General features: G+C 62.3%; 113 protein-coding genes, 1 tRNA gene and 5 pseudogenes (2 of these 119 running past the window's edge). 37 read left to right on the top strand and 82 right to left on the bottom strand.

The window, feature by feature from the left end:
• Positions 1-187, bottom strand: the 5' portion of a protein-coding gene (locus tag AC3B6A_RS15040) for an AraC family transcriptional regulator (RefSeq protein ID WP_488398008.1). The gene continues 854 nt to the left of window position 1, outside the view; the window shows 187 of its 1,041 coding nt (coding positions 1-187); its start codon is at positions 185-187; the stop codon falls past the left edge of the window.
• 147 nt (positions 188-334) lie between these two features.
• Between AC3B6A_RS15040 and AC3B6A_RS15035 the strand changes: the two genes are divergently transcribed.
• The 5 genes from AC3B6A_RS15035 (at position 335) to AC3B6A_RS15015 (ending at position 4,537) form a co-directional block, all read left to right on the top strand.
• A complete protein-coding gene (locus tag AC3B6A_RS15035) occupies positions 335-1,450 on the top strand; it encodes an acyl-CoA dehydrogenase family protein (protein ID WP_488398007.1) in 1,116 nt (371 codons plus the stop codon).
• A complete protein-coding gene (locus AC3B6A_RS15030) occupies positions 1,447-2,832 on the top strand; it encodes an acyl-CoA dehydrogenase family protein (protein ID WP_488398006.1) in 1,386 nt (461 codons plus the stop codon). Before AC3B6A_RS15035 ends, AC3B6A_RS15030 begins: the two co-directional genes overlap by 4 nt.
• Positions 2,833-2,960: 128 nt before the next feature.
• Positions 2,961-3,755, top strand: a complete 795-nt coding sequence (locus AC3B6A_RS15025) for an acetoacetate decarboxylase family protein (protein WP_488398005.1) — start codon at positions 2,961-2,963, stop codon at positions 3,753-3,755.
• 53 nt (positions 3,756-3,808) lie between these two features.
• Positions 3,809-3,991, top strand: a complete 183-nt coding sequence (locus AC3B6A_RS15020) for a ribosome modulation factor (RefSeq protein ID WP_488403609.1) — start codon at positions 3,809-3,811, stop codon at positions 3,989-3,991.
• A gap of 228 nt (positions 3,992-4,219) precedes the next feature.
• Positions 4,220-4,537 (top strand): SDR family NAD(P)-dependent oxidoreductase, encoded by a 318-nt coding sequence (locus AC3B6A_RS15015; RefSeq protein ID WP_488403607.1) that lies wholly within the window; start codon positions 4,220-4,222, stop codon positions 4,535-4,537.
• Here AC3B6A_RS15015 and AC3B6A_RS15010 read toward each other — a convergent pair.
• Positions 4,516-5,109, bottom strand: a pseudogene (locus AC3B6A_RS15010) (transposase); the annotation flags it as partial. The gene AC3B6A_RS15015 and the pseudogene AC3B6A_RS15010 overlap by 22 nt on opposite strands.
• Positions 5,110-5,432: 323 nt before the next feature.
• On the bottom strand, positions 5,433-6,398 hold the full coding sequence (locus AC3B6A_RS15005) for an alpha/beta hydrolase (RefSeq protein WP_488398004.1): 966 nt from the start codon (positions 6,396-6,398) through the stop codon (positions 5,433-5,435).
• Between the two features lie 75 nt (positions 6,399-6,473).
• On the opposite strand from AC3B6A_RS15005, the gene AC3B6A_RS15000 reads away from it, so the two are divergent.
• A complete protein-coding gene (locus AC3B6A_RS15000; RefSeq protein WP_488398003.1) occupies positions 6,474-7,118 on the top strand; it encodes a TetR/AcrR family transcriptional regulator in 645 nt (214 codons plus the stop codon).
• 25 nt (positions 7,119-7,143) lie between these two features.
• Here AC3B6A_RS15000 and AC3B6A_RS14995 read toward each other — a convergent pair whose 3' ends face one another.
• The gene (locus AC3B6A_RS14995; protein ID WP_488398002.1) at positions 7,144-8,163 is read right to left on the bottom strand and encodes an AraC family transcriptional regulator; all 1,020 of its coding nucleotides are present in this window, start codon (positions 8,161-8,163) and stop codon (positions 7,144-7,146) included.
• Positions 8,164-8,264: 101 nt separating this feature from the next.
• On the opposite strand from AC3B6A_RS14995, the gene AC3B6A_RS14990 reads away from it, so the two are divergent.
• From AC3B6A_RS14990 to AC3B6A_RS14980, 3 genes are read left to right on the top strand one after another with little or no spacing between them, the layout of a single operon-like run.
• On the top strand, positions 8,265-9,725 hold the full coding sequence (locus AC3B6A_RS14990; RefSeq protein WP_488398001.1) for a flavin-containing monooxygenase: 1,461 nt from the start codon (positions 8,265-8,267) through the stop codon (positions 9,723-9,725).
• Between the two features lie 41 nt (positions 9,726-9,766).
• Positions 9,767-10,666, top strand: a complete 900-nt coding sequence (locus AC3B6A_RS14985; protein WP_488398000.1) for an alpha/beta hydrolase — start codon at positions 9,767-9,769, stop codon at positions 10,664-10,666.
• Positions 10,663-11,721 (top strand): saccharopine dehydrogenase family protein, encoded by a 1,059-nt coding sequence (locus AC3B6A_RS14980; protein ID WP_488397999.1) that lies wholly within the window; start codon positions 10,663-10,665, stop codon positions 11,719-11,721. The genes AC3B6A_RS14985 and AC3B6A_RS14980 overlap by 4 nt, the downstream gene beginning before the upstream one ends.
• Positions 11,722-12,593: 872 nt before the next feature.
• Here AC3B6A_RS14980 and AC3B6A_RS14975 read toward each other — a convergent pair.
• The 5 genes from AC3B6A_RS14975 to AC3B6A_RS14955 form a co-directional block, all read right to left on the bottom strand.
• Entirely contained in the window at positions 12,594-13,457 is an 864-nt protein-coding gene (locus AC3B6A_RS14975) for an OST-HTH/LOTUS domain-containing protein (protein ID WP_488397998.1), read from the bottom strand.
• A gap of 288 nt (positions 13,458-13,745) precedes the next feature.
• On the bottom strand, positions 13,746-14,663 hold the full coding sequence (locus AC3B6A_RS14970; protein WP_488397997.1) for an Abi family protein: 918 nt from the start codon (positions 14,661-14,663) through the stop codon (positions 13,746-13,748).
• Between the two features lie 406 nt (positions 14,664-15,069).
• On the bottom strand, positions 15,070-15,414 hold the full coding sequence (locus AC3B6A_RS14965) for a theronine dehydrogenase (protein ID WP_488397996.1): 345 nt from the start codon (positions 15,412-15,414) through the stop codon (positions 15,070-15,072).
• Positions 15,415-15,426: 12 nt separating this feature from the next.
• Positions 15,427-17,400 (bottom strand): ParB/RepB/Spo0J family partition protein, encoded by a 1,974-nt coding sequence (locus tag AC3B6A_RS14960; protein WP_488397995.1) that lies wholly within the window; start codon positions 17,398-17,400, stop codon positions 15,427-15,429.
• A gap of 380 nt (positions 17,401-17,780) precedes the next feature.
• A complete protein-coding gene (locus AC3B6A_RS14955) occupies positions 17,781-18,704 on the bottom strand; it encodes a LysR family transcriptional regulator (protein WP_488397994.1) in 924 nt (307 codons plus the stop codon).
• Between the two features lie 165 nt (positions 18,705-18,869).
• Between AC3B6A_RS14955 and AC3B6A_RS14950 the strand changes: the two genes are divergently transcribed.
• Entirely contained in the window at positions 18,870-19,268 is a 399-nt protein-coding gene (locus AC3B6A_RS14950; RefSeq protein ID WP_488397993.1) for a RidA family protein, read from the top strand.
• 555 nt (positions 19,269-19,823) lie between these two features.
• On the opposite strand, the gene AC3B6A_RS14945 is transcribed toward AC3B6A_RS14950, so the two are convergent.
• Both AC3B6A_RS14945 and AC3B6A_RS14940 read right to left on the bottom strand, forming a co-directional pair.
• The gene (locus tag AC3B6A_RS14945) at positions 19,824-21,254 is read right to left on the bottom strand and encodes an IS1182 family transposase (protein ID WP_488397992.1); all 1,431 of its coding nucleotides are present in this window, start codon (positions 21,252-21,254) and stop codon (positions 19,824-19,826) included.
• Positions 21,255-21,521: 267 nt separating this feature from the next.
• Positions 21,522-22,409 (bottom strand): NAD(P)/FAD-dependent oxidoreductase, encoded by an 888-nt coding sequence (locus AC3B6A_RS14940; protein ID WP_488397991.1) that lies wholly within the window; start codon positions 22,407-22,409, stop codon positions 21,522-21,524.
• A 141-nt stretch (positions 22,410-22,550) separates the two neighbouring features.
• Between AC3B6A_RS14940 and AC3B6A_RS14935 the strand changes: the two genes are divergently transcribed.
• Positions 22,551-22,979, top strand: a complete 429-nt coding sequence (locus tag AC3B6A_RS14935; RefSeq protein ID WP_488397990.1) for an Rrf2 family transcriptional regulator — start codon at positions 22,551-22,553, stop codon at positions 22,977-22,979.
• 103 nt (positions 22,980-23,082) lie between these two features.
• Positions 23,083-23,727: a HEPN domain-containing protein gene (locus tag AC3B6A_RS14930; protein WP_488397989.1), complete on the top strand. Its 645-nt coding sequence runs from the start codon at positions 23,083-23,085 to the stop codon at positions 23,725-23,727.
• A gap of 696 nt (positions 23,728-24,423) precedes the next feature.
• Here AC3B6A_RS14930 and AC3B6A_RS14925 read toward each other — a convergent pair.
• From AC3B6A_RS14925 to AC3B6A_RS14915, 3 genes and pseudogenes are all read right to left on the bottom strand, one after another.
• Positions 24,424-25,491: pseudogene (locus tag AC3B6A_RS14925) on the bottom strand (replication initiation protein); the annotation flags it as partial.
• Positions 25,492-25,666: 175 nt separating this feature from the next.
• Positions 25,667-28,741, bottom strand: a complete 3,075-nt coding sequence (locus AC3B6A_RS14920) for an LPD7 domain-containing protein (RefSeq protein WP_488397988.1) — start codon at positions 28,739-28,741, stop codon at positions 25,667-25,669.
• Positions 28,731-29,075, bottom strand: a complete 345-nt coding sequence (locus AC3B6A_RS14915) for a plasmid mobilization protein (RefSeq protein ID WP_488397987.1) — start codon at positions 29,073-29,075, stop codon at positions 28,731-28,733. The genes AC3B6A_RS14920 and AC3B6A_RS14915 overlap by 11 nt, the downstream gene beginning before the upstream one ends.
• Positions 29,076-29,405: 330 nt before the next feature.
• On the opposite strand from AC3B6A_RS14915, the gene AC3B6A_RS14910 reads away from it, so the two are divergent.
• Entirely contained in the window at positions 29,406-29,786 is a 381-nt protein-coding gene (locus AC3B6A_RS14910) for a hypothetical protein (RefSeq protein ID WP_488397986.1), read from the top strand.
• Between the two features lie 15 nt (positions 29,787-29,801).
• Here AC3B6A_RS14910 and AC3B6A_RS14905 read toward each other — a convergent pair whose 3' ends face one another.
• The 26 genes from AC3B6A_RS14905 to AC3B6A_RS14780 form a co-directional block, all read right to left on the bottom strand.
• Positions 29,802-30,185 carry a hypothetical protein gene (locus tag AC3B6A_RS14905; protein ID WP_488397985.1) on the bottom strand — a complete coding sequence of 128 codons (384 nt, stop codon included), beginning with the start codon at positions 30,183-30,185 and terminating at the stop codon, positions 29,802-29,804.
• Positions 30,178-30,738 carry a conjugal transfer transcriptional regulator TraM gene (gene traM, locus AC3B6A_RS14900; protein ID WP_488397984.1) on the bottom strand — a complete coding sequence of 187 codons (561 nt, stop codon included), beginning with the start codon at positions 30,736-30,738 and terminating at the stop codon, positions 30,178-30,180. Before traM ends, AC3B6A_RS14905 begins: the two co-directional genes overlap by 8 nt.
• 9 nt (positions 30,739-30,747) lie before the next feature.
• Positions 30,748-31,482: a nucleotide-binding protein gene (locus AC3B6A_RS14895; protein ID WP_488397983.1), complete on the bottom strand. Its 735-nt coding sequence runs from the start codon at positions 31,480-31,482 to the stop codon at positions 30,748-30,750.
• Positions 31,483-31,542: 60 nt separating this feature from the next.
• A complete protein-coding gene (locus AC3B6A_RS14890) occupies positions 31,543-33,783 on the bottom strand; it encodes a type IA DNA topoisomerase (protein ID WP_488397982.1) in 2,241 nt (746 codons plus the stop codon).
• A gap of 124 nt (positions 33,784-33,907) precedes the next feature.
• Positions 33,908-34,210, bottom strand: coding sequence for a TrbM/KikA/MpfK family conjugal transfer protein (locus AC3B6A_RS14885; RefSeq protein WP_488397981.1), 303 nt, complete (start codon positions 34,208-34,210; stop codon positions 33,908-33,910).
• 131 nt (positions 34,211-34,341) lie between these two features.
• Positions 34,342-35,889, bottom strand: a complete 1,548-nt coding sequence (locus AC3B6A_RS14880; protein ID WP_488397980.1) for a type IV secretory system conjugative DNA transfer family protein — start codon at positions 35,887-35,889, stop codon at positions 34,342-34,344.
• Positions 35,852-36,247, bottom strand: coding sequence for a hypothetical protein (locus AC3B6A_RS14875; protein ID WP_488397979.1), 396 nt, complete (start codon positions 36,245-36,247; stop codon positions 35,852-35,854). The genes AC3B6A_RS14880 and AC3B6A_RS14875 overlap by 38 nt, the downstream gene beginning before the upstream one ends.
• A gap of 83 nt (positions 36,248-36,330) precedes the next feature.
• A complete protein-coding gene (locus AC3B6A_RS14870) occupies positions 36,331-36,870 on the bottom strand; it encodes a hypothetical protein (protein ID WP_488397978.1) in 540 nt (179 codons plus the stop codon).
• A gap of 4 nt (positions 36,871-36,874) precedes the next feature.
• The gene (locus tag AC3B6A_RS14865) at positions 36,875-37,138 is read right to left on the bottom strand and encodes a hypothetical protein (protein ID WP_488397977.1); all 264 of its coding nucleotides are present in this window, start codon (positions 37,136-37,138) and stop codon (positions 36,875-36,877) included.
• A gap of 69 nt (positions 37,139-37,207) precedes the next feature.
• Positions 37,208-37,378: a hypothetical protein gene (locus tag AC3B6A_RS14860; RefSeq protein ID WP_488397976.1), complete on the bottom strand. Its 171-nt coding sequence runs from the start codon at positions 37,376-37,378 to the stop codon at positions 37,208-37,210.
• On the bottom strand, positions 37,375-38,412 hold the full coding sequence (virB11, locus tag AC3B6A_RS14855) for a P-type DNA transfer ATPase VirB11 (RefSeq protein ID WP_488397975.1): 1,038 nt from the start codon (positions 38,410-38,412) through the stop codon (positions 37,375-37,377). Before virB11 ends, AC3B6A_RS14860 begins: the two co-directional genes overlap by 4 nt.
• A gap of 8 nt (positions 38,413-38,420) precedes the next feature.
• A complete protein-coding gene (locus AC3B6A_RS14850; protein ID WP_488397974.1) occupies positions 38,421-39,671 on the bottom strand; it encodes a TraB/TrbI/VirB10 family type IV secretion system protein in 1,251 nt (416 codons plus the stop codon).
• Entirely contained in the window at positions 39,655-40,455 is an 801-nt protein-coding gene (locus AC3B6A_RS14845) for a TrbG/VirB9 family P-type conjugative transfer protein (RefSeq protein WP_488403605.1), read from the bottom strand. The genes AC3B6A_RS14850 and AC3B6A_RS14845 overlap by 17 nt, the downstream gene beginning before the upstream one ends.
• 5 nt (positions 40,456-40,460) lie before the next feature.
• The gene (locus tag AC3B6A_RS14840; protein WP_488397973.1) at positions 40,461-41,255 is read right to left on the bottom strand and encodes a VirB8 family type IV secretion system protein; all 795 of its coding nucleotides are present in this window, start codon (positions 41,253-41,255) and stop codon (positions 40,461-40,463) included.
• 231 nt (positions 41,256-41,486) lie between these two features.
• Positions 41,487-42,446 carry a TrbL/VirB6 family protein gene (locus AC3B6A_RS14835; protein ID WP_488397972.1) on the bottom strand — a complete coding sequence of 320 codons (960 nt, stop codon included), beginning with the start codon at positions 42,444-42,446 and terminating at the stop codon, positions 41,487-41,489.
• 9 nt (positions 42,447-42,455) lie between these two features.
• Positions 42,456-42,800 (bottom strand): hypothetical protein, encoded by a 345-nt coding sequence (locus AC3B6A_RS14830; protein WP_488397971.1) that lies wholly within the window; start codon positions 42,798-42,800, stop codon positions 42,456-42,458.
• A 16-nt stretch (positions 42,801-42,816) separates the two neighbouring features.
• On the bottom strand, positions 42,817-43,470 hold the full coding sequence (gene virB5, locus AC3B6A_RS14825; RefSeq protein WP_488397970.1) for a P-type DNA transfer protein VirB5: 654 nt from the start codon (positions 43,468-43,470) through the stop codon (positions 42,817-42,819).
• A gap of 224 nt (positions 43,471-43,694) precedes the next feature.
• Positions 43,695-44,270: a PIN domain-containing protein gene (locus tag AC3B6A_RS14820; RefSeq protein WP_488397969.1), complete on the bottom strand. Its 576-nt coding sequence runs from the start codon at positions 44,268-44,270 to the stop codon at positions 43,695-43,697.
• The gene (locus tag AC3B6A_RS14815) at positions 44,267-44,734 is read right to left on the bottom strand and encodes a helix-turn-helix domain-containing protein (RefSeq protein ID WP_488397968.1); all 468 of its coding nucleotides are present in this window, start codon (positions 44,732-44,734) and stop codon (positions 44,267-44,269) included. Before AC3B6A_RS14815 ends, AC3B6A_RS14820 begins: the two co-directional genes overlap by 4 nt.
• A 254-nt stretch (positions 44,735-44,988) precedes the next feature.
• Complete coding sequence (locus tag AC3B6A_RS14810; protein WP_488397967.1) at positions 44,989-45,567, bottom strand: Rha family transcriptional regulator; 579 nt, start codon at positions 45,565-45,567, stop codon at positions 44,989-44,991.
• 225 nt (positions 45,568-45,792) lie between these two features.
• Complete coding sequence (locus AC3B6A_RS14805) at positions 45,793-48,279, bottom strand: VirB4 family type IV secretion system protein (RefSeq protein WP_488397966.1); 2,487 nt, start codon at positions 48,277-48,279, stop codon at positions 45,793-45,795.
• Positions 48,203-48,601, bottom strand: a complete 399-nt coding sequence (locus tag AC3B6A_RS14800) for a conjugal transfer protein (protein ID WP_488397965.1) — start codon at positions 48,599-48,601, stop codon at positions 48,203-48,205. The genes AC3B6A_RS14805 and AC3B6A_RS14800 overlap by 77 nt, the downstream gene beginning before the upstream one ends.
• A 9-nt stretch (positions 48,602-48,610) precedes the next feature.
• Positions 48,611-48,973, bottom strand: coding sequence for a hypothetical protein (locus AC3B6A_RS14795; RefSeq protein WP_488397964.1), 363 nt, complete (start codon positions 48,971-48,973; stop codon positions 48,611-48,613).
• Entirely contained in the window at positions 48,942-49,634 is a 693-nt protein-coding gene (locus AC3B6A_RS14790; protein WP_488397963.1) for a lytic transglycosylase domain-containing protein, read from the bottom strand. The genes AC3B6A_RS14795 and AC3B6A_RS14790 overlap by 32 nt, the downstream gene beginning before the upstream one ends.
• A gap of 1 nt (position 49,635) precedes the next feature.
• Complete coding sequence (locus AC3B6A_RS14785) at positions 49,636-49,887, bottom strand: hypothetical protein (RefSeq protein WP_488397962.1); 252 nt, start codon at positions 49,885-49,887, stop codon at positions 49,636-49,638.
• Positions 49,888-50,289: 402 nt separating this feature from the next.
• Positions 50,290-50,541: a hypothetical protein gene (locus AC3B6A_RS14780; RefSeq protein ID WP_488397961.1), complete on the bottom strand. Its 252-nt coding sequence runs from the start codon at positions 50,539-50,541 to the stop codon at positions 50,290-50,292.
• Positions 50,542-51,089: 548 nt separating this feature from the next.
• Between AC3B6A_RS14780 and AC3B6A_RS14775 the strand changes: the two genes are divergently transcribed.
• Positions 51,090-51,176: transfer RNA gene (locus AC3B6A_RS14775), tRNA-Leu, on the top strand.
• Between the two features lie 118 nt (positions 51,177-51,294).
• On the opposite strand, the gene AC3B6A_RS14770 is transcribed toward AC3B6A_RS14775, so the two are convergent.
• Positions 51,295-51,660, bottom strand: a complete 366-nt coding sequence (locus AC3B6A_RS14770; RefSeq protein WP_488397960.1) for a DUF3509 domain-containing protein — start codon at positions 51,658-51,660, stop codon at positions 51,295-51,297.
• A gap of 179 nt (positions 51,661-51,839) precedes the next feature.
• Entirely contained in the window at positions 51,840-52,001 is a 162-nt protein-coding gene (locus AC3B6A_RS14765) for a hypothetical protein (protein WP_488397959.1), read from the bottom strand.
• A 144-nt stretch (positions 52,002-52,145) separates the two neighbouring features.
• On the opposite strand from AC3B6A_RS14765, the gene AC3B6A_RS14760 reads away from it, so the two are divergent.
• Entirely contained in the window at positions 52,146-52,511 is a 366-nt protein-coding gene (locus tag AC3B6A_RS14760; protein ID WP_488397958.1) for a LexA family protein, read from the top strand.
• Between the two features lie 200 nt (positions 52,512-52,711).
• Entirely contained in the window at positions 52,712-53,551 is an 840-nt protein-coding gene (gene galU / locus AC3B6A_RS14755) for a UTP--glucose-1-phosphate uridylyltransferase GalU (RefSeq protein WP_275607532.1), read from the top strand.
• A 78-nt stretch (positions 53,552-53,629) separates the two neighbouring features.
• Here the strand turns inward: galU and AC3B6A_RS14750 are convergent, their stop codons facing one another.
• Positions 53,630-54,061 carry a VOC family protein gene (locus AC3B6A_RS14750; protein WP_488397957.1) on the bottom strand — a complete coding sequence of 144 codons (432 nt, stop codon included), beginning with the start codon at positions 54,059-54,061 and terminating at the stop codon, positions 53,630-53,632.
• An 81-nt stretch (positions 54,062-54,142) separates the two neighbouring features.
• Between AC3B6A_RS14750 and gorA the strand changes: the two genes are divergently transcribed.
• Complete coding sequence (gorA, locus tag AC3B6A_RS14745) at positions 54,143-55,501, top strand: glutathione-disulfide reductase (RefSeq protein ID WP_488397956.1); 1,359 nt, start codon at positions 54,143-54,145, stop codon at positions 55,499-55,501.
• A gap of 86 nt (positions 55,502-55,587) precedes the next feature.
• Here the strand turns inward: gorA and AC3B6A_RS14740 are convergent, their stop codons facing one another.
• Complete coding sequence (locus tag AC3B6A_RS14740) at positions 55,588-56,586, bottom strand: bile acid:sodium symporter family protein (protein ID WP_488397955.1); 999 nt, start codon at positions 56,584-56,586, stop codon at positions 55,588-55,590.
• Positions 56,587-56,697: 111 nt separating this feature from the next.
• Positions 56,698-57,033 (bottom strand): ACT-like domain-containing protein, encoded by a 336-nt coding sequence (locus tag AC3B6A_RS14735; RefSeq protein ID WP_488397954.1) that lies wholly within the window; start codon positions 57,031-57,033, stop codon positions 56,698-56,700.
• A 131-nt stretch (positions 57,034-57,164) separates the two neighbouring features.
• On the opposite strand from AC3B6A_RS14735, the gene AC3B6A_RS14730 reads away from it, so the two are divergent.
• Entirely contained in the window at positions 57,165-57,638 is a 474-nt protein-coding gene (locus tag AC3B6A_RS14730; protein ID WP_488397953.1) for an Lrp/AsnC family transcriptional regulator, read from the top strand.
• Positions 57,639-57,668: 30 nt separating this feature from the next.
• Here the strand turns inward: AC3B6A_RS14730 and AC3B6A_RS14725 are convergent, their stop codons facing one another.
• Together AC3B6A_RS14725 and AC3B6A_RS14720 are read right to left on the bottom strand one after the other, a co-directional pair.
• Positions 57,669-58,175 carry a DUF1993 domain-containing protein gene (locus tag AC3B6A_RS14725; RefSeq protein ID WP_488397952.1) on the bottom strand — a complete coding sequence of 169 codons (507 nt, stop codon included), beginning with the start codon at positions 58,173-58,175 and terminating at the stop codon, positions 57,669-57,671.
• A gap of 85 nt (positions 58,176-58,260) precedes the next feature.
• Entirely contained in the window at positions 58,261-58,974 is a 714-nt protein-coding gene (locus AC3B6A_RS14720; RefSeq protein ID WP_488397951.1) for an endonuclease, read from the bottom strand.
• A gap of 300 nt (positions 58,975-59,274) precedes the next feature.
• On the opposite strand from AC3B6A_RS14720, the gene AC3B6A_RS14715 reads away from it, so the two are divergent.
• Complete coding sequence (locus AC3B6A_RS14715) at positions 59,275-59,631, top strand: hypothetical protein (RefSeq protein WP_488397950.1); 357 nt, start codon at positions 59,275-59,277, stop codon at positions 59,629-59,631.
• Positions 59,632-59,635: 4 nt separating this feature from the next.
• Here the strand turns inward: AC3B6A_RS14715 and AC3B6A_RS14710 are convergent, their stop codons facing one another.
• Both AC3B6A_RS14710 and AC3B6A_RS14705 read right to left on the bottom strand, forming a co-directional pair.
• Positions 59,636-59,821: a hypothetical protein gene (locus AC3B6A_RS14710; RefSeq protein WP_488397949.1), complete on the bottom strand. Its 186-nt coding sequence runs from the start codon at positions 59,819-59,821 to the stop codon at positions 59,636-59,638.
• 99 nt (positions 59,822-59,920) lie between these two features.
• Complete coding sequence (locus tag AC3B6A_RS14705) at positions 59,921-60,208, bottom strand: transcriptional regulator (RefSeq protein WP_488397948.1); 288 nt, start codon at positions 60,206-60,208, stop codon at positions 59,921-59,923.
• A gap of 228 nt (positions 60,209-60,436) precedes the next feature.
• Between AC3B6A_RS14705 and AC3B6A_RS14700 the strand changes: the two genes are divergently transcribed.
• Entirely contained in the window at positions 60,437-60,823 is a 387-nt protein-coding gene (locus tag AC3B6A_RS14700; RefSeq protein WP_488397947.1) for a hypothetical protein, read from the top strand.
• A 217-nt stretch (positions 60,824-61,040) separates the two neighbouring features.
• Here AC3B6A_RS14700 and AC3B6A_RS14695 read toward each other — a convergent pair whose 3' ends face one another.
• From AC3B6A_RS14695 to AC3B6A_RS14680, 4 genes are all read right to left on the bottom strand, one after another.
• Entirely contained in the window at positions 61,041-61,475 is a 435-nt protein-coding gene (locus tag AC3B6A_RS14695) for a PGDYG domain-containing protein (protein ID WP_488397946.1), read from the bottom strand.
• A gap of 63 nt (positions 61,476-61,538) precedes the next feature.
• Positions 61,539-64,640 carry an efflux RND transporter permease subunit gene (locus tag AC3B6A_RS14690; protein ID WP_488397945.1) on the bottom strand — a complete coding sequence of 1,034 codons (3,102 nt, stop codon included), beginning with the start codon at positions 64,638-64,640 and terminating at the stop codon, positions 61,539-61,541.
• Positions 64,637-65,803 carry an efflux RND transporter periplasmic adaptor subunit gene (locus AC3B6A_RS14685; RefSeq protein WP_488397944.1) on the bottom strand — a complete coding sequence of 389 codons (1,167 nt, stop codon included), beginning with the start codon at positions 65,801-65,803 and terminating at the stop codon, positions 64,637-64,639. Before AC3B6A_RS14685 ends, AC3B6A_RS14690 begins: the two co-directional genes overlap by 4 nt.
• Positions 65,800-67,200: an efflux transporter outer membrane subunit gene (locus tag AC3B6A_RS14680; RefSeq protein ID WP_488397943.1), complete on the bottom strand. Its 1,401-nt coding sequence runs from the start codon at positions 67,198-67,200 to the stop codon at positions 65,800-65,802. Before AC3B6A_RS14680 ends, AC3B6A_RS14685 begins: the two co-directional genes overlap by 4 nt.
• A gap of 225 nt (positions 67,201-67,425) precedes the next feature.
• Between AC3B6A_RS14680 and AC3B6A_RS14675 the strand changes: the two genes are divergently transcribed.
• Entirely contained in the window at positions 67,426-67,722 is a 297-nt protein-coding gene (locus AC3B6A_RS14675) for a type II toxin-antitoxin system RelE/ParE family toxin (RefSeq protein WP_488397942.1), read from the top strand.
• An 8-nt stretch (positions 67,723-67,730) separates the two neighbouring features.
• Positions 67,731-68,039 (top strand): HigA family addiction module antitoxin, encoded by a 309-nt coding sequence (locus AC3B6A_RS14670; RefSeq protein ID WP_488397941.1) that lies wholly within the window; start codon positions 67,731-67,733, stop codon positions 68,037-68,039.
• A 12-nt stretch (positions 68,040-68,051) separates the two neighbouring features.
• Here AC3B6A_RS14670 and AC3B6A_RS14665 read toward each other — a convergent pair whose 3' ends face one another.
• Positions 68,052-68,735 carry a response regulator transcription factor gene (locus tag AC3B6A_RS14665; RefSeq protein ID WP_488397940.1) on the bottom strand — a complete coding sequence of 228 codons (684 nt, stop codon included), beginning with the start codon at positions 68,733-68,735 and terminating at the stop codon, positions 68,052-68,054.
• A 120-nt stretch (positions 68,736-68,855) separates the two neighbouring features.
• On the opposite strand from AC3B6A_RS14665, the gene AC3B6A_RS14660 reads away from it, so the two are divergent.
• Both AC3B6A_RS14660 and AC3B6A_RS14655 read left to right on the top strand, forming a co-directional pair.
• Positions 68,856-69,545: a winged helix-turn-helix domain-containing protein gene (locus AC3B6A_RS14660; RefSeq protein WP_488397939.1), complete on the top strand. Its 690-nt coding sequence runs from the start codon at positions 68,856-68,858 to the stop codon at positions 69,543-69,545.
• Positions 69,523-70,896 (top strand): sensor histidine kinase, encoded by a 1,374-nt coding sequence (locus tag AC3B6A_RS14655; RefSeq protein WP_488397938.1) that lies wholly within the window; start codon positions 69,523-69,525, stop codon positions 70,894-70,896. The genes AC3B6A_RS14660 and AC3B6A_RS14655 overlap by 23 nt, the downstream gene beginning before the upstream one ends.
• Positions 70,897-70,981: 85 nt before the next feature.
• On the opposite strand, the gene AC3B6A_RS14650 is transcribed toward AC3B6A_RS14655, so the two are convergent.
• The 4 genes from AC3B6A_RS14650 to AC3B6A_RS14635 form a co-directional block, all read right to left on the bottom strand.
• Positions 70,982-71,548, bottom strand: coding sequence for a flavin reductase family protein (locus tag AC3B6A_RS14650; protein ID WP_488397937.1), 567 nt, complete (start codon positions 71,546-71,548; stop codon positions 70,982-70,984).
• A 16-nt stretch (positions 71,549-71,564) separates the two neighbouring features.
• Positions 71,565-72,485: a bestrophin family protein gene (locus AC3B6A_RS14645; RefSeq protein ID WP_488397936.1), complete on the bottom strand. Its 921-nt coding sequence runs from the start codon at positions 72,483-72,485 to the stop codon at positions 71,565-71,567.
• 1,280 nt (positions 72,486-73,765) lie between these two features.
• The gene (gene mmsB, locus AC3B6A_RS14640; protein WP_488397935.1) at positions 73,766-74,641 is read right to left on the bottom strand and encodes a 3-hydroxyisobutyrate dehydrogenase; all 876 of its coding nucleotides are present in this window, start codon (positions 74,639-74,641) and stop codon (positions 73,766-73,768) included.
• Positions 74,642-74,776: 135 nt separating this feature from the next.
• Positions 74,777-76,282 (bottom strand): CoA-acylating methylmalonate-semialdehyde dehydrogenase, encoded by a 1,506-nt coding sequence (locus tag AC3B6A_RS14635; RefSeq protein ID WP_488397934.1) that lies wholly within the window; start codon positions 76,280-76,282, stop codon positions 74,777-74,779.
• A 179-nt stretch (positions 76,283-76,461) separates the two neighbouring features.
• On the opposite strand from AC3B6A_RS14635, the gene AC3B6A_RS14630 reads away from it, so the two are divergent.
• Entirely contained in the window at positions 76,462-77,361 is a 900-nt protein-coding gene (locus AC3B6A_RS14630) for a LysR family transcriptional regulator (RefSeq protein WP_488397933.1), read from the top strand.
• A 120-nt stretch (positions 77,362-77,481) separates the two neighbouring features.
• On the opposite strand, the gene AC3B6A_RS14625 is transcribed toward AC3B6A_RS14630, so the two are convergent.
• On the bottom strand, positions 77,482-78,183 hold the full coding sequence (locus AC3B6A_RS14625) for a YebC/PmpR family DNA-binding transcriptional regulator (protein ID WP_488397932.1): 702 nt from the start codon (positions 78,181-78,183) through the stop codon (positions 77,482-77,484).
• A gap of 157 nt (positions 78,184-78,340) precedes the next feature.
• On the opposite strand from AC3B6A_RS14625, the gene AC3B6A_RS14620 reads away from it, so the two are divergent.
• The gene (locus AC3B6A_RS14620; RefSeq protein ID WP_488397931.1) at positions 78,341-80,302 is read left to right on the top strand and encodes a UvrD-helicase domain-containing protein; all 1,962 of its coding nucleotides are present in this window, start codon (positions 78,341-78,343) and stop codon (positions 80,300-80,302) included.
• Between the two features lie 3 nt (positions 80,303-80,305).
• Here the strand turns inward: AC3B6A_RS14620 and AC3B6A_RS14615 are convergent.
• Positions 80,306-80,467: pseudogene (locus AC3B6A_RS14615) on the bottom strand (FKBP-type peptidyl-prolyl cis-trans isomerase); the annotation flags it as partial.
• A gap of 52 nt (positions 80,468-80,519) precedes the next feature.
• Between AC3B6A_RS14615 and AC3B6A_RS14610 the strand changes: the two are divergent.
• The 3 genes from AC3B6A_RS14610 to AC3B6A_RS14600 are packed head-to-tail and all read left to right on the top strand — an operon-like array spanning position 80,520 to position 82,992.
• Complete coding sequence (locus AC3B6A_RS14610) at positions 80,520-82,118, top strand: recombinase family protein (RefSeq protein ID WP_488397930.1); 1,599 nt, start codon at positions 80,520-80,522, stop codon at positions 82,116-82,118.
• An 11-nt stretch (positions 82,119-82,129) separates the two neighbouring features.
• Positions 82,130-82,588, top strand: a complete 459-nt coding sequence (locus AC3B6A_RS14605) for a hypothetical protein (RefSeq protein ID WP_488397929.1) — start codon at positions 82,130-82,132, stop codon at positions 82,586-82,588.
• A 41-nt stretch (positions 82,589-82,629) separates the two neighbouring features.
• Positions 82,630-82,992: a hypothetical protein gene (locus AC3B6A_RS14600; protein WP_488397928.1), complete on the top strand. Its 363-nt coding sequence runs from the start codon at positions 82,630-82,632 to the stop codon at positions 82,990-82,992.
• Between the two features lie 54 nt (positions 82,993-83,046).
• On the opposite strand, the gene AC3B6A_RS14595 is transcribed toward AC3B6A_RS14600, so the two are convergent.
• The 11 genes and pseudogenes from AC3B6A_RS14595 to AC3B6A_RS14545 all read right to left on the bottom strand — a co-directional run bounded on the left by AC3B6A_RS14595 (position 83,047) and on the right by AC3B6A_RS14545 (position 93,654).
• The gene (locus AC3B6A_RS14595) at positions 83,047-83,376 is read right to left on the bottom strand and encodes a hypothetical protein (protein WP_488397927.1); all 330 of its coding nucleotides are present in this window, start codon (positions 83,374-83,376) and stop codon (positions 83,047-83,049) included.
• Positions 83,377-83,786: 410 nt separating this feature from the next.
• Positions 83,787-84,488, bottom strand: coding sequence for a recombinase family protein (locus AC3B6A_RS14590; protein WP_488397926.1), 702 nt, complete (start codon positions 84,486-84,488; stop codon positions 83,787-83,789).
• Between the two features lie 986 nt (positions 84,489-85,474).
• Positions 85,475-86,281, bottom strand: coding sequence for a hypothetical protein (locus AC3B6A_RS14585; RefSeq protein WP_488397925.1), 807 nt, complete (start codon positions 86,279-86,281; stop codon positions 85,475-85,477).
• Positions 86,282-87,066: 785 nt separating this feature from the next.
• Positions 87,067-87,327 (bottom strand): hypothetical protein, encoded by a 261-nt coding sequence (locus tag AC3B6A_RS14580; RefSeq protein ID WP_488397924.1) that lies wholly within the window; start codon positions 87,325-87,327, stop codon positions 87,067-87,069.
• Between the two features lie 58 nt (positions 87,328-87,385).
• The gene (locus AC3B6A_RS14575; RefSeq protein WP_488397923.1) at positions 87,386-89,653 is read right to left on the bottom strand and encodes a hypothetical protein; all 2,268 of its coding nucleotides are present in this window, start codon (positions 89,651-89,653) and stop codon (positions 87,386-87,388) included.
• Positions 89,650-90,087 (bottom strand): hypothetical protein, encoded by a 438-nt coding sequence (locus AC3B6A_RS14570; protein WP_488397922.1) that lies wholly within the window; start codon positions 90,085-90,087, stop codon positions 89,650-89,652. Before AC3B6A_RS14570 ends, AC3B6A_RS14575 begins: the two co-directional genes overlap by 4 nt.
• Before the next feature lie 13 nt (positions 90,088-90,100).
• Positions 90,101-90,709, bottom strand: a complete 609-nt coding sequence (locus AC3B6A_RS14565; RefSeq protein ID WP_488397921.1) for a phage tail assembly chaperone — start codon at positions 90,707-90,709, stop codon at positions 90,101-90,103.
• Entirely contained in the window at positions 90,684-90,875 is a 192-nt protein-coding gene (locus AC3B6A_RS14560) for a hypothetical protein (protein WP_488397920.1), read from the bottom strand. The genes AC3B6A_RS14565 and AC3B6A_RS14560 overlap by 26 nt, the downstream gene beginning before the upstream one ends.
• A complete protein-coding gene (locus tag AC3B6A_RS14555; RefSeq protein WP_488397919.1) occupies positions 90,872-91,450 on the bottom strand; it encodes a hypothetical protein in 579 nt (192 codons plus the stop codon). Before AC3B6A_RS14555 ends, AC3B6A_RS14560 begins: the two co-directional genes overlap by 4 nt.
• A gap of 1,011 nt (positions 91,451-92,461) precedes the next feature.
• Positions 92,462-92,650, bottom strand: a pseudogene (locus AC3B6A_RS14550) (FKBP-type peptidyl-prolyl cis-trans isomerase); the annotation flags it as partial.
• Positions 92,651-92,739: 89 nt separating this feature from the next.
• Complete coding sequence (locus AC3B6A_RS14545; protein ID WP_488397918.1) at positions 92,740-93,654, bottom strand: LysR substrate-binding domain-containing protein; 915 nt, start codon at positions 93,652-93,654, stop codon at positions 92,740-92,742.
• A 124-nt stretch (positions 93,655-93,778) separates the two neighbouring features.
• Between AC3B6A_RS14545 and AC3B6A_RS14540 the strand changes: the two genes are divergently transcribed.
• Positions 93,779-94,594 (top strand): aminotransferase class IV family protein, encoded by an 816-nt coding sequence (locus tag AC3B6A_RS14540; protein WP_488397917.1) that lies wholly within the window; start codon positions 93,779-93,781, stop codon positions 94,592-94,594.
• Between the two features lie 81 nt (positions 94,595-94,675).
• Positions 94,676-94,798 (top strand): annotated as a pseudogene (locus AC3B6A_RS14535) (LysR family transcriptional regulator); the annotation flags it as partial.
• Between the two features lie 56 nt (positions 94,799-94,854).
• Here AC3B6A_RS14535 and AC3B6A_RS14530 read toward each other — a convergent pair.
• Positions 94,855-95,304, bottom strand: a complete 450-nt coding sequence (locus AC3B6A_RS14530) for a methyltransferase family protein (RefSeq protein ID WP_488397916.1) — start codon at positions 95,302-95,304, stop codon at positions 94,855-94,857.
• Positions 95,305-95,416: 112 nt separating this feature from the next.
• Entirely contained in the window at positions 95,417-96,235 is an 819-nt protein-coding gene (locus tag AC3B6A_RS14525; RefSeq protein WP_488397915.1) for a helix-turn-helix domain-containing protein, read from the bottom strand.
• 168 nt (positions 96,236-96,403) lie between these two features.
• On the opposite strand from AC3B6A_RS14525, the gene AC3B6A_RS14520 reads away from it, so the two are divergent.
• Together AC3B6A_RS14520 and AC3B6A_RS14515 are read left to right on the top strand one after the other, a co-directional pair.
• Positions 96,404-97,846 carry an alanine/glycine:cation symporter family protein gene (locus AC3B6A_RS14520; RefSeq protein WP_488397914.1) on the top strand — a complete coding sequence of 481 codons (1,443 nt, stop codon included), beginning with the start codon at positions 96,404-96,406 and terminating at the stop codon, positions 97,844-97,846.
• Positions 97,847-97,953: 107 nt separating this feature from the next.
• Positions 97,954-98,946 (top strand): asparaginase, encoded by a 993-nt coding sequence (locus tag AC3B6A_RS14515; protein ID WP_488397913.1) that lies wholly within the window; start codon positions 97,954-97,956, stop codon positions 98,944-98,946.
• A gap of 100 nt (positions 98,947-99,046) precedes the next feature.
• Here the strand turns inward: AC3B6A_RS14515 and AC3B6A_RS14510 are convergent, their stop codons facing one another.
• A complete protein-coding gene (locus AC3B6A_RS14510; RefSeq protein ID WP_488397912.1) occupies positions 99,047-99,793 on the bottom strand; it encodes an anti-sigma factor family protein in 747 nt (248 codons plus the stop codon).
• The gene (locus AC3B6A_RS14505; RefSeq protein ID WP_488397911.1) at positions 99,790-100,299 is read right to left on the bottom strand and encodes a sigma-70 family RNA polymerase sigma factor; all 510 of its coding nucleotides are present in this window, start codon (positions 100,297-100,299) and stop codon (positions 99,790-99,792) included. The genes AC3B6A_RS14510 and AC3B6A_RS14505 overlap by 4 nt, the downstream gene beginning before the upstream one ends.
• Positions 100,300-100,460: 161 nt before the next feature.
• On the opposite strand from AC3B6A_RS14505, the gene AC3B6A_RS14500 reads away from it, so the two are divergent.
• Genes AC3B6A_RS14500 through AC3B6A_RS14490 form a run of 3 tightly spaced genes read left to right on the top strand, consistent with a single transcriptional unit; the run spans position 100,461 to position 102,306 of the window.
• Positions 100,461-101,507, top strand: coding sequence for a catalase family peroxidase (locus tag AC3B6A_RS14500; RefSeq protein WP_488397910.1), 1,047 nt, complete (start codon positions 100,461-100,463; stop codon positions 101,505-101,507).
• Positions 101,507-102,067: a cytochrome b gene (locus AC3B6A_RS14495; RefSeq protein WP_488397909.1), complete on the top strand. Its 561-nt coding sequence runs from the start codon at positions 101,507-101,509 to the stop codon at positions 102,065-102,067. The genes AC3B6A_RS14500 and AC3B6A_RS14495 overlap by 1 nt, the downstream gene beginning before the upstream one ends.
• Positions 102,064-102,306, top strand: coding sequence for a DUF2790 domain-containing protein (locus AC3B6A_RS14490; protein ID WP_488397908.1), 243 nt, complete (start codon positions 102,064-102,066; stop codon positions 102,304-102,306). Before AC3B6A_RS14495 ends, AC3B6A_RS14490 begins: the two co-directional genes overlap by 4 nt.
• Before the next feature lie 238 nt (positions 102,307-102,544).
• Here the strand turns inward: AC3B6A_RS14490 and AC3B6A_RS14485 are convergent, their stop codons facing one another.
• Positions 102,545-103,969 carry an aminotransferase-like domain-containing protein gene (locus tag AC3B6A_RS14485; protein WP_488397907.1) on the bottom strand — a complete coding sequence of 475 codons (1,425 nt, stop codon included), beginning with the start codon at positions 103,967-103,969 and terminating at the stop codon, positions 102,545-102,547.
• A gap of 98 nt (positions 103,970-104,067) precedes the next feature.
• Here AC3B6A_RS14485 and AC3B6A_RS14480 point away from each other — a divergent pair, with 98 nt between their 5' ends.
• A complete protein-coding gene (locus AC3B6A_RS14480; RefSeq protein WP_488403604.1) occupies positions 104,068-105,006 on the top strand; it encodes a DMT family transporter in 939 nt (312 codons plus the stop codon).
• 74 nt (positions 105,007-105,080) lie between these two features.
• Here the strand turns inward: AC3B6A_RS14480 and AC3B6A_RS14475 are convergent, their stop codons facing one another.
• The 6 genes from AC3B6A_RS14475 to AC3B6A_RS14450 all read right to left on the bottom strand — a co-directional run.
• Complete coding sequence (locus AC3B6A_RS14475) at positions 105,081-105,395, bottom strand: branched-chain amino acid transport AzlD family protein (protein ID WP_488397906.1); 315 nt, start codon at positions 105,393-105,395, stop codon at positions 105,081-105,083.
• A complete protein-coding gene (locus AC3B6A_RS14470) occupies positions 105,392-106,090 on the bottom strand; it encodes an AzlC family ABC transporter permease (RefSeq protein ID WP_488403602.1) in 699 nt (232 codons plus the stop codon). Before AC3B6A_RS14470 ends, AC3B6A_RS14475 begins: the two co-directional genes overlap by 4 nt.
• Positions 106,091-106,233: 143 nt before the next feature.
• Positions 106,234-107,274 (bottom strand): sterol desaturase family protein, encoded by a 1,041-nt coding sequence (locus AC3B6A_RS14465; RefSeq protein ID WP_488397905.1) that lies wholly within the window; start codon positions 107,272-107,274, stop codon positions 106,234-106,236.
• A 335-nt stretch (positions 107,275-107,609) separates the two neighbouring features.
• Positions 107,610-107,873 carry a hypothetical protein gene (locus AC3B6A_RS14460; protein WP_488397904.1) on the bottom strand — a complete coding sequence of 88 codons (264 nt, stop codon included), beginning with the start codon at positions 107,871-107,873 and terminating at the stop codon, positions 107,610-107,612.
• A gap of 28 nt (positions 107,874-107,901) precedes the next feature.
• The gene (locus tag AC3B6A_RS14455; RefSeq protein WP_488397903.1) at positions 107,902-109,143 is read right to left on the bottom strand and encodes an MFS transporter; all 1,242 of its coding nucleotides are present in this window, start codon (positions 109,141-109,143) and stop codon (positions 107,902-107,904) included.
• A 187-nt stretch (positions 109,144-109,330) separates the two neighbouring features.
• A protein-coding gene (locus AC3B6A_RS14450) for a fimbrial protein (protein ID WP_488397902.1) crosses the window boundary here: on the bottom strand, positions 109,331-109,494 show its 3' end. The gene runs 856 nt beyond the window's last position; 164 of the gene's 1,020 nt are visible here — the last part of the coding sequence; the start codon falls outside the window, past its right edge; the stop codon is at positions 109,331-109,333.

Here is a 109,494-nt window from a genome sequence, read left to right as displayed (position 1 = left end):
GCTGGTTGAACAGGTTCTCGATGACCCGTATTTCCTGGTCGGCCTGGATTTCTACCAGTGGATCTTCCAGTTGATCCCGTCTCAGACCCGATCGAGACAGCATCTGCTGCTCCGTCAGGCCATGCTTGAGCCCGAACTCGACCAGGATGCGGACGCTGCCGGGGTCTCTCAGGTAGGTCGCACTCATGGATTTCGCCCTTATCAAATCGGCCGTGATGGCCGAAAAAATAAAATTTTAAGCCGGCACCATTATTCGCGCCACCCAGCCCGGATTTCATAATTCCGCACATAACTCCAAGCAGCTTTGCTCACCCGAGCAGCGGAAACGTGCGCAATGGCATTGACCTCAGAAGAGCTCCAGATATTTCTTGAAGAGATATCCCGGTATGCCGAACAGCATATCGTTCCTGCCACTACGCCCTACGAGCACCCCATGGATGCACAGACCATGGCCAGGCTCCTGGGGGAAATCGAATCGATGGGCATCATTCCTCAGGTCGACGATGAAGCCATCGGTTTATGGGCCGATATCAGCGACCCCTCGACCATCAGGCTCAGCCTCGACCTGCTGCGAACCCTGGGGCGCGCCGATGCGGCACTGGCACTGGCGGTCCATCGCAAGTCGCTGGGCAACTGGCTGTTGCGCGAGACTGGCCTGCCCGCTGCCGAGGGCGAAATTGCGCTGGCCGTCACCGGGCACTTCGGCCTTGCCAGAGGGAGCCTGGGTCGCTGGCTGCAGGGCACTGCCTGCTTCACCGATGAAGACACGCATCTGCTGGAAGACTGGCTGAGCCGAGAGGATCACGAGACCGTCATCTGCTCACTGCCGGACATTCAACAGGTGCTGTGGCCAATCTGGCGACCCGGGGCGATCCAGTGGCAGCTCGTTGCGGTCGATCAGCTGGATTCCTCCGTTCAGGTTGCCCACGGCCTGGATGAACTGGTGGTCCGCACGCTCAGGACAGGCTCTGCGACAGTCGGAGCCCATACGGACATGCCAGCCGAGCAGGCCCGCACACTGTATGCCAGCCTGCTCAAGATGGAGTTTCTGGGACTGACGGCGATTGGCCTTGGTGTCCTGGACCGCAGCAGTGAGTTAGCCGTCGAGTTCAGCGGTATTCGTTCGCAAGGCGGAAAGCCGATCAAGGAGCACCCGGCGGTGCAGATCATGCTCAGCGAGGTCCGCACCACCGTCCGGCAGGTGGAGCAGCTGCTGCATGGTCTCCAGTCCGGCGTCGAGGGGATTTCGCTCGAGGATGCGGCGTCACTTCGCAGCACCTCCAGCGATGCACTTGTGCATGCCTGCCATCAGGTCATTCAGATCCACGGTGGTATCGGCTACATGCGTGATGCCGGGCCGGAAAAATACGTTCGTGACCAGAACATGCTGAGACTTTGCTCCGGCGGTGTCCTGGATCTGCCGCTCTTTATCCATGGAGTTGCGCAATGACCTTTTCCAAGAGAGATCTGCATCTGGATGGATACCTGCCACTCGACTCGAAGCTGTCACCCCGTTGGCAGTTCGATGATCTTCCGCTGTTGGGACGTTTCCTGACGGCCTATAAGCAAGATGATCTCTGGAGTTACGACACTCGTCAGCTTCCCTGGCCCTTGCAGGGTATTCGCAAGCGGGCCAAGGCTTTCGCGGACGAACATATCGCGCCGATCTCAGCAACGCTCGATCTCGCCGAACACCTGCCAGCTGGCGGCATTCACCCTGATGCCCATCAGCTTCTGGTCGAAGCGGGCAAAGCGGGCTGGCTGAGCTATTTCCTGCCAAAGCCGCTGGGCAGCATGCCGCTGCTTGCCGGGCTCTATCCTCCGATCCTGCAGGCCTCGCTGGTAGTGGAAGAGTTCAGCAGGGCCTGCGGCGGGATAATGCTGCTGCTTTCGGCCCACCATCTGGGCGCAATGCCGCTGCTTCTGTCGGGCAATTTTTCGACGATTCGCCGGTACTTGTTGCCCGCGTATCGCGAAAGCCAGGCGGGCATCCCCCATCTGATCGCCTTTGCCATCACTGAGCCCGGGGCCGGTTCCGATGCCGAGGAAGGACATGGCGCGCAGCAGTACCGACCCAAGGTAGTGGCGCGCCGCACCGCCGGCGGATGGCTGCTCAATGGTCGCAAGTGCTACATCAGCGGCGGTGACCTTGCGAAATCCATGACTGTGTTTGCTGCGCTGGAAGGTGAAGGAATGGAGTCCTGGACGTGCTTCCATGTCAGGAGCTCAGCGCCGGGATTTAGCGTGGCTCGTACCGAACTCAAGATGGGAATGAGGGCCTCGGGTGCCGCCGAGCTGGAGTTCAATGATGTTTTCGTCCCCGACGAGGCAGTCGTCGGTGGTCTCAGGCAGGGCTGGGCTCTCAACCGTGCAACCCTGAACGCCTCCAGGATTCCCGTCGCATCGATGGGTGTGGGCCTGGCGCGGGGAGCGACCGAAGCTGCAGTTGAGTTCGCCCGCAACTATCAACTCGGCGGCAAAGCCCTGATCAATTATCAGGAGGTCCAGCTTCAGCTCGCGACGATGCTGGCGGAGACCCGTGCGATCAGGGGCATGATCTGGCATGAGGCCAGGGCCAGTTGGAAGCCCCGCCAGTTGAACGCTTCCGCCTGTAAGTTCCATGCAACGGATCGTGCGCAGAAAGTCTGTGAGATGGCCATGGATCTGCTTGCCGATCACGGAGGCCTGCATCGCAATCGGGTGGAGCGCGCGCTGAGGGATGTGCGGCTTACGAGGATTTTCGAGGGCACCAACCAGATCAACCGCCTGGCGCTCATGGAAGACTGGCAACCCCAGTTGCTCAGCCCCATCGCGCAAGGGATTGGAGTTTGAGTGTCTCGCAAGGCAGTACACCTTCACGCTGATGTCCAGCGTGCTCATGACCTGTTGCAACTAACCAGACATGAGATCTGGCCAGCGCTGAGAACATGTAATTCAAAGAGCCGTATCGGAGAATAAATATGAAAAAAATACCGTTCTCGCAGGATGTCTTCTTCCAATATCCGGTCAATGAATTCAAGGTCAGCACCGGAAATATCGATCTGCCGATCTTCTACTACGACAACTCCGTGTGTATGGCGATCTTCATGGTTGACCTGGAAAATTCTCGTTCATTGGTCACGGACGAGCGTTTAGAGGTCGTGCGCTTTCGTGGCAATAAGGCAATGGTGGCCATTGCTTTCTATGAGTACCGCCTGACCGCAGTTGGCAGCTACAACGAAGTCGGTGTGGCTATCGCCGTTGAGCCCAAGGGGGTGGCTTCTCCCCGGTTACCGCTGCTGACCATGCTAGGCCCGCTGGACAAGAATTCAATGGGGTTCCATGTCATTGATTTACCTGTCACGACTGAGGCTGCCTGCGCGGCAGGCCGAGAGGTCTGGGGGCTGCCGAAGTTCGTCACGCCCATTGACTTCAATCTCCAGGGAAACAAGTTTCTGGGGCGGGTAAAGAGCCCGGAAGAAGAGTGCTCGATCATCACGCTGGAGGGAGAAGGTAAATTTGGCGTCCCGGCGCCGCTGTTGGATTTGTCCCTTTACTCCGTGCGTGACGGCAATCTGTTGAGAGCCTTGGTCAATACCCGCGGTGGATGCAAGTGCATGTTGGGTGGAAGTATGAGGGCACGGGTTGATCGGCAGTCTTCTCATCCGATGGCTCAACGTCTGAGACAACTCGGTCTGGATAATGCAAAGCCGCTATTCGTGATGGCCAGCCACAGGCTCCAACTGCGTCTGAATGCTGGTGCTCGCGTTCCATAAATTGAAATACCGATGCCCCCAGGAGAACTGCGTTGATAGATTTCAGAGTTGAGGTGAAGCCAGATTCGCAGGCTGATAAGGCATTTGACGTTGGATTCGAGTCCGGGCTTTGTGGTCAGTCACTCTTCGAGTGCCCATATGATCACCGGAACCCCGAGGGCCTCCGATTGCGCCATGAATGGCTAAATGGCTATTTGACCGCATTGGCACATAAGCGGGTGACGCCCCCTTTTTAAGGCGCATGCATGAGGGCAGTGCTCCTGGTTTCCTTTTCATTCCTCCTGATCGCGAATGGAATTGCGCCAGCGAAGCAGACCCTTCATTACGCGCACCGCGCCACGAGATCGAACGCTATCCCCACGGCCACTTCGAGCTCTACGTGGGCAAAGCCTTCGAGTAGGTGATAATCGATCAACTCGACATCCTGCTACGCACCGTGCCGAGCATTCCAGCAGAGAGAAAGCATGAGCTACGACCTTCAAGGAAAAGTGGTTCTGATCACCGGCGCGGCGGGCGGCATTGGCTCGGCCACTGCGCGGGAACTGTATGCGCATGGCACCAGCCTGGTGCTAACTGATACGTCGCAGGAAGCTGTGGACAAGCTGGCCCTGGAATTCAACAGCCAACGTGTGCTGCCGCTGGCGTTCGATGTCACCGATGCCGAGGCGGCGAAGGAGGTGATCCAGCGGGCGGTCGAGCATTTCGGCCGTCTGGATGTGGCCTTTGCCAACGAGGGCATCTTGTGGAGGGGCGTGCCGGCGAGGCGTTCGGCTTTGACCTGAGCAACGGCAGACTCCTGACGATCTGCAGTATCGAGCGCCGTCAGGTAACGATTAATGCTCGACTCTATCTCCCCCATCCGACGTTGCAGCTTGGCACTGGTGAAGTTGCGGTCGCGATTGTTGACCGCCTTGAACTTGCTACCGTCGATGGCCACCAGCGCTTCGGAGAGCAAACCGAGCTGCTGACACAACACCACGAAATGCCGGCAGACGCCGCGGATGGCCTTGCCATTGTCCTTGCGGAAGTTGGCGATGGTCTTGAAGTCCGGTGTCAGGCGCCCGGTCAGCCACATCAGCTCGACGTTGCGTTGTGCCTCACGTTCAAGGCGGCGACTCGACTGAATCCGGTTGAGGTAACCGTAGATATAAATCTTCAGCAGAGCGCTGGGATGGTAAGCAGGTCGACCGGTTTCTGCCGGGACGACACCGTCGAAGCCCAGTCTGCCGAGGTCGAGCTCATCGACGAACACATCGATCACCCGCACCGGATTGGTGTCCGCGACGTAATCATCCAGGCTCTCGGGCAGTAGCGTGGTTTGGCCTCGACGCTCGCCTTGGATGGAACGCTTCATGGAGTGCCCCCGCTCTGAAACCCGCCGGCAGCATAGCAAGGGCGCTGGCCACGTTTTTACACAACCTGGGCCAAAAGCGGCCGCTCAAAGGTGTCTACGAATCTCGAGGCGACTCAAAGAATGCGAGCGTTGCGAGTTCCATCCTTTCGAGATCTGTCTCTTTCATGGCTGCTGTCCGAAGGCAAAAATGAAAGTGAAGGCGAGGAGTTATCTGACCTTGGGGAGTCACCCCAAAGCCAGATTCCATCCAAGATAGTCGAGTTGTCCGACGCTGCTAGCTGGCTCTCAGTCCATGTGGCGAAGGGGCGCTGCCTGCCTGATATTCAAGCGGTTTGCTTGGTATCAAGCTCGGCCAATCTCTCGCGTACAAACGCGAGAATCGCTGCATTCATCTGGCCCAGTCCCGGCTCCTCCAGCGGGTAATGTCCGGCGTTGTCGAGCAGGCACGTGGTTACCTCGACATGGGCCAGGCGTTGCAGGAACGGCTGGCTGAGGGACAGTGGCGTCCAGCGGTCCGCGGCCGGCTGGGTCAGCAGGACGGGGCAGACCTTGAAGGCTTCCGGTTCGATCGCTGGCGCGTAGCCCAAATAGGAGCTTAAGAAGCGTAGGGTGGCCCAATTGCCGGCTGATGTACGGTCCTTGAGGCATGCCTTCAGCGCGGTGCGGTCGTTGACTAAGGTGTACATCTTGCTGGCCAGCCACATTGGCATCTTCAGCCCGGCCAGGGGCGTGCGCGCCAGGGCGTGGATCATCGGGATGCCCAAGCGGCCCATGAGCGGAAACAGCGCGGTCTGTTCGCGGACTTGGGCCACGAGTTGGTCGAGGAAGGTCATGCCGATGATTCCTGCAACATGACCATTCAGCGCCGCGGCATGGTAGGTGAGCATGCCCCCCGCGCTCAGCCCATAGAGGAAGATCGGCCGCGGGTCTCGGGCGCGCTCGTGTTCGATGAAGTCGTTGGCCAACTCCACCCAGGTGTCGTAACGGATCTTCGCGCCGGCAGCGACCTTCGTCTCGCCGTAGGTAGGCATGTCGATGGCCACCGTCTCCAGACCCTGCCGCGCCAGCGGCAGGCCGGCGATGGTGGACATTTGCCGACCATTGGTGCCGACGCCGTGGAACAGAATGACCTTGGCCGGCGCCGCAGGATTGAGGTAGCGGTCCAGATGCACCTGGTGACCGTGCCAGGGCCAGTATTCTTCCTTCGGTGCGTTGTTGGCGTCGATGCGGTAGGTGGGCGGAAGGAAGGCCTGGATCGCCTGCCATTGGGTCTGTTCTGCGTAGCTCATCGACGTCCTCACACTGGACAGGATGGGTGGGAAAACCTATAAAGATGACATTTGTCACTTTCTAGAACATAACATATGTCTGATTTTGTCGATGTGCAAGCGCCATCTTCGTCTCCCAAGGGCAAGCGGCTAGGTCGCCTGCCGCAGCAGGAGCGCTCGCAAACGCGCATTGCTCAGGTGCTGGCGGCAGCGGAAGAGTTGCTGGGCGAAGTCGGCCCGGACGCCGCATCTATCCCCGAGATATCCAAGCTTTCAGGGGTGCCGCGGCCGAGCATCTACCAGTTCTTCCCCGACAAGTACGCGCTCTTTGCGCACCTGGCGGAGCTACAGATGGAGCGCATAGGCGAATTGATTGTCGCGATGCAGCCGCAGGCGGACGAAGACTGGAAGGTTGCGATCGGCCGTGTTGTTCGCGGTGTGGCTGGCTATTACAACGCCCACCCTGCCGCCGCCGCCTTGCTGATGCGCGGCAATTTCACTCCGACCGATCGCAAGGCCCATCAGGAGAAGGATGCAATGATTGGATCTCTCCTGCGGGATCACCTGCAGGCAAACGGGGGATTCAAGAAGCTTCCGCATCAACCGGACGCAGCAACGCTATCGGTCGAGATCGCTTTTGCCTGCATGCGCTATGGCTACCAGGGGGATCGGCATATCAGCGAGGACATCTGCACTGAGGCCACTGAAGCTGCAATCGCCTATTTATCGAGATGGCAGTAGCGTCCCGAATGCTTGGTGAGGTGGGTCATCCGTCAGAACTGTTGCTCTTGCGTATGACTGATGGGGTCAAGCCAAACCACCTTTTGCAGGATCGCGTAAAGGCTGACTGTTCCGGGAAACCCAGGATGTCAGCCAGTTGCCCTAACGGCACCTGAGTCTCGCGTAGGTACTGCAGGGCCAACTCCTGGCGGACATTTTCCTTAATCGCCTCGAAGCTGGTGCCTTCGGCCTGAAGGCGACGGTGAAGGGTGCGAGGGTGGATGGCGAGCATCGCCGCGATGTCTTCCTTCCTGGTGTGCCCAGTCCCTAGCATTTGTCGGATTGCTTGCCGCACGCGCACGCTGACAATCTCACCGGGCATCCTAAAGTGGCGGGATAGGTAGTCTTCTGTGATCTGCCGTAGTGCGGGATTGCCGCCGTGTAGCTTGGCGCGCAACCCGGATGCTTCCAAGTGCAAAGCGGCGCGCTCCTGATCGCTGCTCACAGGCGCGTTGAAAAAGCGACGGTAGGTGTTGAGCGATGCCAAGGGGGTATGGGGCAAGGTTACCAACTGGAGGTTGTAATCGGCGCCCTGAATAAACTGCGCGACTCGGTGAGCAGTCCCAAGGCAAAGATCAATGGTTTGCCGCTGACTGGGATGGCCTGCCAGGCGAATTTCGATCGATAACTCGAACGCTCCCTTCACCAACGCGCTGTCAGGATGCCCAGTCAGTACCAGTCCTGGGCTATGCGTGAACAGGTAGAGGGAGGCAACCTCGACGGCGTCGAGCACCGTCTCCGCATTCTGCATGACCACACCGAGTGGTCCCAAGATTCCTATGTGTTGGCTCTGCGCGATTCGTAATCCAAGGTCCGGACAGCGGGTCGCCTCGCTGCTGGCTTCCAACAGGTGGGTAACTGCCCTGAGGGAAAGCAGGGCGTTGTCGTCATCAAGTGCTTTCGGCTCAATGCAGTGCTGTCGTAGCAGTGGGGTAGGGTCAATGCCCAGTCTCTGCATGACAGCTGCATAGCCTGATATTCCGCTCGCGCGAACCATGTATGTCATGGCACGTAACGTAAAAAGGTTGTCCCGTAACGTCAAGAACTAACCTGCCAGACCATCGATAGTCTCCTGCACAAACAAGAAAGCATTTCCAGGAGAAATCAATGGAAGGCAAACAGCATTATGACGTCCTGATTATCGGTGCCGGTATTTCGGGGATCAGCATGGCCTGTCATCTGATCCGCGAACGTCCGGGCAAGCGCTTCGCGATTTTGGAGCGCCGAGATGCCATCGGCGGCACGTGGGATCTATTTCGCTATCCGGGCATTCGGTCGGATTCGGACATGATGAGCTTCGGTTTTGGCTTCCGTCCCTGGACGGATAATCGAATCCTGGCTGACGGGCCCTCGATCCGTTCGTACGTGAATGCAACTGCCAAGGAATGGGGCGTCGACCGCCATATTCAGTTTGGCTTGAAAACCGTAGCGGCCAACTGGTCCAGTGCTGACGAACGCTGGACGGTGGAGACAGTGAACGAATCCACTGGTGAAGCCAGAACATTCACCTGCGATTTCATGGTTTCGGCGACCGGATATTACGACCATGAACAGGGCTTTCTGCCCAGTTTCCCAGGCGCTGAGGTCTTCAAGGGACAGTGCATCCATCCGCAACATTGGCCCGAGCAGCTCGACTATCGCGGCAAGCGCGTTGTTGTCATTGGTAGCGGCGCCACGGCGGTGACGCTGATTCCCGCGATGGCCAACGAGACCGCGCACATCACGATGCTGCAGCGCTCTCCCAGCTATGTCTATTCGCTGCCCGCCATCGACAAAATGGCCATCGCCTTGCGGCGCCTCCTGCCTGAGTCGTGGGTCTATACGCTTGCGCGCAAGCGGAACATTTTTGTGCAACGCACGCTGTACAAGTTTGCGCGCCGCTTCCCCAAGCTGTCTCGGCATCTTTTGTTGTCTTCGGTGCGCAAGCAGCTCGGCCCAGATTTCGACATGGCTCACTTCACGCCCCGCTATATGCCTTGGGATGAGCGGCTATGCGCAGTACCAAATGGCGACTTGTTCAAGGTGCTGCGTGAGAGAAAAGCGTCGGTGGTCACTGACCATATTGAGCGATTCACCGAAGACGGAATTCTGCTCAAGTCGGGACGTGTGCTGAAGGCGGACATCATCGTGACCGCGACTGGATTGAAACTCCAGACGTTGGGGGGCATGGCGCTGTCGATTGATGGCGAGGCACGGTCCATCGGCGAGGGCATGTCGTACAAAGGGGTGCTCCTGCAGGATGTGCCGAATTTCGCTTATCTGTTCGGCTACACCAACATCTCCTGGACACTGAAGATCGATATGGCTGCGGAGTTTGTTTGCAGGGTTCTCGGAGAAATGGACCGTCGTGACGCGCATGTTGTGACTCCTCGTGCTCCAGCGGGCGAGATTCAAGAGGAGAGCATCCTGGGCTCTTTGCAGGCGGGCTACGTACAGCGCGGCGATTCGGTGCTGCCACGTCAGGGACGGGGACTCCCGTGGCGAGTGCTGCACCATCTCGAACAGGATCGGTTGATGTTCGGGCAGCCGGTGGATGACGCGGCGCTCGATTGGTCGAAGGCGGTATGAGCGCGGCAGGCCTGAAAAGGCGTGGGCTAAGTCCGATCCAGATGATCGAATCCGATTTTGTTAGTCAGAATGTTCGCTGCGCCGGCACCCTGTTGCTCCCCGCTCAGGGTGTGGCGCCTCCAGTTATCGTAATGGCGCATGGCTTCGGCGCTGTTCGAGATGCTGGCCTCCACGCATTTGCTGATCGCTTTTTGGCAGCTGGCTACGCAGTCTTCCTATTCGACTATCGCGGGTTTGGCGATAGCGCCGGCGAGCAACGGCAGTGGGTTTCACCTCGGCGGCAGTTACAGGACTGGCGTGCGGCAATCACGCATGTGCGGTCACTGAAGCAGGTCGATAGGCAACGGGTCGTTCTGTGGGGCGTGTCGTTCTCCGGCGGGCATGTGATCCGTTTGGCTGCTGAGGATCGCCATGTGAGTGCAGTTGTGGCGCTAGTCCCCCACGTAGATGGCCTGGCCAGCACGCTGCAGGTGCCGGTGTGGACTTCGCTGCGCCTGTTTGCTGCGGGGTTACTGGATCTCGTTGGCGGGCTGTTCGGAATGCCATGCTTCGTACCGACTGTTGGCCGTTCGGGCGAGTGCGCCGCCTTGACGAGCCCCGGCGCGCTGGATGGGTACCTGAAGCTGATTCCAAAGGGAAGCCGGTGGGAGAACCGTACCCGCGCCAGAGTATTTCTGGGGCTACCGTTCTATAGCCCCAGACGTCATGCGCACCGGGTGCAAGCGCCAACACTGGTGATCGCTGGTCGCCGGGATTCGATAACACCGCCGAGCGCAGCTCAACGCGCCGCCCAGCGACTGCCGCACGGCAAGTTCGAATGGTTGCACAGCGATCATTTCCAGCTCTTCGTGGGCGAATTGTTCGAGACTAACGTCGCACTGCAGCTTGGGTTTCTGCGTGAAGCTGTCCCGCTCAGCAGTCCCGCGAGGAGAAAAAAATGATGCCCGTCCAACAGTGGATGATCTACGGCGCCTATGGCTACACAGGGGAGCTCATGGTCCGAGAGGCTGTGCGTCGCGGCTTGCGTCCGGTGATCGCCGGACGCTCGGCGTCGAAGCTGGAGCCTCTCGCCAAGGAATTGGGGCTGGATTACAGAGCGTTCGACCTGTCTCAGGCGGATGCCAACGTAGTGGGCATGTCGGCTGTGCTCAACTGCGCAGGCCCATTCTCATCGACGGCGCATACTTGGATAGATGCATGCCTCAGGGCGCGCGTGCATTACGTGGACATCACTGGCGAAATCCCGGTGTTCCAGATGGGACACTCCCGCGACGCTGATGCCCGGCGAGCTGGCATCATCGTTTGCCCTGGTGCGGGCTTCGACATCGTCCCTACGGACTGCCTGGCTGCGATGCTGAAGCAGAATGTACCGGACGCGGAAACGATCAACTTGGCGTTTTCTTTTGGCACACGCCCTAGTGTTGGGACGGCCAGGACAATCGTCGAGGGGATCGAGGCCGGAGGCCTCATTCGACGTCGACATGCATTGACCACGGTCGCTAACGGTTACCGGATTCGCCGTGTTGACTTCCCCAATGGCCGGCGCTGGGCAGTTACGATTCCTTGGGGAGACGTCTACACGGCTGGAATCTCCACCGGTGCGGCGAACGGTATGGTCTATACGGCGTTGCCGTTGATGCTGGGCCTCGTAATGCGGATAACCAGTCCTCTACGTGGGTTGCTGGCAACCCGCTGGGCACAGAAATGGCTCGATCGTCTGGCTGTACGCCTGTTCGGCGGAGGCCCCGACGCGGATGCCCGAGACAATCAGCGCAGCGAGTTCTGGGGAGAAGCCCTTGGAGCTTCCGGAAAGTATTCGACGGCCACCATCTCGGCCCCAAACGTCTATGCGCTGACAGTCGACACGGCTCTTGCAATTACTCAGCATTGCTTAAGTACGCCAGCACAGGCTGGTTACTACACTCCCTCGATGCTGATGGGAGCAGAGTTTATATCTACGCGCCCTGGCGTCGATGTTAAATTATTCAAGAGATAAATTCGCAATAGTTAGTCGCTGTCGATTTATGGTCAACCTCTAAAGTAATCGCTATTAGTCGGTTACGTTAGTAACTGGTATTTGCCCGGTAAACTGGATGGGATGGAAGTGGGCAATCTTGATGATGAGTTTATAAAGATTCTTCTGGCACTTCATGATGCTGATGAGTGGAGTCGTCCAGGCAGCTTGGGGGTATGGTTGACCGGCTCCCCTCCTGAGTACCTCGCTGCATTGTACGAAAAAGGATTAGTCGGGAGGAGAGAGCACACTTCTGGCGTGCGATTCCTCAGGGTCAGACATAAAAATTCTTACGAGTACAAACTGTCCAGGGAGGGCGTCGAGTTAGTCGAGAGGCTTCTAAAGTAAGCGACGCACCGCAGCTTTGATGCCGAGAGCCCCCATATATGACAAGCCATCGATCGAGCTACAGTCGTTGCCTAAGTATGCAACGACATGGTGGGTATTGGCGCTCAATGTAGCGCTCTGGGTTTGATAGCCTTCTGGCCCACCATTTCGCGCATCAAGCTCGTTGAGGGACATATCCAGAAAATCTCTCGGAGAGTCTCTGTGCAGATACCACACCATAGACGTCCGTACATGGCCGGCTTCTGCCCCTCGCGATTGGCTGTAATGGGGCGTTCTCTGCCGGTCATAGCCACGCAGTGTGGTGGTCAGATCCGATGCAAATACTTGGCTTGGCTACCTCGCTCAGGAGCACGCAGCCGGGGACCTGGCTGCGGTGGCCGAGGAGATGTAGGGCCATGAAGTGGCTTCTGGTGGGAGTGGTCGCGTTGGCGGGATGCGCCGGCCAGGTCGAGCCTTAGCCGAACAGGGTGTGAACGAAGGGCTTCGGAGTGGCCTGGCTAGCTGCTTTAGAGCTGTGGCTTGCTGCGATACCAGAGAGCGGATCCATCGGCCTGTTGCTCTCGGCGCCGCTCAGTCTGGAAGAGCTTCGACTCATGCACTACCTGGCGCCACGTTGTGCAGCCGTACTTTCTCGGTGTGAGCCCCTGGTTTCGCTGCTCAATGTGGAGGATCGCATCCGTCAGCCGCGTCCATCCGTTGACGGCGCAGGCCAGCTCGGCATTCAGCAACCACTGCACGATAGTCGTCGATGGCCAGTGCATGGGGTCGTCGCCCGGCATAATGCCGTAGATGAGCATGTCGCTACCCGCCTCAGAGGCGAGAAAGGCCCCCATCTCTTGCCGAGCTTCATCCATTGCCTTAGCCATGGCGCGGAGTCCCCGATCCTGCGCCTCGATTTCGGCGAAGGCAGCGTCCAGATGGGCGATGGCCGCCGCGCAACCATCGGGACTGAACACATTGAACCGCTCCATGAAGTGATGCACGAGGTCATTCCGAAGTGCGACCAGGCTCGTGAGCGCGTCTTTCAGATTGGTGTGGTCATCACTCTCCAGTTGAACGCACATCGACATTCGGAAATAGCATCGCGTGGGATCTCCGGGGATATCCTCTGAGGTGTCGTCTTTTTCCAGGGGACGTGCATAGGAACCAACGAAATCGCTAACGAGTTGGCCCAATGTTTTGTTGGCAAAGGCCTTCTTACGCTTCTCCAGATTGGCCGATAGTTCCTCGGCCGCTCCCTCAATGCTGCTGTAGCTCAGCATTGCCTTGGTCAATAGCTCTACCTGCTGGAGGCGGAGGATGCACCGCCCCATCTTTTGGCTGACCACGCCCTGGAGGGTGGATAGCCCCTCGTTTACCTGCTCGTCCAATGCTAGTTCCAACCCCTCGCGCCAAGCTTGAGTCAAAGCTCCAAGCACACAGCAAGCATGCTTATCACACCCAGGCTTAGCGTGAGGAGCCTTGGTGCTGCTCAAGCACCAAAAGATACAGCCTGCAGACGAAGGTTCGGGCGCTGCTGGCGGAACTGGAGCAGCGGAAGGGATATGAGGTGCAGCTGAGCGCGGCGGTGCAAGCTTGCCAGTAGGAAAAGGTGGCCACCAGGCCGCCTAGGTGACTTATGGGCAGGTTCTTACAGTCGCCGGCTACGCTTCAGCCCTTCACTGCCAGAACGGTCGTTGTTCCCATCCAGGGACCAGGCCCAGCACCGCAGGGGTGATTCCGGCCTTGTTCATGCTGTCGACCGGGAGGCTGGCGATCACAGCCTTGAATTTGTGCTTCCAGTCGGAGGCTGGGTCGATGACGTTCATCAGGGCCTGAATCGCGACAGCCCGGTTGAACACTCGGCCACGGTCCTGTTGTGGGGTGAATTCGTCAGTGATGACCTTGGCCAGGCGCGGGGTGTCGGAGCCGATGTTTGTGTTCCAGACGCGGCTGTGGTGGGCACAAAGGTTGCGCAGGAGCGTGCTGCTCTTGAGCCAGGACTGCAGGATCTCCTCGTTGTAGCCGAAGCAGCTCGCGATCGCTTTGCGATGGTCCAGATGCAGGCTGGTCAGCAATCGCGACATCTGCCCGATGGACAGTTGCTCAAGGATGATCCAGATAGGGGGCAGGGCAGGGGAGTTGTAGTGGTCGTAGTAGTGATCGACAGACAGGGCCTTGTCGCGCATGCCTAGGATGTTCCGCAGGAATTCGCGGTGGCCTGCCATCGATTCGAAGTGAACAGCTTCGAAGTAGAAATGCGAGCCACAGGCTCTGTCGTTGGCAAGGGTATTGGAAATAGCGGCGCGGAAGGCGACTTCAATGCGTTCAATAGCGTCCAGGCAGACCAGGCGCAGCTTCCGGTCGAAGTCATAGAGGGCCAGCACGTCGGTGAAGCATACGCCCGGGTAGAAGCGCTTGCTGGCGTCCTGTAGAGGACGCATGTACATCAAGAGGCGGTGGTAGCCGATGAAGTTGAGGGCCTGGATGGCGGTAGCCTGTTGCCCTCGAGTCGAGAGGCCTTTACTGCGTAGATGTCGTAGCAGCGCATGGACGCTCTTGGCTGGCTTGGCGTAGTGCTTGGAGAGATGGGGCACGCCTGAGCATCCTGCTGGCCGTAGAAAAAACTAACCCCCTGGTGCGCAGTACGGGACAAGTCCCGCCCGAGGCGTGGGGGTTATTCTTGAGACCGATTAAACCGAATCCGGACTAGAAATTCAACAATTTGTTGAATGCCTAAATCGTCCTCCGGTCCTGAGTGTTTTCGCGCATATAGGTGGTGCAACTGCCATTATTCGCCGTTTTGGGGCGTAGGCAAACATCAGCCTTTCAGGAGCAGCCGTAGGCCACGGCTCGGAGCCGAGACGGTTAAGATCCCAAACTAGAAACAGCTCCTACTGCTAACGCCACGCCGGCGAAACGAGGGGATGACAAGGGGCAGCGCCCCTTTGTGGCCGGATTGTTTAGGGATGGGGGCCAGGGGGAACGTCCCCCTGGCAAGGCCTACTCGCCGTTGAAGTACTTCCCGCGCTCCCGCAACTCGCGGGAAATCAGCTCCTTGGCGAACAGCGGCGCGGCCTTCTCGATTCGCTCCACCATCCGGCGCTGCCGGGCCTTTCCCTTGCGCTCCGTATTCCAGCGCCTGACGGTTGCCGATTGCGGGAAATCGATACACACCCCGTACCCTAGGGGCTGGTACTGCTTCCACGCCTCCAGGATCACAGTGGGGATCGGAGCACCGGGACGGGTATGCCTGACGATCAGCTCGCGGCGGCCCGGGCACGGTCTGTGCGGCAGGCACCACCGGAGCGAGTAGCGCCACATCAGTGACGCTGCGCGCTTCGTCATGAGGGGGCTCCCTTATGCCTGCGGTTCGTGGCTGGCGAGAATCGCCGGGAGCCAGTGGGTTCCTTCGCAGAGGCGGGCCGACTCGCTGGCCAGATCGCCTTTCTTGAGTGACGACAGACGCACCACTTCAGCCGGGGCGATTACCTGCATTGCCTCCAGGGAAAGCCCCTTCGGCACGTGCGAGAAGTAGCTTTCAGCGGTTGGCTTCCACCAGTTCCGCATGTCCAGGCCCAGCGTGCGAGCCAGCTCATCAGCGGCGCTATCGCCGTTGGTGCCCCGGTCGCTCACCACATCAACGCCCGTACCGACGCACACGGCGAACAACGCGACCAAGTCCTCCAGCGACAGCTCCAGCAGAGCCGCGAACAGCTCCTTCGGATTGGACGGTAGACGCTCCCTCCAGTGCTGGATCAACTCGGCCATCGCTTCCAGGGCGACACCGCCCTTGAGGTCGTCGGCCAGTTCGGTCAGGCCACCCCGCGAGGTCAGACTGACGCCGATCGGCATCTTGAAATTGAAGTAGTACTCGTCGTGGATAACCCGCATGGCCATGCCATGCACCACCGTGGCCAACGCCACTTTCGGATTGCGGGCCAGCTCGACATGCAACGCGGCCGTCTTGTGCGCCGTCAGTTGGCGCCCCATGCGATCCGACAGGCGCGAGGTCTTCTCCTGCTCCCCGCCATTGCCGCCGCCGTTCTCCTGCGTGTTGTCTTCCGCATTCTCGACCTCGATGACGTCCTCGGGCTTCACCAGCCCACGATGAACCATCACCTCCCCGGTGCGGTGGACATACACAACACACCCGGCCCGGGCCAGATCATCAGGCGCATAAGCACGGGTCGTACTGCGCTCCAAGGCTTCCAGCGCCTCCCGTGCTTCGTCGGCCAGCGCGTCGCACTCGTCCACCTTGTCCCAATCATCCGCCTCGCCAGCGGCCTCGATCTCGGCCTCCAGCCTCTCGATGTCAGCCTCCAGTCGAGCCACCTCCGCCAGATGTTCCGGAGACGGATCAACTGGCTTCGAATGCACCTGCGCGAACGAAGGCAGATCAATGCCGCGAGGCACGACATCAACCCACTTCCAGCCTTCAGCGCGCAGCTCATCCGCATTCGGCACCAGCTTCTCGCACGCCAGCTGGTCGAGTAGAGCCAGATCGGTGAGATAGGCATCATCCTCCGCACTGAACAGATCACGGCGCACGGTGCCGCCTGCCTGCTCATAGGCCTCGATCCCGACAAAGCGCGCAACGTGGTCATGGCGCACCTGCACGTCAGCCCGGGTCAGCGCACGGCGCAGCTCATTCGGATAACGGTTGTAGCTGGGCACGTCATAGAACGCGGCTTCCTGCGCTGCGTGATCGTCCGTAATAGTCAGGGCCTGCAACTGCTCCAACGCCGCCTCACCTGCACGGTACGAAGCGATCAGGCGCGGCGACAGCTTGGCCAGCTTCAGACGACGCTTCACCACGACCGGCAACACCCCGAAGCTCGCCGCGATGTCCTCGATCGGAATCCCTGCCGTCGCCAGCTCCTGGAACGCCACGAACTCGTCGGCCGGGTGCATGCTCTCGCGCTGCACGTTCTCCGTCAGACTCGCGGTCAGGGCCACCGCCTCCGGCACCACCAGGCACATGATCGGCGTGGTCAGAGCCAGTTTCCCCTTCGCCGCCAACGCCAGCAGCTTCTCCACACGACGCCCGCCGGCGGCGACATCGTAGAAACCATCCTCGGCCTCGATCACGACCAGATTCTGCAGCAGCCCCTGACTCTGCAGGCTCGCTTCAAGCGCGCTACCACCTTCCTCCGTCGCCGCCACCGAGCGCACGTTCTTCGACCACCGACGCAGCTGCGACAGCGGAATTTCCTTCCATACACCACTCGGGATGCCCTTCGCCTTGCCCTTGGCTTTGCTCCCCCTTGCTTTGCTAGATGCTCCTTGAGCCGGCTTCTGCACTTGCTGTTGGTTCTGGATGTTGTTGTTCATTTCAGGTTTCTCCTGGGGTTGTTGCTGATTGGGGACTTGCTTCGCTGAGTGACCTTTTCGCCGTAGGCCCAGGAGGACCTGGCTCATCAGGACAGGGAGCAAGGGAGAAACCGGAAGCCGCATGCCCGAAGGGACCGGGTGAGGATTTCAGCGCAGCGGCCCTTGCTGCCTGGCCGAGCCAGGTCATCCTTCAGGGCCAGCGAAAAGGTCATTCAGCGGAGCCGCACAAGTCCTGCAGCGGCACGGGGGAGGGGAAATGAACAACGCGGGCCGACGGCCCGGGCAAGCGGAGCGCGCAGCACCTGGTGGCTCTATCGGCAGGTGCGCAGGAAGGGGAAGTGGACGCCCGCAGGGGGAAGCCTGGTAGCGGCTCTCGATTGCTACAGCGACGGCTTGGCCACCGGCGCATGTCGCGCCATCAGCTCCACGACCCAGTCGATGAATACCCGCAGCTTGGCGCTGACATGGCGATTGGGCGGGAAGGCCAGGTAGAGCGGCATGCTCTCCATGGTCCAGTCGCCGAACAGCTCCACCAGTTCCCCACGCGCCACCGCGTCCACCGCCATGTAGCGCGGTAGCCAGAGCACGCCCATGCCTGCGATTCCGGCTGCCAGGTAGGCGTTGCCGTCGTCCACCGTGAGCACCGGGCGCCCATGCACCTGCAGGGTTTCGCCGTCCTTGTTCATCGCGAAGGAAAGCGGCTTGCCGGTGCGCGCCCAGAGGTAGCCGACGATGCGTTGCTGGCTGTTCTCCAGGTCGCGCGGGTGCTGCGGCATGCCGGCGCGTTGAAGGTAGGCCGGCGCCGCGAATACGCCCAGTGGCAGGTCGCCTACGCGCCGGGCCATCAGAGATAGGTCTCTGAGTTCGCCGCCGCGCACCACGCAGTCGACGCTCTCGTCGATCAGGTCAACCATGCGGTCGCTGACTCCCATGTCGATCTGGATGTTCGGATAACGCTCGTGGAAGTCGGGCAGGGCGGGGATCAGCAACAGGCGAGCCAGCGGGCTGGGCACGTCTACCCGCAGCCGCCCACGAGGTACGGCAGCGGCGCTGGAGAGACTGGTCTCGGCATCGTCCATGTCCGCCAGCAGGCGTACCACGCGTTCATAGTAGGCGGCGCCATCAGCGGTAAGGTTGAGCTTGCGGGTGGTGCGGTTGAGCAGGCGTACACGCAACCGCGCTTCCAACTGCTGAATCAGCTGAGTCACGCTGGTGCGGCTCATGTGCAGGGTATCGGCGGCCTTGGTGAAACTGCCGGTTTCCACCACGCGGGCAAAAGCTTGCATCGCATCAAAACGGTCCATGGCGGCTCCGGCAGGGTCGTGAAAGGGGACGGTGAAATGGGGAAGATTGTTTGAATTCTACAAACAATGCTGACCAGTGTTGCCCGATTATCGTCGTCGCTGCGCGCCGTAACCTGCCTCCATCGTTGAAACCGGGGCCGCCAAGCCCCTTGATGGTGCAAGTCGATGAGTACTCGTGACGTAGTTTTCCCCGCCGGCCGCCAAGCCCTCTATGAGCGCAACCGCTATTCCCCGGCCATCCGCAGCAACGGCCTGCTGTTCGTCTCCGGTCAGGTCGGCAGTCGTGAAGACGGCTCGCCGGAACCCGAGCTGGAAGCCCAGGTGCGCCGTGCCTTCGACAACCTCAATGCAATCCTCGCCGCCGCAGGTTGCACCTTCGATGACGTGATTGACGTAACGGTGTTTCTGGTCAACCCCGAGCACACCTTCGAGCGCATCTGGCAGGTCGTCCCGGAGTACTGGGGCGAAGCCCCGCATCCCACGCTGACCGGCATCGGTGTCACCTGGCTGTACGGCTTCGACTTCGAGATCAAGGTGATCGCCAAGCTGCCGGAGGACAGCTAAGTGCTGCAACAGAAGTGTTCATGCGCGCGCACGCGGCTAGAGATTGCGGCTCACCAGAATCGCACTGGCGATGACGTTGAAGAGCCGATCTGCGCGCGGGGCGTGTGAGGGCTGCTCACGAAGCCAGGCGAGCGCCGCAATAAGGTCGAACAGTTCTGAGCCGTCCAGGCGGACTGATCCGACTCGGTCGTATCCCAAGCCCTCACCAGAGACGCAGCATCTTGGTGGCGTGCATGGCGGATGCGAGTCCTCTTCCCGCATCCATCCAGGCGTAGGCGTTCGCAGCACGCCGGAACGCATCGGTGTCTTTGCCCGGCGGCAAGCTACCGCTGGCCGAAGGCAGCATTGGCCTGTTTCTGTCGCTCGTGACGGACAGAATTCGGCCCAGGCTGTGTAAAAACACAGCGAGCGCTGGGTAGCCGGATATGGATTGGTTTTAACGATATCCAGCGGCCTCCTGGACGCGTGGTGTGTCCATCCTGGGCATTCAGTTGATTCAGCAAGTACTGCTTCCACGATTCTGTGCGACGCGTTCGGAGGGCTGCCAATGGGGTTTCAGGCCCTCATTGCTGCTATCAGCGCACTATTGCCCAGCAGGTTCAGCACCCGTTTGAAGTTGTAGGCGAGCACATGCAAGCTCATTTCCGTGCTCACACGGTTGAGCGTCTTGGTGAGGAAATGGGTGGCGCCCATCCAGGCCTTCAATGTGCCGAAAGGATGCTCCACTGTCTGGCGGCGGATGCGCATCATCTCCGGAGCCTGATCCAGGCGGGACTGCATCGCGTCGAGCACCGACTCGTGTTCCCAGCGACTCACTCGCCGCTGCGCGCTCGGTGTGCACTGATCTTTCAACGCACAGCCCTGGCAATTCGAACTCCAGTAACGATGCAGCTTCAGGCCTTTCTCAACTGTCGCAAAACGCCAGATCAGGCGCTCTCCGGCTGGGCAGCGGTACTCGTTCTGGGCTGCGTCGTAAATGAAATCATCACGACCAAAGCGACCCGCTGCGGCAGCGCCTGAGGTCTTGGCCTTGGGGACGAAGGCGGTGATGCCAGCCTCGTGGCAGGCGAGGATTTCTTCGCTTTTGAAGTAGCCACGATCAGCGACCACCGACAGTGATTGCGCTCCCATTGCCGCCCGTGCGTGCTTGGCCATGGCACTCAGTTGATCGCGGTCGACGCCGTTGTTGGTGACCTCGTGCGTCACGATCAGGTGATGCTTCGTCTCGACCGCAGCCTGGACGTTGTAACCGACCATGCCAGTGCCGCGAGTCATCATCGAACGTGCGTCGGGATCAGTAAGCGAAATCTGTTTGTCCGGGGTGGCCTCCAACTGAGCCTCGATATCCCGGAGTTCCTGCATCTTGGTTTTCAGGGCGGCAATCTTGCTGTGCAAACGCTCGGATTTGGCCCGTGCCGCAGCAGGCTCTTGCCGGTCGGCAGTGTCCAGCGCAGTGAGGTAGCGGCTGATGCTGGATTCGATCTCCTCCATTCGCCGTTGCAGCTTGACACTGGTGAAGTTGCGGTCGCGATTGTTGACCGCCTTGAACTTGCTGCCGTCGATTGCCACCAGCGCTTCGGAGAACAAACCGAGCTGCTGGCACAGCACCACGAACTGCCGGCAGACACCACGAATGGCTTTGCCGTTGTCCTTGCGGAAGTTGGCGATGGTCTTGAAGTCCGGCATCAGGCGTCCGGTCAGCCACATCAGCTCGACGTTGCGTTGTGCCTCGCGTTCGAGGCGGCGACTGGACTGGATGCGGTTGAGGTAACCGTAGATGTAGATCTTCAGCAGGACGGCCGGGTGATACGCAGGGCGGCCAGTTTCGGCGGGAACCACGCCGCCGAAGCCCAACCGCCCGAGATCGAGTTCATCGACGAACACATCGACTACTCGCACCGGATTGGTGTCCGCGACGTAATCATCCAGGCTCTCGGGCAGCAGTGTGCATTGGCCTCGATGCTCGCCTTGGATGAAACGCTTCATGGACTGCCCCCGCTATGACTGCCGACGGCAGGATAGCAAGAGCACTAGCCACGTTTTTACACAGCCTGGGCCAGAAGCAGCCGTTCGCGGCAGGCTGCTTTCGACCCATTGCAGCTGTCCGTGACGGCAGGAGCCGGTCGCTTTCAGCCCGTTACCAATGGCAGCATCGACAAGGATTCCGGTCAGTAAGATACCTGCATTCGACTTAGCCGACCTAACGCGGACACCCTGAGTCGTGGGTAATCGCCAGTCTCCCGCCGCCCGTACTCAGCGAAACATCAGCGACTGATGTGCCGCGCAGCCCGTGCGTGCGCCGTCCCCCACGGCGATCGCGACATTGCCTGCGCCTATCGCTGCATCCCCGCAGGCAAACACTCCGGACACGTTAGTTTCGCGCATCGCATCGACCTTGATGAATTCGCCCGTCGGCCCGGCTTCAAACTCACAACCCAGTTGCGCAGCCAATGGGCTGCCCATACGGGTCCGAGGCAGGGTGAACAATCCGGCAAGTTTGATCACTCGACCGCTGGCGAGGGTCACATCGGCTTGTTCTCCGCCGACCGACAAGACAGGCTCTGCCACTACCGTAACCCCGCGCCTGATCAGATTGGCCAACTGATCGGCATCCGGCTCGAATACCTCGTTGAGGAATAATGTGGTTGGCCCCCAGTCCGGTAGCATCAGTGCATGGTGAATCGCCAGTGGCGATGCCGCCAATACACCAATTTGTCCGCCGTGCAGTTCATATCCGTGGCAATACGGACAATGAAACACTCGCTGCCCCCATCGTTCTGCCAGCCCGGGAACCTCAGGTAGCTCATCCACCACCCCTGTGGCAAGGATCAAACGCCGCGTCGCGAATTGTTCCCCGTTCTCGATGGTTACCACAAAGCCACCGTCGCCCGTTTTCGCCTGGACGGCGGGTTGAGAAAGCCACTCCACCGTTGGGTAAGCCAGTAACTGGGCTCGTGCCTCACTGGCTATCGCACCGGGATCGCGGCCGTCCTGACCAAGAAATCCATGTGAGTGGTTAGCAAACCGATTGCGGCGCTGACCTGCGTCGATCACCAGTACTTTTCGGCGCGCCCGTGCCAGTTGCAAGCCTGCGGAAATTCCGGAATAGCTACCGCCGACGATGATCACATCATGAACCATGGATCAATCCCTCTGGATGTTTGACCGGTCGAAAGAAATCTAGAAACAACGTAAGTTACATGATGCTGGGGTGTCAACAGTATCGTAACTTTTAGTGTATCGAGAGATACTCGCCGACAGTAATTCAGGAAACCGTCCTACATGAGAAATGACACGCGTCTGTCCCGCATGCTGCACGTATTGATCCATATGGCTCGCCATGACCAGCCCGCCACGTCCGATACCATCGCGCAGATGCTCGGTACCAACCCGGTGGTGGTCCGGCGGACCATGGCGCTGCTCAAGGACAAGGGTTATGTGCGCTCAGAAAAGGGGCACCGGGGAGGGTGGACGCTGGCGAAACCGCTGGCGGATATGACCCTGCTGGATATTCATCAGGCCTTGGGCTCGTCTTCGCTCTTCGCCATCGGTTTGTCGACCGACCATCCACAATGCCTGGTCGAACAAGCGGTGAACGCAGCGCTGACAGACGCGTTTGACGCGGCACAGGCGTTGCTTATAAACCGCTTGGGAAGCATCACACTTGAACAGTTAGCCAGTGATTTCGAGCGGCGCTATCAGGGTCTTTGAACCAGAGTGATCTGCAAACCTGCGTTTTTACACGGTCTGGGCCGTTCTCAGCCGGTCGTGGACGGCAGAGAATGGCGCAAATGTTATGCCTCAGGAGGTGCCTATGGATAACCTCGTCCCTGATCGCAAGGCGTTTGAAGCCGATCCGCTTGGATATGGCGCCATAGCTTGGCAGAAGTGGGAGCTGGCCCAGTTCGTGGCCACAGGCAAAGACTCTGGTCCCAGAGCCCCTTCTGGCACTGACCTAAAGGACCCGCTGCTCTGGCTTACCCAGGCGCACGCCCTGTCGGAAGCTGCACGTACAGTTTTGTTGCATACACCGAGCTGGGAATCGATGCCGGTCTGGGTGCGAAGTTCGTGCGACAGTCAGTATTGCGCAGCCGGATTGATGTTGGTCGGATATAGCCTTGAGGTAAGCCTGAAGGCCATGCTCATTCTTCGGCACGGTGTCGACGTATATACGGACGAAGAGAAGAAGTACCAGCACCACAAGCTGGAGCGGCTCGGGGAGTTCCTACCAGATCTGAGTCCCAAAGACCGCGCGATACTGCGAGCGCTCACGCACTACATCGAATGGGCCGGGCGGTACCCTGATCCTGGCGGAGATCGTGCTGCCAAACTAGAAGAGGTCTTTTCCCTATCCGAGAAGCATCAGGTTTCCGGCCGGGATATCTTTAACGTGGCGGGCCGAGTCATGAGGTACGCCAACGTCGTGATCGAAGAACTCCTCAGTAGGGGGCCTGCATGAGGCATAACATGGCAGCCAACACGGACATGCTATCGACGGGCTTTCGCCCCCCCCCCCCCGCTGCCGTGAGTGGCTGACTCTGGCCGACAGCTGCTGTTCACAGCGACTAACGCACCTGACCAGCCCCTTGACTTGATCCAGACGCGTGAATCCCCCAGAACACTAGAGCTCTTCAAGCTCTCGATTCCAGACCTCGATCAAATCCTCCCGCCCGACCTGGACCGCTGCAACGGCATAGTCTGCCAAGAAGTCGGGCTCCGCCCACCACCGTTCGGAAAGCTCGCCACGTGCCAGGCGGGGAAGGTAGTACAGGGCCAGCATGATCTGTTGAACAGCATACGGATCATCCGACACGACCTGGTCAGCAGCATTGATGAGTTCAGCCAACATCGCGACGCGGCCGCCATCCTGCTCAGCCTGTTCAAAGCGCTGTGCCAGCTCCGCAGACAACCCTAGCTCTTCGCCAACATCGTCCAGGCCCCTATCAGCAGAACTGCTTCGGGCAATACGGGACGCCTTTGCTTTCTGTTTTGCTCGGCGAGCACGCTTTTCTTGCTTGTTCTTTGAAGCCATGTCATCCCCCAGAGTGATGCCGGTTATGCCCTTCAAAGCAGAAAGGCAGGCGCTAAGCGCCGCAGGTATCTGATGTACACCATATTTGACATCCAACCTCGCGATGGTGGCTGAACCCTCTATCGCCGCGTTCTGAACCTCGCGCAGGACATGTTTGTAGGAAGCGATGGTTTGCCTGGAGATGTTTGCCATCCGGGCAATCACCGAGACGCGCAGTTGCTCGCCGGCCGCAATCAGCCGCCGGCAAGCAGCGCGGACCTTGGATTCGGTGGATTTCTGGCGAATGCCATGAGTACGAAGCGCGGCGAGGCGCTGCTTTTCCTGCAGCGGCATCTCCGCCGGCAGGGCCATTGTTCCCCTGTGGCAGCGAGCACTTCCCCGGTAGCGGTCCCAGGTCCAGCGTGAGATGGATTTGACGGTGGCCTTGAGGGATGAGAGCGGCAGGCTTTCGGCAAAGCCGTAGGCCTTGAAATCGTTGTTGTTGAAGGCGAAGGCCTCCAGGCGACGGACGAAGTGCAGGAAAGAACCGCTGTCGCGCTCTTCGTTGACGATGGAGTAGGCGTAGTACCGCATCCGCTCGAACAGGATGCAGTGGCGAGAATGTGCCGCAGCGTCGAGGCGCGGACCTTTGCTCCAGGGCTTCGTTTGCGGCAGTTCAACGGCCTCGGCCAGCTCGCCGAGGTCATAGACGTGGTCGTGGTACTCGGACGTCTCCCACCAGGGATGACCGGGTGTCTTGGCCACAGGGCCGCCGCCGTACTCGATATCGGCGTTGAGCTGCAGCGCAAACGCCTCGTAGACCGCCTTCATGTAGCTGATGGGTGCAGAGCGGCCATTCTCGGAGGTGCAGACCGGGACGATCGCGTAGTAAAGGTGCGCGTGGCCGTTACGGCGGTTGCGCACGACCAGGTTAGGTGGAGGCAGACCTACCTCGTCCCAAATCAACGCGTTCGCGTGGTCGAGGTCGAAAATGAGCCAGGACACCATCCCGGGACGGTTGACCTGGAGGTAGGGATAGGAGAGGGCGTACTCGCGCGGACGCACGCGCGCGGCGGTTTTGTTGTCGCTGCACCGTGCGAGGTAGGGCGCTTCCTGCAGGACTCGATTGAGCGCAGTGCCTGCCTGGAAAAAGCCGCTGGCGGCTTTGGCAGTGCGCGGCTTAGCCACGTGTAGCTGGCTACCCATAGACATTCACTCCAACAACGAACAGCCGGCCACGACCAAGCGACGGAAGCCGCTTGAGGGCTTCCGCGCGAAGGACATAGCCGAGTGAGAGACACGATGAAGCCCAGGGCTTTCGCCACGAGGCTTGGGAGAGGAGAAGAAAGCGCTGGGGACCTTCAGGCCCCCAGCGCCGGAGAGCGGGTCAGAACGGGATGTCCTGGCTGAGATCGGCCGCCGGCGCCGGCGGCTTGATCGCAGAGCCGGCATCAGCCACTGACTGCAGATCTACGCCCACCTTGTAGAGATCACGCTCGACGCTCTCATACAGGCGGTGCGCCACCTCCTTCGACCGTTGCGAGGCCTCCGGGCAGGCCTCGGCCGGGTTCTTGGCCAGGGCCCGCAGATTGGCCAGCGCGTCTGGCCAGCGTTCCGGCTTGAACACCGCCTCGGCGAACACATCGGCCTCCCTGTCGAAACCGGCCTCGCGCAGTGCGCCGGTCACGACGAGAATCTTCTGCCCATCCAGGCGCAGATCCCGTCCGGGCTCGGCGGTGGCCATCGACTGATTGGCCAACGCCGGCGCCGGTACCTCGTGGCTCACTTCGACACCCTCGCGCTCGACCGTCCAGGTCCTGCGTTGCGCCACCTTCGTGTCTGCGGAACCATCGGCATGCTGGTGCACCACATCCACCGCCTGGCTGCCGTGATCCGTCAGCTGGATCCGCTCACCAGGCTGGAATTGCCCCTGACCCATCAGCTGCTCGAAGTCCTTGCCCCACAGCGTCCGCTCGCCCTGGTCTGTCTGCAGCTTCACGTAATAGCTCGCATCCTTGCCCGGGTCGTTCTTGTACGACGCCACGCCATGCTCCAGCAGCTGGCCACGAATCACCGTCGACAGGGCAGGAGAGACCTCTGCCGCGGCGGAGGTCTTCTCCGCCGCCGTGGCCTGGTCGGGATTCGCCGGCACCGCCCCGGGCTCGCCGCGCTCGATGCGCTGGCCTTCCTGCTCAAGGGCCAGCTCAGCCTTGCGCTCGGCCAGGCGCTGGTTCATCTGCGGATCGGTGAAATGCAGGTCCAGCCCGCGCTTCGCCGCCACGTCCACCACCGTGCGCTTGAACTCGTCGCTGCCCTTGATCGTCAGCGTGCTCCCGAAGCGCTCGCGGGCCAGGTCCAGGGCCACCGACACGCCACCCTCGCTGATCCCGTGCTTGCGCAGCGCGATCGCCTTCCCGGTGTCCACGAACACCGTCTTGTCTGTTCCCTTGTCCAGGTAATGCACGTTCTGACTGAAGCGCGCGCGCTTGGTGTACATGTCCTGGGCATTGCCGGCCTGGGACCGACCGGAAGTCTTGAACTCGTCCAGGGCCTCCTTCGTTCGCTCGATCAACTGACGCAAGCGCTCCCGCGCCGGCGGGGTGCGATCGAGGTCAGGCCCGGAAATCGAATTGGCCGGCAGGGCTTTCGGCTGCCGGTCGACCAACGCACGTATCTCTTGGCTTCGCATGCTGTTGCTCTCTTGCTGTTGGGGATGGGTGACCGCCTGCCTGGCCTTCATCCGCTCGAACACCAGCACGGCCACCAGCTGGGCGCGCTCCTGCCGCGTAAAGCGGTCATCGGTACGCACCAGGCGGCGGGTTTCGTAGAAGTGCTGGTTGATCTGACGGAGGGCTCGGCGCTCGGCCGGTTTCAGGCTGTTGTGTTCGTGCTGCCGCAAGGCATAGGCCGTAGGGGTAGAGGCTTCGCTAGCCAGGGCCCTTGGCTGCGCGCCGGTGATGCGAACGCGGATTCCTGCACCTGCCGGAGGAGGGCCGCGCATCGAGCGCAGGATGCGCTCCGTATGCCGCTCCACATCGTCAACGAACGCCGGGCGGTTCGGGTTGCGTGCGTAGGGCGGCAGCTTCTGCGGATTTACTCGGGAAGGAAGTCCGGGGCGTCCACCAGCTCGTCGTGCAGCTCCGGAACCTGCGCCTGCCGCTCCTGCAGGTCGCTTTCCGCGGGCCGCATCTCCGGCTCCGGTAGCGGGGCTTCCTCGTCCGGCTGATACAGCTGGTCGCAGTCCAGGATCTCCTCGCCCTGGCCCTTCAGCGGTGGCCAGGTGAAGGCGTGCATCTGCCGGCAGAAACACTTCGCCGTCACGTTGTCGGTCTTGCCGGCCAGCATCCACATCGCGTCCGGACAGGCCTTGCAAGCCATCGGCAGATCGGCGAGCGCCTTCTCGGGCAGCTTCAGCAGGACCTCGCTGAAGATCTCGCGGCCGTTGGCCAATGTGTAAGTGCTCATATTCAGCTCCATACCCTCGATAGAAGCGCTCGATGCGCTCGGCCAGCAGAGCAGGGCGCTGCTCCGCCGGCGCTGCGTAATAGCGCTGGCGGACGCTCGGCCCGGCCTTCTGGATGTATTTGATTTCCCGCGCGCGCTCGGGCCAGGCGTTCAGCCGTTGCTCGATCACGTGCGCCGGCAGCGGATCTTTCTTCAGCTCCCGGCGAACCACGAAGTCGTCCTGGAAGATCGTCTCCTTCAGGTTCGTGAACTTCGCATCGCCGGGTAGCTTCACTGCGACGTACTCGTTGGGCTTGCCCTCGTTGCGGATCCGCGTTTCGCCGTGCTGGCCCACCAGCTGGTAGAAGCCCGCGCGGCTCCTCACGTCCTGCTCGATCACCTGGCGGACCAGGTCCTGCTTGAACTGGCGGTTCTTGCCGCGGAAGTCGTCGCCCTTGTACCGGGCCAACACGCTGGCCGCGTCCTGGGGATCGATTCGAATGCGTTCCCGCGGGGACACCAGCTGATACTTCTGGTTGATGTGCTCCTGGAAGGCCTCGAAGAAATCCACGTTCTGCTCGAAGTCGCCCCGCGGGTTCAGATCCTTGCCTGTCAGCAAGTTCTTCCTTGGGATGACGATGTGAATGTGGGGCTTGCGATCTTCCAGTTCGCCGGTCTGGCGATTGGTCTGCTGCAGGATCTTGGGGATATGGGCTTCGGCGTAGAAGTTGTATTCATCTTCATGGAAGGCACTCATCATGAAGGCTTTGAACTCTCCGGTAATATCCTGCAGCGTCTGCTCCGGGATCTCGTCCTCGGCGAATGACAGAGTGACGGTCATGTACCGCTCTTGCTCTTTGTCCGGGATGCTCCGATAGACCATGTCCGTCAGATCCAGATCGCCGGCGATTATCATGCGGTGATCCAGTTCGTCCCGGCTTAATTCCCGTCCTGCCTTGTTGCCTTCCTCCAGATACTCCTTGATGCCTGAGTTATACCCCCGAACTCTAATCAGCATCTTGAACTCCGCTTAGCAATAACTCCCTGATGGCGACCAAGTGATTGGCCAGTTTGAGGTATAATTTCTCCGAGATTATTTCGCCTCGACGCGCCTCGTTTATACGGTGCGCAAGTTGGTTAAGGTTGTTGCTGGATTTGTTGTAAAGAAATACAAGCCGCTCGTTATTCTTCGAGGGCTGGGTAATGGTTACCTGGCCTTCCAGCCAGATGCGGCGCGCATAGGCTGATAACGTCAGGCCACTGGCCGCGAACACTTCCGCGTGCTCCGCGAATTCCTCGTCGGAGACACGAAAGTGAATCACACGGCTCTTGGCCGGTTTCTTCTCGGGCATGGGGACTCCTGGCCGTGGATGACCAACTGACTGATGACTGACTGGATGACGACGAAGGCGGGATCTGCACGCAGCGGCGACAGCCGCTGTCGGGGTTTCAAAGGGGTTCCCCCTTTGGCACGGGCGATTGTAGGAGGGGATAAGCGCAGCCCCCGTATACAATCGGTCACGTGCCTCTATAAAAAGCCCAGCCGTGCACCACAGGAAAGGAATATGGCAGGTACAGGACACTTTTAGGACAGAACTGGACAGCTACAGGTCATCACAGGACAATTACAGGACAAGCACACGCCTTGTTCAGGGCAATAAAGCGCCATGGGGTGACAGGAAATGGACAGAACCACAGATATCGCAATCAGGCTGCAGGAAATGGCGAAGTCGCATAGCAGCCGTTCTGCCACGTCTCGACTCCGCGACGTGCTCCAGGATGTAGAGAAGGCAATCGCAGCTGGAGTCAGTCGCAAGGCCATTCATGAGGCATTGCAAGCTGAGGGCATCGACATGACGTTCAGTGCCTTCGAGAAAGCCCTGTATCGCCTGCGCAAGCGCGAAACAACATCGAAAGCCAGTTCAGGAACTGCTCAAGCTGCAGGACAGAAAACGCCACCTGCAGTTTCAAGGCCGGCAGTACAGCCAGCCTCCACCATGCAACGGCCTGGTACAGCACGAGCAGTCCATAATCCAACCCCGCCGGACGACATCTTTGATTAATGAGATCCGGCGGCCCTAGAGGTAGGTTTTATTGACTTCGGTAAGGGCCGTCTGCATCCGTTTTTCAACCCAGAGCCGATATTTAGGAATTAACACCTGTAGTTGTTTGATCTCGCTGCAGGTAATCAGTGGGGGCGGAATTTGGTCCTCAGGTACCGGGCGGGTTGGGCTGAAGTTTAAAACCCCCGGAGAGGTAGGAAGGCGCTGCAGCACATGTGCGTGCATCGAGCGGTCATCCCTGCATTGAATGGCTTCGGAGGGGGTAAGACCGGCGATATAACACTCCACCCAGCCCGAGGTTTCGACTATTCGAGCTTTCAGCAGAAACTCCAGCTCGGCAATCCATTCCTCCCAGGATGGTTCGGGCAGTACAGCGTGAAGTTCAAGAGCTTTATCCATTTCTTCTGGACTCCAGGCGTTGCAGTTCGCGTAGATAGAATGAGTTCTCCTTCTCGACCTTCGAAAGAGCAGCCTGTTGAGACCAAAGCGCTGCAGCAAACGCGGATGCGCAGATCAATAGCGCACCGGCGAGAATCAAGTTCAGTCGAAAGGATTTCTTGTCCCGAATCGAATCGCCGACCGCCTTAGCCCGGCGGTCAAGTTCGGTCAGGCTTTTGTGGGCTGCATCAAGATAGGAGCCCAGGGACTGGGCAATGGCGCCCCCGGCTTCTGCCTTTGCCTTCTCCACCGTCTCTTTTGCCAGCTGCTCAGAGGCGTTTTCAGCCTTCTCGATGGCGTCGGCAATGATCTGCACGGAAGCGGTCAATTCCCCTGGAATTGACCGGATCGCATTGAGCACGGCTTGCTGCATGTCGAAGTAGCGCTGGGTGTCCTCCTTGATCAGCTCCTTGCACATCATCGCCAGGACGAACACCGGGTCTTGCGGATCAACCGCAATCCCCGTCTGAGCAAAAATCTCTACAGCCAGCCGTTTCTTGACCTCCTCGTCCATAGCCCCACCTCAGAAGTCGATAGCATCAAGCTGGCTGAAGACATCGCGTGCGACAGTGCGGATGCGCTGCTTCTCCATGATGCTGAACTTGTCCGAAGCCATGACTTCCTCGATCGTCAGCCGCTCCTTGTTCATGCGCAGGATGTCGTCGCCGTAGGTCTGGCGATTCCGGGCAGCCAGGATCACTTCGCCAACCAGGCGGCCTTTGCCTTTGTGCCCCTGGTAGATTTTCGTGTCGGTGAACGGCTTGCCATCGGGTGTCACCAGCTGGCCGAAGTGCTCGTTCATCCAGAGCACGAGATTGGTGTTCGGCAGGCAGTTGGCGACCGAGTTGAAGCCATTCATCGTGTCCCCCAGGACATCGCCACCGCCGACAATGGTGTGGATGTAGACCTTCTTGCCGTTCTCCTGCAGGAAGTCGATCACCTCGTTTTCAACCATGTAGGCCAGCAACGGAGCGAACGTGTTCGCCCCGTTGTCGATCACCGCCACGCCCTCGATGCCCAACAGCTTCTCCACCAGGGAGTCGAAACGCTTGGCGTCGATGTTCAGGGAGTCGTTCATCACCGGAATGTGCTCGACGTTGAGCGCCTTGTAGTGGGCGAACGTCGTGTTCACCTGGTCGGTGTCGAAGCAGAACACCTGATCGGTCTTGCTGCGGAAGTACTGGGCCAGCAGGGTTGCGACAAGCGACTTGCCGATGCCGCCCTTGCCTTGCTTGATGAAGTGGATGGTGTTGTTCATGGAAACCTCGGACGAATGGAGTGACGGCCAGGTACTGTGCCCTGGCCGGGTAGTAGTCGATCAGCGCTTGCTGGCCGTTTTCTTGGTGCCCTTGGCGGGCTGTTTGGGAGGGAACTCGAAGGAGACCTTTCCGGTCGCCTTATCCAGCACCAGCAGGGCCTCGAAGGCGCTTCCGGACCGGCTCTTGAAGCCCTTGATGACTCCGGTCCTGCCCTTGGCCAGCAGCTGCTCCAGCTGGCCATCGGTGAGCGTCTTTTCCGCCACCACCGGATAGAGCCGGAAGCTGCAGCCCTTGCAGGCGATGACCTTCGGTGTCTTCAGCAGCTCGCCGGCGCAGCCCGGGCATTTCAACGCCAGCGCTGCCGCGGCGCCTTCGCGCTGGAACTGGATGTCGCCCAGCTCGACGTGGGCCACCTGGTGCGCAATGAACTTCTCCAGCTCGTCGAGAAAGGCATCCACGGAGAGTTCACCTGCCTCGATCTTCTTCTGCTGCTCATGCCACAGCGCGGTCATGTCCGGCGTCGTCGCGATCGCCGGCAGCAACTGGACGAAGCTGATGCCCAGCGGGGTAGGGACCAGCTTCTTGCTCTCGACGGTGTAGAAGTTGCGCTTCTGCAGGGTCTCCAGCATCGCCGCGCGGGTGGCCGGCGTGCCGATACCGCCGTGCTCCTGTTGCTTGCCGTCGTCGCGGTCCAGCAGCAGGGCCCGCAGCGCCGGATCCTTGATGTACCTGGCCACGCGCCGCAGGTCTTCCAGCAGCGTCTTCTCGGTGTACAGCGGCAGCGGCTTGGTCTTCTTCCGCTCGGCCTCGACCTTCTGGCACTTGCCGGCCTGGCCCTCGACCAGCGCCTGCAGGTGCTCGAACGTGCCAGCCGGCACGGCATCGCTGGCCGGCTCCTCGTCGGTCTCCGCGTCCTGTGTGGTGGTGTCCTTCACCAGTGCGGACCACCCCGGATCACGCAACTGGGTGGCGTTGCTGTTGAAGCGGTAGCCGGCCACCTCGAACACCACCGCCGCGGCATCGAAACGCTTGGGCGGCAGGAACTGGATGACGTACTGCCGGACGATCAGCTCATAGACGGCCCGCTCGTTCTTGCTCATCTGCGAGAGGTCGAGCTTGACCGGGGTTGGGATGATCGCGGTGTGCGCCGTGACCTTGCTGTCGTCCACCGCGCGGCTCTTGCGGCCGGTGTCGAGGTCGGCGAACCAGCCGGCCGCGGCAGTTCCCGTAAAGGCATCCGCCAGCAACGCGATCGTCTCCGGCGCCTGCCCGAACTGCTCCGTGCTCATGTAGCCGCAGTCGGAGCGGTTGTAGGTGATCGCCTTGTACTTCTCGCGCAGCTCCTGGGTGATCTCCAGGGTGGCCTGGGCGCTCAGGCCCAACTCATCGCTGGCCATGCCCTGCAGGTCCAGCAGCGCGAACGGCAACGGTGCCGGCGTCTCCTTCTCGACGACGGACGCGCTGACCACGTGCGCGGCCTGGCCGGTGCAGGCCTCGATGACGCGCAGCGCAAAGGCCTCGTCGCTGATCCGCCCCTTGTCGTCCAGCGAGGGGAGGGGATCCACACTCGCCGGCGGCGTCTTCGCCAGGTACTTCAGGTCCAGCCGGCTCCGGAGCGGGTCGCCGCCCATGGCCATGCTGGCGGTCAGGGTGTGGAAGAAGGCTTCCTTGTGGTTCTTGTTGGCCAGGTAGCGGTTCACGATCAGGCCGAGGATCGGCGTCTGCACGCGGCCCACGGACAGCACTCCCTTCATGCCCTTGGCCGAGGCCGCCAGGCTGTAGGCGCGGGTCATGTTGAAGCCGTACAGCTGGTCGGCAATGCTGCGCGCCAGGGCCCGCTGGTACAGCCCCTGGAACTCGCGGTTGTCGCGCAGTTCGCCCAGGGCCTTCTGCGCCGCCTTGGTGTTCAGGTCGTTGATCAGGACGCGCATCACCGGGTGGCGGTTGCCGAAGTACTCCAGCACCTCGTCCACCAGCAACTGACCTTCCTCGTCCGGGTCGCCGGCATGGACGATGGCCGAGGCCTTGCCGATCAGCTCGCCGACCACGGCCAGCTGGTCCGCCGTGCGCTCGATCGGCTGGTACTGCACCGGCCGGATCTGCAGCGGCAGGTCCTCGGCCCGCCACCTGGCGTAGTCGGGGTTGTGAACCTCGGGCGGGGCCAGCTCCAGCAGGTGGCCGATGCACCAGGTCACGATGTCGCCGCCGCAGTCGATGTAACCGCCTTTCCGGGTACCGCCGCCCAGGGCCTCGGCTATCACCGCGCCGAGTTGGGGCTTCTCCGCTATGAACAATCGCATGGGGTGTCTCCAGATGCCCCCCGGGAAACACGCACGCAGGTACCTCCGCGACGAACCCGAAAGGGCGCCGTGATCGGCCAGGCGAGGTGTTTCGAGGGAATTGATGAGTGAGGGAGGGGAGGGATCAGCCGCGCAGCAGGCGACCGAACTTCTTGATGATCTGCTTCTGCTGGGGCATGTCCGTAGGACATTGTCCGAGGAACTTCTCGCGCGCCTTGCTGGTGTCACTGGCCTTGAACTTGCCGTGCTTCCAGACCTGGATGCCGAAGAAATCGGCGATCGCCCCGGAGCACTCGCTGCCGCCGCTGGCCCCCATCAGCTTGCCCCACATGCAGAGCACGGGCTTGCACGGGTCGCCGGCTATCGCGGGCATCGACGCAGCACAGAGCAGCGAGAGGGTCGCTGCCGCTACCACCTTCTTGATCATGGGTTTTCTCCTTTCAGGTACGCCCCCAAACAGCGAGCGAGCACGGGCGGGCCTCGCAGGTGCGCGATGCAGCGGTCAGTGCTGGGGTCGGTTGGGAATCAGAAGTGACGCAGAGGGGGAAATTGCAGGGATCAGTGGTTCTTTCTTCGCTCCATTTCTTCGGTGATGACCTCGCTGTGCGGTGCCTGGATGGAAACGGCCTTGGCGCCCAGCCGGACCGGGACGGTCATGCCCTGGAGCATCGACTCATCGGCGACCGGCACCGGCGGAGGAGGGAGGTTTGCCCGCGATTTCAGGGCCGGGTCCTCGTAGTAGAAGATCTTGCGGGCCTTCACCTTCAGCGGCGCCGAGTCCCGCGTACCGCCGATGAAGATCAGCTCCTGGTCATAGCGCATCTCGGCGACTTCCTGCGGGAGCATCAGCGGCCGCGGCTGCAGGCTCCAGCTGCGCGTGCGACTGCCATGCTTGCCCTTGTTGAACGACTCGTTCATCACCCGCATCGTGGTGTTGCCGAGGCGGTCGCTGTACTCCTTGGCCAGCTTGGGATCACCCGGCGCATACACGATCTCGATGTGGAAGGCCTTCATGATGCCGTCCGCCGTCTCGCGCCCGTACACCCGTTCCGAGCGGATCTGGTCCTTGTCCTGGAAGATCAGCAGGAAGCGCAGCCCCGCACCGCGGGTGAGCGCTGGCGCAGTCTCCATCACCTCCATCCGGCCCATCACCGCCAGCTCGTCGATCAGGAACAGCAGCTGGTACTTCAGGCGCAGCGTGCCGTCCGGGCAATGCCCGCCCTGCTCGGGCAGCGTCTTCGAGTTGACCTTGATCGCCTGCGAGAAAAACAGGTTCATCAGGGGTGCGAACTTCTGCAGCGCATCGTTGGTGCAGCAGAAATACACCGTCATGCGTTCTTCCCGGGCCCTGGAAAAATCGATGTCATCCCCCGAGAGCGCCCAGGCCACCGTTCTCTCGCCGTACATGCTGAACACCCCACGGAGGATGTCGATGGTGGTCGACCAGCCCGAGCTGGTGTTCTTCGACGACTCGTAGACCCCGTTCAGCTCGCGGAAACACTCGTCCGACAGCGGCCGGCCGCCGGCCTGACGCTCGGACAGCACCTGCAGCGCCCAGGTGCCAATGCCGGTGCCCAGGGCCGCGAACTCGTACAGCTGCGGCAGGGTGCAAGGCAGCTCCGGCGTTTCCATCAGGTACAGCACCAGCGCGACGAAGACATCCGCGGCCTTGTTGTACCACTCCTGGTTCTTCGGGTTGTCCGACACGAACAGCACCCGCGCCATGGTGCGGATCTCGCCCAGGCGGAAGTTCGGATCGCGGCTGATCACGCTGAGCGGATTCCAGCGATGGGTCTGCAGCAGCTCCGGCGAGAAGCGGTAGACCTTGTGCCCTGCCGCCGCCCGGAAGCCCGCCGTGGTCTCGAAGTTCTCGAACTTCGGATCGTTCACGATGACCGAGTCGGGGTAGCTCAACAGGTTGGGGATGACGATGCCCACCCCCTTCCCGCTGGCCGGCGGCGCCGCCAGCAACACGAAGGTCTGCCCATAGCTGCACAGGAAAGTGTGCTTGCGCGGGTGCCGACCGATCAGGATGCCGGGGTAGCGATCGATCCGTTTTTGCGGGTTGTCAGGGCTGTACTGCGGGACTGGCTTCTGCTTCGCCATTCAGCACCTCCGTGGTCAGGTCGTCATCGGGCGCAGGTACTTCGACAGAAGCATCGACAGCTACCTCCCGAGCTTGTTGGCGGCGCATGCGGAGGTCCCACAGATAAATGCGCGGGCCCGCATTGCAGGCATCCGGGAAAGGCTTGCCAGCGTTCTCCGACGCGCTAAGCACAAGCAGCCACATCCGTGTTTTATCTTCGCCACTGATAAGCCCAGCAGCTTCGAGCGCATAGATGAAACCACGCAGCGCCCCAAAAGCCGCATAGGCATGGTGTTCCGCACTTCGGCTCAGTGAGAAGTCGGAGAGACGCTGCTGCACCAGCAGTCGCAGGAACTCGCGAAGAATTTCAGTGTTCATCAGATGCCCTCCGACTCAAGCAGGTGCTTGGATGCCGGCCGATCAGGATGCCGGGGTAGCGGTCGATCCGTTTTTGCGGGTTGTCAGGGCTGTACTGCGGGACTGGCTTCTGCTTCGCCATTCAGCACCTCCGATTGTTGGTCATGGTTGATCTCCGTTGTGCGGAGCAGCGGGTGCCTGTACCGAAGCCACCTGCCGGTCGTGGCTGCGGTCGAAGGGCACAGCAGGCCCCTGGCGATGTCCAGAAAGGCCAGCACCGCCTCCACCGGCCCATCGGGCAGGGAAAAGCCGTGCTGCTGCGCGATGGCGTAGGCCAGGCTGCGCACCTCCCGTGAGGCATACGGGCACGGGCGCCCATCAGCGGGCCACTGGCGGCTGTTGCTCAGCAGGTAGGGGAGGCAGTGGCCGATTCGATGCAGCTGTCTTGACCGCTCGCTGTCCGTCCTGCCGAGCTCGACGGCCGCAATTTCCAGCACGTAGCGAAACTCCTCGACCAGCCGGTGCCGGGTCTTTTCAGCTTCGGCCAGGCGCGAGCCCAGCGCGGCAATGTCCCGGGCCTGGCCTTCGATCGTCGCGCTGAGCTGCGCCATCTGCGCGTGGTGGTGTCTCGTCGTCACGAGCATCGGCCTACTCCCCATCCTGCTCGGCGCGCTCCAGTTGGTAGTCCCTGAAGCGTTCCGGGGACATACCCAACTGAACACGTTCCGCGTGAGCCTGGGCGGCGCCCTGATCGTAGAAGCGCCGCGCCTCCGAGTCGGAGCGTGCGTAGTGACGATGAAACTCCCGCAGGGCGGAGTCGTTGGACAGGTACGCCACACCATCGAAACCCAGCTCGAAGGCATAGCCGTACCCGCGCTCAAGGGCCCTGGCCCTGGCGTTCTGAGGGTTCATGGTTGGATTCCTTGCCGACATGGCGGCGGTGGATTTTTCGCGGGCGCGAAAATGAGAGGAGGGGAAAGCTCAGTCGTAGTCGCCGCGATACTCGTAGGCCTGCAGCTCGCGGTTGTTGGCGAAACGGGCATTGCCGTGGAGGTTGCGGGCCGCGGCGTTCTTGATCGAAACCGCGACCAGGATCCCCATCACGATCATGAGCAGCAGGAACACACCGAGGCAGATCAGCACGACCTTCATGCGCCCCTCCCGCTCTTGCTGTTGAGCAACGCCAGCTTCGCCTCGGGCTCGTAGTGCACCTCCAGGATCTGCTTGCGCTCCATGTACACCACGACATCGAAGGAGGTCCGGACCTCGCGCTGGATGTAATCCATCTCCAGGCCCTGGCCCACCACCGACTGCTTGATCAGGCCGGCGATACGGGCGAAGCCCGACAGGCTGTCGTTCGCGTGCGCCGTGGTCACGGTGCCCGGGTTGCCGGTGTTGAGGATCTCCATGAAGTGCCAGGCCTCATCGCCTGTCAGTTCCGCCAGGAACAGGTGATCCGGCTTCATCCGCAACGTCGCCGCCACCAGCTCCTTCGGCCGGACCTTCCCCCCGTACAGCAGGTGGACATGGTTCGGATGCAGCGGCAGCTGCAGCTCGTTGATCTCCTCGATCGTGATCAGCCGCCGGCAGGCCGGGAAGAGATCGATCAATGCCTTGGCGTAGGTCGTCTTGCCCGAGCCCGGCCCGCCGAAAATGATGATGTTCTGGCGGTGCTCGATGGCGAGCCGGAAAAACGTCTCCCAGTCCTGGGCCGTGTGCGCCTCCTGCAGGCGGGTCTGCCAGTCAGCCAGCCCGACAGTCGAGGTGGCCACCGCCCGCGCCTGCGAGAAACGCCCACCCTGGACGTACTGCTCCAGGGTGAAGCGATCCAGCGACGGCTTGCGGATCGTGAAGGAGTACGTCCCCCGTTCGCAGGCCGGCGGCACCACCACCAGCGCCCGCTCCCCATCGGGAAGCTCCAGCGTCTGGATCGGCGTATCCGGCGTCAGCGGCCGGTTCGCGTAGGTGCCCATGGCCGTATACAGCGCCTGGCAGGCGGCCTCGGTCAGGAAGGCCGCCTCTTCGCGCTGCCAGCCTTCTGCAGAGTCCGTCCAGATCTCCCCGGGGCGATTGATTGCCACCTCCGTCACCCCGGGACGGGCCAGGCGCTGTGTCACACCCGCCTGCAGGAGGCGGTCGCGCAACAGCGTGTCAGACGCCAGGCCTGATGCGTGTAATTGCTCCATGTCGTACCTCAGCGGTTCTGATAGACAGTCGAGAAATCGATGTCGCGGGCGACGATCACCGTCAGCACCGTGCCCGGCAGGATGTAGGCCGTCGGCGGGATGTTCACCGTGTTGTCCAGCACCTTCTCGCCCATGCTCTCGGAGCTGTCCGTGGTGTTGTTCACCGTGAAGCCGTCCTGGTTGCCCTGCGAGGCCTTGTTCGAGATGCCCGCCATCACGTCCTGGAACAGCGACAGCATCAACGCACCACCGACGCGCTCGCCCCAGTGGTTGTCGATCCAGGCCTGGGTCCCGCTGGCCCCCATCGGGCCCGCGCCGAGGCTGTCCAGCCGCACACGGACAGGGCGGTCGGAACCGTTGTTCGCCTCCATCTCCGTCCACGCCGTGAACACCCGCTGCTGGCCCTGGGAGACCTTGGCGCGCTGCTCGCCGAACAAACGCGCCCCGGCCTCGGCCAGCACCGTCTTGCCGTTGGCCGAGTACAGCGGATCCGTCAGGCGGCATTCGATCAGCGCCGGGTTATCTGTGACGATCTCCGTGTACAGCGCGCAGCGTGCGTAGGTGTTGTGGGCCAGCAGGTAGGTGCCGTCGGGGGCGAGCTTGGCCTTGGTGCTGGCGAAGCGGGTACCGCCGAGGCTGTTCAGCTGGGAGTCCTCGCCACCTTTCGCCGGCTTGTCCTCCTCGTCCTCCGGCTTGCGGCGCCCCTGACCACTCGCAGCCCCGGATGCGTGGTCCCCGCCGGAGGCTTTCAACACCACGCCGCCAGCCAGCCGGCGCTGGTTCGGCGTCAGCGGTTCTTCCTTCGACCGGCCGGATCTCTTGGCATTGGCCGTTGTCGCCGAGGTGATCGCGCCCCTAGATGTCTCCGCCGGCGGCGTGGCCGGCTTCTCGGCTTCCTTCTCCTTGGCCAGCTTCTCCTGCCTTGCCTGCTCTTCAGCCGCCTCCATCTCCAGGCGTTTCTTCTGCAGCACCCGGGCGTAGGTGTCGTCGTCCGTGACCTTGTGCTGCAGCGCCGGGTCCGCGAAGGCCGTGGACTCATCCACCTGCTCGGACTTCGGCCGGGTGTGAAGGATGGCCATGATCCCACCCACCGCCAGCGTCAGGAACACCAGGACTCCGGCGATGCACAGGAGGATCATGCGGCCCTTGCCCGGCTGCCCGGAGCGCTTGGCCCGCAGATCGAAAGCCCCGCGGGCCAGCGTGCTGTCGGGGACATCCCCGGCATCGACCGGCGTGCCGGCGTCATTTGGATTCTGCACGTTTCACCTCCCGATACTCGCCGGTCGTCGTGCCGTTGTAGTTGTAGGACGCGCCGATCTGGCGGGTCTGCAGGGCCAGCACCTGGTCATTGAGCCGCAGCCGGAACTCCTGGCTCACGCCATGCACGACCAGCACATTGCCCACCGGGCGGATGTTGGCCAGCGTCTCGGTGCTGTCTGGGAGCACCTGGTACAGCACCGGGCGCGGAGTACTCGCGGCAAAGCGGAAGCAGGTGAAGGTCCCGTTGTCCCAGACCTCGGTCGGCGACAGCGCCAGATCCCCGCGCTTCTGGTATGCGGTATTGCGCCGCCCGCAGGAGCAGGGGTTGTCGTTGAAGCTCCGGGTCGCGATCGCATCCTTCCTGGCCACGGGGTACTCGAAGCGCAGCAGGTAGGTCGGAACCGCTGGCTTTTTCACCAGCTTCAACTCCAGGACGTACGTCCGGCGGTTGGTGCTGATGATCAGGTTGGTGTTCGGCTCCTGATCGGTGGTCGGCTTGATGGCGATGAGGTTCCCGTTCTGGTTCACCCCCAGCGACCAGGCCGAGGGATCGCCACTGATCATCAGGCCCTGCTCATCGTTCACCGACTCACCATCGCCCTGCAGCTGCACCAGGGTCGTACGACCAACGACCGCCTGAATCCGGTAAACATCGTCGGGGCTGTACCGGGCCGTCTGGATTCGCGAATCCGCCGCGCTACCCAGCCCCATGCTCTCGGCGCCGGCAACGGGCGCCAGGAGCATCGAGGCGCTGGCCACGCAGATGGCCAACAACATGTTCATCGACTTCACTGGCTGACCTCCTGTGCTTGCGAATACGCCGCCACCCCGAAGCCCTTCGGGTTCATCCAGCGCTGCTCGCGGGTTTTCGGCGGGTTGTTGTAGTCAAAGCTCAGGCTGACCAGCCACGTCGTCGGCTCCAGGCTCTTCACCGGCTCGCCGCGGCTATCCAGCGGAGTCTTCGTGTAGCGCACCTGGGCGGTGCGATAAGGCGAACTGGCGCCGGGCGAGCCGGGCAGGAACACGATGTTGTTGATCGTCACGCGCAGCTGCTGTGAGTCGCCCAGGACCTGGGCGTAGCCCTTGCTCGACAGCTGGAAGTTCTTGTACTCACCGAAGGTCGGGTCGTACGAGAACAGCCTCACCGCGTCATAGCGCGGCTTCTGGTCAGCGAAGTTGTACTGCTCGCGGAACTTCACATAGGTGCTGATCCACATTTCGTCCTCGATCCGCTCAGGATCCGGAGCGTCCTGCAGGGACGGCACCAGGTCCGTGTAGCCGGTGTTGTTATCCACCCGGATCACGTAAGGCATGACCTGCTTCAGTGGCGTCAGGCCCAGCACGGCCGCCACGCCCATGAACGCCAGCACCATGCTGAACAACGCGATCCGCCGCCATACCGTTGCCTTGCGCCGCTCTCCGTCCGCTTCGGACTTCTCGAACTTCCGCGCCGCCTCAAGGAACGCCTGGACCGACAGCGATTGCTCGGAGGTCATCAAGCCATTACCCGCCAGCGCGACGGCGTGCTCCGCTTCGAGCACAGCCTCCTTGCTCGGGCTCGATCTATTTTTTCGAAGGAACATCGCAGACCTCCTGCTTGGCGTGGAAATACGACGGATTGGCCTCGACCCAGGGGCCGGAGGGTTGCTTGAGTTGCGGCGGCGAGCTGCTGCAGCCTGAAAGCCAGGCAGCACAAAGCAGCACGCCCACGAGCGTGGGCTTGCACATGTCAGTTACCTATAAGAAGTCAGAGAGAAGCGCCTTGCGGCGCTGGAGCGGAGGAGGGTGCGACTGGCGAAGAACGCCGAGGGGGATCAGCTGATTCTGTTGGGGTTGAGCAGGCGGCCAAAGCCCCGTGCGACCCTGCCTCCTAATTTTCTCGCAGTGGAAATACCTGACGCCTTTCCCAGTACCCCTTTCATTCCTGAGGCCTGAGTAGAAGCTCCGCCCATTATTGACGCGGCATAGTTCGGAAGCTCCGTGGCGAGATAGGTGAATGCTGTAAAGATGAGCAATATGGAGATTGTCCGTCCCCAGCCTGCCGGGGTGTTGCCAGGATCTACGCTGAATATGTTTTGCCTGATGTAGTTAAGTTCAATGGCTAAAACGACTGAGAACATGATTTGCGTCAGTATGAAGCCTGCGAGAGTAGACAGCCAGCCATAGAACCACTGCCTGGTTTGATCGTATAGCAGGAAAGCGATGAACAAGGGGCCCAGTACAAGCAGGATTGTTGTGGCTACCTTTAGGGTTATCAGAGTGGCGACGGCTATCGATAAGAATGGAATTCCTCCGAAAACAATGAATGCTAGGCCGACAAATGATTGAAGCGCCACATCGAAGCTGACGCCGGAGCTGAAGGGGTTGAATTTTGCGATCGCAATAAAGTCAGCAACGATTTGTGCGAACTGCCCAATGGCCCCGTCAACTTGGTTTACCTGCGACCCGTCCGCGTTCGAGAGAGTGTGCGCAACCCAGGCTGGGAAGCCATTAACGAACGGGACTACTGTGCTGATGTACCAGCCGACGTTGAAGGCACACGACACAATGGCTGCCATTTTCAAGGTTGAGAAAACTATATCCTGAATAATGACCGTCAGCCCTTGCCAATACCAGACCAGGGTTTTGACTGTGAACTGAAGAACCCAAAATGCCCCGTACAGGAGTCCCAGTCCTGCGATCACCTGGGTCGTGCCAGTGGCCAAGGTGCTGTTCAACGCTGTATCTATGGACTCAAACAGCGGTGCTGCAATGGGCGGGATGTTAAGTGTCATGCGATCCACCTATGTTTTATTTTGGATAAAAACCATTCCGCCAAAATAGAGCTTTCCATCTTGAATGCTGGCCGTTCCTGCCATTCCAAGGTCTAGCTTTCCATCTGTCATGATTAAGTGCTCGATATGAGGATTGCTGTAATCTCCATTCATGTATGCAGAGAATCCGCTGTAATATTTCCATTCGCATGTGTTGGTTTCGCAGGCGATGGAAATTTTGTCTGGCTTACCCTTTCCTTCCAAAACTTGTACCCAGTCACCATTGAATTTTTCGGCGCTGCCCGAGTTGCAGCCTTGGATCAATGCTGCTGTTAGTGCGATGGCGGGGAGGATGATATTGCGTATGTTTTTCATAAGGTTCCCGTTGGGTTTAGTTCGCGTCCATTTTGTCTCTGAAGTCTTGAGCGGCGCGTTGGTTTTCAATATTTAGCTTCTCTTCGGAAAGCATTTTCATATTGACCAGTCGCAACTGCTGGTTTTGCAGTTCGAGAAACTCCTGCTGATAACGCAGGTTCAAGTCTTCTTTCTGCTGCGGGGTTTCGACTTCATTGAGCTTTTGCCGAAGCTTCTCGGCACTCTTCACTCGCTCGGTGCTCGCGTTGTAGTTGGTCTCCAGCGCTCCCACGACAGCCAGCAAGTCGTCGAACTTTGTCTGAACACCCTTATCCTTGGATGTAAGACCGTACTTTTCGCGCAGTCCGGCGATGTCCTTCACGTCGTCGTACATTTCCGACCAATCCCCCATGGGGAGTAGGCGATTCAGGGAAGGGTCGTCGAGGAAATCGCCCAGGTTGTCGTTACCCGTCGCGATGCTCTTGTAGTGCTCGTACTGCGCCTTGGCCTGGGCAATACCGTCCTTGGCGGTGTTCAGAGCGTCGAGGGCTTGCTGTGCCTGTGCCTGAGCATCGAGGAGCATCTGCGCCAGGTTCGCGGCATCCACGGTTGGAATGCCCGTGGCATGAGTCGTTGGCGCAGCACAGAGCGCCGCGCTGGCGAGGGCCAGCACGCGAAGCGTGTGTTTCATGGTGAGTTACCTCAAAGGGTGATGCCGTGGCTCAAGGCCTTGGCGGGGGATACAACCGACCGCGACGCCGGCGCGTAGAAGCCTGCGCCGGCGACGCGGCCAGCATTCAGGAATGGAAGGGGAGTGGTTTATTGCCTAGGCCTGGCGGGAAGTCACGTGGTCCCGGTAGTCGAAGGCAATCGGGCGGGGCAGTGCGGAAGATCCGAAGACGGCGCGAACTGACTTCAGATCAGCGCATGGTAATCGGATAGGAGCTTTACGGTTTTGGGAAGCTGCTGTTGGAGCATTCTGTCCAGGTACTCCTGGACCGTATGAGGTGGCCTCTTCAGCGAAGCGCGCTGCTGCTTTGCCGCTTCAAGGACTGCCGTCCGGTCGATATCCCATTGGTCAGCGATGAAGTCGTCGGGGTGCAGGGCCTCGATGCAGAAGGTCTCAAGGACTCCTTGAGGGAAGTCCTTGAGGTTGAAGGTCACGATGACCGAGGCATGGCATTTGATCGCCGCCGCGAGCACATGCCGATCATCGTCATCGGGTAAATCAAGTCCCGGCATGAGCGACTCGTAGTCCGTTACCAAGGCATCGGGAATCGCCTGGTCCATGAGATCGGACGTGCGATCGAGTTGCTCACGGGTAAGGTCCGTGCGCTTCAGCAGGAGATTGCGCTTCCACTCTTCGTGAATCTGCGCTGACCAACGTGCTCGATACACACCGGTCAGCGCAAGGTTCATCAAGAAGTCGCGAAGAGGCGCCGGGTAGAGCACGTTCGCGTCATAGACTGCGGTGAAGGGGGAATTCCTCATTCGTACCCCATGCCCAACTCCTGGGCTTGTGCCGCGAGGGCATCCAGAGCCGCCCGACTTTTGTCGTCACGCTTTTTCTTGAAAGCCACCAGGTCTGCAAATTTGACCCGGCGGTGGCTGCCCGTCTTGGTGTAAGGAATCACGCCTTCGTCCAGCAGCTTCACCAGGTGCGGCCGGGACACATTGAGCAAATCGGCTCCCTCCTGGGTAGTCAGCTCCGCGTGAATCGGAACGACTTTCACTGTGTTGCCTAGCGCAAGCTCGCTGAGAATCTCCCCGAACAAGCGCAGGGCCACGGTCGGCACTTCAACGACCTGGCGATGGTCAGCCTCATCCACGAACTCGATTCGCTGGGTCTCGAATTTTGTTGAGATGAACGCTGCTAACTGACGGTGTGACTCAACAGCCGCAGCAATCTCCTTCTCATCGGGAAGAGCCGTACGAGAGAGGTCGGCGGTAGTCATGGCATTCTCCAAAACAACGATCAACTTGGGAGCGTTACGGTCCTCCCCCAACCTAGGTTATCGTTATATTCGAAATAAACGAAAAACGCAATAAACGAAACGAGTGTTTGGCGTTTCCAACGGCTGGAGTCGTTTTCATGCTTGAGCCGATAAGTGCCTTGGCGAGGGGATGCCCACAACCGACCGTGACGCCGGCGCATAGAAGCCTGCGCCGGCGACGCGGCCAGCATTCAGGAGTGGAAGGGGAGTGCGGTTTATTGCCCGGCCTTGGCAGAAGTGCTCTGGCGCAGGCTGTTGGTGACGCTGCGGCCGAGTGATGCGATCGCCGCTACGTGGTCCTGGTAGATGGCGGCATCCGGACTGTCCATGGCACGCAAAGCAGGCTCCAGGCCGTCACGCCAGTTTTTTACCAGCCACTCGATGTGGTGCATCAGGGCTTTGGCGTTTGCTTCGGTGTACTGCGTCATGAGCGGTGGAGGCTGTTTCTGAGAGCGAACCCTGTTCTCCAACTCGTTGAAAGCCTGGATGTACGCCTCTTTCCACTTCGCCGCCTCTGGTCCGGTGAATCCCATGCAAAGGAAGGTGAAGCCGTCCCGGGACATGCGGACCAGTGGGTAGGTGGCTTGGCCACCGTTGGGCTGATTGATGGATTGAGACCCTTGCGCAAAATTGCGCTGGGTAAACTCCGGCGAGCAATCCAGATTGCGGATGGCTCGCAGTACGTCTCTATGACGTTTGCCGAAGTGCTCGGCGACATCGAGGCTGGTGGTGGTCGGCTGACCATTGACCAGTTCAACGAGAACATCAGGAACAGAAAGCACGGTGCCTTTCATCGTGTTACTCCATGTGAGCCTTTTGAGGGCTTAGGGGGTGTCGGGAGCTCAAAACGCCCACAAGTAGCGCCGGCATATTCCCCCGAGAGGTCTTGTATTAGCCGGCTCCCGACGTAGCGGAGAAATCGCCAGGTGCCCGGCAAATTTCTCGGTGTTGGTCACCAGTCCGCACCGGCAGGGCTGCCGGTTATCGAAAGGTGGCCAACTGTTTTGCGAGCGAGAAGATCAGGCTGGGGCTTTTGCGAGGTCGCGCCGGTTGGCGATGAACTCCGGCACCCACAACGACGGGATATCCGCGTGCAGAGCGCGAGCCTGAGCGGCCGGAGAGTCCGACTCGTTCCGACAGGCCTCCAGCAGCGCCGGCACCCATACCTCCGGATCGTCCGTCGCCAGGCACTGGCGGATTTCCTGGGCGATCGCAGCGTTCTCGGTTGTGGTCGACAACAGCGGGAGCCAGTACTTCAGATGCACCGGGAGATCCATCTTGAGCTGCACAGCCTGGTGCCCCTGAACCACCACCATGCCGCGATCCTGCGGGTGCAAGCCCTTGATCACGTCGAAGACCTTCCCCTGGATGCCGAACTTCTTGTACGACGCGGGATCGGCCTTCGTGTTCGCCAGCCAACAGGTGGTGACCGTCTGCTGGATCACCGCCGGCCCGTAGGGGCTGTCAGCGGAGTCTTCCGGCGACTGCGTGTCCATGATGAGGATCTCGCCGCGGGTCCGCCCCGCCTTGAGGATCTCCTTCATCGCCTCGGCGGTGCTTTCAAACGACAGCGGCACCCAATACTCCGCAATCACGTTGAGCAACAGGCTGCCGGGCTCGTTCTGCTGCACCAGGCGCTTCAGGAAAAACAGCGTGTTGAGCAGGACCTGGATCGCAACCGGGTGATTGCCGACGAACTCCTTCTTCAGCACGTTCGTGCAGTCGAAGGCCAGGCGCCGGAACAACTGCGGATCGAACTGGTTCACGGGCGAGTCCAGCACCCAGGCGTAGGCGCCGCCCAGCGTGCGGCACCACTTCATGAGCCGCGTGTGCAGACAGTTGCCGCCCAGGAGCGGGATGTTCTGCAGCAACAGCGACATGCTCCGGTTCTTCACCTCCGAATGCTGCAGCACCGCGGCAATGGAGTCCTGGATCGTTCGCTCTTCCTCCTGGGTGCATTGATCGACCCCGCCGGCACAGGCAACCACGGTCTCGTACAGGAACTGGCGCAGTTGCGGCGTATCCCGCAGCTGGAATGGATTGATGCCGGTGAACTGCATCGGCTCGATGGCGAAGTACCGGGTATTCAGCGCCCGCAGCAGGTTCTCCAGGGAGCGGTTGTAGTCGATGGCGAACAGCATCGGGTTGAACCGGCTGAAGAACACCAGGGTGATCGCCTCGGCCGTCGTCTTCCCGGCGCCGGTCATGCCGGTGAAGCACATGTGCCCGGGCAGCTTCTCGCCGCGGTTGTTCTGGCCGGCAGGACTGTCATGGGCATTCAGGAAGAACAGCCCATCACTGGACGTGCGAGTGGGCATCAACGCCGAACCATCCCCGACAGGGTTGCCCTTCGCCTTGCCGACCGGCGTGGCATGCAGCGAAAACGTGCAGGCCAGGTTCTCGGTCGACTTCATCTGGGGGTACGGCACATCCAGGAAGCCGGGGAACTGCGAGAACCAGGTGTAAACGTTGCTGAGGGTCGAGCGCACGAATGACGTGTCATAGGTGCTGAAGATCGATTCCATCTTGGCGCCGTTCTCGATCGCGGCATCGGCAGACTCGCCATAAACCACCAGGCCCGCGTGATACCGGCCGAAGCTCAGCTCGCCCAGGGTGATGGCCTCCAGCGCCGTCTCCAGCTCCTGGGTCTGCCTGCTCTCGCCCTCGGTGCCTCCCAGGTCGAAGATCTGCTTGGTGAGCTTGCGCTTGGCCTTGTTGCGGTCCTCGAACAGGAACGTCTGCACCAGGGTGAAATCGATCTGCTGCGCCGAGGCCTCATCCCACATGCCCGGGAAGGTGCCCCCATTCGGCAGGCTGCGCAGGTCATAGGTGGTCGCATAGCGCTTGCCGCCCCGATTGGGCCGGATCTGCACGTAATCCATGGCCTCGAAGTTCGTGACGCTATCGATGACCGCATCGCCCAGGCGCGTATCCGCGATCAGCACATCCTGTTCCTGGCCGTTGAAGACCTGGCTGAAGAAGCGGCCGACCTGTGATACCAGCGCGCCGTTCTGGTTCTGCTCGATCCCCATCAGTGCCGGGTCATAGTCGGCCAGCATCGTCTTGGAGATCAGCAGCAGCTCCTGCATGCGCTTGAGCCCGTCATCGAGGTCGCGGTATCGCAGGATCAGGACCACCGTGTAGCCGATCTGGCGGTAGGTGCCATTTCGGAAGGGCTGGGTATAGGCCTCGACGAAATCCTGCAGGGCCGGCAACGGCATCTGGTATTGCGTGTCCAGCTGCAGGCCCGTCTTCATCGTGTAGGTCTGCAGCATCAGGTTGGCGCCCTCTTTCTTGCCCAGGGCGAGGAAGTACTGGTTCACCCGTTCAAACTGGCGATCCAGCGCCTCCTGGTCGATGGTCTCGTGCGAGATGCCCTTGAGGCGAATCACGCTGAGCAGCCGGTTCGGAGCGAGTTTGACGATGCATTCATGCCCGACGTGATGCTCCATCAACGGGGTCATCACCTCGGTTGACATGACGGCAGAGTGCGAAGCGCTTGCCATAAAATTGTCTCCATCTTGGATTTTGCGGAGTAACGATCAGCCCCCGTCCGAACCGCGTGCCGAGCAGCAGGCGTCGGGCGGCGAACACCACCCGGCGCGTAAAGCGGTCATCAATGGCGCTGACGAAGTAGAAGGCGAACGCAACCGCCAGGAAGGGCACTACAGCGAGCACTCCCCAGAGGCCGCAGATCGCCGTCATCAAACCCGTCGTGAACAGGCCCCCGACCAGCAACCCAACGAAGGGCATGATGGGCACCCCCCGGAAGTTCGCGGGCCGGTCCATCCCGTTCCAGGTCTTGAATCGCAGCTTCTCGTCAGCCATGGCGGTTCCTTAGCCCTTGACGCCGCCGAGAGCTTCCCAGGCCCAGGGCGCGAACACGGCGACGGCCGCGCCGACCACGGCGCCGATCAGGAAGAGCTGCAGGAAGTCCATCCAGCCATACGAGTGATCCCCCGCCATGCGCGATGCCATCAGGCGAAGGCCGCCCCAGCCGACGCAGCACAGGAAGAAAACAAACGAGAAGGCGTAGATGCCGGTCTGCACGTAGTCGGCGTAGTCCTGCATCTTCGCCAGCCAGTCATCGGCACGGGCGAAGGCAGGGACGAACGCCAGGCCCAGGACAGCCATTTCCATGCGTCGGGCCCGGGCACGCAGCAGGGCGTCATGGGCGGCTTTGAACAGTTGTTTCAGCATTGGGTATTTCCTCTTGAGGTCGGATTTGCGCCGGCGGCGAAGCCGCGTTGAAGCGCGGGAACTGGCGCAGAACGTCCCAGCGCTCGTAGGTCGGTAGTGGTGGTGGAGCAGGGGCAGCCGCCGGAGCCGTGGGCGCCGGTGGCAGGGAGGTGTTGTCAGGGGCTGGAACAGGCGGCAGATCCGCGCGGGCCAGAACGCGGTCGACGTAGCTGGTATTGCCGAACGCGGGTTCTGGCTTTAGGCCGGTGGTGAAATCCCCGCTGTAGTAGCAGGACAGGGCCTTGCGCAAAGCGCCCTGTGCATCCGGATCGACATCCAGGGCGCGGGCATAGCAGTCCTGCAGGAAGAACTCCGTCAGCTGCAGGTTCCGGCAGGGCTCGAACACCTTGGCCAGTTCCTGCGGGTCGTGGGCGTTGAAGTGCTGGCTGTTGATCTGGCCCAGGCCGACGCTGATGCTCTGTCCCGCGTCCACCGCCTTGCGCGCCATGACCAGCGCCTCGTCCAGGCTTTGCGGCGGACGTGGCAGAGCCTCCCCCACGACAGCGATGCTGTAGGGATTCAGGGCGGATTCATGGGCGACAAGGAGTTGGAGCGTTTCAGGAGCGACAGCGGGGGCACATTGCGCGGCCAGGGCCAGGAGGGCGCTGGTGGCGAGTGCCATGTCAGCCTCCTGGTTGGTGCTCGGATTCGTCTGCCTGTCCAGCTAGGTCAGACTGCTGAAGGTTCGTGCCTTCGATCATCAGTTCGGCTTCCAGGCGAGCGGCATAACGATCGATCAGCTCTTTGATGAAGTAAGTCGCCCTGCACTGCCGATTGGTGTGATAAGCCACTGACGTGGCTCTGCGCGCGATCTCGGCAGTGCGTTCTTCACCGATGTAGACCTGGGTGGTCTTTGACTGTTTACGTAGTCCCATAGGGGAACCTCCTTTTTTCGGGCGCAGGAATGCGCCGCCGGTAAGTACCGGCGTAGAGCGGTTGAGTGAAAGGCCCGTGGCTGGGCTGGGTTATGCTGGCCAGGGCCTGGCCAGTTGGGTTGCCCGCATCGGGCAAGGATGGGAGTGGCCTATCTGGCCAGGCCCCTAGAAGAGGTCGACCTGCGGATCTGCAGGGTCTTTCCTGGGGGCGTAGAGCGGGTGACCAAGCTGACGCCGAATCTCGCGCAGCCAGGCTCGATAAGGTGCACAGGTCCGTTTACCGAATGGATAGGCCTGTCGTAGGGCCCGCCGCACCGCTGTCAGGTCGGATCGATCAACATGCCTGATCACTTCAGCAATGATCGGTGCAACTTGGTCAGACCAAGTCATGCTCGGAACTCCTCACTGGGGAGCTCGGTTCTCCAGGCGATCACAGGCCAGTAACGCATCGAAGAGGGTGCGGCGAAGGGCGACGGTCCGTTTCGAGTCGGCCTCCACAACTTTCCAGCGAAACTCGCCAGCGTTATCGCAGCGCTCAACGCGGTAGCTGATCGTCTTGTTGAAGTTGCGTAGGTGTTCGAAGGTTTCGCGAGCCTTGAAGGTCAGCAGGAGGAGAGCCTGCAACGACTGATGGCTGTGGGAGGTAGCTTGCATGATGAATTCCTCGATCCAAATCGACGAGCGCATGGGGCAGGTTTGGGGCAATTCATACGCCAAACCATGCCAATGAGCGCTAAATCAATGGTTTCAGGAGAGAAGGGAGAGAGGCGCCAAAGCCAAGCCCGGCGCGGGCTGCAGGTCGCTTAGCGCTTCACAATGCTGTGATGGGAGAGCAGGGTGTCCAGAACGGGCGAGGCGGGAGGCTGAAACCAGCCCTGAATTTGTTCCAGAACTGCCAAGCACGCCATATCAACCATGCGGCTTTCAGAGGCGTTGCTTGCTGTGTACAATGGGACGCTTAATGTTTTCTATCTTGCGTGGTTGCTGCGTTCTTCTATCGGATTGCAAATCCGTGAACGCCGGTTCGATTCCGACCTCAGCCTCCAAAAGAAAGCCCTGTAAATCCAAGATTTACAGGGCTTTTTCTTTAGAAGACAATTGCGCCTGCAGTAAGATTCCGCAGCTTGCGGGAACGAACTGTCTTGTTGGTCTCTAGCTCACTTTCGGCTCGCCAGAGCCTTTCACCGCTGAACAGCGCTACCGCCCGGATGGCGAAATCGGTAGACGCAAGGGACTTAAAATCCCTCGTCCGCAAGGGCGTGCCGGTTCGACCCCGGCTCCGGGCACCATCTCTCCTTCTTCTCCCTTGAGTCTCCCGCTCGCTGTGGATCGCGGTCCGATTAGCCTGCCGTGCTTGTGGCCGCAGTAACTCCGCAGCGGAGCGCAATCGCCTTGCTCCGGACCGGTTCATGCGCTCAGGTGTGCCAGCGCCCGCAATTTTTCCCCGGCGCTAACGATGCGGCGCTTGCGTAACGGCTCGGACGACTCACGGAAGCTCTGCAGTTGCACCGGGTCCTTGAAGTGATCCGCGTCAGCCGCCTGCAGGGGGCCTTCTTCGGTCGCGAGATCTCTGCGGATACGTACCACCAAGCTCTCCAGCAGGTGCGCGTCGCGCTGCTCGTCGAGCTGGACCACGCGGCAGGCCACTTGTCCGCCTGCGGAATCGCAGAGGGTCATGACCAGGTTGCCATCCGGCCGCGGGGCAAAATCCACTTCAAATTCCGGGAACTGGCGGCAGAGATAGCGGGTGGCGGGAAGTCGTTCGATCTTCATGGTGGAATCCTCGGCAGTGAGTGGCGAAATCCTTCCTTGCTCTTTGCAGGGGGCGTACCACCGAGGTGGATCGAGAAAATCCTTTCAGATCATTGGCTTGTAGTCGCTGATTGAAAAATGCGTCGTGCAGCTTGCAGGGAGTTTCCCGATTCGCAAGGCAATTTGCACGATCATCGGAGTCAGTGAGGAATCGGGTTCCGCCGCGTTGCGTTGGCCGGTTTTGCCTTGGGCTTCTGCAGCCGCGCACGGCGCATGGGAACCCGCAGGATCGCCCACAGGGTCACCACCGCCAGCAGCAGCCAGCCCAGAATCATGAGAGTCAGGAACGTACCCGGATTCATATCGAATGTCCTCGCCCCTCGCTAAGGGTAGACCACCGCGGATCACGCCGTGCCTTTTCGATCGAGTGGCCGTGTTCCGGCAAATCGCTTGAAAGCCGGGCATCTACCTGTTATCTGTATATACATACAGTATGAGGGCAAGCCATGCATCAGCTATTGGAAACTGGCCACAGCGCCGCGCTCGCACGCCCGCAGTGGATGCCGTCCCACACATACATAGTGCGGGCACATGGCGATGGCATGACGGGGGCGGGGATTCGCCACAACGACCTGCTGCTGGTCGACCGCTCCGAGCTGGCGGCGGAGGGGGAAATCGTCGTCGCGGAGCTCAATGGAGAAGCGCTGATTCGTCGGCTGGCGGTGATCGAGGGTGCTTTTGCCCTGTTGCCGGCGAGTGATCGCTTTCCGTCCATCAGGGTTCGTGAGGGCGATGAGCTGACAATCTGGGGCGTGGTGCGGCGGCGGCTGTCGGATGAGAGCGTCGAGTGGCGGCGGGATGTGCCTGCCTGAAGACGGGGTGATGCTGACTTTTTGCCAGTATCGGCGAACTCGTGGCCGGGGCTATTGTCAGATGCGCAACCCCGGTTTCCGAGGCGAGATATCAAATGCTCGCAGGAGTATGGAACGCCACGTGCCGGGGCATTGTAAGGCGGGCGCAGCCTGATTAGACTGCGCGCAACTCGCACCCCTGTCCCCCTCGAAGGACTCCCATGATCAAGAAATGTCTGTTCCCGGCCGCTGGCTACGGTACCCGCTTCCTCCCGGCCACCAAGGCCATGCCCAAGGAAATGCTGCCGGTGGTGAACAAGCCGCTGATCCAGTACGCAGTGGAAGAGGCCCTGGAAGCCGGCCTCGGCGAAATCGGTATCGTCACCGGTCGCGGCAAGCGCTCCCTCGAAGACCACTTCGACATCAGCTATGAGCTGGAACACCAGATTCGCAATACCGACAAGGAAAAATACCTGGTCGGCATCCGTCGCCTGATCGACGAGTGCACCTTCTCCTACACCCGCCAGATCGAGATGAAGGGCCTGGGCCACGCCATCCTGACCGGCCGCCCGCTGATCGGCGACGAGCCGTTCGCCGTGGTGTTGGCGGACGACCTGTGCCTGAACCTGGAAGGCGACAGCGTCCTCAAGCAGATGGTCAAGCTGTACAACCAGTTCCGCTGCTCCATCGTGGCGATCCAGGAAGTGCCGCCGGAAGAGACCAACAAGTACGGCGTGATCGCCGGCGAGATGATCCGCGACGACATCTACCGCGTGAACACCATGGTCGAGAAGCCGAAGCCGGAAGAGGCACCGTCGAACCTGGCAATCATCGGCCGCTACATCCTGACTCCGGACATCTTCGACCTGATCGAACAGACCGAGCCGGGTAAGGGCGGTGAGATCCAGATCACCGACGCCCTGATGAAGCAGGCCCAGGACGGTTGCGTGCTGGCGTACAAGTTCAAGGGCAAGCGTTTCGACTGCGGCAGCGCCGAGGGCTACATCGAGGCGACCAACTTCTGCTACGAGAATCTCTACAAGACTGGCAAGGCCTGGTAAGTCCAGGGATCTTCCCGGTTCGTCGAGAAAGCCACCTTCGGGTGGCTTTTTCGTTTTCGGGCTCTTGGGAAAGCGCCGTTACATCGATGACGGGATCGGCATGGACTCCGAGCCGGGCCCCAGCGGCTGGCCGTAGCTGAACTCGACCTGGTTGCCGGCCGGATCGCGCAGGCCGCAGTAATAGCCCACCGGGTAGGGCTCCTCCCGTGGTGCCCAGATCAGGCAGCCTGCGTCCTGCGCCTCCCGGGCGATCCGGTCCACTTCCGCGTGGCTGTCGACGGCGAAGCCGAAGTGGCTGTAGTCGTCGCTGGCCAGGTGGCGCGCTTCGCCGCCGGGCATGATGACGAAGATGAATTGGTGCTCCTTGCCCGGTTCGGCCATCCAGACGATCCGCGAGCCCTTGCCTTCGCGCTGGTGGATGACGCGCATGCCGCAGAAGTGCTCGTAGAAGGCGATGCAGGCGTCCAGGTCGGGGACGTGCAGGGCCAGATGAGTCAGGCTCGGTCGCATGGGGTGCCTCCTTCGGTTCCTGAAAGGATAGGCCAGGTGCTATAGGGTATGCTGCCTGGCATATCCACGCGGAGAAGCATGATGTCTTTCGATTTTGACCTGTTCGTCATCGGCGCTGGTTCCGGCGGTGTGCGCGCCGCGCGTTTCGCAGCAGGCTTCGGGGCGCGGGTCGGCGTCGCGGAGAGCCGCTACCTGGGCGGCACCTGCGTCAACGTCGGCTGCGTGCCCAAGAAGCTGCTGGTCTACGGCGCCCACTTCCACGAAGACTTCGAGCAGGCGGCGGGCTTCGGCTGGACGACCGGGGGCGCGACATTCGACTGGCCGACCCTGATCGCCAACAAGAACCGCGAGATCCATCGCCTCAATGGCATCTACCGCAACCTCCTGGTCAACAGCGGCGTGACGCTGCTGGAAGGCCATGCGCGACTGTGCGATGCGCACACGGTGGAGGTCGACGGCCAGCGTTTCACGACCAGGCATGTCCTGCTGGCCACCGGCGGCTGGCCGCAGCTGCCGGAGATTCCCGGCAAGGAACACGCCATCACCTCCAACGAGGCATTCTTCCTCGAACAGCTGCCGCGCCGCGTGCTGGTGGTGGGCGGCGGTTACATCTCCGTGGAGTTCGCCTCGATCTTCCACGGCCTGGGTGCCCAAACGACCTTGCTGTACCGCCGCGAGCTGTTCCTGCGCGGCTTCGACCGCAGCGTGCGCGAGCACCTGCGCGATGAGTTGGCCAGGAAGGGGATGGACCTGCAGTTCAATGCCGACATCGCCCGGATCGACAAGCAGGCCGACGGCACGTTGCTCGCCACCCTCAAGGATGGACGCGTGCTGGAAGCCGATTGCGTGTTCTACGCCACCGGCCGCCGGCCGATGCTGGACAACCTGGGGCTGGAGAACGTCGCGGTCGAGCTGGATGAACGCGGTTTCATCAAGGTGGACGAGGCGTATTGCACCAGCGAGCCATCCATCCACGCCATCGGCGACGTGATCGGCAGGGTGCAGCTGACTCCGGTCGCCCTGGCCGAAGGCATGGCGGTGGCGCGGCATCTGTTCCGTCCGGAGGAATACCGTCCGGTGGACTACAAGCTGATCCCGACCGCCGTGTTCAGCCTGCCGAACATCGGCACCGTCGGGCTGACCGAGGACGAGGCGCGCAGCGCCGGGCACAAGGTGAAACTCTTCGAGAGCCGCTTCCGCCCGATGAAGCTGACCCTGACCGAGAGCCAGGAACGGACCCTGATGAAGCTGGTTGTCGATGCCGACAGCGACAAGGTGCTGGGCTGCCACATGGTCGGCCCGGAGGCCGGGGAAATCCTCCAGGGGATCGCCATCGCGCTGAAGGCGGGGGCCACCAAGCGGGTCTTCGACGAAACCATCGGCATCCACCCGACCGCGGCGGAGGAGTTCGTCACCCTGCGCACGCCCGTCGGCGGCTGATCGCCACGGCGCTCATCGCCAGGCCAGAAACGAAAAAGCCGGTGCATTGCACCGGCTTTTTCGTGGATAGCGCCCGAGCGGGCATCTCAGCTGGCGCTCTTCAGCTGGGCGGGGGCGGCGTCCTGGCGCTGGGAGTAGCGCTGGGCGAGCACCGCGCAGACCATCAGCTGGATCTGGTGGAAGAGCATCAGCGGCAGCAGGATCACGCCGACGCTGCTGCTGGCGAACAGCACCGAGGCCATCGGCACGCCAGTGGCCAGGCTCTTCTTCGAGCCGCAGAAGACGATGGTGATGCGGTCTTCCAGGGAGAAGCCGAGGTAGCGGCCGAGCAGATTGGTCGCGGTCAGCGCCAGGGCCAGCAGCACGCAGCAGGCGACCACCAGGCCGGCGAGGGCGGGCAGCGGAATCTGGTGCCAGAGGCCCTGGATCACCGCGGCGCTGAAGGCGGTGTAGACCACCAGCAGGATCGAGCCCTGGTCGACGTAGCGCAGCACCGGCTTGTGGCGGTCGACCCAGGCGCCGATCCAGGGGCGCAGCAGCTGGCCGGCGAGGAAGGGCACCAGCAGTTGCAGGGTGATCTTGCCGATGGCGTCGAGGGTCGACATGCCGGTGTCGCCGTGGGTGCCGAGCAGCAGTTGCACCAGCAGCGGGGTGACGAACACGCCCAGCAGGCTGGAGGCCGAGGCGCTGCAGATCGCCGCCGGGATGTTGCCGCGCGCCAGCGAGGTGAAGGCGATCGCCGATTGCACGGTCGCGGGCAGGGCGCACAGGTAGAGCATGCCCAAGTACAGGTCGGGCGTGAGCAACGGCGTCAGCAGCGGCTTGAGCGCGATGCCGAGGATCGGGAAGAGGATGAAGGTGCAGGCGAAGATCAGCAGGTGCAGGCGCCAGTGGGTGGCGCCGGCGATGATGGCCTGGCGGGACAGCTTGGCGCCGTGCAGGAAGAACAGCAGCGCGATGCCCAGATTGGTGATCCAGCCGAAGATCACCGCCGCCTGGCCTTCGCAGGGCAGCAGGCTGGCGAGCGTCACGGTGGCGATCAGCGCCAGGGTGAAGTTGTCGGGAAGCAGGCGTGGGCGAGCCATGGGCACATCTCTCGTGTTGTAGTTTTTCGAGTGGGCGCGCCCGGCAGAAGCGGGCGGGCAGGTTGCACTCTAGTCACGATGGAAATTGCCGGCTAACGCCAGATAGCCAGATTATGTCGCTGAGCGGACAGTTGACTGCTCGTCGATGAACAGGTCCACCGAACACACGCAGACCATGCCGCGCATGCGCTGGGCGATCACTTCGAGGCGATGGCGTGGCAGGGTGTTCACCCGCAGCGCGATATCCAGCCATTCCCCGCGCCGCGAGGCCTCGACCTGCGCCGGCACCTGGCCTTGCAGGGCGAACTGGTTCAGCAGCCGGCAGAGGATGTCGGCGTCCGCCTCGGTGCGGATCAGGTAGCGCGCATCCACGGCGGCTTGCGCTGGCACCGGGCGTTCCAGGGCGTCGGCGGGGAAGGTGGGCAGGGCGAAGGCGGGAAGGTTCATGGCAGCGGCCGGTTTCGGGATGGGTGAGCAGATTGTGCGGTCCGGGCGGAGGATTTGTTTGCCTCGTTGCTGCCCGTAAGCGGAAATTTGTGCATTAATGATTCCTGAATCTTCCATTCAGAGAATGAACAATGCCGGTTTCACTGGATTCCCACGACAAGAAGATCCTCGCCCTGCTGCAGGAGGAGGCGACGCTTTCCACCGCGGAGATCGCCGAACGCATCGGCCTGTCGCAGTCGCCTTGCTGGCGCCGGATTCAACGGTTGAAGGACGAGGGGGTGATCCGCAAGCAGGTGACCCTGCTGGATCGCAAGAAGATCGGCCTGAACACCCAGATATTCGCCCAGGTGAAGCTCAACGCACACGGGCGCAACCACCTGACGGACTTCGCCCGGGCCATCGATGAGTTTCCCGAGGTGCTCGAATGTCATGTGCTGATGGGCGCGGTGGACTTCATGCTGCGCATCGTCACCGAGGACGTGGAGGCCTACGAGCGCTTCTTCTTCGAGAAGCTGTCGCAGGTGCCGGGGGTGCAGGAGATCAACTCCATCGTCGCCCTGTCGGAGATCAAGTCCACCACCAGCCTGCCGCTGCCGCGCGGCTGAAGGGCGCCGGCATGGCCGGCGCCCGGGCCCTCAGACGTTGCCGAGGTAGTCCATCTTGCCGATCTCCACGCCGTTGTGGCGCAGGATGGCGTAGGCGGTGGTGACGTGGAAATAGAAGTTCGGGTAGGCGTAGCCGAGCAGGAAGTCAGTGCCGCTGAAGTTGAGTTCGCGGGTGCGCTGCTTCAGCTGGATGGTGCGGCTCTCGGCGCCTTCGAATCGCTCGGGCTCAAGGCTTTTGAGGAAGTCGATGGTGCGGGTGATGCGTGTCTGCAGTTCGGCGAAGGTGGTTTCCTCGTCGGCGAAACTCGGCACCTCGACGTCGGCCAGCCGCGCACCGGCGCCCTTGGCGGAGTCGCTGGCGATCTGCACCTGGCGCGCCAGCGGGAACATGTCCGGCGCAAGGCGGGCGTTGATCAGGACGGATGGGTCGATGGACTTGGCTTCGGCATGGGCGGCAGCCTTGGCGAGGATCGCCGAGAGGTTGCCGAGCATGCGGATGAAGACGGGAATGGAAGCCTGGTAGATCGAGAGGGGCATGCTGCGTACTCCAGACAGGAAATGGGGCGCTCGTCCGTGGGACGGCTGTCGGAGTCTACTGCCGGGGCGCGGCCCTGTCGCCTGGTCAGCGCCCGGCGACGCGGGGCGACGGGCAGCGGCCGCTGTCGATCTCGCCGACGTAGGGATTGCCCCAGCCCATCACGCAGCCGACCATCTGGTTGCGCTGGAGCTCCCAGGTTTCCACCGGGTACTGCTTGTTCCACGCGGTGAACAGCTGGCGGTCCTGCCTGGACAGCCTCAGGCCGTAGCGGTCGCTCATGTAGAAGTAGGTGCGGGCGATCATCCCGCGGATCTGCGGGCGCGGCATGGCCTTCTTCGCCTTGAAGTCGATGACCATCGGGCAGGCGCCGTACTGCGGGGGCTGCTTCGGCAGCCAGGCATAGCTGAAGTTGCTGCGGTCGCCGTTGACCTCGCCGATGCTCGGCACCAGGTTGAACAGGTCGGCTTCCGCCTTCTGGTAGACGCGGTCATGCCGCGAGCAGTTGCTGCGGCCGCCGCTCTGCCAGCACTGGCGCTGGTGACCGATCACCCAGGCCGGGACGATGTGCTCCCACTCGATGCGCGAGGCACGCTTGGCATTCTTGCGCGGGGTGTAGCCGCAGCTCTTCAGGTCCACCGTGTTGCCGCTGTAGCGGCAGCCGCAATAGAACTCCACCGACTGCCGGGCATAGAGCTTGCGGCCGACCTTCTTGGCTTCCTCGAAGGTGCGCGGGGCGGCGGCGGACGCCACGGCGGGAATGACGAGAATCAGCAGCAGGAGCAGGCAGCGTCGGAACATGAGGTATTCCTTACGAAAGTGCCTGCATCTTACTGATTGAAAAAGAATTGCCAATCATGGCAATCGAATGGCAAGGCTGCCTGGAGCCTGTCGGCCCGGGGGTTGCGGGTGGGTTTTGGCGGTTTGCAGTGTCGCGGTAATGGCAATCAGCATGATTTCTTCATACAAGAGATCATATTTTGATTATAACCATATGAAAATAAACGAATTTACATAGTTGATTGGCGCTCGACGTCCGGCCTGCACAGCCCCGGGAGGGATTGGTATCCTGAAGCCTTTCCAGCTACCCCGGAGCATCCCATGAAGAGTCTTGGAAGCCTGGCGCTCATCGCCTGCTGTGCCCTGGCGACGCCGGTGCTGGCGCAGCAGCGGTTCTCCGGCCAGGTACAGCCTCAATACCAGCGGCAAGCCCCGTCCCAGCCGCAATGGCGGCAATCGCCGCCGGTGGTCCAGCGGATCTATGTCAGCCCGGGAGCCAGCGGCAGCGTGGACAGCTCGTCGAGCTGGCAGCGCAATGATGGATACGGCGGCATGCAGGTGCCGCGCGGCTACGGCGAGTCGCGTTCGAGCACGGTGATCATCGACCAGTCCGGAGGGGGCATCCGGCAGAGCATCGAATACCCCGGTGGAGCGGTGTACCCGTCCACGCGGCCCTGACGGGTCAGTCGGTGCGGTCGCTGCGGGTCAGGCGGGATTTGCGCAGGCCGCCGTGGCTGTAGAACAACCCGGTGTCGCCGCGCCAGTGGAAGAGTGTGGCGAGGAAAGCGGAACTGATGCGGCCGACGTCCCAGCTGCGCAGTTTGCGGTAGGCCCAGCGCCAGCTGTCGGCATTCGATGAATCGCCCATGGAATCGTCCTTGATTCGGGAAGCGGGAATGCAAGGGACATTAGTGCGCGGGGCAGGGCTTCGCAAGTTTCTGCTCCCGCGCACAGTCCAGTGACAGGTTCAGCCGGTCGCGGCCTCCTCGACGTATTCCTTGAGCCAGCGCAGCACCTCCACGGCGTCCCAGCGGCTGGGGTCGAACATCGCGTAGGCCTGCCCCTGGTAGCCGACCACATCCAGCGGGCGGTGGTAGCCGGCGCGTTGCAGCAGCGCCTTGATCTCGGCGAAGCAGGTGTTGAAATGCGTGCGGCTGAAGGGCGTCTTGCCTTCGGTGACCAACCCTTCCAAGTGCAGTTCCTCGACGGCTTCACGCACTTCATCGATGGCCATGTGATTCACGGCGTATTTCATCTGGCGAATGTCCACTATTGTGCTCGCTCCTTTTTCTGGGTCCTGGCCTCGGCGCCCGATTCCGGAACGCCTTTCGTCATGGCGACAAGGATAACCGGAAAATACTGTATGCATGAACAGTATTTTCCGGCTAGTATCGAATTCGCTGGTTCACCGAATCCAATACCGTCGTCCGCGCCGGAGCTCTGGCTCCCTTGCGGCGGGCACCCAGAAGAAGAGGACTGCGTGATGATGCGAGGCAACCTGCTGATGGTCTGCGCCGTGCTGGCCCTGCTCTGCGGTTGTGCCGAGCCGCCGGCGGAGAAGCCGATGGCCAACGGCGCCTACCTGGTCATCGACGGGCATGACGCCTGGGCGGTGCTGGTCGCCAACGGCAAGCGCTTCGAGGAACACGGCACCGTGCGCGATGCCGTCCGCCTGCCGCGCTCGCATTCGGCGGTCGCCGCCAGCTATGTGATCGACACGCCCAATTGCGGACGGCTGCAGTGGCTGACCGGAGGTGAGGGCACCACGCTGTTGCTGCCGGAGCAGGGCAGCACGGGCGACCTGTCGGAGGAATGCCGGATTCGCACCGGTCTGAGCCGCGTCTGGACTGCGCTCGACTACTCGGGATGATGACGTCCGTTTCACGTTTTTTTCACATCGCCGAGGTATGTTAGGACCATTGCTAAAGGATTAGCGCCCCAGTGAAGAACCCGCCTTTCATGGCGGGTTTTTTACTTTCGGCGGGCGCATCCGGCGAAGTCCCGGCCATGCCCGGATGCGGCTTCGCCGTTCGAGAGCCCGCAATTGCGCAAGTCCTGCGTCGTCGCTGCAGCAGCGCGGACGAGCCTCAGTCGGCCGGTCGATAGACCCGCGCGAAGCGGTGCGCCTGGGTCACGCCGTAGTCGCCGGGGGCGTACTGCATGACCCAGTCGCCGGCCTCGCCCTGCAACACGTCGCCGGCCGCCGAGCGGGCGATGCGGAAGGGTTCTTCCATGCGCCGCGCCAGCACCACCTCGGGGCGGTTGCGATAGGCGCCGTCGATGCCGTGGACCAGCCCGGCCTCGGCCGGCAGGTACCTGGCATCGAAGCGCTCGCGCGACACCACCCAGCGCTCGCCGCTGGCGCTGCTGACCAGGGCGTCGCCGAGCGCGTAGCGGTTGGCGCCTTCCAGGCTCATCAGCGTGCCGGATTCGGCGGCGAAGGCCACCTGCACGGTTTCATCCTTCACATAGCGGCCCGCCAGGGCGTCGTGGCGCAGGTCCAGGTCCTTGAGTTCGAGCATCGTCGTCACACCGGGGGAAAGGGGCGGCAAGCATAGCCTGGCGCTTGTCGCCCTTTCGTCATGTCACCGCTGCTGCGGCGCCAGCAGGCCGCCGCGGGCCTTGCGCCAGGCGCGGAAGCGGGCGGCCATGCGCGAGAACCACAGGTAGATCACCGGCGTGGTGTACAGCGTCAGCACCTGCGACACCAGCAGGCCGCCGACGATGGCGATGCCCAGCGGCTGGCGCAGCTCGGCGCCGGAGCCGGTGCCCAGGGCCAGCGGCAGGGCGCCGAACAGCGCCGCCAGGGTGGTCATGAGGATCGGCCGGAAGCGCAGGGTGCTGCCCTCGATGGTCGCCTGCTCGGGCGTCATGCCGCCGCGTTCGGCCACCAGGGCGAAGTCGATCATCATGATCGCGTTCTTCTTGACGATGCCGATCAGCAGGATGATGCCGATCATCCCCATCAGCGACAGGTCCTGGCCGCACAGCCGCAGCGCCAGCAGCGCGCCGAGGCCGGCCGAGGGCAGGGTGGAGAGGATCGACAGCGGCAGCAATGGGCTCTCGTAGAGCACGCCGAGGACGATGTAGACCGTCACCACCGCCGCCAGGATCAGCCACGGCTGGCTGCGCAGCGAGTCCTGGAAGGCCTGGGCGGTGCCCTGGAAGGTGCCGCTGACGGTGTCGGGCAGGCCGATCTGCACGGTCGCCTGCTGGATCGCCTTGACCGCGTCGCCCAGCGCATGGCCGGGCGCCAGGTTGAACGACAGGGTGATCGCCGGGAACAGCCCCTGGTGGTTGATGGTGATCGGCGCCAGGTCCGGCTCCAGGCGGCCGAGCACGCTCAGCGGGACCAGCTCGCCGGTCAGGCTGGAGCGCGCGTAGAGGTGCTTGAGGCTTTCCGCGGAGACCTGCCAGCGCGGGTCGAGTTCGAGGATCACGTGGTACTGGTCCAGCGAGGTGAACAGGGTCGCCACCTGGCGCTGGCCGAAGGCGTCGTAGAGCACGTCGTCGATCGCCTGCACGCTCACGCCCAGGCGCGCGGCGCTGTCGCGGTCGATGTGCAGGGTGCTGCGCGGCGCCGCCTGCTGCTGGTCGGTGGCCACGTCGCGCAGCTGCGGCAGGGTTTTCAGGCGCTCCAGCAACAGCCCGGCCCAGTGGTCCAGTTCATCGCTGTCCGGGTCCTGCAGGGTGTACTGGAACTGGGTCTTGCTCGGCCGCCCGCCGATCTGCACGTCCTGGCGGATCTGCATGTACAGGGCGATGCCGGGCACCACGGCGAGCTCGCGCTTGAGCCGCGCCACCACCTGGTCGGCCTTGGCCTCGCGCTGCTCGTAGGGCTTGAGGTTGATCATCACGCGGCCCTGGCTGAGGGTCGGGTTGGGGCCGATCCAGTAGTAGACGTTGGCCACGTCCGGATCGCGCTGGATGACCTCGCTGAGCGCGGCCATGCGTTCGCGCATGGCCGCGAAGGAAATGTCGGCGTTGGCCTCGGCCACCCCCTGGATCACCCCGGTGTCCTGCTGCGGGAAGAAGCCCTTGGGCACTTCGACGTAGAGCACCGCCGTCACCAGCAGGGTGAGCAGGACCACCGCCAGGGTCAGGCGCTCGTGCCGCAGCACCCGTTGCAGGCTGCGCCGGTAGCCGTCGAGGAGGGCGTCGAAGCTGCGCTCGCTCCATTGCAGGAAGCGGTTCTGCACGCCGTGCAGGTCGTGGCGGATGAACCAGGCGCAGAGCATCGGCGTGACCGTCAGCGACACCACCCCGGACATCACCACGGCGAAGCTCACGGTCGCCGCGAACTCGCGCAGCAGGCGGCCGATCACCCCGCCCATGAAGAGGATGGGGATGAACACCGCGACCAGCGAGACGGTCATCGAGACGATGGTGAACGCCACCTCGGCGGTGCCCTCGATGGCCGCCTGCAGCGGCGACTTGCCCATCTCCAGGTGGCGGATGATGTTCTCCATGACCACGATGGCGTCGTCCACCACGAAGCCGACGGCGATGCTCAGGGCCATGATCGACAGGTTGTCCAGGCTGTAGCCGAGCACGTACATCACGGCGAAGGTGGCCACCAGCGACAGCGGGATGGTCAGCGCCGGGATCACCGTGGCGCTGACGTTGCGCAGGAAGACGAAGACCACCGCCACCACCAGGACGATCGACAGCAGCAGGTTGAACTGCACCTCCTCGATGGACGCGGTGATGGTCTGGGTGCGGTCGCCGACCACGTGCACCTGCACGTCGCGCGGCAGTTGCACCAGCATCGAGGGCAGGCGCTCCCTGATCGCGCGGGTCACCTCCAGCACGTTGTAGCCGGGCTGTTTGTGGATGTCGACGATCACCGTCGGCTGGCCCTGCAGGCCGGCGGCCTGGCGCACGTCCTCGGCGCCGTCGATCACCGTGCCCAGGTCGCTCAGGCGGATCGGCACGCCGTCGCGGTAGGCGACCACCAGCGCGCCGTACTGCGCGGCGTGGGTGAGCTGGTCGGTGGTGTCCAGGGTCACCGCGCGCTCGGCGCCGTCGAGGCTGCCCTTGGGCGCGTCGACCGTGGCGCTGCCCAGCACGCCGCGCACGTCGGCCAGGGTCAGGCCGCGCGCGGCCAGGGCGTCCGGGTCGATGCGCACGCGCACCGCCGGCCGCTGCTCGCCGTGGAAGTCCACCAGGCCGACGCCGGGGATCTGCGACAGCTGCTGGGCGAGGTAGCTGTCGGCGTAGCGGTCCAGCTCCGGCAGGGTGCGGGTGGTCGAGGTCAGGGCGAGGGAGAGGAAGGTGAACTCGGCCGGGTTGACCTTGTGGAAGGTCGGCGGCGACGGCAGGTCCTTGGGCAGGTTGCCGCCGGCGGCGCTGATCGCCGTCTGCACGTCCTGGGCGGCGCCGTCGATGTCGCGCGCGAGGTCGAACTGCAGGGTGATCCGGGTCTGCCCGAGGGAGCTGGCGGAGGTCATCTGGCTGACCCCGGGGATGCTGGCGAAGGAGCGTTCCAGCGGCGTGGCCACCGACGAGGCCATGGTCTCGGCGCTGGCCCCGGGCAGGTTGGCCTCGACCTGGATGGTCGGCATGTCGACCTGCGGCAGCGGCGCCACCGGCAGCATGAAGTAGGCGGCGCCACCGAGCAGCAGCACGCCCAGCGCCAGCAGGGTGGTGGCGACCCGGCGGCGGATGAAGGGTTCGGAGAGGGTCACGGGCGCGCCTCCGTGCTGGCGGTCTGCCGCGGATCGGCCAGGGCCGAGACCTTCAGCCCCGGCGCGAGGCGGTACTGGCCGCCGGTGACCACGACTTCGCCCGGCTCCAGGCCCTGGCGGACCCATTGCAGACCGTCGACCACCGCGCCGGTCTTCACTTCGCGCACCTGTGCCTGCTGGTTGCGGCCGACCACGTAGACGAAGCTGCCCTGCGGCCCCTGCTGCACGGCGCCGGTCGGCACCACGGTGGCGGCCTTCTCGGTGCGCAGCAGCAGGCGCACGCTGAGCAGCTCGCCGGGCCAGAGCTGGCCGTCGGCGTTGGGGAAGTCGGCCTTGAACAGGATCTGCCCGTTGCCGCTGGACACCTGGCTGTCGATGAAGCTCAGCTGGCCGTCGGCGATATGGCGGCTGCCGTCGCGGCTCAGCGCCTCGACCTTGAGCGGCGCGCCGGCATGGGCCGCGAGCACTTCGGCGAGGTCTTCCTGGGGCAGGCTGAAGGCCAGCGAGATCGGCGCCATCTGGGTCACGCTCACCAGGCCGCCGGTATCGCTGGCGTGCACGAGGCTGCCGGCATCCACCAGGCGCTGGCCGGTGCGCCCGGTGAAGGGCGCGCTGATGCGCGTGTAGCCCAGTTGCAGCTGGGCGCTGTCGACCGCCGCCTGGTCGGCCTGGATGCTTGCCTGCAGGGTCGCCAGCTGGCCGCGCAGGGTGTCGACGTCCTGGCTCGGCCCGGCGTGGGCGGCGGCGAGCTTGCTGGCGCGGTCGAGGTTGATCCGGGTGACGGCGAGCTGCGCTTCGTCGCGCGCCTTGTTGGCCCTGGCCTGCATCAGCTGGGCGGCGTAGGGGCGCGGGTCGATCTCGGCGAGCAGGTCGCCGGCGCTGACCATCTGGCCTTCCTTGAAGTGCAGCTTCTGCAGCTCGCCGTCCACGCGCACCTTGATCTCCACCGAGTTGATGGCCTGCACCGTGCCGATGGTCTGCAGCCAGATCGGCAGGTCGCGCTGGTCGGCCTCGCCGAGGCTCACCGGCACCGGCGCGTCGGCCGCCTTGGCCGGCGCCGGGGCGCCGTGGTGGCGCCAGGTGAAGGCCGCCAGCAGCACGACGAGCAGCAGGAGTGCCAGGCGCCAGTAGCGGCGCGGGGATGAATCGAGGGACGGGCTCACGGTCGGGTCGCCTGTGCGGAAGGTTGATTGCTGGCCAGCCCGGCGGCGGCCTCCGGGGCCTGGAAGCCGCCGCCGAGGGCGCGGTACAGGCCGACGGAGGCCTGCAGGCGCTGCAGGCGCACCTGCAGCAGGCTGTCTTCGGCCTGGTAGAGGGTGCGCTGCACGGTCAGCAGGGTGAGGAAATCGGTACTGCCCAGGTTGTAGCGCACCTGCGCGAGGTCGGCGGCCTTGCGTGCCGAGTCCACGGCGTCCTGGCCGATGCGCTGGGTCTGCGCCAGGCGGGCGTTGGCGCTGAGCTGGGTTTCCACGTCCTGCAGGGCCTGCAGCACGCTTTGCCGGTAGTCGGCGACCAGCTCGCGGGCGCGGGCGCGGTCGGCCTGCAACCGGCCTTCCAGCAGGCCGCCGTCGAACAGCGGCTGGCTGAGGCTGGCGGCGAGCTGCCAGACGCTGCCGCCGGCGCGCACATCGCCGCCGGCCAGGGCGCCGAGGGAAATGTTCGGCAGGAAGGCCGCACGCGCCGCGCCGACATCGAAGTTGGCCGACTGCAACCGCGCTTCGGCGGCCTGGATATCCGGACGCTGGCTCAGCAAGCTGGCCGGCAGGCCGGCGCGCGCCTCGGGCAGCAGGATGCCGTCGAGGCCGCTGCGCTGCAGGCGGAAACCCTCGGGCGCGGCGCCGACCAGCACAGCCAGCTGGTAGAGCGCGGCGTCGCGCTGCTGGTCGAGGACGCTGACCGCGGCCTGGAAGTTCTGCAGGGCGTTGCGCTGCTGTTCCACTTCCAGGTCCGAGGAGGAGCCGAGGCGAGACTGGGTCTGCACCAGTTGCAGGATGTGCCCGGCGTCGCCGGCGATGCGTCGGGCCACGGCCAGCCGTTCGTCCAGCGAGAGCACCTGGAAGTAGGTGTTGGCAAGGTCGGCGTTCAGGCCGATGCGCGCGGTTTCCAGGTCGTAGGCGCTGGCCTGGGCTAGGGCGCCTGCGGAATCGGCGAGGGCGCGGTTGCGGCCCCAGAAGTCCAGCTCGTAGCTGGCCTGGGCGAACAGCTGGCCGGCGTTCTTGCTGCCGTCGTGGTCCTGCACGTAACTGCCGCCCAGACTCACGCCCGGATACTGCGCGGCGCCGGCGATCCGGGCGTTGGCGCGGGCCTGCTCGACCCGCGCGACGGCGGCCTGCAGGCTGAGGTTGTCGCTGCCGGCGCGCTGGATCAGCTGATCCAGCTCGGCGCTGGCGTAGTCCTTCCACCACTGCTGCGGAATCCGGGCCGCGGGCGCGGCGTTGTCCCAGCGGCTGGCCAGGGGAACGTCGGGGCGCTGGTAGTCCGGCACCAGCGAACAGGCGCCGAGCAGCGCCAGCGCGGCAATGGCGGCCAGCCGGGACAGGGCGCTGGCGGATGGAGGCATGCGGTTCGTCCTTCTGGGGCCCGCGCGGGACGCGGGGCGGGCAGGAAGGGCGACGATAGCGCCGGGCAGCTACCGGGCGGTTCTTCCCAAGCTGAACAAAAAGTTAGGTTGATTCGGGAAAATTCGGACGCCTCCTGTGGCCGTTGCCTGCCCGTCGGCCGACATACATCGACCTTTGCCGGCTGTACCGTCTCACGGTACATTTTCCTCCAGGGATGCCGACCCATGATCGGAAGCTTCAGGGATGCGTGGCTGGAAGCGTTCTTCATCGAGGACGAGCCGCCTCGGCAGATCCCGCCGGATCTTCAGGAGCGCCTGTTCCGCAAGCTGCAGATGCTCGACGACGCCACCACGGACGCCGACTTGCGCAGCCCGCCGAGCAATCACTTCGAGCGCTTGCAGGGACGGTTGCGGCGCTGGCATTCGATCCGGGTGAACCGCCAGTGGCGCCTGGTCTTCCATTGGGACGGCGAAAAGGGTGAAGCCCAGGACGTCTACCTCGACAACCATTCGTATCGGTGAGGTGCAAGGTGATCATCACGGAACGCAAGCCGGTCAGCGTCGGCGAAGTGCTTTACAGCGAATTCCTCGAACCGCTCGGCCTGACCCAAGGCCGCCTCGCCGAGGCGATGGGCGTGCAGCGCCGGCTGGTCAACGAGCTGTGCAACGACCGCCGGGCGGTCACCGCCGATACCGCGCTGATGCTGGCGCGGGTGTTCGGCAACTCCGCGGAATTCTGGCTGAATCTGCAGCGGCGCAACGACCTCTGGGCGGCGCTGAACTCGCCGGAGCGGCGCGCGCGCATCGAACGGGCAAGACCGCTGAACCGCGCGGCGTGAGCGCGGTGCCGGTCACGCCGGCGGCGTTTCGCTGAGCATGTAGCCGGCGCCCGGCACCGTATGGATCAGCGGGTGGTCGAAGCCCTGGTCGACCTTCTGCCGCAGGCGGTGGATGTGCTTGTCGATGACGTTGTCGCGCGGTTCGAAGTCGTAGTCCCAGGCGCTTTCCAGCAGCATGCCGCGGGTCACCACCTGGTCGGCCAGGCGCATCAGCTTTTCCAGGATGAGGAATTCGCGCTGCTGCAGGGCGATGCTGCGGCCCTGGCGCTGGGCCACGCGGCCTTCGCAGTCGAGCAGCAGGTCGCCGACCCGCAGGCGCGTGCCGGTCAGTTGCCGGCCGCTGCGGCGGAGCAGGGCGGCGAGGCGGGCGTGGACCTCGACGAAGGCGTAGGGCTTGGCCAGGTAGTCGTCGCATCCTGCCCGCAGGCCCTCGACGCGGTGGTGGGTGGAGGCCAGCGCGCTGAGCATCAGCACCGGCGTGACGAGGCCCGCGGTGCGCAGCCGGCGCACCAGTTCCAGGCCGTCCAGGCCGGGCAGGCGGCGGTCCACCAGCAGGGCGTCGTAGAGATTCTCCAGGGCCAGGTCGAGGCCGCGGATGCCGTCGCCGGCGGCGTCGACGATGTGCCCGCTCTCGCGCAGGCCGCGCACCAGGTAGCCGGCGGCCTGCGGATCGTCTTCGATGACCAGGATTCTCAACGCGTGTCCGTCCCGCCCCGTGGCGTACCTAAACTTTTATTCATCTTGGCGCGAGGCTGACGTTCGTCCGCGCCGGGCAAAATATACTGCCGGACATTCCCCGCCGCCACGGACCACCCCATGACCCAGGTTCTCGTCGTCGAAGACGACCCCGCCACCGCTGCCGAGATCAGCGCCGCGCTGCACGACCACGGCTACCAGGTCAGCCTCGCCGGCAACGGCCGCGACGGCCTGGTGCGTGCGCTCAGCGAGAGCTTCGCGGTGATCGTCCTCGACCGCATGCTGCCCGGCGGCATGGACGGCCTGGCGATGCTCACCGCGTTGCGCTCGGCGGGCGTGGAGACGCCGGTGCTGATCCTCAGCGCGTTGTCCGACCTCGACGAGCGCGTGCGCGGCCTGCGCGCCGGCGGCGACGACTACCTGACCAAGCCTTTCGAGTTCATCGAGCTGACCGCCCGCCTGGACGCCCTGACCCGCCGCGCCGCGCGTGGCGCGGAGGTGCGCGACAGCCGCCTGAGCATCGGCAACCTCGACATCGACCTGCTGCGCCGCTCGGTGCGCCGTGGCGAGCGGGTCATCGAGCTGGTGCCGCGCGAGTACCAGCTGCTGGAATACCTGGCGCGCAACGCCGGGCAGATCGTCACTCGCACCATGCTTTTCGAGGCGGTGTGGAACTACCGTTTCGACGAGCGCACCAACGTCATCGAGGTGCACATCGGCCGCCTGCGGCGCAAGGTCGACGTCGACGGCGAGCCGGCGATGATCCACACGGTGCGGGGGGCCGGCTATGTTCTCCGCGCGCCTGAGTGAGCTGCCACGCACCACCGGTTTCCGCGTGGCGCTGCTGTTCCTGCTGCTGTTCGGCGTCGCCTCGCTGGCGCTGTTCGGCTACGTCTACTGGCGCACCGCCGGCTACCTGCGCGCCGAGGTGCAGGCCAACCTGAGCCGGCAGATGCACAACCGCGTCGACCTGCCGCTGCCGGAGCTGATCCGCGAGGTGCAGGAGCGCGCGGCGAAGGACCCCGAGCAGCATTTCCCCCAGGCGCTGTTCGACGCCAGCGGCCGGCGCCTGGCCGGCACCCTCGCCGAACCGCCGCCGGGCGAGGTGTTCGACCAGCCCATCGAGTTCCACCGGCGCAACCTGGCCGGGGTGGAGCGGCGGGTGCGCGGCATCGTCCACCGCATGCCGTCCGGCGAAATCCTGGTGATCGGCCACGATATCCAGGACCTGCTCGAATTCGACGATCTGCTGGTCAGCGCCATGGCCTCCGGCGGCGTGCTGATCCTGATCCTCGGCCTGGCCGGCGCGATAATCGCCGGGCGCGGCTCGCAGCGGCGCCTGGACGCGGTGGCCGGGGCCATTGAACGGATCGTCAAGGGCGATCTCAGCGAGCGCCTGCCGGTGCGCGGCCGCACCGACGACGTGGATCGCCTGGCGGTGGTGGTGAACCGCATGCTCGACGAGATCGAGCGGCTGATGCGCGAGGTGAAGGGCGTCTGCGACGACGTCGCCCACGATCTGCGCACCCCGCTGACGCGCCTGCTCGCCGGCCTGGAGCGCGCGCAGCGGCGCGATGGCAGCAAGGAGGAATACGTCGCCGCCATCGACCAGGCCATCGAGGACGCCCACGGCCTGCTGCTCACCTTCCGTGCGCTGCTGCGCATTTCCGAGATCGAGGACAGTGCCCGGCGCACCGGCTTCGTCGCGGTGGACCTGGGGCAGGTCGCGGCCGACGTGGTCGAGCTGTTCGAGCCGCTGGCCGAGGAGCGTGGCCAGCAACTGAGCTTCGTTGGCCCGCAGCAGCCGGCCTGGCTGCTGGGTGATGCGCACCTGATGTTCGACGCCCTGAGCAATCTGGTGGACAACGCCCTGAAATTCACCCCGGCGCAGGGACGTGTCGAGGTCCGCGTGGAGGCGGGCGACGACGTGGTGGAAGTGCAGGTGCGCGACAACGGGCCGGGCATTCCGGAGGAAGAACGGGAGGCGGTGCTGCGCCGCTTCTACCGCTCCGAACGCAGCCGGCACACGCCGGGCAACGGCCTGGGACTGAGCATGGTGGCGGCGGTGGCGCGCCTGCACGATCTGCAGATGAGCGTGCGCGACGGGGCGCCGGGGTGCTGGGTGAGCCTGCGCGGGCGGATGGCGAAGAACTCTTCGTAGGAGCGAGCTTGCTCGCGAACGGCGTTTTCCGGCTGTTCCGGAGCTGGGCGGTTCGCGAGCAAGCTCGCTCCTACAAGGTCACGGCTCAGCCGCGCTCGACCTGGAAGGCCTCGCCAGTGGCGAAGAAGGCCCCGCCGGCCTGGTAGTGGATGGTGCGCAGGTCGTCGCTGGGGAAGTGCCAGCGGCCGTTGGAGAAGGCGCGTTGGTCCGCGTAGGCGGCCACCACCTCGGCGATGAACAGGTCGTACTTCTCCTGGTTGTGCGGCTCGGCGATCACCTTGCATTCCAGATAGGCCACGCAACCGTCGACGATCGGCGCCTCGACGTGGCGTGCCCGCGAGGTGCGGATATCCAGTTGCTCGAACTTGTTCACCTCGCCGCCATTGCTGGAGCCGACCGCCAGGGTCAGCTCCGCCTGCCGGCGCGAGGGCAGCTGGATGACGAAGGCGCCGGAGCCTTCCACCAGATGGCGCGACCAGGTGTTGCGGTCGAGCACCAGCAGCAGCTTGGGCGGGTCGAAGTCCAGCGGCATGACCCAGGCGGCGGCCATCACGTTGGCCACGCCCTGGTGTTCGCTGCTGACGAGGGTCGACGGGCCGTGGTTGAGCAGCAGGTAGGCCTTGGCCAGGGGAACGTCTTGCAGGTGGTTCATCGGTGGTCCTCGCAGGTCACAGCAGCAGGCCGTCGACCGGCAGCAGCGGCGCCGGCAGCTCGCGTTCGCCGAGGATTTCCAGCACGGCGATCTCCAGGCCGCGGCTCATGGCGTCCAGCGGCAGGTCGTTGGGTTGGGTGTCGAACGGGTCGGCGATCTGGTCGCCCAGGGCATCCAGGCCGAAGAAGGTGTAGGCCAGCACGCACACCGCCAGCGGGGTGAACCAGCCGATGCTGTCGACCAGGCAGAACGGCAGCAGGAAGCAGTAGACGTGGACGATGCGGTGCAGCATCAGGATGTAGGGGTAGGGGATCGGCGTGTTGCGAATCCGCTCGCAGCCGCCGAGCACGTAGGAGAGCCGGGTCATCTGCTGGTCGATGGCGGCCAGGGTGATCTCGCCGGCCCCGGCCGTGCGGGCGTGCGCGGCAAAGCGCTGGCCGAGGCTGGCGAGCAGCGCGTTGGTCGGGGTAGGGGTGGCGTCCAGCGCGGCCGCCTCGGCGGCGCCGAGCAGGCGGCGCACGTCGTCGCTCTGCGGGGTGCCGCGCAGGTGGTCGCGCAGCACGTAGGTGAAGGCGATCAGCGGGTCGCACAGGCTGCGGCGGGCTTGCGGGGTGAGGTCGGGCAGCAGCGAGAGGGTCTGCCGAGCCAGGTTGCGGGTCACGATCAGCAACTCGCCCCAGAGGGTGCGCGCCTCCCAGAAGCGCTGGTAGGCCACGTTGTTGCGAAAACCGAGGAAGATCGCCAGCGTCAGGCCCCAGAGGGTGAAGGGCGTGGAGGTGATGACCACCTTGTAGTGGTACAGCGTGCCGTGGGTGGCCACCACCAGCGAGCTGAGCAGCACCGTGTAGAGGACCTTGCGCCAGATGGCGGGGATGATCGATCCCTTGAGCGAGAACAGCAGGACCCAGAGTGTCGGGGTTTGCGGGCGGACGATCATGCGGCGGCTTCCGGAGGAGCGGGGTGCGCATGATAGCCGAGATGGCCAGGTGGCGGCGTTGCATTCCGGCCACCACACGAGTCTTCCGGGAGCGCTTTCGTAGGAGCGGATCTTATCCGCGATGAACCGCATGGCGGTTCCCAATAGATCCCTGAACGCCCTTGCCAACTGGGCTGCCAATCGCGGACAAGGTCCGCTCCTACGAAGAGCGGGCTCAGTGCGTAGGGTGGATGTCGCTGTTTACATCCACCCTGGCGCCTGAGTTGGGCGCCGAGGGTGGACATTGCGGGGCTTTGTGATCGGTGTTTCCGCGCCGCTTCGGCGTGCGCTGGGAGATTTGGTTTCGCCCTCCCGGGCGAGTCCCTTTTGGGGCCCCAAAAGGAACCAAAAGGGCCCGTCCCGCCATCCGGGTCTTCGCTTCGCTCAGACTGCCCTCGCTCCGGCATTGCTCCGAGGGTCGGCGTACAAGGGCCGTCCCTGGCCCTTCAAGCCTCTCGCGGCATCCATGCCGCTCGCCCCTCTGCGCAATACCTCCACTCGGCCTCCTGACGGGACCCTGCGCGCGCCTGAAACCTTGGCTGCTCCATGCTAGGAGCGGCACTTCGTAGGATGGCGTGGAGCGAAGCGATACCCATCAGGCGGATAACGTTGCGCAAGGCAAGAGCATCGCGGACGAAGTCCGCTCCTGCGGTGAGATCGGCTTTCGTAGGAGCGGACTTCGTCCGCGATCAGCTGTGGTTCGCGAGCAAGCTCGCTCCTACAAAGAGCCAAAAGCAAAAGCGGCTTCCAGAGGAATATCCGCACACTCCGGAGCGCCCCTTCAGGAGGCCGAGCGGAATCGGAGTTTCAGGGGTTGAGCGGCATGGATGCCGCGAGAGCGTTGTCGGGCCAGGGATGGCCCGTCAACGCGGGCCCCTGAAACTCCGATGGAGCGAGGGAATTTTTCGCCTAAGCGAAAAACCGGATGCAGGGGCAGAGACCTTTGCCTACTTTGGGGCACTTGCCAAAGTAGGTCGCCCGAGGGGGCGAAACAAGAAGTCCCAGCACACGCCGAAGCGGCGCAGAAACACTGATCACAAAGAACGATGGATAACGCACAGCGTTATCCATCGTACGAAGAGCAAGAGCATCGCGGACGGAGTCCGCTCCTACGGAACGTGCGGCTTTCGTAGGAGCGGATCTTATCCGCGATGAACCGCGTAGCGGTTCCCCCCGCCGAGCGCTCCTGGCCAACGGGGGTTGCGAATCGCGGACAAGGTCCGCTCCTGCGAAGAGCGGGCTCAGCCCTGCTGGTACAGCTTCACGATCGCCGAGAAGTCCAGCTGGCCGTTGCCCTGGTTGCTGAAGGTCTGGAACAGCTGCTGGGCCAGCGCGCCGAGCAGCACCGGCTGGCGCACCTGGCGCGCGGCCTCGCTGGCCAGGCCCAGGTCCTTGAGCATCAGGTCGGTACCGAAGCCGCCGCTGTAGCCGCGCGCCGCCGGGGCGCCGGTGAGTGGGTTGTTCACCTCCGAGCTCCAGCAGCGGCCGCTGGAGGTGTTGATGATGCCGGCCAGCACTTCCGCGTCCATCCCCAGCTTCACGCCCAGGGACATGGCTTCCGCCACGCCGATCATGGAAATGCCCAACAGCAGGTTGTTCGCCACCTTGGCCACCTGGCCGTTCCCGGCGCCGCCGCAGTGCACGATGTTCCTGCCCATGGCCGCCAGCACCGGGCGGGCGCGCTCGAAGTCGGCCTGCTCGCCGCCGACCATGAAGGTCAGGGTGCCGGCCGCCGCGCCGGCGGTGCCGCCGGAGACGGGCGCGTCGAGCATTGGGTTGCCGTGGGCCAGGGCGGCGGCGCTGACCTCGCGGGCGTTCAGCGGGTCGATGGTGGACGAGTCGATCAGCAGCACGCCGGGCTGCACGTTGGCCAGCAGGCCGTCGTCGCCGAGGTAGACCTGTTTCACGTGGGCGGCGGCGGGCAGCATGGTGATGATCACCTCGACGTCGTCGCGGGCCACGTCGGCGGGCGAGCCGAGGGCGCGGGCGCCGAGGCCGACGGCCGCTTCCACGGCCTTGGCGGAGAGGTCGAAGACGCTCAGGTCGAAGCCGGCCTTGAGCAGGTTGGCGGCCATGGGGCCGCCCATGTTGCCGAGTCCGATGAAGCCGATGCGCATAGGGGGGTCCTCTTCTTCTTGTGCTGGAGCGTTCTGATGTTCAGGCGCAAAAGGGTGCCCGCCCGCGTGGCGCCGGGCCCGGCCAGCATCCTTGCTGGAGTCCGGGCCGGCCGGGGGCAGGCGGGCGGGCAGGGCTTACTTGAGGTGGATGGTGGTGTTCACCGCGCCGCCCACTTCGTTCTCGTCGAACCAGCGCTCGGTGACGGTCTTGGTCTGGGTGTAGAACTGCACCACCTGCTTGCCGTACGGGCCGAGGTCGCCCAGCTTGGAGCCGCGCGAGCCGGTGAAGGAGAACATCGGCACCGGCACCGGGATCGGCACGTTGATACCGACCTGGCCGACGTCGATCTCTTCCTTGAAGTGCCGCGCGGCGGCGCCCGAGCGGGTGAACAGCGCGGTGCCGTTGCCGTTGGGGTTGGCGTTGATCAGCTCGATGGCCTCGTCGAAGGTCTTCGCCGATACCACGCAGAGCACCGGGCCGAAGATTTCCTCGCGGTAGATGGTCATCTGCGGGGTGACGCCGGAGAACACGGTCGGGCCGACGAAGTTGCCCTTGGCGTAGCCGGCCACCTGCGGGTTGCGGCCGTCCAGTTCCAGCTTGGCGCCTTCCTGGGCGCCGCGTTCGATCAGGCCGCTGACGCGGTCCAGCGCGGCGCAGGAGACCAGCGGGCCGACGTCGGTGTTGGCCTCGGTGCCGCCGCTGACCTTGAGGGTCCTGGCCTTGGCCACCAGGTCGGGAATCCACTCGTTGGCCTCGCCGACCAGGATCGCCACCGACAGCGCCATGCAACGTTGCCCGGCGGCACCGAAGGCGGCGCCGGCGATGGCGTTGAGGGTCTGCTCCTTGTTGGCGTCGGGCAGCACGATGGCGTGGTTCTTAGCGCCCATCATGCATTGCACGCGCTTACCGGCCTGGGAGGCGCGGTTGTAGACGTGGGTGCCGACGCGGGTCGAGCCGACGAAGGACACGGCCTTGATGTCCGGGTGGTCGCAGATCGCGTTCACCACGTCCGGGCCGCCGTGCACCACGTTGAGCACGCCCGGCGGCACCCCGGCTTCATGGGCCAGCTCGACCAGGCGCATGGTCACCATCGGGTCCTGTTCGGACGGCTTGAGGACGAAGGTGTTGCCGGTGGCGATGGCCATCGGGAACATCCACAGCGGGATCATCGCCGGGAAGTTGAACGGGGTGATGCCGGCGCACACGCCGATGGGTTGCAGCAGGGTGAAGGTATCCACGCCGCCGGCCACGTTGTTGGCCAGCTCGCCCAGCTGCAGGTTGCCGATGCCGGCCGCGTGCTCGACCACTTCCAGGCCGCGGAACACGTCGCCCTCGGCGTCCGGCAGGGTCTTGCCCTGCTCGGCGGTGAGGATCGCCGCCAGTTCCTTCATGTTTTCGCGGATCAGCTGCTGGTACTTGAGGAAGATGCGCGAGCGGGCGCCGATGGGGGTCTTCTTCCAGGTCTTGAACGCGGCCTTGGCGCTGGCTACGGCGCGCTCGACTTCCTCGGGCGTGGCGAAGGGCACGCGGGCGAGGACTTCCTGGGTGGCGGGGTTGATCACATCGCGCCATTCGGTGGTGGTGGACTCGACGGGCTTGCCGTCGAGGAACAGTTTGACGGTCGGGGCAGTTGCGGTCATCGGGGTTCTCCCAGCCAGTGGCTTTCTTGTTGTCTGGATCGATCCTAACAGTGCATTTTTGATGTGTTCAATGCGGTGATGTGCAAGTATGGTCTGCGATTTTGCACATAACGGCGCACATGACGGCGCGCATGACGGCGCACATGACGGGCGCACATAGAGGAGGCGTTGGGGCAATCATGGACTGGGACAACCTGCGTTTCTTCCTCGAACTCTCCCGCGCCGGCAAGCTCACCGTCGCCGCCCGTCGCCTGGGCGTGGACCACACCACGGTGGCGCGCCGCCTGCAGGCGCTGGAGAAGAGCATCGGCGCGCAGCTGCTGGTGCGCGAGCCGGGCGGCTACCGGCTGACCGAGGCCGGCCACGGCCTGCTGCCCCAGGCCGAGGCGATGGAAAGCGCCTGCAAGGTGATCGAGAAACGCCTGGCGGGCGCCGAGGACAACCTTTCCGGCAAGGTGCGCATCGGCGCGACCGAAGGCTACGGCTCGACGCTGCTGACCTCGCAGCTGGTGGAACTGAACCAGCGCCACCCGCACCTGGGCGTCGACCTGCTGGCGGTGCCGCGCGCGCTGCAACTGTCGCGCCACGAGGCGGACATCGTGATCACCCTGGAGCGGCCGGGACGCGGCCCGTACCTGATCACCCGGCTGACCGACTACGTGCTGCGCCTCTACGCCTCGAAGGACTACCTGGCCGCGCGCGGGCCGATCCGCAACCGCGACGACCTGCGCCAGCACGCGCTGGTGGGCTACGTCGACGACCTGCTGTACAGCAAGGAGCTGCAGTATCTGGACGAGATCGGCCGGCCGCTGCACATGGCGCTGCGCTGCACCAGCATCCTCGCCCAGCAGCGCGCGGTGGCGGAGGGCGCCGGGCTGGCGATCCTGCCGGCGTTCGCCGCCGCGGAGGCCCCGTCGTTGCAGCCGGTGCTGGCGGAGGAGATCGAGTTCGTGCGGACCTTCTGGATGCTGATGCCTACGGAGCTCAAGGACATCGCGCGGATGCGCACCACCTGGGACTTCCTGCGGGAGAAGGCCGAAGCGAGCCAGGATGCGCTGATGGGGCGGGTAGTGCGGTGAATCGAGGCGCGCGTCGCACGCCAATCGCGGACAAGGTCCGCTCCTACGGGAGCGCGGTGCTCCGGCTTTTGTAGGAGCGGAGCTTCTCCGCGAAGGGCGGACAAAGTCCGCCCGTTTGCGTTACGCCAGGCCGACGTAAAGGTTCTGCACGTCGTCGTTGCCGTCCAGGGCGTCGAGGAAGGCTTCGACTTCCTCCAGCTCCGCGCCGGACAGGCTGACCGGGTTCTTCGCCTTGTAGCCCAGCTTGGCCGAGGCGACGGTGAAGCCGTGCTCCGGCAGGGCGCGGCAGACCGCGTCGAGGTCGGTGGCGTCGGTGAGGAACAGGGTGTCGCCGTCTTCCTCGCCCGGCTCGAAGTCCTGGGCGCCGGCTTCGATGGCGGCCAGTTCCGGGTCGGCGTCGGCGCTGGCCGGGGTGGCCTCGACCATGCCCAGGTAATCGAAGTCCCAGGCCACCGAGCCGGAGGCGCCCAGCTGGCCCTTGCGGAACAGCACGCGGATTTCCGCGACGGTGCGGTTCACGTTGTCGGTCAGGCACTCGACGATCACCGGCACGCGGTGCGGGGCGAAGCCTTCGTAGACCACGCGCTCGAAGCTGGCGCCGCCGTCCAGCAGGCCGGCGCCTTTCTTGATGGCGCGCTCCAGGGTTTCGCGGGGCATCGAGGCCTTCTTGGCCTGCTCGACGACCAGGCGCAGTTTCGGGTTCATGTCCGGATCGGCGCCGTTGCGCGCGGCAATCATGATTTCCTTGGACAGTTTGCCGAAGATGCGCCCCTTGGCGTTGGCTGCGGCTTCTTTATGTTTGGCTTTCCACTGGGCGCCCATGGTGATCCCTTGGCTGCTGGTTCATGTTGGGCGGCAAGTCTAAGGGCTGGCGCGTCCGCTGGCGATATCCGGCTGGCCGGGGAACCCTGGTCGCGGTTGCCTGTCCGTGTCGAAAAGCGCTTATGATTCAACGCTGTATCTGTACCGGACGGGGTTTATGGAGTCTGCTGTCGAACGCTACAAACGGCTGATCGCCGAAGCCCTTGCGCGTTATTTCCCCCGCACCACCGAATACCTGCGCGCCGAACGCGAAGCGGCGCAGCCGCAGCCGCGCGCGCGGAGCAAGGCCAAAGGCAAGGGCAAGGCGCCCGCCAAACGCCCCGCCAAGACGAAGAAGGACGGCGACGCGCCGGCGCCCAGACGCCCGCGCGCGGCCGCCGCCGGTATCTACGGCGCAGCGGCGGCTCCCGACGAGCAGCACGCCGCCGCCATGCGCGAACGGGTGAGCCAGGCCGCGGCCGCCGGCGTCGTCAGCCTGCCGTCGGACGAGCAGTGGGCGATGATCCTCGCGCCCGATCCGCTGACCCGCATCTTCGCCGGCGCCGGTTCCGGCAAGTCCACCACCCTGGTGCTGCGCGTCGTCTACATGCTCTGCCACCTGGGCATCGCGGCCGAGCGGGTGACGGTGATTTCCTTCACCAACGCCTCCTGCGCGCAACTGCGCGAGCAACTGGTGAAGGTGCTCGGCTTCTGGGGCCATCCGTTCGACGCGGCGCAGGCGCGCCAGTGCGTGCGCACCTTCCATTCGGCCATGGGCACCCTGGCGAAAGTCGCGCTGAAGAATCCGCGCTGGTTCGAGCAACTGGACGAACGCGATCCCGCCAGCGAACTGGACAACCCCCTGCTCGCCGGCCGCCTGCGCCCGGCGCAGCAGCGCCTGCTCAAGCAGGTCTACCAGCAGTGCTACGCCGAACAGGCGCCGTTCCGCACCCTGGTCCATCAACTGCTCGACCTGCCGCCACCGCCCGAAGCCGGCGAAGACGGCAAGCCGCCGCGCATCGGCAAGGCGCCGCTGGATGCCTTCAAGCTCGCCGGCGAGTTCACCGCGCTGCCGCTGTTCGAAGCCTTCTACGCCCAGGCCGGGTTCATCGAGAGCATCGGCCTGCGCATTGACCAGCTGCAGCCGAAAAGACTCGACTGCCCGCCGCGCGAGCGCCGCTTCGTCGAGGCGCTGCAACTGTTCTGGGCGGCCTTCGACGCGGCCTTGCAGGCGCAGGGCCTGCTGACCTTCAACCTGGCCTTCCAGCGCCTCACCGACCAGCTTGGCGACGGCAAGCTGCCGGCCGAGGCGCTGGCGCCGTTCCAGCACCTGCTGATCGACGAATTCCAGGACGTTTCGCCGCAGATCGTGCAGTGGCTGCAGGCGCTGCACCGCGACCTGGCCAAGCGCGGCGAGGCGGTCAGCCTGATGGCCATCGGCGACGACTGGCAGTCCATCTACGCCTGGCGCGGCAGTTCGCCGGAGCTGTTCATGGACTTCGACCGGCACTTCCCCAGCAAGGCCCGGCGCAAGAGCCGCGTGCTGCTGCTGGAGACCAACTACCGCAGCATCGATCCGGTGATCCGCGACGGCGAGCGGGTGCTGGCGGGCATGGCGCACAAGCAGGCCAAGACCTGCCGGGCGTTCAAGTCGGCGGAGGCGGGCGACCACGGGGTGAAGCTGGTGCAGCGCTTCGATGCGCGCAACAGCCTGCCGCTGCTGCTGGAGGAAATCCGCAAGCAGTGCGAGCACGTCGCCGCGTGCGGATCGAGGGAGAAAACCGCCGTGCTGCTGCTCAGCCGGCGCAACGAAACCCTGCAGACGATTCTTGGCGAGCTGGACCGCAAGCTGCCGGTGAAGGGCATGACCATCCACCGCGCCAAGGGCCTGCAGGCGGAAGTGGCGATCATCGTCGACGACTGCGCGCCGCCGGAGAAACACCCGCTGCGCAGCGCGCTGTACGCGGCCTCGGGTTTCTTCGCCAGCGGCTACGACCAGGCCCAGCAGGACGAGCAGCTGCGCCTGGCCTACGTGGCGATCACCCGTGGCGTCAGCCGGGTGCTCTGGTTCACCCGCAAGGCCCAGGGGCCGACGGCGATCCTGGCGATGCGGCGCAGCGTGGAAGCCGCGCCGGCCTGAACGTCAATCGTCGCGGGTGAGGACTTCCAGCAGCTCGATCTCGAACAGCAGGTTGGAATTGGGCTTGATGTGCGCGCCGACCTGGCGCTCGCCGTAGGCCAGGTGCGCGGGCACGAACAGCTTGCGCTTGCCGCCGACCTGCATGCCCATCAGGCCGATGTCCCAGCTATTTCAGATGATACACTGAGACCCTTCCAGCAAATCAGGGATGCCCCCAATGCCCAAGGCCATCAGCTATGTCCGCTTCTCATCGATGAAGCAACACGGGGGAAGTTCCGTCGAGCGACAAGAAGGCATGATTGCCGAGTGGCTGGATAGAAACCCTGAATACTCCCGGTCGGACCTCTGTTTCAAAGACTTGGCTAAATCGGGCTACCACGGCGAGCACACCAAGGAGGGTGGTGGGTTTGCCAAGTTGCTTGCAGCCATCGAAGCGGGAGCCATCGAAGCTGGGGACGTTGTGTTAGTAGAGGCCATCGACCGCGCAGGGCGAATGGATACTCTAGACATGATTGCAGACGTTATTGTCCCGATCATAAGGGCAGGCGTTTCAATCATCACCCTCGACGATGGCAACGTGTACAACCGCGACAGCCTGAACGGTGCACACATCCACTTGCTGATGGCGAAGATTCAAGCGGCACACCAATACTCAGCGACACTCAGTAGGCGTGTTGCAGAGTCCTACACGATACGGAGAGACAAGGCCAAGGCAGGCGTAATGCCCAAGCGTCTAAACCCCGTGTGGCTCACACCAGAAGGCGTGGTGCGTGAGAGCGTTGCACCGTGGATCAAGACAGCGTTCGAACTCTACGTGTCAGGAGTGGGCAAAACCACCATTGCGAAGCGGATGCGGGAATCCAGCGTCCCTGAGCTGGCCAAGTGCAGCGGTCCCACTGTTGAGGGTTGGTTACGGAATAAAGCAGTGATCGGCAAGTGGGAGACTCGGCCCAACACACCAGACCATGACGTGATTGAAGGTGTGTTCCCGCCTATCATCGATCAAGCCTTATTCTACAAAGCCCAGCTGCACGCAGAGCGGGTGAAGACTGAACGGCCACCCAAGACAGCATCGAATTTTCTTGTAGGTCTGGTGAAGTGTGCGTGGTGCGGCAAAAACTACATCATGCAAAACAAGGACGGGAGGCCGCATTCGTTGCGTTGCCATACACGGCAGCAGCTCAAAAGCTGTGAGAATTCACGTGTCATCCCCAAGCCTGTCATCGACAAGATTTACACGTTCACGTCCGTACAGGCTGCACGGGAAGCCATCCAACAGCAGCAAATGGGCGTCAATGAGAAAGAGATTGTCGCACGGGAAGCTGAGCTTCTAGAGATATCACGGCGTGTTGAGCGGCTGGGGCGTGCCATTCAGCTAACAGATGATATGGACGAACTGTTGCACCAACTGAAAGAAGCCAAGGCGGAGCGGACACGGGCTGAGCATGAGCTTACGTTGCTGAAGGCTACAGAGGTTGTCCCAGCTGGCGAACCTTGGCGGCAGATGGGGGAGGTGTGGAAGCTGGAGAAAGAGGACAGCGTTAGGCTATCTGCAATGCTCCGTACCATTGGTTATGCAATCACTGTGCACCCTGATAGCAGAATCACCACTACACACAGTGATATCGAATACAGGTATGCGGGTGTTGATCGGCGGGAAGACTGTTACAAGCTGATGGCAGGGGATAGGCTGCTGCTCGTATCGAAGCTGTCTGATGAAGACTACCCGTATGTAGAGCCCTTCCAAGCTGATGACGTTGCATCGTCAGAATGGACAGAAGAAGATTATGAAAACCTGCGACAACAACATGAGTGAAGGAGACGAAAATGCTAAATGGATGGCAACGGCTGTGGCTTGTTACTTGTGTAATTTATACGGGGTTTCTTGTGGGGGTGTTGGTAGTCGATTATCCAAGGTACGAATCAACAGAGTTTGATTTAAAACAAGTGCAAAAGGAGTTTGCACAAAAGGCTAAGGACAAAGCTGTCAGAAATGAAAGGGAGAAGGTGGAAATAGTCGGCTTGGAAGTTGTCACCGGAGGTAAGAGCAAGGAAGTAGAGAAACAACCTCTCTCCGATTTTTACCCGGACCAAGCCTACATAGATGAAAAGCGTAGCTGGCATGAGCACTGGGAGCAGAGAGCTGCCGAAAGGGCGACAGAGAAAAAGAAACAACTCTTCATTTGGCTCCCCATCAATTGGCTGCTCGGCTGTGTAGGGTTATACCTCGCAGGTTGGACCGTTGGTTGGATCACCAGGGGCTTCCGTAAGCGGAAACAAGCTTAACAATCGTCAACAACACGAATTGATCAACAGGAGATTTACACATGAGCGTTGAAGGACAAGCTGTACGTAATGGTAAAGACGTTCCTCAAGATGAGCGGGATAAGATTATTGCTGCGTATGACGCACGGGCTGTTGGCATCACTGGTGACGATATCGCAAAGCAATACAACGTCAAGCGGAACGATCTGAGCAGTTGGATTCAGCGTGCGAAGAAAGCTGAAGGCGGGAGCACTGGCACCAAGGCTGTTAGAGGTGACGCTCTAGAAGCGAAGCTTGCGGAGCTGGATACCAAAGTGAAACAGGCTGAAGCAGCGCTTGAGAAGGCCAAGAAGGAACGGGAAGAGGCTAAAGCTACGTTGATCAAGAATCTTAAGGATGCACTGGCGAAGCTGGAGAACGAATAGAAATAACAAAAGTCTGCACGAATGAAAAAGGGCGCTCATCAGCGCCCTTTTCATTTAATGTGGTGTTCGTGGGTTGTGCTGGAATAGGTAGCGGCTGGACAAGACAACTAATAGTCCTGCGATGATTACAACAATACCCGGTGACGCTTGAGAGACGCTTGATTCCATGCCGAGAGCCTTGAATTGCCAAGACACAGCTCCGAAGGAAAGAGGGGCAAAGAGTAAGGCAATCCCGAGAAGAACAACGGCGAGGCCGATCCACTCCTTTCTACGGGCGTTGCGCAGCTCTAGGGCTGCAAGGTGCTTCTGTAGATCAGGCGGTGTAGCGGGATGAACAATCGTGGCGTTGGTTACGAATACGCGCTTAGGGCTATTCTTGGTCATGGAACCTCCATCTGTACCATAAGGAACGACAAGAATCCGCGAATTCCCTTTTGCGGCTCCGGGGTAGCCGGTGGGCAGATGATAGGATATGGCCGGTTTGTAGCCAAGAGGCAGCGCCGCTGCACTGTCCATCTGACAGCGTAACGCTGTCCACTGAAATACCCCTCTAGCCTTAGTGACACTAGCGTTGTGGCATCGGAGCTTCATGAGAATCTCCTACTAGATACAGAGGTGAGTTTCTAGAGAAAACTCATTCTGTAAAATTTTGGAAATGGCACTGGGGTGGTGGGTTCTATGGTGCGGCTGGGAAAAATAATCTACAGGAAATGTATTTAACCGCACACGACTACGGCAGTGCTGAAGCTGGGTAATTCAGAAATAAGTTGTCACGTCAAGAGAATTCTACTCTATCAGACGAATTGAATATCAAGCTTCGCCATCAGGCGTTTCACTTGGGTAGCGTTCCAATCACCACCACGTGTTGCCTTAACACCACGTTCATTCAGGCACAGAACGAGAGAAGACAGGGTGTTACAGCCACGATGGATACATGCGTCGATAGCGTCCCTGTAAGCCTCTGCCTTAGCTTTTGAAGCTGCTACGTGCACATCCCTAGCCTTAGCTGCCTGCGCATCACCACGGCCTTTCTGAAGGGCTTGCTGACGGTTATCCAGCTTACGCTTAGATTCAACATCACCAGCATTGGCACGGGCCTTGAGAGAGGCTAGGGCGTCCTTTGTACGTTGACTGATGAATGTGCGTTCCTGCTCGGCCAGCATGGCGAATAGGTGAAGTTGCAGCGTATCTGCCTTCGGCATCGTAGCTACTTTGAACTGCGCACGCTTCATCAAACCGGCAATATGCTCAACGTCCCGGCTAAGGCGGTCAAGCTTGGCCACAACGACAGGCAGTCCGTAAGCGAATGCCTTGGAGCCTTCAGGGCGCTCCAGCGGATGGACGCTACCAGACACACCCACATCAACGAATTCAGCAATGATGTTCCAGCACTGTTGGGCGGCTGCTGTCTGCACGTATTCACGTTGAGCTTCCAGACCGAGGCCAGATTCGCCCTGACCTTTGGTCGATACCCTGTAATAAGCGATTACGTCCATTTCCATCATCCCCCTGCAATTCATTAGCTGATGTGCGCATTTTCACTGTTGCGCATTCAATTGTCAATTAGGGGACGTTCGTTGCGGAAATGACAATGCGGGAAATCCTGAAATGACAATTCGCACATTGGTTAGAAAATGAACAATTCTATTTGATGCGCAGTATGACCATGTGAAGCGGCGCGTCAGGCCGACGCACCTCTACATCCCGAACTCCATTCACCTAAGCAGCCTCTCGGCTGCCATCCGATCAACGGGAGTTGACAGGGTATTGTTGCCTGTGCAGCTGGGCTGCAATAATTCACTAATTAATATCAAAAATACGATATTAGCTTGCTAAGAAATCATCCGGGTTAGCATTCATCGTCGCCGATGCCCGTATCATCTGGATTGTAGGCGTATTACTAATGTCTACTCCGCAGACATACAGAATAAATCTCCCACTTAAACAGTGGGTTATTAATACTATAATAAAAGAATGATCTAGGTTTGCTTCGCAGGATGGAGGGGCAGCCTTGGTGCAAGCACCATGCAAGAGCGAAGGCTTTAGAGAAGGGAGGATTAATTATTAATATCCTCCCTGAATATCTTCTGTCGTCCCGACAAGGAGGGTGTATCTATCGAAGGTATTACTTACCGGAGGTGTACCTATCGAAGCTCCGCTTCACCCGAAGGGCAAGAGCAAAAGCTTAGATTGGAGTTAGGATTATTAGGGGCCGGCTTTAGCCGGATGGGACTGTGCCGTGCGAAGCACAAGAGAGAAAGGCATTTTACTTACAATGTGAAAATCTTGTCAAGAAGTATTTAATAGAACAGTTATTTAATAGAACTGTCGTTCTGTTGTGCAATTGTCATGACGTTCCGTCATATTGTGTCCACTGTGCAAACTCTGGAGCCTTAGTGCGACTAAGGCTAGAGCCTATTCCGGGGCGTATTGTTCATGTTGAACTGCTACTAGCTACACTGCGAAGCTTTTGCATGGTGCATCAGAAGATGAAGTCTGCGGGGTCCACTGCTGCTGGTGCGTAAACGCGTAGGAACCCATGTGCACCGACAACCAAGCTGTCAGACCATTGAGTCAAGTAGGCCATGTAAGAGCGTGCATCTTCGCCATGGGCGATGTTGAACAAGAAATGGCACACGGTTTCACTCTCATCATCCAGCATGGTGCCGCTGGCGCTTTTGGACAGCAGCTCAACGACGTCTAGCAGATTAGGGTTCCAGGCGGACAGGCGTTCCAGCTCGCCACGCATCACGTCAAGCTCAAAGGCTTTGTCGCTACTGATGGAGAAGGCTTTGTAGGTCTTACCTTGGATGGCGGCCTTCCACTGGGCGAGGGTGGGCGTCTTCACGTCCTTGGTGATGATGAATTCAGCGTGCTCCGGGTTGGCCGGGTCGATGTTCTCACGGAGCCATTGCACCAGTGCGTTACGATGGGAGGGCTTCAGCTTGAGGGCCTTGGCCAGTTGCAGCACCAGCTCTTCACCGAGGTATTTACCGATAGCCTTAAGCACTTCTGTGCCCTTGGTGATGGGGAGTTTCAGGTCTAGAGGGTGCACGGCGGAAACGGAGTGACCAGCGCCATAGTAGGTGTCGCCATGACTGGCGTTACGACGGTGGGAAGCTACAACGATGTTGGACGGATGAAGGGAGCCGATACGATCAGCAGGGCCGCTCACAGGGTAAATGTGGGCGATGACGTAATCTTTAATCATGCCGAAGCGATTGGCACGGTGGGCCTTGGTGTAAACGGCGTGGACCTCACAGAGTAAATCGAAGTCATGCGGAATCACTCTAACGGTTCCTGCACGTCTAACCTGTACCGCTAGGTAGCTGAAGAATGGCGAAGCTAGGGCATCATCGAATTCATTGCGAACCTTCCGGCCTTTGGCTACGGATAGCTCCTGACAAGCTGCTTTGCAGAATTTCTTACGGGCGTTTGTTGTTCTGAAACGCTTGCCGCATGTTGGGCATGTTGGGCGGCGAACTGTTGGCTTTACTTTTGTTACGGGCATGAGTGTGTCTCCTTACTCTAGGACGACTATGGTCGTGTTGGGTTGTATTGCTAGAAATGACTAAAGCCACAATGAGTGGCGTATTAGATTGTTGTTACAGAGGGTGTTGCTGAAGCTGTGTAGCAGGAGGGCGTTGCAGGTGCTCTAGAAGGCTCTGTATTGCGTTTACAGAGTGGGGATATGCAATCCCTCAACTCCGGCTTCTTCACGCATCTTGGCAGCTTGCAGGGCCTTGGCGGCGAGTCTGCACGAGATAGAGCAATAGGGTTGAATCTTGCGTTTACGGTGACTGTTTCCGCAGTGTGCACAAGTTAGGATTTTCAGATGTTGGTGCATGAATATGTCTCCTATGTTTCAGGATTGTTGAGGGTAGTGTTGGAAGTGGCTTGAAACGGAGGGGGAGGCAAGGGAAAGAATATCTCACCTCACATAATATTCTCGCACGACAATTGCAATATGTCCAACTCATAATATTGATTTATGTTTACACATATATCAATTAAATAGATAAACAATATTGATAATTGAATATGCATAACAAAGCCCGCATGTGCGGGCCTATGTCACAGCGGAGGATGTTCCGCCTTTGGGTTGCTCTGACGCATAATCAGATTGTCTAGCTTATCGTTGATACGTTCCACGTCTTTAGAGAGTTGCGTAACAGTCTCGGCTAGCTGTTTCTTTGTTGCCGATTCATATCTAATGGCATAGATACGATCATCCAGCTTATCAATTTGTGACTGTTGGTAGCTGAAAGCGCCCATACAGATTACAAGAGCGGCACCAGCAAGCCATGTGCCAAGTTGGGTGAATACTTCTTTCATTACAGTGTTTCTACTTCTTTGGTTAGGGGTGGATGGGAGAGGGCCTTGCGCCCCCTTGTTAACGGCGTGTCTCTTTCTGCTGGGATCGGGCTTCACCGATGGCATCAGAGAATGCCTGTTTAGCTGTATCACGCATGTGTCTGGATAGCTCGGGAGCAAGCTGATTTGCCAATCCGTGTGGGTCAGAGGTTGCTGCATTTACAGTGGTGTTAAGTTCTAGGTGCACCTGTACAGGAGCGATATCTGGCACGCCAAGTGGAGAGGATGCCGTAGAGGCATTAGCAAAATTCGGATTGTTCGCTGTGATAGTGGCGGTCATCTGAGCTTGTGTTGCTTGGCGTTGCACTTCGTCTGCTGCTCTCTGAGCAATAACGGCACGTTGCTCATCCACAGTCATTGGCGAGCTGCCTAGACGCTCTGTAATGGCATCTGTAAGCCATGTAACCTGTCCGGCAATCGTCGTGACTTTGGCGAGATCATAGAGAGCACGCTTGACGCTACGTGCAGTGTTAGAATCATCAGGGTTGTTTAGGATTTCATCTTTGTATTTCTGGAATCCCGTACGTTCCCTTACTTCTGTAACGGCCTTGCCGTCCTTGTCCATTACAGGCTTACCACTACTGTCAACAACAGGGACCGATGGGCCTTTAGCCTTATCCTGCACACCAAGCATCCAGCCTGCGAAAGAAGCGAGGGTTGTGTAAACCTTTACAAGCTGAACATCAAATTCAGCCATGGCTTCGTTTACAGGTTTCATCTGCTCGGCTAGCTGTGCTTCGGCTTCAATGCGTCTCCGCATAGCATCAGACACTTCTTTAGAAGAGTTAATATCTTGTTCTTGAAGGTAACGTTGGTTCTCTAGGAGCTGCTGTTGTGCACCTACAGACTTCAGAGAATTCTCAAAAGCTTTCCCGTTGTCCTTTAGGAATGCATCCATTGCACGATTAAACACGTCTGCAGACAGGCCCTTACCAGCCTTTAGATTCTTGTTCCACTGGCCAATCATGACTTCCATAGAAGACTTGGCATATCTAGTACCCTGTGCGGCGGCTTGGGCGAGGTATGGAGTTAGTCCGGGTAGTCGGTCTGTGATCTGCTCAACGTCGGCGGCATCGGCCTTACCAGACGTTTGAATGCGTGTGAATTCTCGGTTCATATCACGTTGAGCGTCAGCAGCTAGGCCACCGATACGGAACGCCCTAGAGCGCTTATCCCACTCTGCTAACACCTGTGGGAGTGTCTTGCCCATCTTCATCATTGTTGTTGCAAATCCGCCGAATTGCTTGGCCGTATCAGCGTCGATCACACCAGCGTTTTTGGTCTGTACATCGATGAAGGCTTGTCGAATTCTCTTCTGAATTTCAGGATTGTCAGATAGCGGAGTGAAAGACATGTCGAAGCTTTCGGCGTTGATAACGTTTTGCTTACGTTGCTCAATACGATCATTCATTGCACCAATGCCAACGGCAGCAGCGCCAGCAGCGGCGGCCAATAGGCCAAGGGGACCAGCAGCAACCGACAAAGCAGCGCCTACACCAGCACCTAGGCCACCACGCATACCATTGAGACCACTACTCAGCATCGACGGAAGAGAAGGGCCTGTAGAGGCGCTACGGGCCACTTGACGTTGTCTTGCCCATTCGTGACGTTCTACCTGTCGACCTTCCCGAGCTGCTGCACGTTGACGGGCTAGGAGGACGTCTGTACTGCGTTGCGTGGTGCGATGAGCTTTAGCCTTGGCTTCTTCCCGCATCAGTTCTAGACGATACTGGCCACGCTGGAATTGATTCATTTTGTTCTGATAGGTCGCATCCGCTAGCTTGGAGCGTTCCTGCGTTTTGGCGTGGATCGCTTCAATACGGGCAAGGCGCAGACGTTGGTCAATAGCCTGCTTTTCCTTGTTAGCTGGGCGTCCCCGCTTGGCTTGGGCTTTCAGCTCCATTTTCTGGAGCGCTGCTGCCTGTTCCTTTGCACGTTGATACTGTACGTCGCGGAGGGCGGATACCTGTTCCATCCCCCTAAACTGAAGCTTCTGGGCGGCAAGCTCGGCCCTGAATGTCTGTTGACGTTGTGCACGTAGCACTTGCTCTGCACGTAGCTCCCGATCTAAGGCACGGGAGCGAGATTGAGCAGCTACCTTCAGATTGTCAGGATTGATTCCAGCAACTTTGTTCAGAGAGGTTTCCAACCGCTTGAGGTCTGCCATCAACGGATTCATCTTCTGTTGAATCTGTTGCATATAACGTTTGAATTTCAACAGGCCCGACGTATCAATATCGAATTTAACCTTTCCTGTTAGCTGTGCAATTACATTGTCACCAATCATTCTGTTACAGCCTCCGGCTTATTAATCTTACTCCCGCCGTGGCTCTTTTGATTCGGCACTTGGTAATAGAAAGTGAAATTATGATTGATTAGGTCTTTGAATGTTGTGCGGTTGTATCCGGCATATTCAATAGTTGTAAATTCAGCACCAGCATGTGGACGGCTAAGGAACTTGTAAGCAAGATTTAGATTAATCATGTCACCGGTGATAGCAACGTACACTCCGGATTTCTCTCTAGTTTCATTCGCACAAAACCAGAAGTATTTAAATCCGTTTGTTGTCTTCAATGTGCGCTTCATATATTGACGAAGTGCATGGAAGAACTCTTTAGGGGCAACTCGCCCTGTCAGCTTACACAGAATTGCATGTGTTCCATTATCTTTAACATTTTCTGCATAAGCGGAGAGGGACTTTCTCACGCTACTACGCAGCATGTTCATCTCCTATTTATTTAGATTGCCTAGCCTCAGCTTCAGCTTTCTTGATTTGTTGGTTAGAGACGTATCCGTAATGTTGGATCATCTCCAATAGTACTAATGCATCATCTACGGAGTATGTCTCTTGCAGCTCTCTGAGAGTGGCTAGCTTAGATTCAGACATAACAATCATGTAGATGATTGGCGGGACGGACAGTTGCTGTGTGGCGGCATCAATCCGTCTTGTATAAGGGCAGGATGTAGGGGTGTAGTGTTCAGATGATGCAGGCGGGGAGAATCTTTCTTTCCACATGCCCAAGAAGTTGAGCACGATAATATTGCCAAGTAGGAATGTTAGGTCTGCCCAGTTACATCCCAGTGAATCAGCTGTAACAGGATTTCCGTCAACTGTTGCACAAGATAGAAGGGTATTAACAAATTCTTCAATCTCTTCTTCTGTTTCAATTTCGTTTAGAATTTCTGGAACGGATTGTAGAAGATTGCCTTGTGCAAACTGTTGAATAAAGGGTGATAGATTCTTGTCAATCTTATTATAGACATTGAATCCATCATAGGCTGCCCACTGTTTAATCTCTACTACAACATCCCCTAGATTAACGGAGGATGTTTTCAGGGCCATAATTATTAACGCTCTCAATGTTTGCTAGAACATCAGATAGATTAAGTGTCTTCCATTTATCAATGCGAAACTGGGCTTGTTCACTAGCACGCTTCAGGCGTTCAATCAGAGTTTCATCTTTTGCCAGCTCAGCAGCCAGTTCTTTAATTTCAAATACATTACTCATTTTCTTGCACCACCACGCTTAGCTACAGGGGCTTCAGATTCTCCGAACAGGCTAGCCTCAATTTCTGCGTACAGAGCTGCTGCCTCTTGTTCCTGTTGCTTAACAAGCTCTTCAGCGGCCCGGCGTTTAGTAGCTTCTTGCACAAGGGCAACTTGGCGTTCGATATAAGCTTTCTTCTTACTGGCTAGCTCAGATTGATATTCAGCTTCAACAGCATGCTTGATAGCGGCAATATCTTGTTCTGCCTGCTCATCTAGAATGTTGAAATACACTGTCAGCTGATCGGCAATGTAGCCATCTAGTTCGCTGTAGGTGCGTTCGTGGCCTTTCTTGGTCAGCTCTACAGTTGCATCTAGAATGCTTGTCATCGTATCGCATTGCACTCTGATAACTCGCCCTGCTGGCATGTTGGGCACTCGCACCACTTCACTGTCTGTTACATCAGGGCGAGAAGCGTAACGAATGTAACGATAACCTTCGTTCCTGTTGTAGCTGAAGATAGCGTTATCAATTCGGCTTTCTAACTCAGCTTGATTGAATTCTGGTAGTTTGGCATCTACTATTGGGTGGGACATTATTTATTTCTCCTGTGTGTTTTGTGTTGCGTTAATTAGTTTAATTTTCGAATCGATGTATTTATTAGCTTTCCTTCCGATTGCACGAACCAAAAAGAATCCTAGGGCTAATGGCACGGCCACCATCAGAAAGAAAACGAAAAGGATTAGATTGGTCATGTTCAATCCCCTGTAAATGCTTCAATGATCGCTAGGAGGTTGTAGCAATAGGCTCCGATTAGGCACATGGTTAACATTGTTGCTCCTTGCGTTGTTCAATGAGGGATTTTGCATTTAGATAACCTTGTGCGGCTTCTATAACTTTCTTTAAGCGCCAATCCGCTGTCCATTTACGTTGTGCGTTAGGGTGTAATTTTCGATACTGGCGATGTTGACAAAGGCTGCTGCAATACTTTCGGAGTCCATGTTTACCTTCAATAGACTTCCCGCAGCAGAGGCATTCTCTAGACAATGGAATCTCCTTCCGAATTATTCAGATGTTAAATAAATGTGAGGTTATGAATTACAGAGGTCCAACAAAAACCCACTATTGAAGTGGGCTATGTTGAATAGGGTGCCTCCTGCCGGTGGAGACGACAGGGAGGCGTGTAAACCTTTCGGTCTACGTTTGGGAGTAGGGGCTAGATGATGTGTTGAAAAGGAGAGGGGCGTGACGCCCCTTAATGTCGCAAACCAACAAGCCATGCCAAGCCTGAAGAGGGCCCTGTATCGATCATGCGACAGGGGACGCAGGAGGTAGCCCATTGCAAAGGCCGATCTACAGCAATCGTCCGACCGGAGCTGCTGGCCGGTAAAGAAGCCCGTCTGAGGCGGGTGGACTAAGGGGTAAATCTTATGATTAAGATTTTCTCTCAATCTATACATTATTATAGCATGAATTCACTTGAAGTCAAGCTTTATTTGTGCTTATAGGCTCAATTAATTCAGCTCTGAAATGGCTGAAAGGCTGATTCTGCAAGGGCTGGAGAGGAATAACGGAGGGCGGGATACAAAAACCTATTTAGAAAATAGTTGGTCCCAGCCCTTGATGACGCGGCCGGTGCCGATCACGCACTGGAACGGGCGGCCCTTGTCCCAGGACGAGTCGAAGACGGTGCCGTCCTCCAGGGTGCCCTTGTACTGGGTGGTGATCAGGGCGCCCTTGACCACGGCCTTGCCGTCGCCGACGACGATATCTTCGATCTGCAGTTCGCTGCTCATGGCGTTCTCTCGTGATGGGGCGGCGGCGCGTGCCGCGAGGGCGTGGGTTTTCGCAGGAAACCCCGGCCTTTGCAAGCCGCTGGCGTCGATCAGCGGTCGGCCATTTCCCCGAGAATCCATTCGCGGAAGGCTTTGACTCGCGGGTCGTCCGCGCTGGCCTGCGGGTAGACCAGGTTGTAGGCGTAATCCTCTGCCACGGCGATGCCCAGCTCGAAAGGCTGCACCAGCAGGCCCTGTTCCAGCTCGCGCATCACCATGGCGCGGTCGGCCAGGCCGACCACGTCGCCCTCCAGGACCGCCTGCACCACATGGCTGGTGTCCTCGAAGGCGACGCAGTTGCCATCGTCGAAACCCTCGACGCCGGCGGCGGCCATCCAGCGCGGCCAGTCCGGCCAGGCCGCGCCTTCGGTTTCGCAGATGACATGGCACAGGGTATGGGCCTGCAGGTCTCGCGGTTCGCGCAGCGGCGGCCCGTCGATGAGCAGGCCGGGGCAGCAGATCGGCACGATGCGGGTGTCGAACAGCCGTTCCGCCAGCAGGCCGGGGTAGCGGCCGCTGCCGAAGCGAATGGCGAGATCGATGTCGTCGACGGCGAAATCCCGCAGCTCGTCGCTGACGTCGAAGCTGAGCTTCAGCCCCGGATGCAGCGCGCGGAACTTCGGCAGGCGCGGCAGCAGCCAGTGGGTGGCGAAACGTGCGGTCAGCGAGACCCGCAGTTGCTCGGAGGTCCGCGCCAGCCGCCGCGCGCGCACGGTGGCGCGGTGCAGCAGGTCGAGGGATTCCGCCGCCGCTTCCAGCAGCAGCGCGCCCGCCGGGGTCAGCTGGATGCTGCGGCTGGTGCGCACGAACAGGCCGAGGCCGAGCTGGTCCTCCAGCTCCTTGATCTGGTGGCTGACCGCGGCCGGGGTCAGGCCGACCTCTTCGGCGGCGCGGGTGAAGTTCAGGTGGCGGCCGGCGGCCTCGAAGGTGCGCAGGGCGCGGATGCCGGGAAAGGAGCGGCTCATCGATCTTCAAATCCTTTTTGATGATCCGTCGAGAAATACTCGTTTCTCCTGGCTTCGTCAAAGCCCGATAGTGGCCTCACTTGATGCCGGATTTGAAGATCACCGAGCAGGGGAAGCCAACGCCATGTCAGCCGCCATCCATCCCTACATCACCCAGCGCAACGCCCAGCCCGCCAGCGCCGACGACCTGGCGCCCCTGGCCTTCGCCGGCTACGCGCACTTCACCGCCATGCAGGTGCGCGGCGGCGGCATCCGCGGCCTGGACCTGCACCTGGAGCGCCTGCGCGCTGCCTCGCAGCGGCTGTTCGGCCAGAGCCACGCCGACGAGGAGATTCGCGCCGCCCTGCGCGCCGCGCTGGAGCAGGCGCCGGCGGATACTTCGCTGATGGCGACGGTGTATTCGCCGGCCGGGGAGTTCACCGTCGCCGGCCCCGAGCACCGGCCCGAGCTGCTGGTGCGCACCGCGCCGTCGTCCGATGGGCCGCCGGGGCCGCTGTCGCTGGCCATCGCCGGGCATGAGCGGGTGCTGCCGGAGATCAAGCATGTCGGTGAGATCGCCAAGACCTGGTACCTGCGCGAGGCGGTGGCCGCCGGTTTCGACGATGCGGTATTCACCGACCACCGCGGCCGCTTCAGCGAAGCGACCATCTGGAACCTGGCGTTCTGGGACGGCGAATCGGTGGTCTGGCCGCGGGCGAAGATGCTCGCCGGCACCACCATGGGCATCCTCCGCCGCCAGTTGGACAAGCTCGGCGTACGCCAGTCGGTGCTGAGCATCGACCGCCAGGACTTGCCGCGCCTGACCGGCGCCGTGGTGATGAACTCCTGGACGCCGGCGGTGCCGGTGAGCCGCATCGGCGACGTGGAGATCCCGCCGGCGCCGGCGTTCGTCGAGCTGCTGCGCAGCGCCTTCGAGGCCGAGCCGCGGGTTCGGCCCTGAAGAAAGTCTGCGGTTGGGCGGTTCGCGAGCAAGCTCGCTCCTACGAAAAGCCGTACGCCTGCCCCTGTAAGCGAGGCATCCACACGGCTGGTGCGGGATAACCCGGTATTGCGCGTGGTGGAGGTGCCGGGTTACGAGATGCCGATGCTCTGGGACGAACGCTCGCACTGCGACCCGGCGCATCGCTGGCTCAGGGAGCGGTTACGGACGTTTTCCGAATTGCCGGATCACTCCGCCAACCGCGTCCCGCGTCGAACCTGTCAGACCCAGCGGCGCACCTGGCTGCAATAGGCGTCGAACTCCGCCCCGAACAGGCGCCGCAGGGCCTGTTCCTCCGGGGCGATCTGGAAGCGGTTCATGTACAGCACGAAGGCGACGGCGCCCAGCGCGGCGGGCAGGGAGGCGAGGGCGATGCTCCAGGCCAGCAGCACGATGGCGAACCCGAGGTACATCGGGTTGCGCGTGTGGCGGTAGATGCCGGCGACCACCAGCGCGGAGGCAGTCTCCGGTTTCAGCGGGTTGACGGTGGTGCGGGCGCGGCGGAAGGACAGCACGCCGGCCAGGCACACCGCGATGCCGGCCAGCAGCACCAGCAATGCCAGCCACAGCCGGCCGCCGAGCGGTGGCAGCGGACGGGCGAGCAGCCACATCAGTGCGCCGATGATGACCGCCACCAGGGGCGGGGGGATGCGATGTTCGAGCCAGTCCATGCGGCGTCTCCGTGCGGTGTCGTGGCGCCACACTAGCGCGTTGGCGCGGGTGGCGTAAGCCTTGCCGGCATGTCTGTGAGCCCGCGTTTGCGGACAGGAACCTGTCCCCGGGCTATTCGATCTCGAACAACCCGTGGCGGATCGGTCCCGCCGCCAGCCGCTGGCGCACGTCGTCGTCGATGCGCGGGTCGTCCGGCTGGTACAGCCTCACCTGGCGGTAGGCGCTGATGCGGTTGATCTCCGGGCCCAGGTATTCCCAGACCACGCGGGTGCAGGCCGGGGTGCGGCGGTCGCCGCTGGAGACGCCGGTCTTCAGGCCGTTGAGGCGGGTGATGCGGCTCTTGAAGCTGGGGATGAGGATGGTCTGGCTCATTTCGTTGACCGTGAGCGACTCGTAGTCCATCAGGAACACCCGGTCCTGCAGCTGGAACGCCGCGCCCAGGTAGCGGCAGCGCACCCAGTCCTCGGCCTGCACGTCGGTGCTGCTGGTGCGCTCCTGGCGCTCCTGGCGCTCGAAGAGGAAGTTGCCGTCCTGCTCGTACAGGTGCACCAGCGACAGCAGCGTCGAGCCGGGCACCGACATGCAGTTGGAATATTCGAAGTAGTAGCCGCAGTAGCGCGACAGGTTGCCGGCGTGGTCGCGCAGCGGGCGCAGCATTTCCAGCAGCGGGTCGTCGCGCTGGACGTTGGCGGGGGAGGCGCCGCGCGCGCCGATCAGGCGGGCGAACTGCTCGGGCGGCAGTTGCAGTTCGTAGTCCTCGACGCCGAAGAAGTCTCCAATGCGCTTGAGGTTGTACGGCGTCGGCAGACTCTGCCCGCCCAGGTACTTGTTGAACTGCGCGCGGTTGATTGCCAGCTTGCGGCAAACCTCCGAGATAGAGCGGTAGTGGCTGCACAGCAGCTTGAGGTTGGGGCCGAGGTTTTCGGACATCAGTGCCAGGTCCAGGTGATGCGACTGGCGCCATTGTAGCGCCAAGTCGCATCAAATCGGAGCAGGCCGCGAAATTGTTTCGAGAAGCTTCGGGCGCAACCATGCGCCCCCAGTGAGCGGGCCAGCCCCAGGCCCGTGCTCCCACAATAACAATCGAGGCCCCAGCACATGCTCGACGCGATCAACGATTTCCTCTCGGGAAAAGTCCTCATCGTCCTCATCGTCGGACTCGGCGCGTATTTCACCATCCGCTCCCGCTTCGTCCAGTTCCGCCATTTCGGCCACATGTTCGGCGTGTTCAAGGAGTCGATCCGCGGCCAGGCCGGCCAGCTGAGCTCCTTCCAGGCCCTGATGCTGAGCCTCGCCGGCCGCGTCGGCGCCGGTAACATCGCCGGTGTCGGCATCGCCGTGACCCTCGGCGGCCCGGGCGCCGTGTTCTGGATGTGGGTCACCGCGCTGGTGGGCATGTCCAGCAGCTTCTTCGAGTGCACCCTGGCCCAGGTCTACAAGCGCAGCGACGGCGACGGCCTGTACCGTGGCGGCCCGGCCTACTACATCCAGCACGGCCTGAAGCTGCGCTGGATGGCGCTGACCTTCGCGGTCCTGCTGCTGGTCACCTACGGCTTCGCCTTCAACGGCCTGCAGGCCTTCACCGTCACCCACTCGCTGCAGAACGCCTTCGGCATCCCGGTGCTGTACTCGGGCATCGCCCTGGCCGTGCTGCTGGCCATCGTGTTCTTCGGCGGCATTCAGCGCATCGCCTCGGTGTCCGACCTGCTGGTGCCGGTCAAGACCCTGGCCTACATCGCCGTGACCCTGTACGTGATCGTCACCCAGATCGAGCTGGTGCCGGACATGCTGGCGACCATCGTGAAAAGCGCCTTCGGCCTTGAACCGGCCTTCGCCGGCCTGCTCGGCAGCGCGATCGTCATGGGCGTGAAGCGTGGCGTGTTCGCCAACGAAGCCGGCCTTGGCAGCGCGCCGAACGTGGCCGCCGTCGCCGCCGTGCGCCACCCGGCGTCCCAGGGCGTGGTCCAGGCGTTCAGCGTGTTCCTCGACACCTTCGTCATCTGCACCTGCACCGCGCTGCTGATCCTGCTCTCGGGCTTCTACACCCCCGGCTTCGAAGGCGACGGCATCACCCTGACCCAGAACTCCCTGGCCGCGGTGGTCGGTGACTGGGGCCGGATCTTCGTCAGCGTCGCGCTGTCGCTGTTCGTGTTCACCTGCATCACCTACAACTACTACCTCGGCGAGAACGCCCTGCAGTTCATCGTCGGCCGCAGCCGCACCGCGCTGATCGCCTTCCGCGTGCTGGTGCTGGGCCTGATCCTGTGGGGCTCGATGCAGAACCTGGGCACCGTGTTCGCCTTCGCCGACATCACCATGACCTGCCTGGCCTTCGTCAACCTGGTGGCCCTGGCGCTGCTGATCAAGGTCGGCCTGCGGGTGATGCGCGACTACGACGAGCAGCGCGCCGCCGGCATCGAGCGCCCGGTGTTCGACGCCAGCAAGTTCGCCGACCTGGACATCGACCACGATGCCTGGCGCGACGCCCACAAGGTCAACGCCACCGCTCCGGCCCACGGCAGCCTGCCGGTCCAGGGCTGATCCGGCTGACCCTGCTCCCCGGACCAGGGTTCGAGTCTGATACGCGAGGCCGGGACTTCTCCCGGCCTCGCGGTTTATCCTGCGATTTTTCCTGCGAGGACACAGGCATGCGCCGTGTGAAGAACCTCTTCGTCCTCTATACCGGCGGCACCATCGGCATGCTGCAGAGCGCCGAAGGCCTGGCGCCGGCCGGCGGCTTCGAGGCGCGCATGCGCGAGCAGCTGCAGGGCCAGGACGCGACCGGCCTGGCCTGGCGCTTCGCCGAGCTGCAGCCGCTGCTCGACAGCGCCAACATGACCCAGGCCAACTGGCTGGCCATGCGCGACGCCATCGTCGAGGCGGTGGAGCAGGGCGGCCACGACGGCGTGCTGGTGCTGCACGGCACCGACACCCTGGCCTACAGCGCCGCCGCGCTGTCCTTCCTGCTGCTCGGCCTGGGCATTCCCGTGGTGCTGACCGGCTCCATGCTGCCCATGGGCGCGCCGGGCAGCGATGCCCCGGCCAACCTGCTGGGCGCACTGAAGGCGCTGGAGTCCGGCGTCGAGCCGGGCGTCTGGATCTACTTCAACGGCGAACTGATGCATGGCGCGCGCGTCACCAAGCTGCGCAGCGAGGCCTTCGACGCCTTCGCCGTGCTGCCGCGCGAACGCCAGGGCGAGCGCGCCGGGTCGATTCCCGCCGCGCTGGACTACCGCCAGCCGCGCCAGGGCGTGAACCTCGCGGTGCTGCCGCTGTTCCCCGGCCTGCGCGCCGAGCACCTGCGCGCGCTGCTGGGCAGCGGCGTGCAGGCGTTGCTGCTGGAGTGCTACGGCAGCGGCACCGGCCCGTCGGACAACGAGGAACTGCTGGCCGCGCTGCGCGAAGCCCACGGGCGCGGCGTGGTGCTGGCGGCGATCAGCCAGTGCCCGCAGGGGCACGTGGCCTTCGACGTGTACGCCGCCGGCAGCCGCCTGCGTGATGCCGGTCTGGTCTCCGGCGGCGGCATGACCCGCGAAGCCGCGCTGGGCAAGCTGTTCAGCCTGCTGGGCAGCGGCCTGCCGGCCGCCGAGGTGGAACGCCTGTTCGCCCTCGACCTGTGCGGCGAGCGGGTCGACGCCTGACCCATTAATGCCCCGCGCAGGGGCATGACCTGTAGGAGCGAGCTTGTAGTGGTCCGGAAATTCTGGACCACTACAAGTCCGCTCCTACGGTCCCGTCACGCTAGAACCCCACCATCTCCCCCACGACCCCCGCCTGCGGATCGTCGCTGCGGCTCACCACTGCATAGTTGTACCCACCCTGGCTCCAGTAGCGCGTCAGCAGGTCACCGTCGGTGCGCTGCCCCTGCGGCAGCATTTCGTGGCGTGGGCCCGGCGGGCGGATGAAGAAGGTCAGCCGGCGCCCCTGGCCGTCCTCGTAGATCACCAGCGCCGCCGCGCCCTGTTCGGTGGCGAGCAGGCGGGCGCCGACGGTCTTCAGGCCGACGCGATCCAGCGCCGGCGGCGGCGGGGCGTCCTTCAGGTAATGGGCCAGCCAGTTGCGCAGGTCGTCGCCGTCGCGCAGGTCGAGTCCGTTCGGGTTGACGTCGGCGAACAGCCGGTACGCCTGCACCGCGTCCTGCATCGGCAGCATGCCGCGCGCCAGGCTGTCGCCGCGCATCTGCCAGCCGCCCATGCCGCCCACGCCCAGCGCCAGCAGCAAGGCCGCCGCCGTGGCCAGCCGTGAGCGCCGGTGCTGTTGCAGACCCCGGCGAATCCGCGCCGGGTCGAGCTGTTCGGGCATTGCCCCGCGCCCCTGGCCGGCAAGGGCCGCGCGCAGTTGCTGGGCGTCCTGCCGCCAGCCTTCCACGCGGCGGGCGTCCTCCGGATGGGCCGCGAGCCAGGCTTCCACCCACTGGCGGCGCGCCGGGTCGAGCTGGTCGTCGATATAGGCGTGCAGGTCGTGCTCGTCGGGAATGCGTTCGTTCATTTCAGTACCCGCAAAGAAGGAGTCGCCGCCTGGCCTTCGCTCAGCGCGCGCAGCGCCGTGCGGGCGCGCGACAGGCGGGACATGACGGTGCCCAGGGGAATGTCCAGCGCCTCGGCCGCCTCGCGGTAGCTCAGGCCCTCGACGCTGACCAGCGCCAGCAGCGCGCGCTGCTCGGCGGGCAGGCGCTCGAAGGCTTCCAGGGTCGAGCGCGCGCTGACGATCTCCTCGGGCGAGGCGCTCACCGCGCTGTCCGCGCCGAACAGGCTGAGAATGCGCGCGTAGCGGCGGGCGCGGCGCTGCCCGTCGATGAAGTGGCGGTAGAGGATCGAGAACAGCCAGGCGCGCAGGTCGCCGTCCGCGCGCCGGCCGCTCCAGGCCGACAGCGCCTTTTCCAGGGTCGTCTGGACCAGGTCGTCGGCGCTGCTGGCGCTGCGGGTCAGCGACAGGGCGAAGCGCCGCAGCCGGGGCAGCAGTTCGCGCAGTGAATGGTCGTCCAGTGAGTGCATCGCAAGGTCTGGCAGTGGTGGATTCGAGCGGTAAGGACGAACGCCCCGGCGATCTATTCCCGCGGCGCTCGAAAAAATTCTTTGGCGGCTCTCGGGAATAACCCGGCGCATGGTACGTCGTACCGGCTCAACGCATTCAGCCTAAGCCCGAGGAGCTGCAAATGACAGATACCCCACCCGCTGGTCCCAATGTGCCCCTGCGCCTGGCCGCCATCGGCGCCGTGGTGCTCGGCGTGGTCGCCGTCTTCGCCTATGTCGGCGGCTGGCTCGACCCGCAGCGGCTCACCCCGGCCAAGGTCATCAACACCCTGGAGGCTGGCGGCGGCGTGCATCCCGGCTACCGGCGCAACCACGCCAAGGGGCTGTGCGTGATCGGCCGCTTCGAGAGCAACGGCGCCGCCGCCGAGCTGTCGCGGGCCAGCCTCTTCGCGCCGGGCAGCGTGCCGGTGGTGGGGCGCCTGGCCATCCCCGGCGGCAACCCCAAGGCCAGCGACGGCGCCGCGCCGATCCGCAGCCTCGCCCTGCGCTTCCTGCCCGGGGATGGCCAGGAGTGGCGCACCGGCATGAACGCCATGCCAGTCTTCGTGGTGCGCGACGTCGCCAGCTTCTTCGCCCTGCAACAGGCCACCGCGCCGCAGCCGGGCACCGGCAAGCCCGACCCGGACAAGGCCGCCGCCTTCTTCAAGGCCCACCCGGAAACCCAGGCATTCCGCGACTGGGCGAAGTCCTCCACGCCGTCCTCCAGCTACGCCAACAGCGCCTACTACAGCCTCAACGCCTTCTACCTGGTGGACCGGGAAGGGCGCGAGCACCCGGTGCGCTGGTCGGTGCAGCCCGTCGCGCCGTACGAGCCGCTGGCGGCGGACAAGCGCGGCGACGCCGACTTCCTCGCCGGCGAAGTCGCCCAGCGCCTCGCCGCCGGCCCGCTGCGCTGGCGCCTGCAGTTCATCCTCGGCGAGCCCGGCGACAACACCGCCGACGCCACCCAGGCCTGGCCGAAGGAACGCCGCCAGCTGGACGCCGGCGAGCTGGTGATCGAACGCCTGCAGCCTGAGATCGGCGGCGACTGCCGCGACGTCAACTACGACCCGCTGATCCTCCCCGACGGCATCCGCGCCTCCGACGACCCGCTGCTCAGCGCCCGCTCGGCCGCCTACTCGGAATCCTTCAACCGCCGCACCCGTGAGCAGGCCCAGGAGACCCACTGATGAAACCGACCTACTTCCCGCTCTCCTTGCGCGTCCTCCACTGGCTCATGGCGCCGCTGGTGCTCGCCATGCTGCTGATCGGCCTGGGCATGGTCACCAGCGTCTCCCCGCGCCACGCCGCGCTGATCGCCATCCACAAACCCCTGGGCGCCGCGCTGCTGGTGCTCGTCCTGCTGCGCATCGCCGTGCGCCTGACCCACCGCGTCCCGCCGCTGCCCGGCGACATGCCCGGCTGGCAACGCGGCGCCGCGCACCTCTCGCACCTGCTGCTGTACGGCCTGCTGCTGGCCCAGCCGCTGGTGGGCTGGACCATGCAATCCGCCGGCGGCTACCCGGTGGTGCTCTGGGACGGCTTCGAACTGCCCGCGCTGGTCGCGCCCTCGGTGCAACTCCACACCATCCTGCGCAGCGCCCACAGCGTCATCGCCTTCGTCCTGCTGCTGACCATCCTCCTGCACCTCGCCGCCGCGCTGTTCCACTGGCTGATCCGCCGCGACGAAGTGCTGCCCAGCATGACCGGCGCGCCGATGCCGCCTGCTTCCTCCGGGGAGCGGCCGTGAAAGCGCTGCTCGCGCTGGCTGGCTTCTTCGTATCCTGCGCGGCCCTCGCCGCGCAGGACGTGCCGCCGGCGGAGGATTACCACTACGGCCAGACGCTCGATATCAAGCGCGTGGTGCAGATGCCGGACCTGGATTTCTGCGGGATTCGGGAGGTGGAGATGGTGTACGAGGACAGCACCGGGCAGTTGCATCGGCTGCGGTATCCAGTGTGGGGGCAGGGGTGTGGGAATGAGGACTGAGGGTGCGGTCATGCACTGAAGAAGGGCGGTAGCAGGACTTTTTCCGCTATCGCCCTTCGTTGGCTGCATCGAGCAGAGGCCCGGAGAGCGCAGCTACGACTACTTCCGCTCCATTTCGACCTGTACCAAGCGGTCATCGATGAAGCGAAGCTTGCGGTAGACGCGACCATCGGGGGGCGTATAGCCAGAACTCCAGCTGCCCCTTTTTCACTATGGCGCCCTGAAACGGCCAGCGGCATCACTCGTCGAACTGGCCGTTGCCCTGGCGCAAAGTGCTGGCCAGGGTCGCGAACCCCTCCAGAAGCAGCGCGTCGTTGTACGAGGCATTGCTGACGCTGGCCCGGACGAACTGTGGCACCGCCGCGCGGCCGACCGCGAAGACTTCCGCGGTGGCGATGAGGTAGTTCTTCAGCTTCAGGTCGGCTTCCACATCCGAGGCGCGCCAGGGTTCGGGAACTTCGATCCAGAAGTGGGGGCACTGCGGATGGGTTCGATATGTCAGACCTTCCAGTTGCCCCTGTACCAACTGCTTGCGCCGGCCGATTTCAGCGATCTGCTGGCGCAACAGCTTCTCCGCGATGCCGTCCTCGATCCAATTGCTGGCCAACTCCATCGCCAGCGGTGTGGCCATCCAGCAGGTGGCGCGCAGGGTGGCCGCGATGCGGCTGACCAGGTTCGCCGGGGCGTGCAGGAAGCCCACCCGCAAGCCCGCGGCCACCGCCTTGCTCAGGCTGCTGATCAGAACGCTGCGCTCCGGAGCGTAGTGGCTGAGGGGCGGCGGGCGTTGATCCACCAGCACGGCGTGCGCCTCGTCCTCGATGATCAGCAGGTTGTGTTTGCGGCAGATGGCGACGATGTCCTCTCGGCGCTGCGCAGACAGCACACCTGTGGTCGGATTCTGCAACGTCGGGGTGCAGTAGAGGGCGCTGACCCGGTTGTGCCGGCACAACTCGTCCAGGGACTCCGGTATCAGCCCTTCGTCGTCCATCGCCGCGCCGAGCAGCTTGATGCCGAGCATGCGCGCGGCGGTGATCAGACCCGGATAGGTGAGCTGTTCGGTCACCAGTGTGTCGCCGGCGCGCAACAGCGCTATCAGCGTGCAGAGCAGGCCGTGCTGGCCGCCGTTGACGCATAGCACCTGCTCGGCATGGGGCTTGAAGTCACCGTGAGTGAGCCAGTGCGCTCCGGCCTGGCGGTAACGCGGAAGGCCGACGTCAGGGGTATACAGGGTCAGCTCGGTGAGGGTGCGCGGATCGCGAGCGAGATCCAGAAGACTCTGCGCCAGCAGGCTGGTTTCCGAGCCGGGGATATGCATGTTGCGGCTCATGTCGTACTGCTCCGGCAACTCCTCGACGAAATTGCTGAAGCCGGCGTCGCGCTTGCGTTCCAGCTCTCGCTGACGGACGAAGGTGCCATCGCCCACCCGTGCCACCACCAGACCCATGCGCTCCAATTCGGCATAGGCGCGGCTGACCGTACCGATGGTCACGCCGAGGCGATCCGCCAGGATGCGATGGGGCGGAAGCTTCATTCCTCCCTCGATACTCCCGTCAAGAATGTGGGTTTCCATGGCGTCGGCGAGGCGCTTGTACTTGGCGCCATGCCCCGAGCTTAACGCCTCCCTGAGTATTGGCACCGTGTCAATAATTGGTTTGACAGTCATTTTTCATCCAAATAGCCTGATTGAACGGCATCAATGAGAGGTGATGCTGTTGGAGTTGGGGTTCAATCTAGCAGAGTTGAAGGATTGTCATCATGCCAATGTCAGCGGCCATTGAAAACACCAGCCAATCCCGGAGTCCGTGGCGGGCGGCATTCGTCACCTCCCTGTTGTTCCTGACGGTGTGCCTCAGTTGGGGGACCACATGGCTGGGAATCAAGATTGCCGTGGAAACGGTGCCGCCACTGACTGCCTCGGGCTTGCGCTTCCTGATCGCATTTCCACTGTTTCTGTGCTTCGCGTTGATTCGTGGCGACTCGATCCTCTTTCCGCGCAGCCATCTGGGCTTCTTCGTCTTCGTCACGCTGTGCTACTTCAGCCTGCCCTATTACCTGCTCAACTACGGCGAAACCCATGTTTCCTCGGGGCTCACCGCGTTGCTGTTCAGTTGCATGCCGGTGTTCATCCTGATCTTTTCCGCAGTGTTCCTGCGCGAGCGCATCTACCTGTCCCAGGTCGTAGGCATCGCCATCGGCTTCGGCAGCCTGTTCATGATTCTGCGAAGCCAGGGCCTGAGCCTGGGGCACGATGAGTTCGTTGGAGTGCTTGCGATCTTCGCCGCCGCGGTGATGCACGCGTTGTGCTACGTGGTGACCAAGCAGAAGGGCGCCGCAATCAGTGTCATCACGTACAACACCCTTCCCATCGGCCTCGCCGGACTGATGTTGTTCCTGGCGAGCCTGGGTGTGGAGCGCCCGGACTTTTCCGCCATCAGCGCGCGCTCCTGGTGGGCGCTGGCCTACCTCGGCCTGTGCGCTTCGGTAGGTGGCTTCATCGTCTATTTCTTCCTGCTCAAACGCCTGAGCCCGGTGATCCTGTCCTTCGTCTTCATCATTTTCCCGGTGTTTGCCGTGGTCATCGGTGCCTGGTACGAGGGGCTGCCGATTTCACGCGACCTGGCAATGTATTCCGCTCTGCTCCTGGCTGGTTTCGCCATTACCAAGATGCCGATGGAGAAGCTTCTGGCAAGGAAGGGATGAGCCATGAGCAGGCTTCGGCGCCGCGCTATGGCTGTACCGGGCGGGGCAAGCAAATCTGCCCCGTCTTCGTCTCCCTACAACCACCACCGCAACAGATAAAACGCCCCCATGCTCAGCACCACACTGAGCAGCACGTTGCGCGTCCACAGCACCAGCGCCACGGCGACGATGGCGCCGAGCAGGTAGGGGTTGTCCGGCCTCAGGTTCAACTGGTGATCCGGGAAAAAGACGATCGGTCCGCAGATCGCGGTGAGCATGCCCGGCACGGCGAAGCCGAGGAACTGCCGCACGTTGCTGCCCAGGCGGATCGGCAGGCGCGGCTCGAGGAACACGTAGCGGTTGAAGAACACGATCAGGCCCATGCCGAAGATCACTGCCCAGACCATCATGCGCGCACCCCCGAGAATTTCTGGCAGATGAAACCGGCGAACATCCCCGCCAGCCCCGACAGCACCAGCGCCGAGCCCAGCTGCCAGTAGCTGAACAGCACCGAGCAGAACAGCGAGACGGCGACGCAGACCACGGTCGGCAGGCTCTTCACCACCGGCGCGATCAGCGCGACGAAGGTGGCGGCGATGGAGAAGTCCAGCCCCAGGTGCTCCAGCCCCGGAATGCTGCTGCCCAGCAGCACGCCGGCGAGGGTGAAGAGGTTCCAGGCGATGTAGAAGGTCAGGCCCACGCCCAGGGCGTACCAGCGGTTGAAGGTCTCGCGGTCGTGGCTGCTGGTGAGGGCGAAGAACTCGTCGGTGAGCAGAAAGCCCAGGCCCGCGCGCCAGCGGCCCGGCAGCTCGGAGATCACTGGGCGCAGGGTCATCCCGTAGAGCAGGTGCTGGGAGGTCAGCAGCAGGGTGGTGATCATGATCGAGAAGAACCCGGCACCGCCCTTGAGCATGCCGATGGCGACCAGTTGCGCGGCACCGGCGAAGACGATGGCGGACAGCCCCTGGCCCTGCAGCGGCGAGAGCCCGGCGTCGATGGCCAGCGAGCCGGCGAGCAGGCCCCAGGGCAGCACCGCCAGGGACAGCGGCACAATGTCGATGGCGCCCTTGAGGAAGGCGCGGGAATAAAGCGTGGTGTGGGACATGGTCATTCTTTGCAGTCTTTCGTGCCGACAGGGTGGCAGAGCGGGGCGCCGGCTGGCTTGAACAATCTTGCTGCCGACGACGCCGCGAACGAAAAGGGAAGCCGCTTCAGGCTTCCCTTATCAGATGCTTCCAGCGTCACCGGCTACGAAGAGGGCGCTTGCGACGTGCCGCGCTGGGCCGATTGCGCGCGCCGGGCCTTGCGGATCTTGCGCGCCGTTTCCACGAAGGGCGTGATGATCAGGCTCCAGAGCGACGAATACTTCGTGTCATCCCGCTCCCCGGCGCCGAACTGGATGGGCTCCGGCGTCGGGCTGGTGACGTAGAGCGTGCCGAACATCCAGTCCCACAGCGACAGGTTGATCGCGAAGTTCTTGTTGAAGTGCCGGGGCGCGTCGCTGTGGTGGATCTGGTGCTGGGCGGGGCTGTTCAGCACGTGCTCGATCACCGGCCCGAACGACAGCCACACATGGCTGTGGCGCAGGTTCGTGGCCAGCACGTTGAAGAGGAAGATCAGGTAGGTCACGCCGAACAGCGTATAGGCGCTGATCTGACCGCCGCAGGCGTACCAGAAGGCGCCGGCATAGGCGCCGAGGAGAACGGTCCCGGCCAGCTTCGCCGCGAGCTTCTCCACGAAATGCACGCGGCTCGCGGTGATCGGCACCAGCACCTCCGCCGAGTGATGCACCTTGTGGAATGCCCACAGCCAGCGCGAATGGAAGGCCCGGTGTATCCAGTAGTTCTTGAAATCGCTCACCAGGAACACCCCCAGCCCATACAGCAGCGACAGGCCGAGGTTGCTCCCCGCCTGCGGGCGCGCGCCCCACAGGTTGGTGAAGAAGGCGATGTAATCGCCCGAGCGCAGGATGTACGGATCGACCAGCCCGACGATGGGCACCAGCAACGCCACGTTGAGGATGCCGCGCACCAGGTAGTAGCGGTAATCCAGCAACGCCGAGCGATGGAAATGCACGCGGTTGCCGCCAATGAACTGCCAGAACGAAGGCGCCTCCGTCAGCGCGCGCCGCTTCCTGTAGCGGAACAGGCCATAGGCGATGGCGTAGGAGAACAGCAGAAACACCGCGCCGACACGCCCGTTCAGGTCGAAAAGGCCCGAGAGCTGGTTGGCGACGGGAGCGACCACCAGGGCGGTCAGGTGGTTGTGGAGGTGCGAGAGCTCAACCATGGCGAGCCACGCTCAGGCGAAGGGCAGGGGCGTGGAGGCTGGGGTTGGCGGGTTCCGCGGCACCACTGGCAACCAGGCGTAGGCAAGCGATGCGTCGGTGCGCGGACTTCGGCCTGGTTTCGGATTGCAGCAGCAACGGGACTGCCTGGGAGCATTTCATGGGGTGTCTCTTTGTTCTTGGAATGGCCTGCCGGTCATGCCGGAGCCTTGGTGAGTCGGTTCAAGCGGCAGCGCCTCACGGGCTGCCATTCACTGCGGCCAGCATGGAGGGGGTGGTTCGAGCTGTCAAAGTTGGAAAGGGGCCGGTCAGTTCGACAGCGGGTCCCGGGCGTTCGTCACTCTTCCTGAGTCGGCGTGAGGTTGGCCCGCAATGTCTCGATGAACTCCAGCACCAGTTGCGAAGGCGCCTCGTGGGTCGGGCGCAGCAACGCCACCTCGTAACGAATCGACGGAGTGAACGGACGCAGATAGCTGTCGGGTTGTCTGTCGGAAGGACGCAGGCGATGGCCGGTGGGCTGGGTGACCAGGGGAGGGCAGGCGCGCGCAGCCTGCCACCAGATGGGGGGCGTCGGGCTGGTCTTCTGCGCCGTGTCGATCAAGGCAACCCGAGCCCGTGCCATGGCGGGTTCACGGGGCATCCCCCTCGAGCCGGACATGCCGGCACGCCATGAGCAGCGTCAGGTCGTAGATGATCTTGAGCACGCCACAGGCGAGCAGCGGCGCCGCCAGCCAGCCCAGCCCGATCAGCCCGCTGGCGATGGTCGGGGCAACGGCGGCGGCGAGGCTGCGCGGCACCGCCGTCAGGCTCGCGGCGGCCGCGCGTTCCGCCGGCGTGACCACGGCCATGACGTAGGCGCTGCGGGTGGGCACGTCCAGCTGCGACAGCGCGCTGCGCAACAGCAGCATCAGCAACGCCAGCGGCAACGACGGCATGAAGGCCGCGGCGATCAGGCACAGGCTCGACGGGATATGCGTGAAGACCATCGTGTTCAGCAGCCCGATCCTGCGCGCCAGCGGCGCCGCCGCGAGCTGGGACCCGGCGCTGAGCAACCCCGTGCAGAAGAAGAACTGCCCGGCCGCGCTGATCGAAAGGTCGAACCGCGCAATCAGCCACAGCGTCAGCAGCGCATTGACCACCAGCCCGCCGGCGAACGCATCCACGCTGAACAGCAGCGCGAGACGCACGACGATCCCCCGCGATGGCCCGAGCGCCGCGTGCGTCGTGGTCGCCGCGCCCTGATGCGTGGGCATGCGCCGGTACAGCGCGAGGATCGCCAGCCCCGACAGCGCATAGACGACGAACATGCCGCGCATGGCCGACAACGCACCGCCGCCGAAATGCGCGGCGACCCATTCCGGCGCCCCGGCCACCAGCGCCCCCAGAGCGCCGGAAAGCGCCCCGACCAGGCTGTAGCGCGCAAAGAGCGCGGTGCGCGCCTGCGCTTTCGATGCTTCGGCCAGACAGGCATGTTCGATGGGGAGAAACATGCTGACGTCGCCCGCACTGGGATTCATCGTGCCGAGGAACGCCACCACCAGCAGCGGCCAGAGCGTCGACAGGCTGGAAAAGCCGATGCCCGTCGCCGTCATCACCAGGGCGGCGAACACCAGCAGCGACCGCCGCGAAACACGATTGCCCAGCGCGCCGACCACCATCGTGGCGATGGCGGAACCGAGCAGCGTCGACGTGCTGATCAGCCCGACCGAGAGCGTCGACATGCCCAGCGCGAGCAGGTACGCCGGCAGCAGCACCGCAACGAAGCCATCGCAAAAGCCCCGCAGGCTCCTCGCGGCCAGCAGACGCCATACGCCCGCCTCGACGCCTGCCGGGGCGAGGATTGAGGAGAGGCGGGTGGGGAGTGGAGTCATCGCGGAATCCTCGATGGGCACTCTGATCTTGGGTGGTGGCTACAGTCTGGCTGAGGCGTGGGGGAAAGGCAGGGAAAACGGGGCGGATGGGAAGGGGGCAGCAAGTAGGGTGGATCACGCTTCACCGATCCACCATCGAACCTCCAGACGGGGCCGATGGTGGAAGTAAAGAGCGACTTTCACCCTGCTACTCGTAGGACAGCAGTAAGGTCGCCCAGATGGAAACCAACCCCGCCCGCATGTAATCGACTTTGTCGACGGTGCGGTAGTAGCGGGCGGTTAGGGGAATGTTCACCGGGCCGGGGAACTGCGTAGTGAATTGGGCCGGCTGCATCAGCCTCATCCGGGTGC

The sequence above is a fragment of the Pseudomonas sp. B12(2026) genome (assembly GCF_057767015.1).
Note: the sequence above shows the minus strand (reverse complement) of the source record. Positions and strands in the feature narration are given on the sequence as shown.

Coding starts and splice junctions, on each gene's coding strand:
- AC3B6A_RS15035 (WP_488398007.1), top strand. CDS start 335: ATGGCATTGACCTCAGAAGAGCTCCAGATATTTCTTGAAGAGATATCC.
- AC3B6A_RS15030 (WP_488398006.1), top strand. CDS start 1,447: ATGACCTTTTCCAAGAGAGATCTGCATCTGGATGGATACCTGCCACTC.
- AC3B6A_RS15025 (WP_488398005.1), top strand. CDS start 2,961: ATGAAAAAAATACCGTTCTCGCAGGATGTCTTCTTCCAATATCCGGTC.
- AC3B6A_RS15015 (WP_488403607.1), top strand. CDS start 4,220: ATGAGCTACGACCTTCAAGGAAAAGTGGTTCTGATCACCGGCGCGGCG.
- AC3B6A_RS15005 (WP_488398004.1), bottom strand. CDS start 6,398: ATGAGCTACGCAGAACAGACCCAATGGCAGGCGATCCAGGCCTTCCTT.
- AC3B6A_RS15000 (WP_488398003.1), top strand. CDS start 6,474: ATGTCTGATTTTGTCGATGTGCAAGCGCCATCTTCGTCTCCCAAGGGC.
- AC3B6A_RS14995 (WP_488398002.1), bottom strand. CDS start 8,163: ATGACATACATGGTTCGCGCGAGCGGAATATCAGGCTATGCAGCTGTC.
- AC3B6A_RS14990 (WP_488398001.1), top strand. CDS start 8,265: ATGGAAGGCAAACAGCATTATGACGTCCTGATTATCGGTGCCGGTATT.
- AC3B6A_RS14985 (WP_488398000.1), top strand. CDS start 9,767: ATGATCGAATCCGATTTTGTTAGTCAGAATGTTCGCTGCGCCGGCACC.
- AC3B6A_RS14980 (WP_488397999.1), top strand. CDS start 10,663: ATGATGCCCGTCCAACAGTGGATGATCTACGGCGCCTATGGCTACACA.
- AC3B6A_RS14965 (WP_488397996.1), bottom strand. CDS start 15,414: ATGACGAAGCGCGCAGCGTCACTGATGTGGCGCTACTCGCTCCGGTGG.
- AC3B6A_RS14960 (WP_488397995.1), bottom strand. CDS start 17,400: ATGAACAACAACATCCAGAACCAACAGCAAGTGCAGAAGCCGGCTCAA.
- AC3B6A_RS14955 (WP_488397994.1), bottom strand. CDS start 18,704: ATGGACCGTTTTGATGCGATGCAAGCTTTTGCCCGCGTGGTGGAAACC.
- AC3B6A_RS14950 (WP_488397993.1), top strand. CDS start 18,870: ATGAGTACTCGTGACGTAGTTTTCCCCGCCGGCCGCCAAGCCCTCTAT.
- AC3B6A_RS14945 (WP_488397992.1), bottom strand. CDS start 21,254: ATGAAGCGTTTCATCCAAGGCGAGCATCGAGGCCAATGCACACTGCTG.
- AC3B6A_RS14940 (WP_488397991.1), bottom strand. CDS start 22,409: ATGGTTCATGATGTGATCATCGTCGGCGGTAGCTATTCCGGAATTTCC.
- AC3B6A_RS14935 (WP_488397990.1), top strand. CDS start 22,551: ATGAGAAATGACACGCGTCTGTCCCGCATGCTGCACGTATTGATCCAT.
- AC3B6A_RS14930 (WP_488397989.1), top strand. CDS start 23,083: ATGGATAACCTCGTCCCTGATCGCAAGGCGTTTGAAGCCGATCCGCTT.
- AC3B6A_RS14920 (WP_488397988.1), bottom strand. CDS start 28,741: ATGCTGATTAGAGTTCGGGGGTATAACTCAGGCATCAAGGAGTATCTG.
- AC3B6A_RS14915 (WP_488397987.1), bottom strand. CDS start 29,075: ATGCCCGAGAAGAAACCGGCCAAGAGCCGTGTGATTCACTTTCGTGTC.
- AC3B6A_RS14910 (WP_488397986.1), top strand. CDS start 29,406: ATGGACAGAACCACAGATATCGCAATCAGGCTGCAGGAAATGGCGAAG.
- AC3B6A_RS14905 (WP_488397985.1), bottom strand. CDS start 30,185: ATGGATAAAGCTCTTGAACTTCACGCTGTACTGCCCGAACCATCCTGG.
- traM (WP_488397984.1), bottom strand. CDS start 30,738: ATGGACGAGGAGGTCAAGAAACGGCTGGCTGTAGAGATTTTTGCTCAG.
- AC3B6A_RS14895 (WP_488397983.1), bottom strand. CDS start 31,482: ATGAACAACACCATCCACTTCATCAAGCAAGGCAAGGGCGGCATCGGC.
- AC3B6A_RS14890 (WP_488397982.1), bottom strand. CDS start 33,783: ATGCGATTGTTCATAGCGGAGAAGCCCCAACTCGGCGCGGTGATAGCC.
- AC3B6A_RS14885 (WP_488397981.1), bottom strand. CDS start 34,210: ATGATCAAGAAGGTGGTAGCGGCAGCGACCCTCTCGCTGCTCTGTGCT.
- AC3B6A_RS14880 (WP_488397980.1), bottom strand. CDS start 35,889: ATGGCGAAGCAGAAGCCAGTCCCGCAGTACAGCCCTGACAACCCGCAA.
- AC3B6A_RS14875 (WP_488397979.1), bottom strand. CDS start 36,247: ATGAACACTGAAATTCTTCGCGAGTTCCTGCGACTGCTGGTGCAGCAG.
- AC3B6A_RS14870 (WP_488397978.1), bottom strand. CDS start 36,870: ATGCTCGTGACGACGAGACACCACCACGCGCAGATGGCGCAGCTCAGC.
- AC3B6A_RS14865 (WP_488397977.1), bottom strand. CDS start 37,138: ATGAACCCTCAGAACGCCAGGGCCAGGGCCCTTGAGCGCGGGTACGGC.
- AC3B6A_RS14860 (WP_488397976.1), bottom strand. CDS start 37,378: ATGAAGGTCGTGCTGATCTGCCTCGGTGTGTTCCTGCTGCTCATGATC.
- virB11 (WP_488397975.1), bottom strand. CDS start 38,412: ATGGAGCAATTACACGCATCAGGCCTGGCGTCTGACACGCTGTTGCGC.
- AC3B6A_RS14845 (WP_488403605.1), bottom strand. CDS start 40,455: ATGAACATGTTGTTGGCCATCTGCGTGGCCAGCGCCTCGATGCTCCTG.
- AC3B6A_RS14840 (WP_488397973.1), bottom strand. CDS start 41,255: ATGTTCCTTCGAAAAAATAGATCGAGCCCGAGCAAGGAGGCTGTGCTC.
- AC3B6A_RS14835 (WP_488397972.1), bottom strand. CDS start 42,446: ATGACACTTAACATCCCGCCCATTGCAGCACCGCTGTTTGAGTCCATA.
- AC3B6A_RS14830 (WP_488397971.1), bottom strand. CDS start 42,800: ATGAAAAACATACGCAATATCATCCTCCCCGCCATCGCACTAACAGCA.
- virB5 (WP_488397970.1), bottom strand. CDS start 43,470: ATGAAACACACGCTTCGCGTGCTGGCCCTCGCCAGCGCGGCGCTCTGT.
- AC3B6A_RS14820 (WP_488397969.1), bottom strand. CDS start 44,270: ATGAGGAATTCCCCCTTCACCGCAGTCTATGACGCGAACGTGCTCTAC.
- AC3B6A_RS14815 (WP_488397968.1), bottom strand. CDS start 44,734: ATGACTACCGCCGACCTCTCTCGTACGGCTCTTCCCGATGAGAAGGAG.
- AC3B6A_RS14810 (WP_488397967.1), bottom strand. CDS start 45,567: ATGAAAGGCACCGTGCTTTCTGTTCCTGATGTTCTCGTTGAACTGGTC.
- AC3B6A_RS14805 (WP_488397966.1), bottom strand. CDS start 48,279: ATGGCAAGCGCTTCGCACTCTGCCGTCATGTCAACCGAGGTGATGACC.
- AC3B6A_RS14800 (WP_488397965.1), bottom strand. CDS start 48,601: ATGGCTGACGAGAAGCTGCGATTCAAGACCTGGAACGGGATGGACCGG.
- AC3B6A_RS14795 (WP_488397964.1), bottom strand. CDS start 48,973: ATGCTGAAACAACTGTTCAAAGCCGCCCATGACGCCCTGCTGCGTGCC.
- AC3B6A_RS14790 (WP_488397963.1), bottom strand. CDS start 49,634: ATGGCACTCGCCACCAGCGCCCTCCTGGCCCTGGCCGCGCAATGTGCC.
- AC3B6A_RS14785 (WP_488397962.1), bottom strand. CDS start 49,887: ATGGGACTACGTAAACAGTCAAAGACCACCCAGGTCTACATCGGTGAA.
- AC3B6A_RS14780 (WP_488397961.1), bottom strand. CDS start 50,541: ATGCAAGCTACCTCCCACAGCCATCAGTCGTTGCAGGCTCTCCTCCTG.
- AC3B6A_RS14770 (WP_488397960.1), bottom strand. CDS start 51,660: ATGAAGATCGAACGACTTCCCGCCACCCGCTATCTCTGCCGCCAGTTC.
- AC3B6A_RS14765 (WP_488397959.1), bottom strand. CDS start 52,001: ATGAATCCGGGTACGTTCCTGACTCTCATGATTCTGGGCTGGCTGCTG.
- AC3B6A_RS14760 (WP_488397958.1), top strand. CDS start 52,146: ATGCATCAGCTATTGGAAACTGGCCACAGCGCCGCGCTCGCACGCCCG.
- galU (WP_275607532.1), top strand. CDS start 52,712: ATGATCAAGAAATGTCTGTTCCCGGCCGCTGGCTACGGTACCCGCTTC.
- AC3B6A_RS14750 (WP_488397957.1), bottom strand. CDS start 54,061: ATGCGACCGAGCCTGACTCATCTGGCCCTGCACGTCCCCGACCTGGAC.
- gorA (WP_488397956.1), top strand. CDS start 54,143: ATGTCTTTCGATTTTGACCTGTTCGTCATCGGCGCTGGTTCCGGCGGT.
- AC3B6A_RS14740 (WP_488397955.1), bottom strand. CDS start 56,586: ATGGCTCGCCCACGCCTGCTTCCCGACAACTTCACCCTGGCGCTGATC.
- AC3B6A_RS14735 (WP_488397954.1), bottom strand. CDS start 57,033: ATGAACCTTCCCGCCTTCGCCCTGCCCACCTTCCCCGCCGACGCCCTG.
- AC3B6A_RS14730 (WP_488397953.1), top strand. CDS start 57,165: ATGCCGGTTTCACTGGATTCCCACGACAAGAAGATCCTCGCCCTGCTG.
- AC3B6A_RS14725 (WP_488397952.1), bottom strand. CDS start 58,175: ATGCCCCTCTCGATCTACCAGGCTTCCATTCCCGTCTTCATCCGCATG.
- AC3B6A_RS14720 (WP_488397951.1), bottom strand. CDS start 58,974: ATGTTCCGACGCTGCCTGCTCCTGCTGCTGATTCTCGTCATTCCCGCC.
- AC3B6A_RS14715 (WP_488397950.1), top strand. CDS start 59,275: ATGAAGAGTCTTGGAAGCCTGGCGCTCATCGCCTGCTGTGCCCTGGCG.
- AC3B6A_RS14710 (WP_488397949.1), bottom strand. CDS start 59,821: ATGGGCGATTCATCGAATGCCGACAGCTGGCGCTGGGCCTACCGCAAA.
- AC3B6A_RS14705 (WP_488397948.1), bottom strand. CDS start 60,208: ATGAAATACGCCGTGAATCACATGGCCATCGATGAAGTGCGTGAAGCC.
- AC3B6A_RS14700 (WP_488397947.1), top strand. CDS start 60,437: ATGATGCGAGGCAACCTGCTGATGGTCTGCGCCGTGCTGGCCCTGCTC.
- AC3B6A_RS14695 (WP_488397946.1), bottom strand. CDS start 61,475: ATGCTCGAACTCAAGGACCTGGACCTGCGCCACGACGCCCTGGCGGGC.
- AC3B6A_RS14680 (WP_488397943.1), bottom strand. CDS start 67,200: ATGCCTCCATCCGCCAGCGCCCTGTCCCGGCTGGCCGCCATTGCCGCG.
- AC3B6A_RS14675 (WP_488397942.1), top strand. CDS start 67,426: ATGATCGGAAGCTTCAGGGATGCGTGGCTGGAAGCGTTCTTCATCGAG.
- AC3B6A_RS14660 (WP_488397939.1), top strand. CDS start 68,856: ATGACCCAGGTTCTCGTCGTCGAAGACGACCCCGCCACCGCTGCCGAG.
- AC3B6A_RS14655 (WP_488397938.1), top strand. CDS start 69,523: ATGTTCTCCGCGCGCCTGAGTGAGCTGCCACGCACCACCGGTTTCCGC.
- AC3B6A_RS14650 (WP_488397937.1), bottom strand. CDS start 71,548: ATGAACCACCTGCAAGACGTTCCCCTGGCCAAGGCCTACCTGCTGCTC.
- AC3B6A_RS14645 (WP_488397936.1), bottom strand. CDS start 72,485: ATGATCGTCCGCCCGCAAACCCCGACACTCTGGGTCCTGCTGTTCTCG.
- mmsB (WP_488397935.1), bottom strand. CDS start 74,641: ATGCGCATCGGCTTCATCGGACTCGGCAACATGGGCGGCCCCATGGCC.
- AC3B6A_RS14635 (WP_488397934.1), bottom strand. CDS start 76,282: ATGACCGCAACTGCCCCGACCGTCAAACTGTTCCTCGACGGCAAGCCC.
- AC3B6A_RS14630 (WP_488397933.1), top strand. CDS start 76,462: ATGGACTGGGACAACCTGCGTTTCTTCCTCGAACTCTCCCGCGCCGGC.
- AC3B6A_RS14625 (WP_488397932.1), bottom strand. CDS start 78,183: ATGGGCGCCCAGTGGAAAGCCAAACATAAAGAAGCCGCAGCCAACGCC.
- AC3B6A_RS14620 (WP_488397931.1), top strand. CDS start 78,341: ATGGAGTCTGCTGTCGAACGCTACAAACGGCTGATCGCCGAAGCCCTT.
- AC3B6A_RS14610 (WP_488397930.1), top strand. CDS start 80,520: ATGCCCAAGGCCATCAGCTATGTCCGCTTCTCATCGATGAAGCAACAC.
- AC3B6A_RS14605 (WP_488397929.1), top strand. CDS start 82,130: ATGCTAAATGGATGGCAACGGCTGTGGCTTGTTACTTGTGTAATTTAT.
- AC3B6A_RS14600 (WP_488397928.1), top strand. CDS start 82,630: ATGAGCGTTGAAGGACAAGCTGTACGTAATGGTAAAGACGTTCCTCAA.
- AC3B6A_RS14595 (WP_488397927.1), bottom strand. CDS start 83,376: ATGACCAAGAATAGCCCTAAGCGCGTATTCGTAACCAACGCCACGATT.
- AC3B6A_RS14590 (WP_488397926.1), bottom strand. CDS start 84,488: ATGGACGTAATCGCTTATTACAGGGTATCGACCAAAGGTCAGGGCGAA.
- AC3B6A_RS14580 (WP_488397924.1), bottom strand. CDS start 87,327: ATGAAAGAAGTATTCACCCAACTTGGCACATGGCTTGCTGGTGCCGCT.
- AC3B6A_RS14575 (WP_488397923.1), bottom strand. CDS start 89,653: ATGATTGGTGACAATGTAATTGCACAGCTAACAGGAAAGGTTAAATTC.
- AC3B6A_RS14570 (WP_488397922.1), bottom strand. CDS start 90,087: ATGCTGCGTAGTAGCGTGAGAAAGTCCCTCTCCGCTTATGCAGAAAAT.
- AC3B6A_RS14565 (WP_488397921.1), bottom strand. CDS start 90,709: ATGGCCCTGAAAACATCCTCCGTTAATCTAGGGGATGTTGTAGTAGAG.
- AC3B6A_RS14560 (WP_488397920.1), bottom strand. CDS start 90,875: ATGAGTAATGTATTTGAAATTAAAGAACTGGCTGCTGAGCTGGCAAAA.
- AC3B6A_RS14555 (WP_488397919.1), bottom strand. CDS start 91,450: ATGTCCCACCCAATAGTAGATGCCAAACTACCAGAATTCAATCAAGCT.
- AC3B6A_RS14545 (WP_488397918.1), bottom strand. CDS start 93,654: ATGAGCCGCTCCTTTCCCGGCATCCGCGCCCTGCGCACCTTCGAGGCC.
- AC3B6A_RS14540 (WP_488397917.1), top strand. CDS start 93,779: ATGTCAGCCGCCATCCATCCCTACATCACCCAGCGCAACGCCCAGCCC.
- AC3B6A_RS14530 (WP_488397916.1), bottom strand. CDS start 95,304: ATGGACTGGCTCGAACATCGCATCCCCCCGCCCCTGGTGGCGGTCATC.
- AC3B6A_RS14525 (WP_488397915.1), bottom strand. CDS start 96,235: ATGTCCGAAAACCTCGGCCCCAACCTCAAGCTGCTGTGCAGCCACTAC.
- AC3B6A_RS14520 (WP_488397914.1), top strand. CDS start 96,404: ATGCTCGACGCGATCAACGATTTCCTCTCGGGAAAAGTCCTCATCGTC.
- AC3B6A_RS14515 (WP_488397913.1), top strand. CDS start 97,954: ATGCGCCGTGTGAAGAACCTCTTCGTCCTCTATACCGGCGGCACCATC.
- AC3B6A_RS14510 (WP_488397912.1), bottom strand. CDS start 99,793: ATGAACGAACGCATTCCCGACGAGCACGACCTGCACGCCTATATCGAC.
- AC3B6A_RS14505 (WP_488397911.1), bottom strand. CDS start 100,299: ATGCACTCACTGGACGACCATTCACTGCGCGAACTGCTGCCCCGGCTG.
- AC3B6A_RS14500 (WP_488397910.1), top strand. CDS start 100,461: ATGACAGATACCCCACCCGCTGGTCCCAATGTGCCCCTGCGCCTGGCC.
- AC3B6A_RS14495 (WP_488397909.1), top strand. CDS start 101,507: ATGAAACCGACCTACTTCCCGCTCTCCTTGCGCGTCCTCCACTGGCTC.
- AC3B6A_RS14485 (WP_488397907.1), bottom strand. CDS start 103,969: ATGACTGTCAAACCAATTATTGACACGGTGCCAATACTCAGGGAGGCG.
- AC3B6A_RS14480 (WP_488403604.1), top strand. CDS start 104,068: ATGTCAGCGGCCATTGAAAACACCAGCCAATCCCGGAGTCCGTGGCGG.
- AC3B6A_RS14475 (WP_488397906.1), bottom strand. CDS start 105,395: ATGATGGTCTGGGCAGTGATCTTCGGCATGGGCCTGATCGTGTTCTTC.
- AC3B6A_RS14470 (WP_488403602.1), bottom strand. CDS start 106,090: ATGTCCCACACCACGCTTTATTCCCGCGCCTTCCTCAAGGGCGCCATC.
- AC3B6A_RS14465 (WP_488397905.1), bottom strand. CDS start 107,274: ATGGTTGAGCTCTCGCACCTCCACAACCACCTGACCGCCCTGGTGGTC.
- AC3B6A_RS14455 (WP_488397903.1), bottom strand. CDS start 109,143: ATGACTCCACTCCCCACCCGCCTCTCCTCAATCCTCGCCCCGGCAGGC.